Origin of the sequence: Belliella baltica DSM 15883 (assembly GCF_000265405.1) — a bacterium.
In the GTDB taxonomy this organism is placed as follows: domain Bacteria; phylum Bacteroidota; class Bacteroidia; order Cytophagales; family Cyclobacteriaceae; genus Belliella; species Belliella baltica.
Genome location: NC_018010.1, coordinates 4,085,839 through 4,196,595, shown reverse-complemented (window position 1 = coordinate 4,196,595; position 110,757 = coordinate 4,085,839). Strand labels below are relative to the sequence as shown.

Genomic DNA, 110,757 nt, shown 5'->3' with positions numbered 1-110,757 from the left:
GAAAAGATTAACTATCCTCTTTGTCCTATTATGAGGGGCATCAAAATTGGCAAAAATATATTTAAATAAAAAATCAAATTCGGCTTGACTTTCTAATAAATTGTTAGATTTCTGTGACTTGCGTAGGAAATTTGGTTATCCTTCGAAAACTCAAAATCAATTTTACCTAATCGTAAAGCTGCAGTGCCCACTTGATTGACCATAGTTGTGTGGCCTTCAGGGTTTTTGATGATCGTTGGTTCATCCAGGAAAGTATGTGTATGCCCACCCAAAATTAGATCAATTCCAGATACTTGATTGGCTAATTTAAGATCATCAATTTTACCTGACCTATAAGAATAACCTAAATGCGAAAGGCAAATGATTAAGTCACATTTTTTATTTTTTAATTCTTGTACCATTTCTTCCGAGGTAGCTATTGGGTCAAGATATTTGGTATTGCCATAATTTTTCATTCCAACCAAACCCTTCAACTCAATACCCAAAGCAAAGATGCCGACTTTGATTCCATCTTTTTTGAATATTTTGTATGGTTTAAAGGTGTTGTTAAGAATTGTATCTTGGAAATCATAATTGGAAGAAAGTATGCTGAAATTGGCATGCTCTAGTTGGTTTTTGATTCCTTCTAAGCCGTTGTCAAATTCATGATTACCCAAAGTACTCGCATCATATCCCATTTGACTCATCAATTTCAACTCTAATTCACCACCATAAAGATTGAAATAAGGTGTTCCCTGAAAAAAGTCTCCAGAATCCAAGAGCAAAACATTTTCTTCTTCAGACCTTATTTTTTTGATCAAGGAGGCCAGTTTTGTCATACCGCCTCGATTGGCATTTCTTCCTCCATCGTTAGGAAATGGCTCAATGCGAGAATGCATGTCGTTGGTGTGAAGGATAGTTAGTCTTTTCGATTGATTTGTGAAAAGCCGTTCAGCAAAACCTCCGGAGCTCAAGCTAAGGGCAGCACCTGTTAATAAACTCTTCTTAAGAAAATCGCGTCTTTGCATCTTAATTGATTTTTAATCTCCCCTCGATTTCTGCATCAAGAATTTCTCCTGAGGCTGTTTTTTGTTGGATCATTGTGATCAGCATATCCCTGATGGAAGTAGTGCTATTTTCCTTTACAGGTAATCCAACCAAAAACTCCATATTGTCACCACCATTGGCGAGATAGTCGTTGATTACTAAAAGGTAGGTTTTGTTCGATTTCAGTGCTTTCCCATTGATGGTCAACTCTGAAAGCTTATCTTTCTCAGAAGTGATTTGCATGCCTTGAAAAGCCATATTTTTCCTTTCTGCAATGAATTCAGCGAGTTTTTGGACATCATTTGCTTGGAGTTCTAAAACTACCAAGTAATTATCAAATGGAGAAAGCTCGTAAATATTACCAAGAGTAATGTCACCTTTCGGTAAATCATTTCGCATTCCACCATTATTGATAATAGAAATATCAATCGGGTATCCAAAAGCTTTCTGAGCATATTCTAATTGTAAGTCAGAGACAAAATTTCCAAGTAAAGATTCTCTTCCTGCTCGTGTCAACGCCTTCTGAGTTGTACCGATGACAGATCCCATTTTTGCTTCTAAATTCTCTTTGAAAGGTGCAATGAAAGATACCAATTTTGCTTCTTGTTGAATAGATTCATCGACTGAAGTAAAATCACTACTTGCGTGATAACTCAGTTGAGGACTACAACCAAGAAGAATGAAAAAGCCTATGTTTAGAATTAAAAATTGTATTTGTCTGTAGTGCTTATCCATACCATCATTCTATTTACCTTATTTTACAATTCGTTTCAAAGATAGTTTAATCTTAAAAAGGATTCTATTTATCTGATCATGATAAATACTTTTTTATTCTAAGTAATTGAATTTCTTTTTTGTTATTTCATGACCTTTTAAAACTTTTTTGACATCTACTATAGAAAGGGTAACTTTGGCAAGGGGATAGAAATACTGTTTAAGTTTAAATAATTTCTCCAACTAAAATAGCCCAAATATAATTTTGATATGAAAAATAAATTGTTTGAAGATTTTCAACCAACCAATAAAGAAGAGTGGATTGCTCAAGCGATCAAAGACCTGAAAGGAAAGAGCTTTGATGAAATGCTTGTTTCACAATCTTTAGAGGGAATTCAAATAGCGCCATTTTACACCCAAGAAGATTTATTAGATCAGCCTTCATTGGCAGGATTTCATCATAAAGTAAATCCAAAACCACTTATTTCAGGCATTGCCCCTCGAGTTTGGTCAAACGCCACTCGTATTGAATCCAAATCCGAAAAAGAAGGAAATGCAATCATTTTAAATGCTTTACAAAACGGGTCTGATGCAATTATTTTAATTCTCAATGGGGAAGAGAACTTATCAATCCTTCTCAAAGATGTACAGCCAGCATATATTCAGATTTTTTTGGAGCCTACTTCAAGTCCAACTAAAGTTCTGGCGAATTTTAAATCTTGGCTAAGGCAAGAAAATCATGATTACGAACAAGTTTATGGAGGTGTTCTTTGGGATGGTTTTATAAAGAGGTTAACTGAAGATTTAGATAAAGAAGAGGTCATTCAAATCTCAAGAAAACTTTTGGACTTTGGATATGACTTACCGAATTTCAAAACGATTACTATTGATTTCTCTCACTATCACAATGCGGGAGCAAATGCAGTTCAAGAACTGACTTTTGGCTTTTCTGCTTTAATAGATTTGATTGATGATTTATCAGTTGATCAGCAAATGGTTTTTGATAAATTAATTTTGAAAACTGCGGTAGGTTCTGATTATTTTATGGAAATAGCGAAAGTCAAAGTGATCAGAATTTTAACACAAAGACTTGCGGCACTTTTTCAAGTAAATCAAAAAGCGGAAGATATATTTATTTTTTCTAGCACAAGCTACTGGACAAAATCAGGAGTAGATATACAGACTAACATGCTGAGAAATACGACTGAGGCGATGTCTGCTATTTTGGGTGGATGCAATGCATTGGAGGTTTTGAGACATGATTGTGTCAACAACGATGTGACTGAATTTTCTCTTCGGATGGCAAGAAATATCTCCAATATCCTAAAAGAAGAAAGTTACCTTGACCAGGTTTTGGACCCTTTTGCAGGATCCTATTTCTTGGAAAAGCTTACCTTTTCCATATTTGAAAAAGTTAAAGACAAAATGGTTTCCACCGAGTCTTCTGGAGGTTGGTGGAATTCAGTGAATCAGAATTTGATTCAAGAGGAAGTCAAAAAGACAAGAATAGAAAGGCAAAAGATGGTTTTGGTAGGGAAGCAGGTTAAGGTAGGTGTTAATAAATATTTAGATTCGTCAAGCAAAACTGCTCAAATCGAAATCTCAATAAATGAAGAGTCTGCCAGCCAACTAAAAACAAGTAGAGAAAGCTTTTTAGTAGAAACTCAAAAATCAAGTGTAATATGAGACCAGATATAAGTCAATTAACTTTTGAAAATACAGAGAAATCTTTATCAGAAAACTGGGATCAGTTATGGAATACTGGCGAGAAAATTGAAGTCCCTGCAAAGGTTGAAGGGGAAAAAATTAAAGAAACCGAACATCTTAGATTTGCAGCTGGAATTGCGCCTTTTTTGAGAGGTCCATACAGTACGATGTATGTGATGCGTCCTTGGACGATCAGACAATATGCGGGGTTTTCCACTGCCGAAGAGTCCAATGCATTTTATAGAAAAAATTTAGGCGCTGGTCAAAAAGGCTTGTCAGTTGCTTTTGATTTGGCAACGCATAGAGGATATGATTCTGATCATCCCCGCGTTGTAGGGGATGTGGGAAAAGCTGGGGTTGCTATCGATTCAGTATTGGATATGAAGATACTTTTTGATAAGATTCCTTTAGATCAAATGTCAGTTTCCATGACGATGAATGGTGCAGTGATTCCTATCATGGCATTTTATATTGTTGCAGCAGAGGAGCAAGGGGTCAATCCAGAGCAACTTAGTGGTACGATTCAAAATGATATTTTGAAAGAGTTTATGGTGAGAAATACATATATCTATCCACCACAACCATCTATGCGGATTATCGCAGATATTTTTGAATATACATCTAAAAAAATGCCTCGATTTAATTCAATTTCTATTTCTGGATATCACATGCAAGAAGCAGGAGCTACAGCAGATTTAGAGCTAGCATATACCTTAGCTGATGGTTTGGAGTATTTGAGAACAGGAGTAGCGGCAGGATTAGATATTGATGATTTTGCACCGCGACTATCATTTTTTTGGGCGATTGGAATGAATCATTTTATGGAAATCGCCAAGATGAGAGCTGGGCGATTGTTATGGGCTAAGATCGTCAAGCAATTTAATCCGAAGCAGGAAAAATCTTTGGCTTTGAGAACACATTGTCAGACAAGTGGCTGGTCACTTACTGAGCAAGATGCATTCAATAATGTAACAAGAACTGCCGTTGAAGCTTTGGCTGCTGCATTGGGTCATACACAATCACTTCACACAAATTCTTTTGACGAAGCCATAGCTTTGCCCACTGACTTTTCAGCAAGGATAGCACGAAATACACAGCTTTATTTACAAGATGAAACCCAAATTACCAGAGTAGTAGATCCTTGGGGCGGATCATTTTATGTAGAATATTTGACCGATCAATTGGTTAAAAGTGCTTGGGCTTTGATCGAAGAGGTAGAGGAATTAGGAGGTATGGCAAAGGCCATTGAAGCAGGTATTCCAAAAATGAGAATCGAGGAGGCCGCTGCTAGAAAACAAGCAAGAATAGATAGTGGGAAAGATGTAATCGTTGGGGTAAATAGATACCAAACTGATGAAAAATCAGATTTTGATATTCGAGAAGTTGATAATGATTCCGTAAGAAAATCTCAAATTGAGCGCTTGAATAAACTTAGGGCTGAAAGAGATTTTGACGAAGTGAAATTAGCATTAGATAAAATTACAGCTTCTGCAAAAACAGGGGAAGGTAATTTGCTTGAGTTGGCAGTAGATGCTGCAAGAAAAAGAGCTACATTAGGAGAAATTTCTACTGCTATGGAAGAAGCTTTTGGAAGACATAAAGCAACCGTAAAAGCAATTTCTGGAATTTATTCTGCTGAGGCAAAAGCTGATAAGAGCTTTATTGAGGCGAAGAAGATGGCAGATGATTTTGCAAATCTTGAAGGAAGAAGGCCTAGAATAATGGTTGCTAAAATGGGGCAAGATGGTCATGATAGAGGTGCGAAAGTTATTGCTACAGGTTTTGCAGATTTGGGATTTGATGTAGATATAGGTCCATTATTTCAAACCCCAGAAGAGGTCGCCGTGCAGGCTATAGAGAATGATGTGCATATCGTAGGGGCTTCTTCTTTGGCAGCAGGTCACAAAACTTTGGTTCCAGCTCTGATTGCAGAATTAAAAAAATTAGGAAGAGAAGATATCATGGTAATTGCAGGGGGGGTGATTCCTCCAAAAGATTATGATTTCTTGTTTGAAGCGGGTGTAGCAGCTGTTTTTGGCCCTGGAACAGTTTTACCAAAAGCAGCTATTGAGATATTAAGTAAATTAATGGAAGGTTGATTTTTCAACCTTCCTTTTTTTAAATTAACTCTATGAAGTCTATTACATTAATTTACGATGAAAGTCTAATTGAGACCTTAGAAGAAAAGGTTTTGCCACTTTTAAGCAACAATGTAAAAATCAAAATTCCATATAAAAATCATAAGAAGTATAGCTTTACTGATGAAGATTTCCTAGTGACTTTTTTGTCAGATGAACAACTTCGTGAGTTATTTGATGTCGTAATAGAAAATCATTGGAAAATTGGGTTTCTTCCTCATCCAAAAATGATTGAGGCTAGACAAGGTTTTGGTATATCCTCTAATTTGGAAACAGCTGTAGAAAATATTCTGACTACAGACGAAGTTTTTGATATAGATGTACTTTTGGCAAATGGTCAGCCTGTACTCAATAAATTAGTATTGGGGAATACTTTTAGTTTGCTCTATGCTGTAGATGGTGATAAGTCTTGGTTTTCAAAATATCTAGGGAGAATCAAAAGGTTTTCAGGTTCATTCAGAAGAGTAAAACTGCACCCTTTTAGCATCAATTGGAGCAATGATATTGGGGAATTAAAGGAAAAGCCCTTAGAAACAGCAGCTCTTGGAATGGTAATCGTTCTTCATGGTCAAAGTTCTATTTTATCGAGAAGAATTATTGAAGATTCTTATGCCAATGATGGTATGATGCATTGCTTGATTCTTGCACCAAGTAGTATATGGGAAATTATCAAATTTGGTTTTTTCAGTATTTTCAAGTCTTCAAAAAAAAGCAAACTCCCAGATTATGTAGCTCATATCAAATCGGATAAGGTGGTCATTGGTAGCTCTGAATCTATCAATTATGCAATAGACGAGATTTTGATGAGTTCAAAATTCATAGAATTAGAAGTAAGGCATAAGGTAATTTCAATTGTTCCTGGAGGTGCATTAGAAACTGATTTAGAAGTCAAGAAGAAAAAAGTGTATAAGATTCAAAATTTGCCACAAGGTGAATTGAAAAATGAGCTTTTGGAAAGACTTCTTCCTATCACCAACCATGCCACTACAGAGGAGTTTAAATGGCTTTTTACCACTTTAAGAGAAAATTCTAAAGTCAGTTCGAGTTATTTGGTATTGATGGCCCTCTCTACAATAATTGCTACTTTTGGATTATTTGGAAACTCCTCTCCTGTGATAATTGGCGCTATGATTTTAGCACCTTTGATGTCGCCAATTATATCATTAGCCATGGGGGTACTTAGACAGGATAATAGACTGATAAGTGAAAGTTTTAAAACTATAGGATATGGATTGGGTGTAGGGTATTTGTTTGCAGTTATAATCACTTGGTTTACACCATTAAATGTAATGAATGGAGAAATTACCGCTAGGATAAGACCTAATCTTTTGGATTTGGGGGTGGCTGCTGCATCGGGAATTGCTGGTGCTTATGCCCATTCTAAGAAAGAAGTTGCCAAAACTTTAGCTGGTGTTGCGATTGCAGTTGCTTTAGTGCCACCTTTGGCAGTTTCGGGAGTAGGGCTTGGTTGGGGCGATTGGTCAGTTTTCTGGGGCGCACTTTTGCTTTTGGGGACCAACTTAGCAGGCATGGTGCTAGCCGCGGCTTTGACTTTTCTTTTTCTAGGATTTAGTCCTTTTAAACTAGCAAAAAAGGGGCTTACTATTTCTCTTTTTTTTGTTATTTTAATCTCAGCACCTTTAGCTTTTGGTTTTTCAAAAATGGTTAAGGAAAATAAAATAATACAGAATTTAAGTGGGAAGGAAATTTCAGTTGGTGTACTCAGAGATGTGAAAGTAATAAAAATGGCACCATTGAAGCTTTCTGTCACCGTAGTATCGGAATCACCTTTAGATTTGCAGGAATTAAATAAAGTCAAAGAGGAAATTGAAAAGGCAATCGATCAGGATATAGAATTGGAGTTATCGGTTGCTGTAAAGCTTTAAAAAAATAAAGAAAAAGAGTAATACCAAAACTGATAAATCAAAACATATTCAACAATTAATTAAAAGGGAGGTCAATTTGACCTCCCTTTTAATTAATTGTCTTCTCCTCTGAGTTTGATAACAGCACCTTCCAATAGAGGACTAATCCTTACTTGACAGGCAAGTCTACTTGTTGGGAAGTATTCCGGTAGATTTTCTAATTGATCAAGCTCCACGTCTGTCGCTTCACCTAATTCATCTTCTCCTTCCATGACTTCTACGTGGCAAGTGGCACATAAAGCCATTCCACCACAAGTTGCTAAAACTGGATATTCTGATGCTTTCAAAATTTCCATTAAACTTAAGCCCATGTCGTCAGGAGCTTCTATAGATTGGCGATTGCCTTCGTGATCTTCTACTGTGAATGTTACCATGCTGCAAAGGTAAAATTAAAATGCATTTACACCATTAACTGTGGTGTATTTGAAGCTTAATTTCTGATCTGGATACACATATTTGAAGGCAGAATGCATCATGATAGCTGCTTCATGAAAGCCACAAAGGATTAATTTCAATTTACCTGGATAGGTGTTAATGTCTCCTATTGCATAAATCCTTTCAACTCCAGTGGAATAATCTGTTGTGTCAACCTCAATTGCATTTTTATCTATGCTCAATCCCCAGTCAGCAATTGGACCTAATTTAGGGCTCAATCCAAATAGAGGGATCAGATAATCTGCATCGATTTTGATTTCCTCTTTTGATTTACTTTCTAACATTACGCTATTTAAAACACCATTCCCGCCGATTCCTTTTAAGTTGGCGGATAGAATTAAATCGATTTTGCCATTATTGGCCATATCGAACACTTTCGCTGCTGAATCTGGAGCACCTCTAAAAGTCTCATTTCTATGTACTAAGGTAACTCTTTCTGCAACATCAGATAGGTAAATTGCCCAGTCAAGAGCCGAGTCCCCCCCGCCTGCTAGAACAACCTTCTTGTTTCTAAAAGTTTCTGGGTTTTTCACCATGTATGTGACTCCTTTTCCTTCAAAATGTTCTAAATTCTCAAGCACTGGTTTCCTAGGCTCAAAACACCCTAAACCTCCAGCAATCACGATTACTTGTGCATGGACTTTTGTCTTATCACTAGTAGTCACGATAAATGAACCATCGTCTTGTTTGGCAAGATGATCTACCCTTTCACCCAATGTGAATGTTGGATTGAATGGCTTGATCTGATCCATGAGATTATCTACCAATTCTTGAGCCTTAACTTCTGGATACCCTGGGATATCATAAATTGGCTTTTGTGGATATATTTCAGATAGTTGACCACCTACTTGAGGTAAAGCATCTATTAAATGGCAACGCATTTTCAATAGTCCTGCTTCAAAAACTGCAAATAACCCAACTGGTCCTGCTCCGATAATGCAAATGTCAGTATTAATCATGTTAGTTTTATTTATTGGTAAAACCAATTTAATTTCAGATTGTTCGTGTAAATATAATTAGTATAGCAACTATTTTATATACCATATTTTATTCAAGATTAGAATATATGGTATTGAGTATTCTTTTGAACTCTTCAAAATCTTTTTCATCCAAATTTTCCCAAGCTTTTTCTCTAATTTGGGCAATTTCTGGCTTGAGTAAACTCACTTTTTTTAATCCTTGAGGTGTAAGATGAAGCTGAAAACTTCTTCTATCTTGAGGATGTGGTATTCTTTCTACAAATCCTTTTTTTGAAAGAATATCAATGATTCTAGTTAAGGTAGGATGATCTTTGAATACTAACTGTGCCAATTCTGTTTGGCTCAACAGTTCATTTTCGGCAAGATTTTTTAATACCAACCATTGATCAACAGTCACATCATAATCCATTTGGTTAAACTTCTGCTGCGCATACTGTTTGACTTTTCTAGCTGTCCTGTCAAGTAGAAATGAATATTTACTGAATTGTTCCTGTGTCATACCAATAGTTAGTGTGACAAATATATGGATAAAAAAAGATTTATTTACAAATCCCTATAAAAACTATAGGGATTATTCTAATTAATTAGAAGCGATATTACGATAAATAAGATTCCCATCTTTGTCCCATTCGGCTCGGATGAATGGTCTAAAGTTTTTAGTAAAAGGCTTTTCTTGATATTGAATTTCACGTTTTCTGATTGCTGTAGTGTTATTGGTATTCCAATACTCAGTCCATAAGCCTACTTTTTCACCATATTGGTATTCTCCAATTACAGCTGCCTGACCATTTTCATGAAAATGGTAAAAATTCCCTTCTTTTAATTCGTATTCTATTGGAGTAAGCTTTTCAATTAATTTATTATTGCCATCATAATACGTAGTTCTTGAGTCTTTTGGCCATCCTTCTACATAATGGCTTTTGTCAGTCAAAACACTTCTGGTATCGAAGGTTAACCAAGTTCCATGCTTAGTTCCGTAAAAAAACATGCCCTTTTCAATTACTGTTTCATTGATAAACTTTTCGTAAGGTCCATGAAGTAAGACACCTTTTGAAGGATCAAAGTCTTTCGTTCTGATCATTCTGTCTTTTTGATCATACCAATGTATATCTCTAATGTAAGGGTCTATAATTTTTTTGTTACTGGTGTAGTTGAAAATAGTGTATTGCACTTGATCGCGGAGATTTTGCCTAATTCTACCTTTTCTTGTTTTTTCTCCGAAGAAAATGTTCTTCTTAACCTTCTTTTTTTCTTTTTTCTTTTTTTCTTTTTTGGCTTGTTCATCAAAAAGTAGCAATGGGGACGTTGTAGGAAGTAGTTTATTGCTTACTACTCCTGAGGAATCCGGATCTGTGGTCTCTTCTGTTGCTTTTTTGTTTTTTTTCTGTGCGTTTGCGCTCCAAGAAAACGAAATAAGAAGTAAGACAAGGAGGTAAATTGATCTCATATAATTTCAAACGGCCTTAATCAAATATTATTGAACACTAAATTTACAAATTCAAAATCAAATCTCTTTATGTTTAGAATTAATAATAGTAATCTTTAATTTTGAGCAAATTTAAAAAACAACCACTAGAATGAATTCAATCCTATCAGACCGAATTAACCAAATGGAAGAGTCAGCTACGCTGGCAATGGCAAAAAAGGCTCGTGAGCTAAAAGGCCAAGGAATAGACATTATTAGTTTGAGTTTGGGTGAGCCCGATTTCAAAACACCTAAACATATTCAAGAGGCTGCAAAATCAGCAATTGATGAGGGTAAATATTTTGCATATCCACCTGTGGCAGGATATCAAGATTTGAGAGAAGCAATTGCTAAGAAACTTAGAGAAGAAAATCATATAGAAGAGGCTAAAGCCGAAAATATTGTTGTTTCTACAGGAGCGAAGCACTCTATCGCAAATGTTTTCATGTGTATGCTTAATGAAGGGGATGAGGTAGTGATTTTTTCTCCTTATTGGGTTTCTTATGCAGAGATTATCAAATTGGCCGGTGGAGTTCCTGTTTTGATCGAAGGGACATTAGAAAATAATTTTAAAGCTACCGCTGCCCAACTGAAAGAAGCTATGACAGACAAGACCAAGGCTGTGATTTATTCTTCTCCATGCAACCCAACAGGTTCAGTATTTAGTAAGGAGGAACTAGAAGCGATTGCGGAGGTAGTCAAGAGTAAAAAAGATGTTTATGTCATTGCCGATGAAATATATGAATTGATCAATTTTACCGGTCAGCATGCTAGTATTGGTTCATTTTCAGGCATGTTTGAAAGAACGATTACTGTCAATGGATTTTCAAAAGGCTATGCAATGACAGGCTGGAGAGTAGGTTACATTTGTGCGCCATTATTTATAGCTAAGGCATGTGAGAAAATGCAAGGTCAGTTTACATCAGGAGGAACTGGTATTGCTCAACGTGCCGCGCTTGCTGCAATTTCCGGAGATCAGAAACCTTCCAAAGAAATGGAGAAAGCATATCTTGGAAGAAGAGAACTGGTTTTAAATTTATTAAGAGATATTCCTGGAATCAAAACGCATGTTCCAGAAGGTGCTTTTTACTTCTTCCCTGATGTGACGGCTTTCTTCGGAAAAAGTGCAGGTAAGCATCAGATCAAAAATGCAGATGACCTTTGTATCTATTTGCTCGAAGAGGCTAATGTGTCAGTAGTAACTGGAGCCGCATTTGGAGCGCCAAATTGTGTGAGGTTATCTTATGCAGCTTCAGAAGAAGATTTGAAAGAAGCGTTGAGTAGAATGAAAAAGGCGCTTGGAAATTTAAAATAATTTCTGAATTCATAGAATTAAACTGGTCAATTTGCCTTGCAAGTATTTTGGCCAGTTTATTTTTTTATAAATGATTTTTCTCCAAATTGTGGGTTAATCTAATGTTTGATTTTACTCCTTAATCAAATTTGCGCGAGTTTTCTTTGCACAAAATTTAAAAACCCTATGGTTTTAAAACCGATTTTAATTCATTTTCATTTTCACAAAAGGAAAACAGGATTGACCTCAAGTATTGAGAGCGTATTACCATATTTTAATCAAGATTTTGAGACATATATTTTTGGGGATTTGATTGATTGGAAAAAGATATCATGGAAATCAATCCTAGAGTTAGTTTTTAAACAACGATATTTTATCATTCATGCTCATCGAAACAATGAAATTTTGAGGGCATTATTTTTAAGAAGACTTGGTGGGAAATTTAAGATTGTTGCGACAAGACACGCTGAGTCAAAACCTACTAAAATGACACTTTATTTGCTTTCAAAGGTTGATGAAGTCGTGACATTAACTCAATCAATGAAAGAACATCTTCCCTTAAAATCAACTTTGATAAGCCATGGAGTTAATACGGATTTGTTTGTGCCAGTTGAAAACGTGAAGCTGAAAGGTGTGAATCAAGAAAATATTATTTGTGTAGCTGGTAGAGTTAGAGAGAGAAAAGGTCATGAAGTTTTTATTAACGCGATTGTTCCTCTTTTAAAAAAACATCAAAATTGGGCGGCAGTCATTGTTGGTAAAGTAGATGATCATCGATTTTTAGAAAAGTTGAAAACTATCATAAAAAACAGTGATGTGGAAGATCAAGTATATTTTTTTCCAGAAAGCAAGAATATCAAAGAGTTTTATCAAGCTTCAAAAATAACAGTAGTCCCTTCATTTTCAGAGGGTTTCTCACTTGTTTGTTTGGAGGCAATGGCATGCGGTAGCACAGTTATTGCAACCCAAGATGTAGGTGTTCATGGGGATGTGATTACTCATGGAGAACATGGTTTTTTATTTCCTGCTGGAGATACCGGCAAATTGCAACACTTGCTTTCGGAAATTCTCTTAGGGAATGTAAAACTTGTAAAAGACAATGGGAGAAATCAAATTGTAAATAATTGGAGTGCAAAAAAAGAAGCAAATTCATTAATTGATCTCTATAGAAAGTGATGATCTGATTAGTAAGAAGAATTGACATGAAAAAAATCAAACAACGAATAAATACGCTTTTAAATCAATCATATTGGGTTTCTTGGGATGCTCATAGAAATAATTTCGGTGATATTTTAACTCCACATATTGTTGCACACTTTACAAATAAAAAAGTAAGAAGAGCACCATCCTTTATGTTTCCTTACATTCGGCATTTCTTTGTTATTGGGTCTATTCTTCAAAAAAGCACATCAAAAACAGAAGTCTGGGGAAGTGGATTTATTTCGGCTAAATCAAAATGCAACGAAGTACCAAAAAAAATTCATGCTGTAAGAGGACCACTTACTAAAGCGAAATTGGATGCCGACGGAGTTACTTGTCCTGAAGTATTTGGAGATTTGGCTTTACTAATGCCTGATATTTACAATCCAAGTTTTAAAAAGAAATACAAAGTTGGAATCCTCCCGCATTATGTGGACAAAAAGAATGAATGGCTAAATCAATTTGTTGATGTTGAGGATATTTTAATATGATTATCCGCTTGTATACAAGTAGGGGCAAATGCTTGCAATAACCAATCTGTCAAATAGTTTTTCACCAAAGTATCTTCGGTTTAGTTTGTAACAGAATTCATTGAGATAGTTTTGAAGCATCTTTTCTGAAACCATATGACACTATCCCGATAAGTGTGTAAACTTTAAATTATGATTTTATGGTCAGGTTTCAAGAAGCCTGACCCTATCACCAAATATAAGCAGGAAACTGTTAAGAATAGTGCCCCAGTCCCGAATGGGCATAGTCCATTTTTTCGATGCTTCTCTTGCAGCGAGGAAAACAGACTTCATAACAGCATCATCTGTTGGGAAAGAGAGCTTGTTTTTGGTGTATTTTCTGATCTTTCCATTCAGGTTTTCAATCAGGTTGGTGGTATAGATGATTTTGCGGATTTCAACCGGGTAATCGAAGAAAACGGTGAGTTCATCCCAGTTGTCCCTCCAGCTTTTGATTGCATACGAGTATTTGGAGTCCCATTTTTTGGCAAAATCGTTAAGAGCAGCCCATGCGGCGTCCTTAGTAGGGGCGGTATAAATTTCCTTCATATCCCTAGTAAAGGCCTTACGGTCTTTCCATACGACATATCTACATGCATTTCTGATCTGGTGGACAACACATATCTGGGTGACTGACTGAGGGAAGGAGGCCTTTATTGTATCAGTAAACCCGTTCAGGTTATCAGTTGCTGTTATGAGAATATCTTCAACCCCTCTGGCTTTCAGGTCAGTGAGTACCCCCATCCAAAAAGCGGAAGATTCATTCTTACCAAGCCAAAGGCCGAGTATCTCTTTGAGGCCGTTAGTTCTGAGGCCAACAGCAATATAAACGGTCTTATTAACTACTTTGGAGTTCTCCCTGACTTTGAAGGATATACCATCCATCCAAACGATCAGGTATACAGGGTCAAGTGGCCTGTTTCTCCATGCAACAATATCCTCCGCTACGGCACTGGTAACCCTTGAGATGGTGGAAGTGGATACATTGATGTCATAAAGCTCCCGGATCTGCTCTTCGATGTCCTGGTTTGACATTCCCTTAGCATACATGGATATGATCACGTTTTCAACGCCCTCTGCCATCCTTTTGCGTTTGGGCACAAGGGCAGGCTCAAAGCTGCCGTCCCGGTCTCTTGGGACTTTGATTTCAGCTTCTCCAAAGGAGTTCTTTATGGTTTTGCTGGAATGGCCATTTCTTGAATTGGAATTATCGGAGTTCTGATGCTTTTCATAACCAAGATGGGCATCTAACTCGCCTTCAAGCATTTTCTCGACAGCTCTTTTCTGAAGCTGTTGAAGAAAGGAATTGAGCTCCCCTGCAGTCTTGAACTGCTTGAGGAAATCATCATTTAATAGATCTTCTTTTTTCATTTTTGCAATCTGTGTGTTAAAGGTAAGAAATTGTCCACACACAGATCGGGTATTCGCCTACCGCGGGTTCCTCAAATTCTCTGTGCGATTTCTTCTAAATCACACAGAGAATTTCGAGGTATAACTTTAACTTCGTAAGTAGCTAAACCAACTTACACAGTTTTTGTCATAGTCCCAACCATTATGGTACTTCTGCAGATCTCTTTTGAGGTTACTTATTGCTATATGTACCCATTTGAGATTGAACTTACCTTCTTTTGTGGAGGATAGTTCGCTTACATGGACATCGATACAATCTTCTAGGTTAGAATAAGTCGTACTTTCATCAGTCTGAACCACAGCTTTCTTGTCAATCAGGCCTTTTATCAGTTTTTCGGCTGTTTTTGCCTTCAAGTTATCTATTTTGACCATCTTGAAATATCTGCAGCTTTTGTCCTTTTCTCCGGTAATTAAGTCTTCAAGAATAGATGATTCAGCCATGACAGCAACGGAAGCTTGTTTTTGACTTCCGCGTCCTTTCTTCAGCTTCATCCTTTCCGAAGATTTTGTTGCCTTGCTTACAAAAGCCTCATCATATTCAACCATATCCTCTAGTTTATATTGGCTATCACGTTTACCCATTGCTTCTCGGAGCTTGTGGTACAGCCTGAAAACAGTCTCGTATCTACTATGCCCCATCTGCCTCTGGAGTTCCAGGCAGCTAAACCCCTTCTTGGTTGCACTTACAAGTGTCATTGCAAGCAACCAGATCCTTAATGGCAACTTGCTGTTTTCCATAACGGTACCATTCTTCAGGCCTGTCCTAAATTCACAATGTTTACATTGAAACATATTGAGAGAATTAAGCCAGTAGTGTTCTCTGGACTTACATTTCTTACAAATAATGCCTTCCCTTTCTCTTTGTTCCTTAAAGAAATGAATGCAACTTGCCTCATCTGGATATCTTTCATTGAATTGTAGGATAGTCATGGCTTCTTTCTTTATTTCAAGCCAATTAAACACTTAAAATACAGCCCTGAAAGTTATTGACACGTATTGTCAAAGTATAAAATTTGCCTACTTGTACGTAGGCGGATATTCATATATTTTAATTATTGATGTTCAACAAAAAAATCCATTAAATGTAATTGATGATATACTTTCATGTGATAAAATTATATCTAGCTCTCTTCATGGATTGATTGTCGCCGACGCATACAGAGTACCTTCTATATGGATTGAGTTTTCTGATAAAATAGTGGGTAATGGATTCAAATTTTTTGATTATTTTTTATCTGTAAATAGAAAAGATAATGCTCCCGTTAAAATCAACTCAACTACTCAACTTGATGATATTTTGAAAAATTTTTATGATTATGAAATTGAAATTGATTTGGAAAAGTTAAGAAAAAGTTGCCCGTTTTAATTTTTCATATACAGAAATATGTATTTTTTATAAATTTAAGTTCTTGTACTTCTTTAATAAAAATATAAATACTTTAATAATAAATTAATTCAGTTCAAACTATATTTTTTAGTATAAAATATTCCCGAAATCAACAACAGATGGGTTAAAATCAGGTGTAAAATATGTGATTTTTATGCATATCAAGTATAATGTCTTTTTATTTGGTTGAAAAACAATTATTTGGTGAATTTTAAAAATGAAACCACAAATTTTTTTCATTAAATTATTTTAAGAACCGAGAAACTTTTAAGCTTATAAGACATGATTTATTCAATTTTCAAAGAATCAGAAAAATTATATTTGTTATTATTTTTATATTTTATCTAAAAATACCATGAAATTTTTCTTGGATAATTGATCTAAACTTCTTTATATTTGTATCGGGTGATTAAGCAACTTTTTCTGCTAATAATTTTTGTTTTAAATTTGAATTGAAGACTATTATGAGAATCATTTTTACTGGTCTTCATTTCAAAACATTAAATCCTGCTTCGGCAGGATTTTTTATTTATATTTCTTTCTTAATTGATTACCAAATAAGTCCAAATGATTCCAGATTTTCAAAAGTTCAATCGTAATGGTTCTTGTGTATCTAAAGTATCTCTGCTCTTATTGCTGCTTTTTGGAATGTTTGAAAATCCAATTTATGCTCAAGATGTAGCTGATAGTGCTTATTATGTAACTTTTCCAGATCAATTGATTACAAGGATTTATACTTCAAGAAAGTATACTGAATTCAATATTCGAGATAGGGTTTCTGATCAAAATATAAAGTTTGAGCCAAATTCCACTATGAATCTAGGGCTGGGAGCAACGTATAACGGGCTGACTTTGAATGTTGCTTACGGCTTTGGGTTTTTGAATCCAGACAAAGGAACAGGTGATTCTAAATACCTTGATTTACAAGCCCATGCATACCCGAAGAATCTAGTAATTGATCTATTTCTACAATTTTACCGGGGCTACTATGCTGATTTAGGCGAATTTTCAACAGCGGAAGAACCTTTTCTTTTGTTACCAAATATGAGAGCAAGAAAAATTGGAACCAATGTCCAATATTTATTTAATGGTGATAAAATTTCTCTTAGGGCTGCATTTTTGCAAAGTGAATGGCAAAAACGATCAGCAGGAAGTCCATTTGTAGGCTTTGAGTTGTATGGAGGGACTGCAAGCAATGATGAACCATTTCTTCCACAAGGATTTTTATCTACTGAAGATAGGAATTTTGATGTGACGAGATATTTTCAATTTGGACCAAATGTAGGTTATGTGCATACTTTCGTGATTTTAAAGCATTTTTTTATAACAGGATACGCGTCCACAAACTTAAGTCTTGGGCAACAAAGATTATTTTTTGAAGATGGTTCCCAACAAAAATGGGGTGTAAGCTCCAATCTGTTTTTACGAGGTTTCGTTGGTTATAATTCTGAAAGATGGTCAATAAATGCAAACTATGTGCACAATAGAGTCAACATGATAAGAAACAATGATTTTGATAATTCAATGTTGACAGGAAACTATAGAATCAATTTTGTATACAGGATATCTCCAAGCAGAAAATTAAAACCTTATCTGGATGCAGTTGATCTGAAAAGGCTTCTTTTGAGATAATTTTTATGTTTTTTTAGTAGTTTTACCAATATTGAAGAATTATAAACCCAATAGAGATGTCAGATCAATTTGGAATAAAATCAGCCTTAAAGAGGCTCGGAATTACAGAAGAAAACAAAGGTACTTGTACCGGGAATAATTGGATAGAAACAAAAGAGACCTTTTTAGGCTCTTTTTCTCCCGCTGATGGTGAGCTTATCGCAAAGGTGCAACTCACAGACAAGCAATCTTATGAACTTGTGGTTAAACAAGCACAGGAAGCGTATAAACACTGGAGGAATGTTCCCGCCCCTCAAAGAGGCGAAGTTGTAAGGCAAATTGGAAATGCACTCAGAGAAGTAAAATCTGACTTGGGTAAGCTAGTGTCTTACGAAATGGGTAAATCCTATCAAGAAGGATTAGGTGAAGTTCAAGAGATGATTGATATCTGTGACTTTGCAGTTGGACTTTCCCGTCAATTATATGGTCTTACTATGCATTCAGAAAGACCTGGGCATAGGATGTACGAACAATGGCATCCAATTGGAATCGTGGGGATTATATCTGCATTTAATTTTCCTGTTGCAGTTTGGTCTTGGAATAGCATGATAGCGATGGTTTGTGGAGATGTTTGTATTTGGAAGCCATCAGAAAAAGCGCCTCTATCAGGAGTAGCCTGTCAGCATATAATTGCGAAAGTCTTGAAAGAAAATAATCTTCCTGAAGGAATTTCTTCTTTAATTGTTGGCGATTATAAAGTTGGTGAGTACTTGTCTCATGATACAAGAGTCCCTCTAGTTTCAGCTACAGGTTCAACTCGCATGGGGAAATTGGTTGCTCAAGCAGTAGGAGGTAGACTTGGAAGATCTTTACTGGAATTAGGAGGAAATAATGCTATTATTATTTCAGAAAATGCAGATTTAGATATTGCCATAAGAGGAGCACTATTCGGTGCAGTAGGAACAGCAGGTCAAAGATGTACATCAACGAGAAGGTTGATTATTCACGATTCTGTATATGAGGAAGTCAAAACAAGACTTGTGTCAGCTTACGGTAAATTAGTCATTGGAAATCCACTAGATGAAAAAAATCATGTTGGTCCACTAATAGATACCGATGCAGTTAAAATGTATCAAGACGCAATTACAAAAGTGAAATCAGAGGGAGGTAAAGAGCTGGTTTCAGGAGGTGTTCTTGAGGGTAAAGGATTTGAATCTGGCTGTTATGTTAAGCCTTGCATCATAGAAGCTGAAAACCACTTCGAAATGGTGCAACATGAGACTTTTGCGCCTATTTTATATTTGATGAAATATTCTAAATTGGAAGATGCTATTGCCATGCAAAATGGTGTTCCTCAGGGGTTATCTTCTGCGATTATGACGCTTAATATGCGTGAAGCAGAGTTCTTTTTATCAGTATCAGGATCTGATTGTGGGATTGCCAATGTAAATATAGGCACATCAGGAGCAGAGATTGGTGGTGCATTTGGTGGTGAAAAAGAAACTGGTGGAGGAAGAGAGTCGGGTTCAGATGCTTGGAAAGCTTACATGCGTCGGCAGACGAATACAATAAACTATAGCGATTCCCTGCCATTGGCACAAGGAATTAAGTTTGATATTTAAATTTTAAGAGAGGCAGGTTGGAAGTAAATTTTAACCTGCTTTTTTAAAACACAAAAAGCCTCTAGAAGAGGCTTTTTGTGGGAGTTGAGGGATTCGAACCCCCGACCCTCTGCTTGTAAGGCAGATGCTCTGAACCAACTGAGCTAAACTCCCGAGGGATTTAATAAATAATTGTGGGAGTTGAGGGATTCGAACCCCCGACCCTCTGCTTGTAAGGCAGATGCTCTGAACCAACTGAGCTAAACTCCCATTCTTCCTTGAATGGATTGCAAAGGTAGCTTTATTTTGATTTTGAGCAAAAGAATAATCTTTAATTTTCAAGAGGATTTTATAATTAATTGATATTGAATTCAATAAATTAAAAGACCTCCTAAAGTTTTTCCTTAGGAGGCCTTTTTCACTGTCTATAATCTGTTTTTATTGTTGAAGATTGATGGCAATGCCCGCTCTAAACCATCTTCCCGGCATTTGAACGAAACCAGCTTCTACATAATCTGCGTTCGTGACATTCGAAGCCTCAGCAAATATCCCAAAAGCCTTCAATCTATTATAATCTACTCGGATGTCCATTAGGAAATATGGGTCTAAAGACATTCTTTCAATATATCTTGTTTTTAGATTCAATTCTAGGTTGGTAAAAAACTCTGACTGAACTCCTGCAATAGCTTGGTGACGCAATGCTGTTAATGAAGTTCTAGATTCAACGCCAGCAGCCTGATTCAGACTTGCATCTATAAAGTTGTAACTCAGCGAAACTTCCTTCAACTTGAACTTCTTTCCACCTAAATTTAAGGCATATTGAGCTCCTGTTTCAATTCCTTGGAAAGTTACTTCAGAAATATTTCTAGGGGTCCATCTATTTGGATTTGGTACAATGTCACTAGGTTCTCTGCTCCAATCTATCAGGTTTTCTGTATATCTATTAAAGTACACTAATTCAAATCTAAATCCTTGCTTGTTGAATTTGTACCCTACTTCAAAGCTTTGAGCTTCTTCAGGTACTAAATTTGGATTGGAGAAATTGCTTGGGTCTTCGTAATATAGATCATTAAATGAAGGGATTCTATAACTTGCCCCATAGTTTGTGTAGACTCTAGAGTTATTGCTGATTTGATATCCCAATTCTGCGCCAGGAAAATGTTTCCATCCATATTCATTGTAATAGTTTGAATACACTCCTGCTCTGAAGTCGAAATCATTCCAGAATTCAACTCTATGCTCTGCAAAAATCCCTAGGAAAGACCTTTCTCTATTTCCCAAGTTTGAACTTTCAATTTGCTCGTTTCTTCCCTCTATCCCAAAGCCAGAAGTTCCAAATTTGGACTCATAGCGTCCATTAAACTCTAAAGCGAGTACATCTGTTATGTGATTATTGGTGAAAAATGCTGGTTCATTTCTTCTTAATCTAAATTCATCTGTATTTCTTCTCCAATAGGCTCTTGTTTGAAGATAAATATTTTCATGATTGTAGGTATGGCTTAATGATGCTAAAAATGTCTGTATGCTTTCCCATTGGTCAGGGAAACTATTTGTATAAAAACCATTTGCGCCAAAAGTCCGATCTGTGTAACCTATCATGGTTCTCAATTCATTTCTATCATTGAGATCTAATCCTCCTTCATAAAAAATATTACTTACTTTGTAATCTGAGTTGTACCAATATCCACTTGATGCATCATGAGAAAAGGATAGCGTCTGTTTATATTTTCCAAAGGGTAGGTTAATTGGTAAGGAGGACACAGCGCTTATTCCCTTCATTCCAAAATCTCCTCCATAAGCCTGAATATTCAATCCTTGTGTTTCAGGAAGCATAGTTACGATATTGATTGCACCCGCATAGGCATTTTGTCCATAAATTCTTGATGCAGGTCCTTTCATGACTTCGACACGCTGAATTGCTTGAAGGGGAACCGGAATATTCATAATATGATGACCTGTTTGTGGATCAGTCATTTTAATACCATTGATAAGCATCAGCGTTTGCTCAAATCCTCCTCCTCTAATTCCAACATCTCCTTGAACACCACTCACGCCTCTTTGTCTTACATCCACTCCTGGTGTGAAAGCTAGTACTTCTTGCAAGCTTCTTGCTGGCGTAGTTTCAATATCTTTTCTACTGATAATTGATATATTTCTAGAAATTTTGTTGAAGGGAATTTCAATTCTGTTTTCCTTGATAATTACTTCACCAAGGTCAACCAGCGTAGTGTCTTGATTTCCTTTGGCTATAAATGAAATAATCATTAGGGTAGGTAGCAGTAATCTTTTTTTCATAAATTAAACTGATTTAGCAGAGCAAATTAGCTTCTAAATATATCTAAATGCAAATTCAACAGTTTTGCTAGTAGTATTGAAATAAGAATTATTAGAAATTGATTTTGGTTTTTTGTTCTCTTATGTTTCAGTATTTTAGCCCCTTCATTCATATATCTACTTAAAATATGACAAAACTCACAAAAAAAATTTTTCTGTTATTTCTAGTATTTAACAGTATAATAAATCTTGACGCACAGCAAGTAAAGGACAATAATGATTCGGCGTTTACAGAATTTGGTTATCGACAAGGTTCGGCATATCGTACAGCAACAGGCAAACCTGGCCCAGAATACTGGCAAAACAAATCTGATTATGTCATTAATGTTGAGTTAGATGAAGAAAATCATTCTATAAAAGGATCATGGACTATCACATACACCAACAATAGTCCAGAATCCCTTGACTTTATTTGGCTCTTTTTAGAGCAAAATAGGTTTACCGAAGATTCTAGAGGTACACTGACGACACCGATACAAGGAAACAGATATAGTGGTGATGTAGATGGCGGATACCAAATCACAAATGTTAGAGCGCAAATTTCCGGGAAAAATAAATCTGTGAGCAATGATTATCAGATAAGCGATACACGCATGCAAGTATTTTTCACTGAACCAATTCCTGCTAATGGCGGTGTTGCAACCGTTTCCATGGATTTTGAATATAATATTCCTATAAAAGGAATGGATAGAATGGGAAGGTTAGATGTGAAGGACGGAACCATCTATGCCATGGCGCAGTGGTATCCTAGAGTAGCTGTATTGGATGATGTGACTGGTTGGAATACAGATCCATATTTGGGAGCTGGAGAATTTTACTTAGGATATGGGGATTTTGATTACAAAGTAACAGTCCCTTTTGATCACATTGTGGTGGGTTCAGGAGAATTACAAAACCCGAATCAAGTCTTGACAAAGGAACAGCAAAACAGAATGAAAGAAGCTGCGCAAAGTGAAGAAAGAGTTTATATAGTTACTCCCGAGGAGGTTGGAGAAAATGCAACTATCCGACCAAAGCAGGATGGTACGCTTACTTGGCACTTCAAAATGAAAAATAGCAGGGATATTGCTTTTGCATCATCCAAAGCATTTATATGGGATGCCGTAGGGGTTAATTTACCAAGTGGTAAAAAGATAATTGCACAATCAGTTTATCCAAAAGAAAGTGATGGTGAAGAAGCTTGGGGAAGATCAACAGAATATAGCAAAGCCTCAATAGAGCATTATTCAGAAATGTGGTATGAATATCCTTACCCTGTAGCGGTGAATGTAGCAGCAGACATTGGAGGGATGGAATATCCTGGGTTAAATTTCTGTAGCTATAAATCAAAAGGAGAATCCCTTTGGGGAGTTACAGACCACGAGTTTGGTCATAATTGGTTTCCAATGATAGTTGGTACAAATGAAAGAAGACATGCATGGATGGACGAGGGGTTCAATACTTTTATCAATTATTACAGCAATTTGGAATTTAATGATGGTGAGTATTCCAATGATTTGATTCAGACCAGAAAGTATTTAGGTTGGTTGACAAGTGAAAATAGAGAGCCGATAGCAACGCATGCAGATAGAACACAATCCAACAACTTAGGAATGGTAGCTTATATGAAACCAGCATTGGGTTTGATTATGCTTAGAGAATATGTTTTAGGACATGAGAGATTTGATAGAGCATTTAGATCTTATATTAAAAATTGGGCTTACAAGCATCCTCAGCCATCCGACTTCTTCAATCACATGGAGAATGTTGCTGGCGAAAATTTAGATTGGTTCTGGAAAGGTTGGTTCTATAGCAATGCCAATATTGACTTATCGATTGATGGTGTTTATCCTTATGGAGCGAACTACATTGTCGTTTTTTCAAATAAAGGAGAAATGCCAATGCCGGTTGAATTTGAGGTAACTTATGAGGATGGAACAAAAGAAAAAAGATCTCTACCAGTTGAGATTTGGTTCAAAGGAAATACTTGGCAGCATCTATTGAAAGTGGATAAAAAAGTAGTGAAGGTCGAAATCGATCCTAACAAAATCATTACGGATACCAATGCCGGAAATGATGTTTGGCCATCTTCGCTTTATGAAAATTAATAGAATTTAGTGATTAAAATAAGAGGAGCACTTCGAGTCAAAGTGCTCCTCTTATTTTAATATTCATCATTGATTTCTATCCAATATCCATCAGGATCTCTGAGGTAGATTTGCTGAATACCATCAGGTCTGATGGTTATTTTACCTTGCTGACCAGGCCAGTCTTCAAAAGCAACATTAAGTCTTTTAAGGTTTGCAAGAAAATCATTCATATCAGGAATGCTGAAGCAGAGATGATTGATTTTATTGATTGTAATTGGTTGCCACTCGGCTTCAATAATATGGAGTTGAACGTTGTTTCCAATATCGAACCAAGCATGTAAACCATCTTTAAAAGGCTCTTCGATTTCTTTGAAATGAAGTACTTCACGGTAAAAATCCGCACTTTGTTCCAAATCACTTACATAAACTGCAATGTGGGTTATTTTCACTTGGGCTTGGATTGGTTGAATCATATAAAAAAGACTTATGATAAAGATTGAAAGGTATTGTTTCATGAAATTTTGGGTCTTCTAGGTGCTAAGTTAACTTTTTCTTCCCAAAACTTCTTTGTAGTTAAAGCTAAAACCGCTGATTGATTAAAGAGCAAAATAAAAGGGGAACCATTCAAATTGGCTCCCCTTTTATTTTTCCATTAGGGTTAATTATTCACTTTTCTTTGCAGAAAGTGCAAGCTTCTCTGCTTCATCAAAAAGCTTAATAGCCTGCAAATATATTTCATTGATATCGTTAATCACTTTGTAATATGCGTTATCATCGAATATGTTTCGGCTCATATTAGCTTTCACAAGTATTTTTAGATACTCCTTAGACTTGTTGAAATCCTTCTCGTCATATTTTACTTTGTTTCTCTCTCCAACTTTTACCAAGCCTTTAAGCATTGCATCAGACACTTGGTAATTGCTGTAATAGTCTTCAAAGCTCATTCCTTCAAATTGTTTTTTATTCTTGTCTAAGTAATCTAGGATAAATTCTCTTGCAGAATCAGAATTGAATAATCTATTGACATAAGCGCTTGACATGGTTGTATCTAGTGGAACAAAGAAGTCAGGCATAATTCCGCCTCCTCCATATACTGCTCTTCCTGAAGTAGTCTCGTAGCGTAAACTGTCATTAAACTTCACACTATCGGCGGAGAAAAACTCACCATGTTCAAATCTTTTGATCCAGTCAAGGCTATAATCTTCTTCATCATCACCATAAGGTTTTTGGATAGATCTACCTGAAGGGGTGTAATATCTTGCTATTGTTAATCTCAACTCTGCACCATCAGATAAGTCAATTGGCATTTGAACCAATCCTTTTCCAAAGGATCTTCTTCCAACGATCAATCCTCTATCATTATCCTGAATCGCTCCTGCTACAATCTCAGATGCACTTGCACTCCCTTCATTTATCAATACAATCACAGATCCATCTTCAAAACTCCCTTGCTTTACTGCATAAGCTTTTTGGTTAAATCTACTAGTTTTGCCCTCTTGAGAAACGATTACAGCATTTGATCCTAGAATTTCATCGGCCATATTGATTGCAGCTCCCATGTATCCACCTGGGTTACTTTGAAGATCGAGAACAAGCTTTTTCATTCCTTTTTCTTTTAATTCAGCTACTGATTTTTGGAATTCTTCATACGTGGTAGCAGCGAATCTAGTGACTTTAATGTAACCTATTTCATCATTGATCATGTAGGATGCATTGATTGAATATTGTGGTATTTTATCCCTTACAATATCAAATTTTAATAAGTCTTTTTGTGATTTTCTTCTGATATCAACTTCTACAACACTTCCGCTTGGTCCTCGAAGTAGACTGAATACATCATTATTTGTGATGCCTGTGCCAGCTACTGTTTTTCCATCAACTTTGATAATTTGATCGCCAGATTGAATTCCTAATTTCTCAGAAGGCCCGCCTGTCAAAGGAGCAACTACATAAATCGTATCTCTGATGATACCGAATTCTACACCAATTCCATCAAAATTTCCTTCCAATTGAGATTTGGCTAAAGCAGCATCTTTCGCAGGAATATAACTAGAATGGGGATCAAGCTTTTCAAGCATACTTTCAATTCCAAATTCAACCAATTCATTGGTATTGACACTATCTACATAATCACGGTTGATGTAAGTGATAATCTCCTGAAGTTTATAAATTGCTGCTTTCAGGTCATTTCTATCAGTTTTGGGTTCTGCAAAAGTAGCTCCTACCCAAATTCCACCAGCTATTGCTAAAGCGATGATGATTGGAAGACGTACTTGTGCTTTTGTGTTTTTAATTTCGCTCACGATATCCTCTTGTTTTTTATGACTTTATTTTAAGGCAATTCTTCAAATATAATATTAAACTCCATTTAAGTCCAATTCGTTTTTATAAACGCAACAATTTCAATTTAGATAAAGAATTGCGGCATTTTCTATCAAAAAACTTTACTTTTACATTTATGTTGAATCCAAAAGAAATACACAAAACACCAATTAAAGACCTTGTGTCTGAAAATTACGTGTTTGCTTCGGTATTACACTATTTTGGAATTAATTTTTATCAATATGAAGAGAACTCTTTGCAAGAAGTATGCAAAAAATTTAAAGTAAATCCAGATCAACTAGTAGGAGAACTGGAAGTATGGGCAAATAGAAAAGAGCCCAAAGCTGAAGAACTATACTTACATCCCATCGAAGTTTTAGTTGCCTATTTAAAAAAGAAACATTACTTTTTTGTAAGGCAGGAATTGCCGTTTTTATCCAATATGGTGGCAGGTATAAAGTTAGATGGAGAATTTGCTGCTATTTTGGCAGACCTAAGAATCATGTTTCCAATGTTTGTCGAAGATTTTATTCATCATATTCATGAAGAAGAAAGCAGGGTCTTCAAAAGAATTTACCTGTTACATGAAATTGAAACGGGTCAATTTAGCTTGAATGATGCTCTTAAAATTTTGGAAGAGAGTCCAATAGCTAATTTGGCTCATGCCCACGAAGATCATGATGATGAAATGGTTGGAATTAGAAAACTCACCAAAAACTACATCCTGTCTGAGGATGCTCCATTGAGCATGAAGATTTTGTACAATGAATTGCAGAACTTTGAGAGAGAGTTGGTGATTCATGCGAGAATTGAGGACGAGTTACTTTTTCCTAAAGCAGTGGAGCTAGAGAGAGAAGTGCTTAGGCAATTGAAAAAACAGATTAAAAGCAATTGATGGGAAGAGTTATTGCTATTGATTTGGGAACTAAAAGGACGGGATTAGCCGTTACGGATGTGCTTAAGATTACTGCTAATCCATTGGAAACAGTGGAAACAAGCAAACTTGCTGATTACCTCACCCAATATTTCAAAAAAGAAGAGGTTGAAACGATCGTCATCGGATATCCAAAATCACTTAATGGTTCTGACAATGAAATGACACCTAGAGTGATCAGCTTAAAGGATAGATTAGGGAAATTATTTCCAGAGAAAAAAATCATCCTAATAGATGAAAGATATACTTCTAAAATGGCGATGCAGAGTATGATTGCCATGGGGAGTAAAAAAAAAGACAGAAAAGAAAAAGCTGGCAACTTAGATAAAATCAGTGCGGCTATTATACTTCAAACCTATTTACAGCAATTATGATTTACCCGATTGTAGCATATGGCAATCCAATTCTAAAAAAAGAAGCAGAAGAGATTCATGATAATGAAGATGTATCTGATTTAATCAAAGATATGTTTAGCACTATGGATCATGCCAGTGGTGTTGGATTAGCTGCTCCTCAGATCAATCAAGGGGTCAGGCTTTTTGTGATTGACAGTTCATTGATGTTAGATGAAAATGATGAAGAAAAAGGTATAAGAAGGGCTTTTATTAATCCAATTATACTTGATGAATATGGCGATAATTATGGTTTTGAGGAGGGGTGTTTGTCTATACCTGAAGTAAGAGCAGAAATCATAAGGCCTGAAAAGTTGACAATTGAATATTTTGATGAAAACTGGATTTTGAGAGAAGAAGAGTTTTCAGGAATGACAGCAAGAGTTATTCAACATGAATATGATCACTTAGAAGGTATTCTTTTTATAGATTACTTGAAAGGGCTTAAAAAAAGACTCGTGCAATCAAAGCTAATAGAAGTCAGTAAAGGTAAAGTACCTACAGATTATAGAATGATTTATCCCTTGAGATAATTAATAATTTTGATTCTTTCTATTGAAAATAGTTCATTGGCATTTCACCTATTAAACTACTTCAAAATTCGATTTAAAAAAAAATGAAGTCTCTTCCAAAATTAAAAATAGCATTGATTCAAACAGCTCTTCATTGGAAAGATAAGACCGCGAATTTTGCGATGTTGGAAGAGAAAATATGGGAAATTGAGGAGAATGTTGATCTGATTGTATTGCCTGAAATGTTTTCAACAGGATTTACCATGGATGCTTCGGAAATGGCAGAACCGATGAATTTCACAGCTTGTAAATGGCTCAAGCAAATGGCTTCTCAAACGCAGTCCGCAGTCACAGGAAGCGTAATTATCCAAGAAAATGGTAATTTTTTCAATCGAATGCTTTGGGCAAAACCAGACGGAGAATTACTTTGGTATGATAAGAGACATCTTTTTAGAATGGCTAATGAAGATGAAATTTATTCCATGGGTAAAGTCAGGAAGATTTTTGAATTGAATGGCTGGAAGATTCTTCCACAAGTATGCTATGATTTGAGATTTCCAGTTTGGTCTAGAAATTCATCTGATGAAGGTTTAATGGAATATGATATTTGTGTTTATATAGCAAGTTGGCCCAAGCCAAGAATCAAAGCTTGGGACATTTTGCTTCAAGCTAGGGCAGTGGAAAATTTAGCATACGCTTTAGGAGTAAATAGAGTAGGAGAAGATGGTAATCAAGTCCCATACTCTGGTCACTCAGCAGCATATAATTTCAAAGGTGAGCAAATGGTCTATTCTGAAGACAAAGAAGAGACTCTGATTGTCGAATTTGATGCAAATGATTTACGTACATATAGAGACAAATTCCCAGCATGGAAAGATGCTGATCAATTTAATATCTTATAATCTTGTCTCAGATATTAATCCGTCTCTTGAAATTTCAATGTTCTCAATCAATATTTGAAACTGCGATATTTTGATTAATTTAGCCCGAATTTTAAGACACAGGCAAAAGAAAACGTTTTTTGTGTTTCGGCCTAAATTCACCAACTGAATATTATTCAATCATTGTTAATAAAAATAAAATGACCACTAAAACAGCCAAAATTCTTTACACACTTACTGATGAAGCGCCAGCTTTGGCAACATATTCATTATTACCGATTGTAAAAGCTTTTACAGATTCGGCGGGAGTTGTTGTAGAGACAAGAGATATTTCTTTGTCGGGAAGAATTATTGCGCTTTTTCCAGAATTCTTGACTTCAGATCAAAAAATCGGAGATGCGCTTGCCGAACTTGGGGATGTAGCCAAGACTGCTGAAGCAAACATTGTAAAACTTCCGAATATCAGTGCTTCTATGCCTCAATTATTAGCTGCTATTAAGGAATTGAAAGAAAAAGGATATGCGCTTCCTGAATATCCACTTAATCCCAAAAATGATCAAGAAAAGGAAGTCAAGTCAAGATATGATAAGGTTAAAGGAAGTGCAGTAAACCCTGTCTTGAGAGAAGGGAATTCGGATAGAAGAGCACCTTTGGCTGTAAAAAATTACGCTAAGAAAAACCCACACAGTATGGGTGCTTGGAGTGCAGATTCTAAAACTCACGTTGCAAGTATGCAAAAAGGAGATTTTTATGGTAGCGAAAAATCACTGACGCTTTCTTCTGCTACCTCCGTTGATATAGAATTTGTAAATGCTGCCGGTGAAGTAAAAACTTTAAAGGCTGGACTATCTCTAAAAGAAAATGAAGTTGTAGATGCGGCTGTGTTAAGTGTAGCAGAGTTAAAATCTTTTTTCAAGGAACAAATTGCTTCTGCAAAAAAAGAAGGTGTGCTTTTTTCACTTCATATGAAAGCAACCATGATGAAGGTATCAGATCCAATCATTTTTGGTCACGCAGTAAAGGTGTTTTTTGCTCCAGTATTTGAAAAATATGGAGAAAAGTTGTCTCAACTTGGGATAGATGTCAATAATGGTTTTGGAGATTTATTAGTTAAATTGAATAAGCTACCTGTTGCTGAAAAGTCAGAAATCGAAGCGGCTATTGAGGCTTGCTATGCAGATTCGCCAGACCTTGCTATGGTAAATTCAGATAAAGGGATTACCAATTTACATGTTCCTTCTGATGTCATTATAGATGCGTCTATGCCTGCCATGATCAGAACTTCTGGTAAAATGTGGAATAAAGCTGGGGAAGAACAAGATACTAAAGCTGTGATTCCAGATAGATCTTATGCTGGTGTTTATCAAGAAACAATTGATTTCTGTAAGAAAAATGGGGCATTTGATCCATCTACAATGGGTTCTGTTCCGAATGTTGGTTTGATGGCTCAAAAGGCTGAAGAATATGGTTCACATGACAAGACTTTTGAAATTGAAGATAAGGGAATTGTTCGAGTTGTGGCTAATGGAGAAGTGCTATTGTCTCATGATGTTGAGAAGGGTGATATTTGGAGAATGTGTCAAACAAAAGATGCTCCTATTCAAGATTGGGTGAAATTAGCAGTAAACCGAGCTAAGGCCACTGGTGTTCCTGCCATTTTTTGGTTGGACGATAAGAGAGCACATGATAGAGAGTTGATCAAAAAAGTAAATAATTATCTAAAAGACCATGATACCTCTGGTTTAGATATTCAAATCATGTCTCCAATCGAAGCCACCAAGTTTTCCTTGGAGCGAATCAAAGCAGGAAAAGATACAATTTCTGTGACTGGAAATGTTTTGAGAGATTACTTAACTGATCTTTTTCCAATTTTAGAATTAGGGACAAGCGCAAAAATGCTCTCCATCGTCCCATTGATGAATGGTGGAGGTCTATTTGAAACAGGCGCCGGTGGTTCTGCTCCAAAGCATGTTGAGCAATTGGTTGAAGAAAACCACTTACGTTGGGATTCTCTTGGAGAGTTTTTAGCATTAGCAGTTTCTTTAGAGCATCTGGGGGATACTTTTGCTAATGACAGAGCAAAAGTTCTGGCAGAGACTTTGGATGTTGCTACAGGAAAGTTTTTGGATGAGGATAAGTCTCCTTCAAGGAACGCCAAGGAATTGGATAATCGAGGAAGTCATTTCTACCTTGCCATGTACTGGGCTGAAGCTTTAGCTTCACAGCAAAAAGATATGGAATTGAAAAATAAATTTGAATCTATAGCCAAACAATTATTTGAAAATGAAACTAAGATCGTTTCAGAACTAAATGATGCGCAAGGTGTCAAAGTAGATATTGGTGGTTATTACAGACTTGATGCGGTAAAGGTTGATAAAGTTATGCGTCCAAGTGCTACTTTCAATGCAATTCTTGCGCAAATAGCTTAAGATAATGTTAAATAATTAAACAAAAAAAGCAGCTTCTGAAGCTGCTTTTTTTGTTTATACTTCTGTGAATTTTACTTGATGTTGCGTAAGAAAAGATTTGATCACATCAACATGAATACATTCGCCTAAATGGATAAAGGAATAATCATTGATTTTTTTTGTTTTGCCTTTGGTGATGATTTCTTTGTCTTCGATATCAAAGCCAAGGTGGAGGTGCTTTGTTCTGCTTTGCATTCCATAAACGATTCCATTTTCATCAAAAAGAGGCCCACCGCTTTGTCCTCTTAGTCCAGGTGTGCTCATTTCAATACCATATTTTACACCTTTTGCATCACCAATAAATCGAGTAAGCATTCCGTCTATCGGAAATCTTGGTGAAGCTTTTACACCTTCATTGGTCCACTCGATATCGTCTTTTTCAGGATTGAATCTAAAGTTGTTGAATTCGGGGAAAGGAAAACCAAGTCTGCATAAAAACTTGCCTTGATTGATGTTGTTGGAGTCTTTTGGGAAAACCGCATGACCTTGGTAAAGCAGTTTATTGAAATCGTTGAATTTGATTATTGCTAGGTCATAATCGGGGTGAAGATGCCAAGTTAATCCAGATATTTGATCAATACAGTCAACAAAAGTTGTTTTCATCTGAATAGGACTATTTTCTTCTAATTTATATTTTGTCTCTAGGTTTCTTAGCGTTTCCTTGAAGCGTCCATCTTTTGGGATCCTATTTAACTCTTCTTTGAAGGCTGTATAATGTTTTCCCATCTGCATCCCTTGAGAAAGCCATTGTACGACGTGTTTGCAGGTAATAGCAAACCCTTCATCGTTTACAAAAAACAAAGTTGCTGCTCCTGGAATGATTTTTTCACCCTTGTAGCTCCTGCTAATGGAATGAATCGCTCTCGTAAATCCTGATACTTTTGAAATAGCTTGTACAAACATTGAGTATTAATTTGACTTCAAAAATTAAAGTAACGGATAGAATTTAAATTGAATAGATTTTTCAAATTAAAATCAAAAATCTCTTTATCTCTGATGAAAAAAAATCATTAAATAAAATTTTATTTTTCGAAATCGATTGTATTTTCACAACTCTTAAAATGAACCTCAGTAACCCACTGTTTTATTTGGGTAGACAAGATATTATTGGTAATTTTAAGCATTCTAAATTACTTTCAAGTAGAATAGAAATTATTTAATTTTTGATTCAATCTATTTGCAATCAAACCTATAAACAATAAATACACAAAACTATGAGCAAAATTAAAATTGGAATCAACGGATTCGGAAGAATCGGTAGATTGGTATTCAGAGCTGCGCAAACAAGGAATGATATTCAAGTTGTAGCGATCAATGACCTAATCGATGTGGATTATATGGCTTACATGCTAAAGTATGATTCTACTCACGGTAAATTCGACGGAGTTGTTGAAGTGAAAAATGGGAAATTGATTGTTAATGGCAATGAAATCAGAGTCACTGCTGAAAAAAGCCCTGCAAACTTGAAATGGGGTGAAGTAGGTGCTGATTATGTTGTAGAGTCTACTGGTATATTTTTAACCAAAGAAACAGCGCAAGGTCATATCGATGCAGGTGCTAAAAAAGTTATCATGTCTGCTCCTTCTAAAGATGATACCCCAATGTTTGTAATGGGTGTAAATGAAAATTCATATACATCTGATATGGTTTTTGTATCGAACGCATCTTGTACGACTAACTGTCTTGCTCCAATTGCTAAAGTATTGAATGACAATTGGGGAATTGAAGAAGGTTTAATGACTACGGTTCACGCAACTACTGCAACTCAAAAAACAGTAGATGGACCATCTGCAAAAGACTGGAGAGGTGGTAGAGGAGCTTCACAAAATATTATCCCTTCTTCTACAGGAGCTGCAAAGGCGGTAGGTAAAGTTATCCCTGAATTGAATGGTAAATTGACAGGGATGGCATTTAGGGTGCCTACTCCAAATGTATCTGTTGTTGATTTGACTGTTAGATTGAAAAATGGTGCTTCTTATGAAGAGATTTGTGCTAAGATGAAAGAGGTTTCTGAAACTAGCATGAAAGGTATTTTGGGTTACACAGAAGATCAAGTTGTATCTACTGATTTCAATGGTGATAGCAGAACTTCAATTTTTGATGCTGGAGCTGGAATCCAATTGAGTGACAAATTTGTAAAAGTAGTAGCTTGGTATGACAACGAGTGGGGTTATTCTAACAAAGTTGTTGACCTACTTTCTTACATCGCAAGTAAGTAATTTTAATGAATTAAGATTTTAGATTTCCCAAAAAGATAAAAACAAAAAGTTTTAATATAAAGCTATTTGATTTGACTCTTTTTGGGATTTTTTCTTTATTCTCTGTATTATTTTTTGAATTATGTAATTTTTTCGTTAAAATAAGGATTGATAATTAAGAGTTCCAATTATGTTAACACTCCTTTTAAATTTACTTCTGTTTATCACAGCATCTCTGCCAAATCTTACTGATTCAATATCAGAAAATCAATCTTCTTTAGAAAAGTTGAAAGTTGATAATAAGATAATACCGGTAGAAATAAAGGATGTTGTCATTGAAGCATTGTCTTATTTTCCTGAATTGGCAGGAGTTCATATTGATTTTGAATTTAAGGATAAAATCAAAGGTTCAGTAATGCAAGCACAACCAAGAGTGATGACCTTACTCGTGACGGGAAAAGAAACACGGGAGTATAGAATTAAAATTACTAGAGCAATGAACCTTGGTGATGAAAGCATTTTGATTGAAGAAGTTCCGCATGATGTTCTGGTAGGTTGGATAGGTCATGAGTTGGGTCATATAATGGATTATAAGAACCGTAGTACGACGAATTTAATGCATTTCGGAATGAGATACATTGTGTCAAACAAAAAGCTTACAGAAGCTGAAATAGCTGCAGATACTTATGCGATTTCTTGCGGTATGGGTTATCAAATTCTATCCTTAAAAAATTACATTCTTAATCAGGAGGGTTTTGATGAAGCTTATCGAAATAAAATTAGAGACTTGTATATGTCGCCACAACAAATCTTGAGTTTGCAAGAAGAATTGGAAGAAGAGGATGGTTGATTCATCATTCGTAATTTTTAAACTTGATTTATAAAGAAATCAAGTTCCTCTATATCAACTTTTTTAATTTGAGAACATTCTAATCAGTAACTTTATCAAGCATAATGAGTTGGAAAGATATGACAAATGAAATAATTCCTATTTTTCCACTCAAACTAGTTGCTTTTCCTGGTGAGCATCTTAATCTTCATATTTTTGAGCCTCGTTATAAACAGTTGATTGCTGATATAAGCGAAGGTGATGGTAGATTTGGAGTGTCTGTTTATTTAGATAAATTAATGCCTTTTGGTTCAGAAGTACATTTGGAGGAAGTGAGTAAAGTCTATGAAGATGGTAGATTGGATATCAAAACTAAGGTGATTCGTGTTTATGAATTAATAAGGTTTGAAAACCCTTTTCAAGACAAACTCTATGCAGCAGGTGAAATAATCCCTTTTGAAAATGATATTTCAGTTGCAGCCCATTTGCACAATGAATTTATTTTTTATCTAAAAGAATTTTTCAGATTGATTGGCGAGCCTCAAAGCATCATACCCTTAGCGATCAATTCTTTTACATTAACTCATAAAATTGGGTTGTCCTTGGAAGAAGAATACGAGCTACTTGTCATGAGGAAAGAGAGCATGCGGATTCAGTTTTTAATCAAGCATTTCATTAAGGTGATTCCTGTTTTAAGAGAAGTTGAGCGAGCAAAAGCTAAAATAAGGATGAATGGCCATTTCAAAACTTTAGATGCACTTGATTTTTAGCTTTTGAGAAAGTTAAAGTTTAGTGATGCTCTCTTTTTTGACGAATGCTTTTTGTTTTCCCCATTCTATTTCATACCAGATATCCTTTGAAGATTTTATGATTACCCGGTGTCCTGGATCTACATTTTTTATCAATTTCCCTCCTGCTGTTGGTTTATCCATTATGATTGTAGGACTGCCAGTCACAATTCCTGTGGATGATCGTTTGAGAAAATTATTGCTAGCAAAAACCAAGAAGATTAGGATAATACTGGGGACATAGTATTTGGGTTTGTTAGCTTTTTGCTGAAAAATGAAAAGTAAGATAAAGGATATCAACAATAAACTTAGAAATACCAAAGTGATTTCTTGTTGTAGGTCAGAAGTGAATTTGAAAAATCTATCCCAGTCAGTAATTTCATATCCAACCAGATTTGGCTGCTCTGTTAGCGTTTTGATTTTTGTGATAACTCTTGGATTAGGGTTAATGTCGTAGTATTTAGCTAGATAAAAACTTGCCTTTGAAAAATCTCCTTTTCCTTCAGAAATATAAGCCATTTTCAGGAGCATTGCAGGAGAGAAAACTTCATCATTTTGGAGTAAGTTTTCATAAACAGCCATAGCTTCTTGGTAGTTATTGGTTTTAAACAAAGAATCTGCGTTTTGGAGGCTAATTGTATTGGCTTGACAATTAAAGCTTTGTGAAAACATCAATAAAATTATTGTAAATTTTGTAAGAAAGATTGCCTTTGAGTTTTGCATTTTAAAATAGTCCGCTTAAATTTGCAGTCCAATTACGGCAATGATTCGACAAAAAACAAATCAAAAACCGTTAAAAGTCTCTTAAAAGTTAGAGATGATATTGATCAAAATGATTCCGTAGCTCAGCTGGTAGAGCAATACACTTTTAATGTATGGGTCCTGGGTTCGAGCCCCAGCGGGATCACTGTTAATAACTCATAAGGAGTTAAAAAATTTGAAAGTATAATTATTAAAGTTCGGGGTGTAGCGTAGCCCGGTATCGCGCCACATTTGGGATGTGGAGGTCGTAGGTTCGAATCCTGCCACCCCGACAATATTTTCTAAAAACTTCAAAAAATTAAATCAATTGTTTTGAGGGAGTTAGAAGAAAATTGAAAGAATTTTACAATTAGATCATATTTTTCCTTTTTAATTAAGATTAGAGGGTATAAATTTGAATTCTAATTAGGATTGTTTCAAATAGATTTCTAGTAGAAAAATGGTCTTGTAGCTCAACTGGATAGAGCAACTGCCTTCTAAGCAGTAGGTTTCAGGTTCGAGTCCTGACAGGATCACACTAAGGTCGCCAGACCAATGTCAGTGGAGCATTTCAAAAAAAGAAATGCTCCATTTAATTTATAATGATTCCGTAGCTCAGCTGGTAGAGCAATACACTTTTAATGTATGGGTCCTGGGTTCGAGCCCCAGCGGGATCACGAAAGCTTCCTTTTTAGGAGGCTTTTTTGTTTAAATCAATTTTGAGTTTCATTTAGCCATAATGAAAATTGCTATTCTTTTTTTAAGAAACATCTTTTTGTTTTATGAAAATTTGAAGATTTAGTTAACGATTTTCCGAAAAAGTCATTTGTTTTTTATTTTTTGCTTTTCAAGTTTTCTTTTACTTTCTTAACAGTTTAATTAATTAAAAATCGTCTAGATTTATTAAATCAATTGAGTAACCTCAACGTAAGCTATGAAAACTCCTAAATCATTAAATAATAAACTTAAAGCCGCGATTGTCTTGACATTTCTACTCTTGGTGATATTTGGTAAAAATATTTTGGATAGAAAAAACTTTAATGAATTAGAAGAGTCTTTTGCTTCAGTATACGAGGATAGATTAGTAGTTGAAAGTTACATTTTTACAATATCAGAAAATTTATTTAGGATTAAATTATTGGTGAATCACTGTTGGGAGGAGACGGATTATTCACATGTAATTGAAGATATAAAGACTTATGAAGATAAGATACTTGCAACAGTGAGTACTTTTGAAAAAACAAATCTTACAGCCACTGAAGACGAATTCCTAAAAGATTTTAGAGGTATTATTGAGACAAATTTGAGAATTGCAGATTATGATCTTCTTTATTCTGATGAAAAAGGGATTAATTATGAACAAGTTCATATATATAATGAATATATCGAACGAGCGATAGGTGATTTGGAAAAGCTATCAAATATCCAACTGGAGGAGGGACATAGGCTTGCTATTAATTCCGAAAAAGTAGTGACAAGGTCAAGAATCTGGGCTCAATTTGAAGTAGCGGCTCTTGTGATTTTATTATTAATCATTTACCTTTTAATCTATACATCTAGAAACATTAAATCGGAATTGATTGATTAATTTTAAAGACCGATTATAATTTCAGAGCTATTATAATCGGTCTTTTTTTGCTTTGATGTTTCATTTCACTAATGAATTCAAGCTTTCTTACCCGTTTGCCAATTCAAAAAATAACTACATTGTTATTAATTGACTGTAGATATTTCTTTTCTTTCTTTACCTTTTAAAAATAAAGCCTGATGGGCCTACCCCTGTTGGGATAGTTTTGACTTCATTACCACTTTGATTAATTACTATAGCTGTTCCTGAACCTTGAAAACCATTGTTTTCAGAGACATAGATGTTTTTATCAAAATTATCAAAACCAATTCCATAAAAACCGTTTCCTTCATACAGGGAAGCATCTATGACTTGACCTGAAGTGATTGAAATTTTGGCTACAGCATCATTATAGTCAGGCCATCCTGTTGAAGTAATGACATATGCCTCTCCATTTTCACCCAATGTCAACTTCGAAGTTGGTCTAGAAATATTGATTTCAGTCGTATTGCTAATGCTGTAGTTACTCTTATTGATTTCGTGAAAGAAAACAGTGCTTGAGTTTCTGGATAAAAGAAGCAGTTTGTTGTCATGTTCCAAGAATCTGACAGGAGTTCCTTCCACATCGATACTCCTATTTACTGTGTCGACTCCTACTCTCATAACATCAATTTTCCGCGCAGCAGAACAGGCAATTAATAAGTCGTTATTTATTTTATAGAAACTTTCAGGACGACTTGAAGTTCTTGATTTTTTTGTAACTGCTCCTCCTGTGATACCATTTACAATGGCAATATATGATTCTGGACTTGCGAAACTTGCATCGTAAGGACCCCAATCGGCAATGTAAATTTTGTTATCAGTTATAATAGCTGATCTAGGAATATTTAGCTCTTCGCCTTCTACAGACCCTATGCTCTCAAAAGTGTTTTTATTTACAATTTCTACTTTACCAGTATTCGCGACCAAATAAAAATAATCCTCGTACTCAACGAGATCTTGAACCAATCCTGCAAAAGGTCTATTATTAACTTTTTCAAATATGTTTTGCTGTACCTCCCCCGTATTGAAATTGTAATGGCTAATGTCTCCATCACGAGAAGAGAAATTTCCTTCATTGATGATCAAAAGCCCCTTTTCGTACTCTCCAAGAGGTCGTTCCTCGCCACTACCGTCACAAGAATAGATAAATAATGATAAGGCTAGTAGATAGCCTAATAATCTTAAATTTTTCATAGTGTTAAATTGATATTGATTAGATAATTTCTTCCGGGCATTGCTCTCAATCTGAGAACTTGATAATCATTGTTTGTTATATTGTTTACTTGAAATCCTATTGAGGCCTTTATCTTTAGACTGAATTCTAAACTTTTACTATACCCTAAATCCAAAAGTCCATAAGGAGCGACTGAAGAAGTATTGTCTGTATTGATATATCTCTCTCCAATCCAATGTCCATTTACAAAAGCAGAATTTGATTTGTATGTGAAGCGTAAATTTCCCTGAGTCTTATGTTTGGGTGTATAAGGAAGTTGATTTCCCTGCGAGCGGTCATTTTCGGATAAGTTATTGAGAATCGTCGCTAGGGTGTAATTGTAACTTCCATTGAATTCTAAATGCATTTGATTCAATGATTTTTTAATCGTTACAAAATATTCTAAACCTTGATTTCGGACTTCACGGATATTTTCTGGACTCCAAAAACTCCCTCTTGGCAGCCAAATGATCCAATTGTCAACCCACATGCTGTAAAGATTGATCTGATTGCTGATCATGAAATAATTACTATTGAAAACATGAGCCAAACCAATTTCTGCACTGATACTTTCTTCAGATTCTAGGTCTGGATTTCCTCCTGGAACCCAAAATCGATCATTCAGTGTGGGGATTTTAAAGCTCTTCGAGACAGAGGTGTGTGCGCTGAATTTGTTCTTTTCATTTTTAAAAAATGTCCATTCTGATCCAATGCTCGGTGTGAATGGGGCAAGATCTCTATTGAAGATCATTTGTCTTAAGTTTAAAGAAAATGCGAGGTTAGAAGCTGGAAGATAATTGATGGATTGATAAAGTTCTAACCTATCCTCAGTGGCTTCATAGCTGCTGAGATTCCCAATTACATGATTGAACCGCACTCCTGTTTTTGACTTCAACTTTTCTGAAATAGTCCAATCAATATCTGAGGATAGGAGAAATTGGGAGGTTTGATTGACACTCTGATTGAATTTCAATTCATCTAAAACTACCCCTGCTTTAATATTCCAAATCGTTGCAGCGGTGAATTTATTATAATCAACTACTGCTCGGAAATTATTGTCATTCTGTACATCGGAACCATTTGATCCCATCACAGGCTGAATTTGTCTGTCTGTTTGATTCCACCAAATTGATGTGCTGAGTTGCTGATTTGGACGGAGATTCCAAGCCAAATCTTGCATAGCCCCAAACTGTTCAACTTCCGCATTTCTTTGTCTTTCTTCAGGACTTCCAGCTCTTGCTAAGTTGTTGAATTTGAAATTATTTTTTGAGAAATTTCTATACACGCGACTTCTGCTCGAGAAATTTTGATTTGAATACCCATATTCAACTTGCTGATTCCATCTTCCAAAACTTCCAAAAGTGCTCAGGATTTTGGTTTGATGCCCTTTGTTGAATGTGTTTTTGTTGTTCAGATGAATGGCTCCACCGATTGCATCAGTGCCATATAGTGCTCCGCTACTGCCATAATGTATCGTAGCTTCGTCAAATCCTCCAACTGGCAATATTGAAAAATCTGCTTGACCAAGCGAGGGGCTATTGATTGGGATTCCATTCCAAAAAACTGAATTATGACCTGCAGACGTGCCTCTCATGGTAAGAGATGTTAACATACCAGGTCCATATTGTCTAAGGAATAGCCCACTTCGTTGCTGAAGCAATTCTGCTAAAGATTGCCCTTGAAATTCGTTCAAGTCTCTTGAATCAACTTTCTGGAGCGTCTGTCCATAGGTGTATTTTTCAAGTGGAGATGAATAAACCTCGACCAATTTCAGTTCCACGGTATCTTGCGGAATTAATAGAGTTTTATCAACCTCATTTGAAAATGAAGTAAGAAATACGAAACTAAGAAATAGCAATGCCTTTCGAATTAAATAATGGAAAATCGATTATTTAATTCAAAGTCATCCGTGGAATAAAATTGAGAGAATTGAACAATGATAAAAGAACGTGTAATCTTCAAATTGATATTGAAGAAGAGTTAATAACATTCGTTCTGAAACATTTCCTTTTCATCTCAGCCTTTCACCCGAAAGCTTTGAATTTGATAAGAATAGGCAGGTCTCCTGGCTTCCTTGAATTTACCGGCCTTCTCGTCCTCTCCCGATAGTGATCGGGACGAACAATGGCAATGGAGGTGGTAAATTACTATCCTAATTAGTTTTAGGACGAGGTTACAGTTGCGGGGACAGCTCCGGTATTTCACCGAATTCCCTTTTAATCTCGAGGGCCTGATAAAGGATCGAGAACCAAATCTTGTTGCAAACATAAGCAATCCAAATCCAGAAATTCAAATATTCTTTGGAATATTTATTTGTAGCCATAAATCTGAGCTGTTAGGAGAAGTATTATTTAATATCTCAGCTTTTTATTTCAAATTGATTAAAAACAAATCTCATTTGTATCTTTGAGGCGTTTAAAAAATATTTGATCAATTTTATGAAGCCCTTTTCTCAAATTTTATTCATTGTTCTTTTTTTAAATTTCCTACTATCCTGTGATAATAAAAATCAAGAAAATGAAATATCAGGCTCAGTTTTGCAAAATTCCTACGCGTCTGGTTTTCATATATTTAAAGGGGAGGGGTATTGGGTTTTAGAAGTTTCGCAAGCTTTCCCGGGAGAGCATCAACCTTATAGGTATTTGGTATTAGAAAGTTCGGGTGAATCAATTCCTGATGGGACATTTGACGCAATAATTACATTGCCAATAGAAAAAGTAATCCTAACTTCTACAACTCATATTCCACATTTAGATTTATTAGATTGCACAGAAAAGTTGGTTGGCTTTCCCAATTTAGATTTGATTTCTTCTAAACTCACTAGAGAAAGGATAAACAAAAACTTGGTAAAAGACCTTGGTTCTGGAGCTCAGTCCAATATTGAGTTGATGATAGATCTAGAACCAGATTGGGTGATGATTTCAACCTTAGGGGAAGATTTGAAAAACTTAGATTTACTCAAAAGCGCTGGAATAGCTGCTGTAATCAATGGGGAATATGTGGAGCAGCATCCACTTGGGAGAGCAGAATGGATTAAATTCACAGGGGTGTTGTTAGGGAAATATGAAGAAGCAAAAGCTGAATTTGATGTTATTGAAGCCAATTATTTAGAAGCATTAAATTTAGTCTCTAATGTTGTCTTGGAAAATCGTCCGACGGTCATGTCTGGAGTGATGTACAAGGATATTTGGTATGCTCCAGGAAATGACTCTTGGGGGGCACAATTGCTTAATGCTGCTGGAGGGGAATATGTATTTAAAGCGCAAGCTGGTACAGGCAGTAGCCAACTTAACTATGAATATGTGCTTGACCAAGCTCAGAATGCTGATTTTTGGCTAGGAGCATCAGATTTTGTGAGCTTGGAAGCCATGAAAAGTGCTGATGAAAGATATGCTGGTTTTAAAGCTTTTCAAAAAAACAATGTTTATTCATATACCTCGAAAAAAGGGGAGACAGGTGGAATTGAATATTTTGAATTGGGTTACATGCGGCCTGATTTGATTTTGAAAGACATCATCAAGATTCTCCATCCAGATTTATTACCAAATTATTCTCTTTATTTTTACTCAAAAATGAATGAAAAATAACACTAGACATTTTCTACTTTTTGTTTTTGGCGCAGTTCTTTGTGTATTATTCTTTCTGATCAACCTAAACGTTGGTTCAGTTCACATTCCGATGTCTGAGATTGCTGCAAGTCTTTTTGGAGAAGAATTTAGCAAGAAGTCTTGGGGTATTATTGTAAAAGATTATAGAATACCAAAAGCTTTTACCGCAATTTTGGCAGGTCTAGCTTTGTCAATAAGCGGTTTGCAAATGCAAACTTTTTTCAGAAATCCTTTAGCAGGACCTTTTGTCTTGGGGATTAGTTCAGGAGCTGGATTAGGTGTTGCATTGCTAGTGATGACTGGTTCAGCATTTGGTTTGAGTTTTTTTTCAGGGGGTTTTGGAATGTGGGCTGTAGTGTTTGCGGCATCCTCTGGAGCAATTTTAGTTCTATTACTCATGAGTTTGACTGCATGGAGAGTAAAGGACAGCATGACGCTACTGATCGTTGGGTTGATGTTTGGAAGCTTGGCTGGTGCTTTGATTTCTGTCTTGGCTTATTTTAGTGAGGCTGAGCAATTAAAAGTATTCACAATTTGGTCCATGGGGAGTCTTGGAGGCACTCAGGGAGGCCAATTAGAATTATTTTTATTTGCTTGTGTTTTGGGAGTTACCCCAGTTTTGATTTTTATCAAGTCTTATAATGCAATGCTTCTAGGTGAAGCTTATGCAAAAAGTATGGGAGTGAATATTAATAAATTGCGCTGGGCTATGATCTTGAGTACAGGGTTGCTGGCAGGTTCTGCGACTGCATTTTGTGGCCCAATTGCGTTTATTGGAATAGCAGTTCCTCATATGGCAAGATTAATTTTTAAAAGTGGAGATCATAAAATCCTATTTCCAGCATCTGCTTTAACAGGTGCAATTGTTTTACTTTTTTGCGATTCAATTAGTCAGCTCCCAGGATCTGCACAAACACTTCCAATCAATGCTGTTACCTCGTTGATAGGAGCTCCAATGGTAATTTGGTTAATTTTAAGAAGGAATTTTAGTAAAGAGTTTTAATCAGACAAGTATGGAGATAATTTTAAAAGGGGAAGGTTTATCACTGGGATATAAAAATCAAAACAAGGAATCGGTCATTGCAGAAGGAATCTCTTTTAGGTTAGAAAAAGGTAAATTAACATGCCTTTTAGGTCCAAATGGAGTCGGGAAATCAACTCTTATAAAAACTATAATGGGGCAAATCCCCATATTGAAAGGTGATATCAGCTTTTCAGGAAAAGCTATTTCTGAATTCAATGAGAAATTATTAGCAAAGAAGATAGCTGTTGTTCTAACGGAAAAGGTTGCTTTAAGCAATTTGACAGTTTATCAATTAGTTTCGCTCGGGAGAATTCCACATACATCATGGCTTGGAAATCTCACTATTGAAGATCATGAAGTGGTGAAAAAAGCGCTTCTTGCTACAAATATTGAATATCTTAAAGATAGTGTCTTGTCCGAAATTAGCGATGGTCAAATGCAAAAAGTGATGATAGCAAGAGCGCTAGTTCAAGATGGAGAAGTTGTAATTTTAGATGAACCCACTGCTCATTTGGATTTGATCAATCGATTTGAAATCATGCATTTGCTAAGAAGGATTGCGAAGGAGGAGGGTAAAGCAATTTTAGTAGTTACTCATGATTTGGATATTGCTATTGAGACTGCGGATGAGTTTTGGTTGATGCAATGTGGTTTTCCATTAGTTTCTGGAACTCCTGAAGATTTGATAGTGAGTGATAAGATCAATTTGCTTCTTCCAAAGGATAGTTTGAAGTTTGATGTTTCAACAGGCAAAGTTCAGGATTCCACAAGTTATGAATTCCCAAGAATTATTGGAGAAGAGAAGTTGACTCGTTGGCTTAAACTTCTTATTCGAAAGAATAAGTTGAGGTTACCTAAAGATATTTTATCCCTTACTATTTATGAAATTCCTTTTACTATTTCTATTGAATCCACGAGCGAAATACTTGAATTTGATTCCTTTAAAACATTTTTAGAATATTTTTTAGAATCCTGATCTGAGGTGAAAATTATAATTTACTAGTTTTACGTTTTTTTGCACTTCTTTCACAATTCATGCAGGTTGTTACCATCGACCATTTGAATGATTTCTATTATCTACAATTTCCTTCATGCTTAGTAAATAATCAAAGACTAAAGTGTCAAAAAATATTATTTCAAAGTACTGATTATAAGATGGATATTTGAAAAGTGCTCTGTTTGTAAATGCCAAAATTTTTCGATTATTCATATAAATCAGTAAATTTAATAAGGGTTTCTAAACTTGATAAATCTGTTATTTTTTTAAATATGAGTTTTTATTTAAAAAATAGTAGGTTTTTCATTTATCATTTAAAACATGAATTTTTGTAGGGAAAATATTATCTCATTTAGATTAAAACTGTTTGATATAAATACCTGTAGTATAGTATGTTGTCTGTTTGTTTTTTATTTTTTTCATTTGTGTTTATTGTGTACCAGAAAATCATTGCGTTTAGAAGAGAACAATTTCAGGAAATTGAGTCATTGAAAAGTGATATTACTGATAAAAATGGATACGATATTAATTTTTCAGCTATCAACGTAAAACTTCCAACACCTCTATCGGAAAGAGAAAAGGATGTAGTAGAACAATTAGAACTAGGCTTGTCAAATCAGGAAATTGCTACTAGGCTATATGTAAGTGAAAACACTATAAAAACCCATCTTAAAAATATTTTTATTAAAACCGAAGCTCAAAATAGAACTGATCTAATTCACAGATTGAGACTTTATTCCGAAGATGGAATCTATACTTGATAAAAACAATATCACTCATTAGGGTGAAAGCTTTAGAAGGATAATAGGTGATTTTTAATAAGAGAAATTAAACATGTAAAAAAGATAATTATGAAAAAGGGGATTAAGATTTTAGCATATTTTGTTACTTCACTTGTCATATTGATTTTATTAGCTGTGGCATATATCAGCTTTGCACTACCAAATGTTGGAGATCCGCCGGCTGATTTCAAGGTAGAGATTACTGACGAAAAAGTTGCATATGGAAAGTATTTAGCAAACCATGTTATGGTTTGTGTTGATTGTCATTCTGTGAGAGATTTCAGTCTATTTTCTGGACCTATAGTTCCTGGAACCGAGAGTTCAGGTGGGGAGGTTTTTGATCAGAAGATGGGTTTTCCAGGGACATTTATTTCCGCTAACATTACGCCTGCGGGAATAGGTGATTGGACTGATGGTGAGCTTTTAAGGTTGATTTCTACTGGAGTTAGAAAAGATGGATCTGCTATTTTTCCAATTATGCCTTACAAAAACTATGGGCAATTGGATGTTAAAGATTTGGAAGCTATAATAGCTTATCTTAGAACACTTGATCCAATAAATACAAATCATCCTAAATCCAAAGCCGATTTTCCTTTTAGTTTGATTTTGAAAACAATGCCTGAGAAAGCTAATTTCACTGAAAAACCTGATCCAAGTGATCAGATAGCCTATGGAGGATATTTGGTCAATGCAGCCGCATGTGCTGATTGTCATACCAAGTTTGAAAATGGGAGCTTTGTAGGTGAAAAATTAGCAGGAGGTCGAGAAATGGAAATGCCAGGAGGGATTTTAGTCACCCCAAATCTAACGCCCCATGAAAGTGGTTTGAAGAATTGGACAGAAGATATGTTTGTGCAACGTTTCAAAATGTATAGTGATGATAACAATTATGTCCCTGAAAAATTAGCTCCTGATGATTTTCAGACTATAATGCCTTGGGTCATGTATTCTGGAATGGAAGAGTCTGATCTGCGAGCGATTTATCGCTATTTGCAATCGCTAGATCCAGTCGAAAACTATGTTGAGAGATTTAAGCCTAAAAGCTGATCTTTAGCCCTCTGTTTGGAGGGCTTTTTTAATAAAATGCATCCTCAAATTGTCTAAAATTAACATTTCCATTTTTATCTTGATATACTCCTACGATATCAAAACGAATGTCTTTGTGCCAATCATTTTCATGAATATAATGATCAGCAGCTTTGATGATTAGCTTTCTCTTGGTATAGTCAACAAATTCTTCGGCAAATCCAAAGCCTACACCACTTCTAAATTTTACCTCAACAAATACAAGAAGGTCTTTGTATTCAAAAATCAAGTCAATTTCTGAATGACTATATCGGTAATTTGCTTCTCTAAAAACATACCCCTTACCCGTCAGCCAATCCTTGGCCAACTCTTCTGCACGCTTTCCTTTTTCATTATGCTCTGCCATCACAATATTTGTTTAATTTTGAAAAATCAATTTAAAAATCATTGACTCTGCCAAGTAATTGTCAGAACTGAAGTTTAACTATTGGCGTTTGTCAAAGAAATTAACAATAACTGTGAATCAAATTATAAATAAAAAAGTAAAATTTCTAGACCTTGGCCGAAAGGATTATAAGGAGACCTGGGATTTTCAGGAAGAAATTTTCGCAAAAACGGTTGCTTTGAAGATTGAAAATAGAAAGGTTGGCGAGAAAGAGCAGCAAATTACAGAGAATTATCTTTTTTTCGTAGAACACCCACATGTCTATACATTGGGAAAAAGTGGGGAGCTAGCTCATCTATTACTAGATGAAAAAGGGCTTCAGGAAAAAGAGGCGACATTTTATAAAATCAATCGGGGTGGAGATATTACCTATCATGGCCCTGGTCAACTTGTTGGTTATCCAATTTTGGATTTGGATAATTTTTTCACAGATATTCATAAGTATTTAAGACTTTTGGAAGAAGCGATTATTCTTACGCTTAGAGAATATGGAATTGAAGCAGGAAGAATAGAAGGGCTGACGGGTGTATGGCTCGATCACCTCAAACAGGAGAATCCGAGAAAAATATGTGCCCTTGGTGTAAAGTCCAGTCGCTGGGTGACTATGCATGGATTCGCTTTCAATGTCAATGCTGACTTAGATTATTTCAAAAATATTGTCCCCTGTGGAATTGCTGATAAAGCGGTCACATCTATGCATTTGGAATTGGGAAGACCTGTTGATGAAAATGAAGTTAAGCATAAAGTAAAAGCACATATTGGCCATTTATTCGAAATGGAATTTGTTGAGGGTTAAGGATATTGACATAAAAATTAGGATGAAAAAAGACATTGATTTTCAACCAGTTACGGGTGTAAAATTGGCTATTGCAAAAGAAATAGTTAATGGGAATGAGGAGTGGTCAGTTTATATTATCAATTTGAACTTGATAGAGTTACATACAGTAATGATCACTTCTAAAGGCTATGGAAATATAAATGGAGAGGAAAAGAAGACTTCTGTCCTTAGGCATATGATCCAAGAATTGGGCTCTGAGTCAGTCGCTAAAGTAGAACCCATTGATCCAGCAGTATTTGTATTGAATAATGAATTTTGGGTTAGTTACTATATTTTAGATCAGATTTTCGACAAAAAGTTTATCTTTACAGAAGGTAGCATGGATCCTTCGAATGTGCGTATGATTCCCGAGCTTGGTCTCGAAGGTGTTTTGCATAGATAAAAATAACATGACTGATTTTTTAAATGAATTGAGTGATGTCCTGTTTTTGGATATAGAGACAGCTTCTGCTGAATCAAATTTTGATGCACTTCCGGAGAGGATTCAGGATGAGTGGATCAAAAAGGAAAAACTAATCCACAAGTCTGATGCAGAGAGTGAAGAAGGAAGTCTTTTCTTTGAAAAAGCGGGTATTTATGCAGAGTTTGGAAAAGTAATCTGTGTAGGTGTAGGCTACTTTAAGTTTGATAAAGAAAGTGAGACCTTAAGATTCCGAACTAAGAGTTATGCTTCAGACAATGAATATGAGACGCTATTAGAGTTTTCAGAATTGCTTCAAAAGAAATCTTGGACTTTGTGCGCCCACAACGGGAAAGAGTTTGACTTTCCCTATCTCGCCAGAAGAATTTTGATTAATAGAATTCCTTTGCCAGAGCCACTTCAGATGGCTGGAAAGAAGCCTTGGGAAATAAGGCACTTGGATACTTTGGAGTTATGGAAATTTGGTGACTACAAGCATTATACAAGACTGGAATTATTGGCAGCAGTTTTTGATATTCCGACTTCTAAAGAAGGAATTGATGGTTCTCAAGTGAATGATGCCTATTATAATCAAAATGATTTGCAGTCAATTCGTGAATATTGTTTGAGAGATGTTTTGGTGACCGCACAGATTTATTTGGCTTTTCAAGGCTTGCCACCGGAAATTGATTTTGAGATTATCAATTTAGATTTAGAACAAGAGTGATTGAAATAAGTGTTTTTTTAAAATTAGCTTTATGTTATTTCAAAATTCTCGACGTGTTGTTTCAAAATGGATGTCATGTTATTTAAAAATAAAATACGTGTTAATTCAAAATTGAGTTCGTGTTAATTCAAAATTTGTATTAATTTTGAAATAAAAAAATGCTGATTAACAGGAGGTTATATGATGCAGTAAAGGAGATGATACCAAAGTATCCCATCATCGCTCTGACTGGCCCAAGACAATCTGGAAAGACTACTTTATTGAAGGATTTGTTTCGCGATTATCGCTATATCAGTCTTGAAAATCCTGATTTTCGGAATTTTGCTGAAAAAGATCCCAATGGGTTTTTGGAAGAATACGATCTTCAAGTGATTTTCGACGAAGTTCAGAGAGTGCCTGCGCTCTTTTCCTATCTTCAAACCAAAGTGGACGAGCATCCTGAAAGGATGGGATCTTATGTGTTGTCAGGTTCCCAAAACTTCCATTTGATGCAGAGCATAACTCAGAGTTTGGCAGGGAGAGTTGCTATTTTTAAGCTTTTCCCTTTAGATCATCTAGAACTAAGTTCAGCTGGTTTGTTGCAAGATGAATTCTTGGATAATTTGGTCAAAGGGTACAATCCAGCTATTTATCATAGAGACATTCCGACAAAAATATTTTATTCGAACTACATACAAACTTACATCAATCGTGATGTAAGTGAATTGATTGCGATTAGGGAAATGCGCTTATTTCAGAATTTTCTGTCGCTTTGTGCAGCTCATGCGGGACAGTTACTGAATTTGAATGCTTTGGCAAATGAATGTGGGATAACTCAGCCTACTGCCAAAGCCTGGCTTTCCGCACTGGAGCAAAGTTTCATTACTTTTCAGCTCTACCCATATTATAAGAATTTTAGCAAGAGAGTTTTGAAAACTCCGAAGCTGTATTTTTATGACACAGGATTGCTTTGCCACTTGCTTAAAATCTCTTCCGCTGAGAAATTGTTGATTCATCCTTTTAAAGGAGCCTTATTTGAAAATATGATGATTGCGGAATATGTAAAACAAATGCATCATGCAAATAATGTAGAAGATATATGGTTTTGGAGAGATTCTGGAGGCAATGAAGTTGATCTGCTTGTGGACAAGGGATTGGATTAAAGCATTGTGGAATTCAAAGCCTTCAAAACCGTCACAACCGACATGTTTGATAGTCTTAATAAATTTGAGCAGATTTCAAAAATTGAAGGACTCCAAAAAATCTTGGTTTATGGAGGGAATGAAAACCAAAAGCGATCTGCAGGCAATTTGGTTTCATGGAGGGATTTCCCGAAGTTTTAATCTTAAGAGCAAGTTTTCTAATCAAATTGTCAACTTGTTCTCTTCTTTTTCTTCCTTTTGAACCTTTTTGGCAATATTCTTATTCTTATCTTTGGGTATCGTAAGTGAAAAAGTTTTGAATAGCAGCCCGAAAGTTAAGAGTTTTTGTCCCTACTTTTCAAGTGGAAGCTTCTTGAAGCCCTCCAAGAAATCAAAAACACCCCTTTTTAAAATCAATCCTATACTTTGTTTGGAAATCCTTATTTCCGAACTGGATAATCATTAAATTAAGAAAAATATTAAAAACTCATTTTTATGGGAAGAAAATCAAAGAATCAAGCCAGTAAAGGCAAAGCTAAAGGCGGGAAAGTAATGGATTCCGCTCAGTTAGCAAGAAAAGTATTGAACTTTTTAGATAATCATTTTGGAGAAGAATTTAACTCCAAGCAAATTGTTAAAAAATTAGAAATCCGAGATTCAGTTGTGAAAGGTGGTGTAGAGCCGATCCTTCATAAACTGGCAGCTGGAGGTTCGATTTCAAAATCGCCTAGGAATTATTTTTCATCAAACAAAGAACCTGATTTTATAGAAGGTGTAGTAGATTTTGTGAATCCTCGATTCGCATATATTGTAGTGGATGCTAAGCATAACATTGAAGAGGATATATTGATCAAAGAAGCTGATTTAAAAAATGCACTAGATGGAGATAGAGTGAGAGTGATGGTTTATCCACTAAAAGGGCATACAGGTAGAATGGAAGGAAAAGTACTCGAACTTTTAGAAAGAAGTCGAGACGAGTTTGTTGGGAGAGTTGAGATTTCCCCTCGATTTGCCTTTGTTGTTCCTGATTTCAAGAAAATGCATCATGATATCTTTGTCCACAAAGGTGATCTTGGTGGTGCGGAGCACAATCAGAAGGTTGTCGTCAAGATGACTGAATGGAGAGAAGGTGACAAAAACCCAACAGGTAAAGTAACTCGAGTTTTAGGAAAAGCAGGAGAGCATGAGGTGGAGATACATTCCATTATGGCTGAATTTGGACTGCCATTCGAGTATCCAGAAGATATCACAAAAGAAGCAGAAGCGATCTCGGATGAGATTTCCAAGGAAGAAATTAAAAATAGAAAGGATTTCAGAGGAATCACCACTTTCACCATAGATCCGGCAGATGCAAAAGATTTTGATGATGCTATTTCTTATAGGGTATTGGACAATGGTAATTTTGAAATAGGTGTTCATATTGCCGACGTAACACACTATGTAAAGCCAAAAACAGGTCTTGAAAAAGAAGCTTATGATAGAGCGACTTCTGTATATTTGGTAGATAGGACCATTCCTATGCTTCCGGAGCGGTTGAGTAATGGACTTTGTTCCTTGCGTCCCAATGAAGATAAACTTACATTTTCTTGTGTTTTTGAAATGGATGAAAATGCAGATGTAGTGAAGCATTGGATAGGTAGAACCGTTATTCATTCCGATAGGAGATTTGCTTACGAGCAAGCTCAGGAAAATATCGATAATCAAAGTGGTGATTTCTTTGAAGAGTTGACCTTCTTGAATGATATGGCTAAAAAGCTTCGTAGAAGAAGATTTGACAAAGGGGCTGTTAACTTTGAGACTGTGGAAGTAAAATTTCAATTAGATGAAAAGGGCACTCCCCTTGGGCTTTTTGTAAAGGAGCGTAAGGACATTCACAAAATGATTGAAGAATTTATGCTTTTAGCGAATAGGACAGTGGCAGAGTTTATCTTTGATAAAAACAAAGGAGCGGATACTTTTGTATATAGAGTTCACGATCATCCTGATTTGGAGCGTTTAGAAACATTTTCAAATTTTGCAAAGAAGTTTGGACATGAAATAAAAGTTGGTGAAGGGAATAGAATTTCAAAAGCCTTGAATCAGTTGATGGACGAAATTCAAGGGAAACCAGAGCAAAATGTGTTAGAGCAATTGGCGATCAGAAGTATGGCGAAAGCAATTTACACTGTGGAACCAAAGGGTCACTTTGGATTAGCTTTTAAGCATTATACGCATTTCACATCGCCTATCAGAAGGTATCCTGACATGATGGTTCATAGGTTATTGCAGCATTATCTTGATGGTGGCAAATCTCCTGAGTCAGAGACTTGGGAAGACAAGTGTTTGCATTCTTCAGATAGAGAGAAAAGGGCATCAAACGCAGAACGTGCCTCAATCAAATACAAGCAAGTGGAATTTATGGCACTTGCAGAAGATAAGGATTATGATGGGATTGTTGTTGGAGTCACAGAGTGGGGAGTTTTTGTGGAAATCACAGAGACAAAGTGTGAAGGAATGATCAGAGTTCAGGATATGAATGATGATTACTATGAGTTTGACGAAAAAAACATGCGCTTAATTGGAACAAAAAATAAAAAAATGATCACATTGGGTGATAAAGTAAGTGTCAGAGTAGTTGCTACTGACATAGATAGAAGAACTATAGATTTGGAATTTGCAGGTAATGAATCAAACAACAACTCCCGTAAGCGTAAGTAAGCTTTTACAAGATTTAGAAAATCATATCCAAGGATTCCAATATGGGAATTTTCCAATCGAATTGTACGAGCCGATAAGCTATATCATGAGTCTCGGAGGAAAAAGAATTCGTCCTTTATTGACTTTGATGGCATATTCACTCTACAAAGAAGATTATAGCTCCATTCTGACACCTGCATCAGCGGTTGAGGTATTTCATAACTTTACCTTGATGCATGATGATATCATGGATGATGCACCGCTGAGAAGAGGCAAAGCTACTGTTCACGAGAAATGGAATGCAAACACAGCCATACTTTCAGGTGATGTAATGTTGGTAAAGGCTTATGAAATGTTGGTGAATGTGTCTCCGGAAAAGCTTCCCGAAGCACTTCGGCTATTCAATCAAACGGCAGCTGAAGTTTGCGAAGGACAGCAGCATGATATGAATTTTGAAAAAATAGAAACTGTTCTAGAGGAAGATTATATTGATATGATCAGACAAAAGACAGCTGTTCTATTGGGTTTTGCTTTGCAATTTGGTGCAATTTTAGCAGATGCTCCTCGAGAAGAAGCACAGAAGCTGTATGATTTTGGAGTGAATATTGGCATTGGATTCCAACTCAAGGATGATTTACTGGACGTTTATGCGGATCAAGCAAAATTCGGAAAGCAAGTAGGTGGAGATATTATCGCCAATAAAAAAACGTTTTTATTGATTAAAGCGAAAGAGCTTGCGCAAGGTGAGTTGAAAAACCAATTGGAAGATTGGCTAGCTAAAGTTGATTTTGATAAGCAGGAAAAAGTAAAAGCTGTAACTTCGATTTATAACCAAATCGGAATCAAAGCACTAACAGAAGCTAAGATGCATGATTATTTCAAAAAAGGATTTGATCAGTTCAACTCATTAGATGTACCAATAAAATCAAGCTTTAGTGCTTTACTTGAATTAACCGAAGATTTGGTTCACAGAGAAAAATAAATAGAATTACATGATAGAATTATCAACGACGGTGGTCCTTATAGTGATCACCGTTATGACTTCATACTGGGGGTTCAAAAATCCATCGATACTTGATAGGTGGATGTTCACACCTTACTTAATTAAGAATAAGAATCAATATGACAGGTTCGTTCTTTCTGGATTTATCCATAAGGACAGCATGCACTTGCTGTTCAATATGTTCACCTTTTATTTCTTTGGAGGTGCAGTGGAGCAATTCTTATTATACCGTTTAGGTTTTATCCCTGGTACAGTTGTGTTTGTGCTATTCTATGTAGCAGCAATTGTGATTGCAGATGTTCCAACATTCCTGAAGCATCAAAATCATAGTTTCTACAGAGCATTGGGGGCAAGTGGAGGAGTAGCAGCGACAGTTTTTGCAAGTATCATTCTAATGCCGCTTTCGGACATTTGTCTGTTTGGTATTATTTGCCTTCCAGGTTTTGCATTGGGAATTTTATTTTTGATTTATTCTGTGGTACAAGCCAAAAAAGGTAATGATGGCGTCAATCATGATGCCCATTTATATGGGGCATTAATTGGTATTGTATTTATTTTAATTATTAGCCCAAGTAGTGCGCTTAATTTTATTAATGAAATTAAAAGCTTCAGGTTATTTTAACCTGAAGCTTTTAATTTTTATCGGAAATAATTTCGATTATTTATTTTTCTGAATCTGTCTGATGTTTTTATCAGTCACAGATTTCAGCATTCCAACCCAGTTTTCTCCTTTTTCTTCTGCAAATACATCAGGTCCTGGGATTCCAACACGCATTCCAACGGTTGTCGTGGCTGATCCACCTTGACCCTCTGCTTTGAAATAGACATCAAGAGCATTGATGTCATTAGTGAACTTTGAAAGTTTATTGATACAATTTCTTATTTCAGATTGAATTTCTTGGCTCACATCTAAATTTGGAGACTGAACATCAATTTTTACACCTTTGTAATTTTCTGTGTAGTTCATGGTTTTATTTATTTTAATTTCTGATCGAATTTATACTCTTTTTTACGAAAATTAGGTGTGAATAGTCACAAAAAAGCCACCAAATTTGAGTGGCTTTTAAATTTATTTTTTTTCTAATTCTGTCTTCATTTCTTCAATATTTAGAATTTTTGAAATCTGATTGCTTTCAATTTCCCTAAATTTATTAAGCTGAATATTGATTTGTCGAGTGATCTCAACTCTAACCTCCTCAGCGCCATCTGTTGGTTTGTACGAGCCTGTTCCTGCAATCACATTGAGGTGGGCTAATTTGTTGTTCAGACGAATTGGGTAGTTTAGTGGATCTTGACCGCTTTTATTTTGAGTTTGGTAAAGCTCTTTTTCTATATCAGAGATTTGCTTGATGATAGGATCAATCCTTCTTTTCTGCTTACTATCTTTTTCTATGATGCTATTTAACTCGTCTCGATATTTTCTAATCATGATGATAGCTTCGTGAGTTTCAGTAAGCTTATCTCTTACTGCTAACAAGAAGTCAAATTGCTCCTGAAGGTCAGCCTGAGTGGAAGGATACCTTTTATCAGCCAAAACTTTGAAATTTTGCTCTTGAGCTTTTCCATCTACGATCATTTTCACGGAATACTCACCTGGAACAATTTTTGGACCTCTTAATGGGCCAGACCACATGATCATGCCTTCGAAATCTCGAGCATCAGGAATTCTTAAGTTCCAATTGAATTCATTAGATCCTAATTTGTATTTCAAGGTGTCACCCTCGATTCCTTTGGTGGAGAATTCTCTGATTAGATTTTTTTGTTTGTCATAAAATTCTATTCTTAATTCTTCTTTTGGTTCTTCTCTAAGATGATAATAGACCAAAACACCTCCAGGTCTGTTCGTGCCTGCTGTCAAAGAAGTTCTTCTTGTTCCATCTAGACTGTAAGAGTCTTGAGGCTTGAATAGGTGGAAAGGTTTATTAATAACTTCATTTGACATTTGATGAAGAACTGTCAAGTCATCTATAATCCAGAAACTTCTACCTTGTGTAGCAGCTATCAAGTTATTCTCCTTTATTGTTAAATCAGTGATTGGAACTATGGGTAAATTGAGCTGAAACGGCTGCCAGTTAGCACCATCATTGAAGGATATATACATGCCAGTCTCTGTACCGGCATATAGAATTCCTTTTTTAACAGGATCTGCTCTAACAACTCTGGTGAAATGCTCTGGATCTATCCCATTGACGATTTTTGTCCAGGTTTTCCCATAATCTGTTGTCTTATAAAGATAGGGGGCAAAGTCTCCATTTTTGTAAGATGTAGCTGCGAAGTAAACACCTCCTGCTTCGAAAGGATGACCTTCCATTGAATTGATTTGTGTCCACTCAGGTAAACTTGGAGGAGTTACATTTTCCCATGTTTTCCCATCATCTTTAGAAACATGAACCAATCCATCATCTGATCCAGTCCAAATCACTCCTTTTTGAAGTGGGTTTTCCGCAGCAGAGAAAATAGTACTGTAATATTCCACTGAGGTGTTGTCTTTTGTAATGGGTCCTCCAGAAGGTCCTAGTTTCTCTTTAGCGTTTCGGGTAAGGTCACCACTGATTGTTTCCCAAGATTGGCCGCCATTTGTGGATCTATGAAGTTGATTTGATCCCGTATAAAGAATATTAGAATCATGGATCGAATAGAAAATTGGGAAATTCCACTGGAATCTATATTTCATACCCTCAGCACCGTGACCCATAGGGTTGTCAGGGTAAACATTTACATTTCTTCTTGCTTGAGAACTGTGGTCTAAGCGCTGAAGAAGGCCACCATAATTTCCTCCAAATACCACATCAGGATTATTTGGATCTACGGCAAGCCAACCACTCTCGGAGCCTGCACTGACTTCCCAATCTGATTCTGTAATCGAAGAACCCTCATTCCTGTGTGCAATACGCATTGTGCTATTATCCTGCTGTGCCCCGTAGATTCTGTAAGGAAAGTGGTTATCAGTCGTCACCCTATAAAACTGAGCTGTTGGTTGATTCATGTAAGTTGACCAGTTTGATCCTCCGTCATGAGAAACCTGAGCTCCACCATCATCAGCGATGACCATTCTCTGATTGTTGTTTGGATCTATCCACAAATCATGATGGTCACCATGAGGTGCTCTACCGCTTTTGAAGGTTTTGCCTCCATCTGTTGATTTGTGATAATTTACATTTACTACATAAACGATATCTTCATCTTGCGTATCGGCATAAATTCTTGTGTAGTACCAAGCTCTTTGTCTTAGGTTTCGATCTTCGTTTGTCTTCTCCCAAGTAGCACCACCATCGTCTGATCTAAATACTCCACCCTCTAGGTTTTCAACAATTGCCCAAAGTCTATTTGAGTTTTTAGGAGAAACTGTAATCCCCATGATTCCTAAAAGACCTTTTGGTAATCCAGGGTTTCTAGAAATCTCTGTCCAATTTTTTCCTCCGTCAGTAGTTTTAAACATTTTTGATCCAGGCCCTCCACTTTCAAGACTGTATGGAGTCCGTTTTACCTCCCAAGTTGTAGCATAAAGCGTTTCCGGGTCATTTGGATCAATAATTAAATCAATTGCACCGGAAACCTCATTTACATATAGTATTTTTTCCCAGTTGTACCCTCCATCAGTAGATTTGTAGACTCCTCTATCCGGTGTTGGTTTGAAAATATCACCTAAAACTGCCGCGTAAAGCACATCTGCATTTTTAGGGTGAATTCTAATTCTTGGGATAAATCTTGAGTCTTTTAAGCCTGTTTGTTCCCAAGATTTTCCAGAGTCTTTACTTTTCCAGACTCCATAACCATAGGAGACGTTTCCTCGCACGGTTTTCTCTCCACCACCAACATATACTACACTGGTGTCGCTTGGAGCTACTGCTACAGCGCCAATAGATCCGCCGAAATAGCCATCAGAGACAGGTTTCCAAGATTTCCCTGAATCGTCTGTTCTCCAGACTCCGCCTCCTGTAGCGCCAAAATAATAAGTGTCTGGTGCTCCTGCAATTCCTTCCACCGCAGCAGATCTGCCACCTCGATGAGGTCCAACGAGTCTCCATTGTACTGCCTCGTATATTTTTTCATCATAAGTTTGTGCTGAGATTTCCTGACTAGGGAATAAGATTAGCCAAAGGAAAACACCTAACATAGAAATATAAATTTTTCTCATAGAATAAGGGGTTTGTTAACGCTAATTAAAAGATACTTGATTTTATAAAATTTCAGGTATAAAAAATGACCAATGGTTAAAAGGTTGTGTGAAAAAAAAGCCTTCTGGAACGCATGCGTTCCAGAAGGCTACTATTTTTAAAAAGGTTAATTTCCGTAACCTGGATTTTGTGTAATGTTAGGGTTAGAGTCTATATCACTTCTAGGTATTGGCATAAGCTGTCTGTTTGCATCAGTAAGGCTAACAGGAGGGCCGTTTCTTCTATTCACATTTCGAAGAACGGTAAGTGCTCGGCCAGTCCTAACCAAATCGAAGAAAATATGACCTTCGGCAAAAAACTCCCATCTTCTTTCCCTTTCAATAGCCATAAGGAGAGGGATGTCATCAGTAAATAGTCCGATACCTGCCCTGTTTCTTACCATGTTGAGATCTGCTCTTGCACCGACCAGATCAGGAGTACTTTTCTTGGCTCGGGCTTCAGCTCTATTCAGGTACATTTCTGCTAATCTAAGTACATGGGCATTATCCACATTACCTGCTCTTATGTATTTAGATGGATACCATACTCCGACTACGTTATCCCGACCAAATAGAGCTTTTCTGCTATCTTGGTTGGAAAAACTATTATAGAAATCAGTATTGGCGGCTAACTCACCACGTCCACCGAGTGCACCAGGAGCATACCAATACCTCAAACCACTTTGATCAGCATTATTAAACTGAACTTCAAAGATAGACTCGTTGCTATTATCTGAAGAAAATATGGATGCATAAGGAACTAATGTGAATTTGCTATCTGCTATTACTTCAGAAGCACGGGATTCAGCTTCATTCCATTCTCCTAAATAAAGATGCAATCTACTCAAAAGTGCTCTTGCAGCATTCTTTGTAGCCCTTCCACGCGTAGCAGCATTATTGGCTTGATTTTCTGGCAACAATCTTAACGCCTCATTGAGATCTGATTTTACTTGAGCATATGTGGCTTGTAAGGTTGCACGAGCAGGAAAGGAGTTCTCATCCACACCTCTAGAAGGTGTTAGAACTAATGGAATTCCCAAATTTCCAACGACACCTGGAACACCACCCCAAATTCTAGCTGCATCAAAAAAAGCTAAAGCTCTGAGAAAATGTGCTTGACCAAGTATATTGTCTTTTTCCGCCTGGATTGCATCTATTTTAGGCACTTCAGTTATAAGATTGTTTGTTTGATTTACAGTACGATAAATAAATGTCCATAAATCTAAGATCTCTGTATTATCCGCAGAAACAGCATAAGTATCCATTTCTCTATAGAAATCCCAAGTACCAATACTCTGAGAAACATCACCCGAAACATCACCGACTCTTTGGAGACGACCTTGGTAAACTCCCTGTAGCTGATCATATGCTCCAAATAAAGCGGAGTTTGCACCGCTAAGATTGGTTATCGCTCTTTGGTCTGATATCTGTAATTCTGGTTCTTGATCCAGAACATTACAAGAATATGTGAGAAGACCAAGACATAATAATGTAGTTATTTTTTGTATGATTTTCATATCTGGTTCTTATTTAAAGGTTAGATTCAAACCACCCATAATTACTCTAGGCTGTGGCATTGCGTAAAGATCAATACCTTCTGCAAGTCCTCCCAGATCTGCTCCAGTATTTACTTCAGGATCTAATCCCGTATAATTGGTTATTGTCAGCAAGTTTTGGCCTGAACCATAAACCCTAATTCTGCTAAATCCAATTTTTTCAGAGATTGTGGATGGCAAAGTATAGCCGAGCGACAAGTTTTTGAGTCTTAAATAACTGCCGTCTTCTAAGAATCTATCAGGTCTTAAATCACCTCTATAGTTTGCAGAAATCATTCTTGGTACATCAGTAATGTCTCCAGGCTGTTGCCATCTTCTCAACTGTGAACTAACAAACCCTGTATTTCTCGTGCCACCATGTTCTTGGAAGAATCTTACCCAGTTTAACTGGTCATTCCCAACTGTATATTGCCAGAACATATTGAAATCAAAGTTTTTAAATCTAAGATTTGAATTTAAGCCTCCAAAGAAATCGGGCTGAGCATTACCTACAATAAAGCGATCTCTTCCTGAATTGAAATCAGGGGAGTTTACTGCAGCTTCTCCATTTACAGTCCTATAGATTGATAATCCAGTTTCAGGATCAACTCTGACTTGTTCGTTCAGCCAGAAAGAGAAAAGAGGGAAACCTTCCTGTACTCTTATCAAGTCTCTGGTAAATACATTGAAGGGAGCTGAAATTCTTTTAACCAAATTCCTGTTTTGGGAAATATTAAATCCAAAATCCCAAGAGAAATCTTTTTTGTTGATCAGAATACCATTGATACCCACTTCAAAACCTTTGTTTTCCATTTCACCAAAGTTTTGAACCAATGAGTTGAATCCAGTAGATCTAGGAAGTGGAACGGCTAATAATAAATCTTTTGTTTGCTTGTCGTAATAATCAAAAGTGAAAGTAAACCGATCATTTAAGATACCTATATCTATACCGACATTGGTTTGGGTAGTAGTCTCCCACTTAAGGTCTGGGTTTGCCAATTGATTAGGTGCTGTTCCAGGGAAGTCAGTGTAATTTGCTCCACCACCCCAAAGCCCTCTAGCTTGAAAATCGCCAATTCCTGTTTGGTTACCTGTGATACCCCAGCTTGCTCGAGGCTTCAGAGTACTGAAAAATGACTGATTAGCCATAAAATTTTCCTCAGTAAGTACCCAACCTACTGCTACGGATGGGAATACTGCAGCCTGATTCGCTGCTCCAAATCTGGAAGAAGCATCTCGTCTTATATTGACTGTAGCTAGGTATTTTTCCTTGTATGCATAATTGACACGACCGAAAATACCTTCTATTCCCCATCCACTTCCTTCAGAAGATGATGTTTGTACAGCTGCACTTGCTATTCTGCGGAAATCATTACTTGGAAACTGTTGTCCTGAAGCCCTTGTCCTTTCGAAGTAGCTATTTTGAGCAGAATAACCTAACAAGGCATTGAAACTATGATCAGTTCCGAAGTTTTTTTGGTAGGAAAGAACATTTTCCCAAATCCAGTTGTCATTAATTGTTACAATTGAATTGGCATTTCCGTTTGTAGCAGCTCCAGTATTAAGCAATGTGTTATCATAGATATCTTCTTTTACATTGTTGTAATCTAGACTCCATGTGGATCGGAAAATCAAGCCAGGTGCAATTTCATAGTCTGCATAGATATTGGCCAATATTCTATTGGTAAGCATACCGATATCAACTTCATCAACCGCAGCTTTTGGATTTTCAAAAATCGAGAACTTAGTGTATGAACCATCAGGTTGAAAGATTGGCTCATTGGTAGGTAAGAAATAAGCAGCTCCAATTGCTCCGAAGATGTTATTATCATTCCTTACTCGGTTTCTGAAATTTCTTGAAATTAAAATGCTTGTCCCAATATTTAACTTATCAGTTGCTGCAAAATCAAGATTAACCCGTCCTGAAGTTCTATTGAAATTTGAGGGCTTTGTTATCCCATCTTGATCAAACTGATTCAAAGACACTAAGTACTTCACTTTCTCTGTACCACCTGTGATAGAAGCATCAAAATTTTTGATTGGTGCATCTTGAAAAATTTGAGCCATCCAGTCAGTATTCAACGCAGCATCTGGATTTGCATATATTGGAGTTTGTCCATTATTTATCCTAGCTTCATTGATGAGCCTTTCAAATGTAGGGCCATCAACCACATCAGGCTGTCTCCATAATGACTGAATTCCCACATAAGAACTAATTTCAATTTTTGCTTTTTGTACTGCTCCACGTTTGGTGGTGATGAGTACTACCCCGTTGGCAGCTCTTGCTCCATAAATAGCAGTAGCTGATGCATCCTTCAAGATTTCCATTGATTCTATATCAGCTGGATTGATATCAGCTAAGGGGTTTGTGATTTGTCCTCCAAGACCTACAGCTGATTGATTATTTGATACAATGGGTATCCCATCCACTACATAAAGTGGATCAGAACTTGCATTAATAGAAGTACTACCTCTAACTCTAATAAACATACCTCCACCTGGAGTACCGGAAGATGAATTCACTTGCACACCGGCAGCTCTACCTTGCATCATTTGATCAGGTGATGCCATTGGCAAATTCTGAATGTCTTTTGAAGAAACAGATGAAATTGACGAAGTAAGTGTTTTTCTGTCCTGCTCTCCATATCCTACAACTATAACTTCGCCAAGTTGCTTGACATCTTCTTCAAGCAAAATATTAAAAGTCGATTGATTACCTACTAGAACTTCTTTTGATAGGTAGCCAATGTAGCTTACGAGAAGAACCGATTCATTCCCAGGAATATCAATACTAAAGGTTCCATCTATATCAGTGATAGCTCCTATAGTAGTTCCTTTAATTTGAATATTTGCACCAGGAATCGGTTGATTATCAGCATTGGAAATTACCGTTCCTTTGACTGTTTTTTGTTGTGCTTGGATTTGCCCAATTGAGGCAATCATTAAAAGCATGACTGCTAGTAATATTTTTCTCATAGTCTGATTGGTTTGTTGTTAGTTTATTTACTTCTTAAAAGTTAGAGAAAAAATAATTCAAAAATCAAGTATGACTAGATCAAAAAGTAAAATAAAGAGGTAAAAACCGTAAACTTCTTTAAAAAATTTTAAAGTGTATAAAAATAATATAAAACCGTATCGCTTGTTTTGGTGGAGCCAAATTTAATTTGGATAGCAGCTGTCCTCCATTTATAAATTAGAAGTAAATAGGACGTATTTTTTTTAAGCTACAAAAGGGAAAAATAATAAAGCCAGTCAAAATATCTTTGGCTGGCTTTATCAAAGTTTAAGCTTAGAAGCTCTTAATCTGCTTTATTGTATTGTTTTTTGAGATGAGGAACCCCTTTTTCCATCCATTCAGGTGCTGTTTTACCCATAAGGTGGTGGTCAAAGTATTCTTTCATCCTTTTTTGAAAATCTTTTTGATTTGCTTCATTGGCTAGGTGATGTCCTTCATTGGGGTAAGAGAGAAATATCACTTCTTTCCCCATTCTTCTAGCTGCATTGAATAGTTCCAAGCCCTGAGACCAATCCACTGCTCCATCAGCAGTTCCATGCAAAATCATAAATGGTGTTTTGATATTTGGTACATGATGCATTGGATTTTCTCTTTGATAAATTTCTCTATGTGTCCATGGAGTAACTCCTTTCCCCATTCTTACTTGTCCGATTTCCATGATGCCATGATGAACTGTTCCAGAGCTTCCATAAATATTATTATAAAAACTCTCTAGATTAGTTGGAGGTGCACCAGTGACTATGCATTTGAACATATCTGTTTGGGTTAGAATAAATGAGGTCTGATAGCCTCCCCAGCTATGTCCTTGTAATCCAATATTATCTTTATCTGCATAACCTAACTTGATCAGTTCTTTGGCAGCTGAAGTGATGACATCGAGAGAGCTTGTACCAGGTTTGCCTTCTTCGAATACAATGTCAGGCATAAAAATCAAGTATCCATTACTAGCATAAGTAGAGAAATGTGGTCGATCATCATACACAGGCATAGAATATTGATGATGTCTATCTGACATTTTTTCATAAAAGTAGAAAATAGTAGGATATGCATTTCCCTCTTCATAATCCGCAGGAAAAGTTAATGTCCCCTGTAGTTTATTTCCTCGACTGTCTGTAAAATCAACCAATTTTCTCTTTCCCCATTTATATTCACTTTGTTGTGGATTAGCATTTGTGATTTTCTTTTGATTTGCAAAGTTCAGATTAGCGAAATAGTAATCAGGAAAATCTATGAATGTTTGTTTCGTGAAAAATACTTTGTTCGCGTTTTTTGCTTTTATAGGCCTACCATAGCCCATATCTTCAAACACAATTGGTTTTGGTTGGGAACCAATCGTAAGTTCATAGAAACCTTCTTTTTTGGTCCATTCTCCATAAGCGGTCAGTAGGAAAGGTTCTTTAGTATCTATCCAATCTTCTTCTGAGTCTAGACTGAGATGACGAAATCTAATTTCTTGGCTGTCACCTATTTTAGTAATGTTTTCAGCTTTTGATCCATCTAGAGCCAACATCCACAAATCATACTTGTGATTGACGATTACACTTTTCCCATCCTTGGTCCAACCTGCCACACCAAAAGGTGGGTTTTCGTGAGGATAAGGATGTTCCATATCCATAAAGATCACTGATGCTTTTTGAGAAATATTGGTTTTAGTATCTGTGTCTACATTATATAAAATAAGCGCAGTATCCTTTTGATATAAATAATATTTACCATCAGGTGAGTCTCCCAAAGGTCTGATTACTAGATCTTCAAACTTCTTTCTTTCACCCGTGGCAATGTCAACTCGGTACATATCAGCTGGAGATATTCCCCAATTTACATCATTGATGTAGGGAGTATCATCTCTACCAATCCTATATTTTGAATGCTTAGAATCACTTACAAATTTCAAATTATCATCTGCTAACCGCACAAATTTCCCAGAATTGATGTGGTAAATAGCACTGTAAGTAAAATTCTTGTCTCTATTGGCTCTAACAATCTGAACTGACTGAATATAGTCATCTTTCCAATGCCAAACATCTACATTTGCAATAGTGTCTTTACTTATTTTTTCTTTTACTTCTTGTTCTTTTATTCCAAGAGTGACTGAAAAACCATCATTACTAAATGCTATTCTACTTTTGTCACTAATTACAAAATCAGAAGGAAAATCCGCACTTTTATTGGTAAGGACTTGCTTTTTGATAGTGTTATTTAAATCAGAAAAGACAAGCAAGGAATTATCCTGCTGCAAAAGACTATCCACTTTATTTCCCTTTAATACAGCAATTTGATTCCCTTTGTTGGACCAGTCTACTTTTTTTGCTTGACTGTCATCCCAAGTTAAATTTTGATACAATGCTTTATCGCTATCTAAAATTGAAGTAGACATGTTGCTTAAGTCAAGTAAAAAAACGCCATTCCCTATTTGATCTTCAGCATCAATAATATAAGCCAAATGCGTACTTTTTTGATTGAAAGCAAACTCCACTACGTTGCCTAATGTCGTAGCTTGATTTTTAGTCAAATCATATAAAACCAAATCCGCTCCTCTAACTTCAGTTTTAGTGTTTTCTTGTTTTTCTTTAAGAACTACCCAAAATTTACCATCTTTAGAGAAATCCATTCTTCTTGCTCTCTCTACTTCGAATTTATGATTTGAGCTGAGGGACTTAAGGTGAGCTGTTTGAATCACTGGCTTTTTTGCCTTTCTTAGTTTTTCCGTTTCAGCTTTATTTGGATTGGTATAATAAGCGAAAAATTTACTATTCTCTGAAAATGTAGGGGAGGAGCCAAATGGAATAACTTGAAGGTCTTCGGGTTGAAGTGATTTCAAATGTAAGGTGTCATCCCCACCATTAGGGCGAAGGGCATAAGCAAACCAATTTCCATCAGGAGATGGAGTAGGAGACACTATTCTAGACCATTTGGAATAGTCTTCTAATTGCAATGGCTTCTTTTGTGCAAATCCTTTATCAATGCACAAAAGAAAAATCAAGGTGAGTAAGTAGTTTTTTAAATTCATATGGGCTTGGCTTTTTATTTAAGATGAAGCTTCAGTTTATTACAACCACTTAATTACTTCAAAATCTAGGTTCTTTCCAAGTTAAAGACATTTTTCTTGATAGGTGGTTGGATTTGAAAAAGTAAAAAATATTTGATGTATATCCGCATTCTTACCAATAGCCATTTAAAATAATCTAAATCCTAAAATTAAATTGCTACGCCTTGGCGCACAAGTGTGGACTGTTAGCCGTCGACAGTTTACATTTATCCGCAAAATTATTTTTGATAAAATCACATAGTGGTGTCTTTGCTGATAATCATAAAATATTTTTCCGCACTTCCAGATAAAAAATTAAACAAAAAAAAGAGGGTCTTTTGAAAAAAACCCTCTTTGTAATTAATATGTGTAAAACTTATGCTGTAGCTGGAACTACGTGTACATAAGATTTTCCGTCAAATTTCTTTTTGAATTCAACCTTTCCATCAGCAGTTGCGAAAAGTGTATGGTCTTTACCCAATCCTACATTTTCTCCTGGATGATGTTTTGTTCCTCTTTGTCTGACGATGATGTTACCAGAAATAACTGATTCGCCACCGAATTTCTTAACACCTAGCCTCTTGCTATGTGATTCTCTACCGTTTCTAGAACTACCGACACCTTTCTTGTGAGCCATGATTTTTGATGTTTATGATTCCTAATAGGATATCTTATAATACAATATTTTCAATCAATACTTTAGTAAAATCTTGTCTGTGACCATTTTTCTTTTTGTAACCTTTTCTTCTTTTCTTTTTGAAAACGATTACTTTGTCACCTTTTACATGATCAAGGATTTTACCTGATACCTTTGCTCCTGCGATGATTGGAGCACCAATTGACACTGTTCCGTTGTCTTCCGCCAACAGTACTTGGTCAAATTCCACGGAAGCGCCAGCTTCGCCTTGCAACTTTGGTGCATAAACGAACCGATCTTTTGTTACTTTGAACTGCTTTCCTGCGATGTTAACTATTGCGTACATAGATTTTCGTTGGATACTTTTTATTAAATTGAGGTGCAAATATAGCAAGTCGTATTGATACAAAAAAATTTGTTTATAAATAAGAAACTGTTTTACTCCTCTTTTTTGGAAATGCTAGGACTCTTCAACCCAAACTTCTCTAATTATTTTTTAATTTTCTGGATCTATCTAGAAAGAAAAATAATAGTAGAGCCAAGGTTTTTATTCTTGATAAGAATTTAGTGAAATTTTAGAACTCCTTCTATTCTTATCGATTGTCTGAATGATTTTTAAACTAATGTTATCTATAGCTTTAATTTTGAAATGAGTAACCTCAAAATTTTGTTTTGCACCAACTTTATTTTTAACACCTAATTCACTGTTTATTAATGTTTTTGAAGGTTTTGTTTAATGATTTTTTGTAAAACCTTTATTTTTGACCAATAGTCAAAAAATTGCCTGTTTTTGGGGTAAATATTTTTTTTCAATTTTTTTCAAAAACTTTAAAATGGGCTTTGAGCCTATTTAGATTTAATTAAATGATTTATACAAACATTATAAATAATTTAAAATCAATATATTATAATATTTTGACTCTTGTTTAAAAAACTAATGAAATAGAAAGTTTGCGGGTTTTATTTTTAAAAATTGTTAGTCATATTTGCTCAGAGGCAGTGATCACTTATTAGCCTCAACAGCCCTAGTCTTCGAAGCAAAATTATCTAAAGTCTTTTCAAGTCTAAGACTTTCATAAATTTAACTCTTTATAGCAATGCAACAGTACGAACCAATTCTTCAGGAAAACAAAAATCGTTTTGTTTTATTCCCAATTCAGCACAATGATATCTGGCAGTATTATAAGAAAGCAGAAGCAAGTTTTTGGACTGCAGAAGAAATTGATTTGAGCCAAGATTTGAGTGATTGGAAAAATCTAAACGATGGGGAGAGACATTTTATCTCTCACGTATTGGCATTCTTTGCTGCGAGTGATGGTATTGTCAATGAGAACTTAGCAGAGCATTTCGTGTCTGAAGTACAGTATACAGAAGCAAAATTCTTTTATGGTTTTCAGATTGCTATGGAAAATATTCATTCTGAAACTTATAGCTTACTAATTGATACTTACATTAAGGATAATCAAGAAAGAGATAAATTGCTCAATGCTATCGAGCATATTGATTGTGTAAAGAAAAAGGCAGAGTGGGCTTTAAGATGGATTGATAATGGATCATTTCAGGAAAGATTGATCGCATTTGCGGCCGTGGAGGGAATATTCTTTTCAGGTTCATTCTGTTCTATATTTTGGTTAAAGAAGAGAGGATTGATGCCAGGACTGACATTCTCAAATGAGTTGATTTCTAGAGATGAAGGATTACATTGTGATTTTGCGTGCCACCTTTATACCGAGCATGTTAAAAATCAGCTTCCAAAAGAAACAGTTGCAATGATTATCAAAGATGCTGTGGAGATAGAAAAGGAATTTGTTACAGATGCTTTGCCAGTAAGATTGATCGGGATGAATTCTGATTTGATGTGTCAGTATATAGAGTTTGTAGCAGATAGGTTGTTGATGGAATTAGGTTGTGAAAAAGTTTGGAACAGTACCAATCCATTTGATTTCATGGACATGATCTCTCTTCAGGGAAAAACAAACTTCTTTGAAAAGAGAGTTGGTGATTATCAGAAAGCTGGTGTAATGAAATCAAACGAAATTAATGAATCACCAAAATTCTCCATCGGTGAGGATTTTTAATAAATATTTTTCAAAGCCCCTAACCCCAGGATAATATGTTAGTAATAAAAAGAGATGGAAGAAGAGAGTCGGTTCGCTTCGATAAAATTACATCTAGAATCGAAAAACTTTGCTATGGATTGGATGATCGATACATTCAACCAATCGAGGTAGCAAAAAAAGTTATCGACGGTTTGTACGATGGTGTAACCACCACAGAGTTGGATAACCTTGCCGCAGAGATTTGTGCTTCTTTGACAGTAAGACACCCAGAGTATGCGACGTTAGCCGCAAGAATTGCAGTTTCCAATCTTCACAAAACTACAAGTCAGTCTTTTTCAAATACAATGAAAAGACTATACACTTATATCAATCCAAAGACAGAAGAAAATGCAGCTTTGATAGCTTCTGATGTTTATGGGATTGTAAAAAAACATGCAGCAAAATTAGATGAGGCTATTGATTATAATAGAGACTTTGCCTACGATTATTTTGGGTTTAAGACACTAGAAAGAAGCTATCTAATTCGGTTAGACGGAAAAGTTGTAGAGCGTCCTCAACATATGTTGATGCGTGTAGCTGTAGGAATTCACAAAGAAGATATTGATGCTGCAATAGAAACTTACAATTTATTATCTGAAAAGTGGTTTACCCATGCCACTCCAACACTTTTCAACGCAGGTACACCAAAACCACAGCTTTCATCTTGCTTCTTATTGACCATGAAAGATGACAGTATTGATGGGATATATGACACTTTAAAGCAGACAGCCAAAATATCTCAATCAGCAGGAGGTATTGGTCTTTCTATTCATAATGTGAGAGCAAAAGGATCCTATATCAAAGGTACAAATGGTGTCTCCAATGGCATCGTACCTATGCTTAGAAACTTTGATATGACAGCGCGTTATGTAGATCAAGGTGGAGGAAAAAGAAAAGGCAGTTTTGCAATTTATTTAGAGCCTTGGCATGCAGATGTGAAGGATTTCTTAGAGTTGAAAAGAAATCATGGTAAGGAAGAAATGAGAGCAAGAGATTTGTTCTATGCGATGTGGATTCCGGATTTATTCATGAGAAGAGTAGAACAAAATGAGTCTTGGTCACTTTTCTGTCCAAATGAAGCTCCTGGTTTGGCTGATTGCCACAGTGAGGAATTTGACAAATTATACGAAAAGTATGAAAGAGAAGGTCGAGCAAGAGAGACAATAAAAGCTCAGGAGCTTTGGTTTGAGATTCTTGAGTCTCAAATAGAAACTGGAACGCCTTATATGTTGTATAAAGATGCTGCGAATAAGAAATCGAATCAGCAAAATTTAGGTACAATCAAGTCTTCAAACTTGTGTACCGAAATCATAGAATACACTTCACCTGATGAAGTTGCTGTTTGTAATTTAGCAAGTATCGCTCTTCCAAAATTTGTTGTAGAAGGGAAAGATGGTGTGAAGAAATTCGATCATCAAAAATTATATGAAATCACCAAAGTGGCAACTAGAAACCTCAATAAGGTGATAGATGTCAACTATTATCCCGTGGAAGAGGCAAAAAGATCAAATTTCCGTCATAGACCTATTGGTCTTGGTGTTCAAGGTTTGGCCGATGCATTTATTCTATTAAGGATGCCATTTGATTCTGATGAAGCGAGAAGGTTGAATGAAGATATTGCTGAGACCATGTATTTTGCGGCTATGGAAACTTCTATGGAAATAGCAAAAGTAGAGGGCACCTACGAGACTTACGCTGGTTCGCCAGTGTCTAAAGGTCAATTCCAATTTGACCACTGGGCTGTTCAGCCAAAATCAAATAGATGGAATTGGAATGACTTGAAGGAGAAAGTGAAGAAATACGGTGTGAGAAATTCACTTTTGATTGCACCAATGCCGACAGCTTCTACTTCTCAAATCTTAGGAAATAATGAATGTTTCGAACCTTATACTTCAAATATCTACACGAGAAGAACACTCTCGGGAGAATTTATTGTAGTGAACAAGCATTTGATGAGAGATTTGATCAACTTGGGTCTTTGGAATGATAACATGAAAAATAGACTCATTGCTGCAAATGGTTCTGTTCAAAATATTCCAGGGATCCCACAAAACATCAAAGATCTTTACAAGACTGTTTGGGAAATTTCCCAAAAAACAATCATTGATATGGCAGCAGACAGAGGTGCCTACATTTGTCAATCACAAAGTATGAATGTGTTCTTGCAGGATCCAAACTTTGGTAAGTTGACATCTATGCATTTTTATGCTTGGAAGAAAGGTCTTAAGACTGGTATGTATTACCTCAGATCTCAAGCTGCTACTAGTGCGATACAGTTTACTGTAGATAAATCGGCACTAGTTGATACGCCTACAAATCAAGTGTCAATAGATACAAGTGTATCTCAACAAAAACAAGACGCAATAGCTTGCTCTTTGGATAATCCAGATGATTGCGAGATGTGCGGGAGTTAATTATTTAGAGTTCGTTTATGGAAAAAAGAGGCTGATTTTGTCAGCCTCTTTTTTTTAAAATACCAAACTTTTCAAGTAAGATGCGTTTTTCTCAGCAGCTTTCATGGGTTCGATGTCAACATACCTTTCTTGTTCAACAATGAAATATTTCATTCCATTGTCTCTTCCAGTTTTGAGCATAGTTGAAAAATCTAAAACACCTGTACCGATGACAGTTGATCCATTAGGTTCAGTTCGATCTACGCTACCGTCTTTATCTTTCACATGACCTAGCGGGAATCTATTAGGATATTTTGCCAGCCATTCTAATGGATCATGCCCTGCAGTATGTACCCAATATAAATCTAGTTCAAAATCTACCAGATCAGGATCGGTATTCTCCATTAGATATTCTTGAGGAATTTGCCCTTCTAATTCCTCGAAAGTATATCCATGGTTATGATAGGCAAATCGAATTCCATTTTGCTTGCAAATTTCACCTTGTTTATTGAAGTCATCGGCCAATCTTTTGAAGTCGTCCATTGACTTTTGAGGTCCAACATAAGGATTGATCAGGTATTTCATGCCAATTTCACCTGCTTCAGCGGCCTGTCTTTCCAAATTCTCAAAAGTATTGGTGTGAGAAGAAATAAAATCTAGGCCATTGTCATCCATCAACGTTTTGAATTCAGTGTTTTTCATTCCCCAGAAAATCCCTTTTCCAGCATTAAACCCTTCTATTTGATTGTATCCATAAGATGCAAGGGATTTGATCGTCTTTACATGATCTTCAAACATATTATCTTTTACAGACCAAAGTTGGATGCCAAATGACGCTAAGGTGCCTTCCTCGGGACTTATCAAGGTTTCTTGAGTTGTTTGTTCTTCTTTTTTTTGGCTACAAAATTGTAAAGGTAAAAATGCACCGAGTCCCATGGCTGCACTTATTTTGATAAATTTCCGTCTATCTTTCATAGTGATTCAAATTAAAAAGAGAAGTCAAAGACTTCTCTTAGATTTTTTACTAGGTTAAATCGCAAATACTTTATCTCCTTTTTTATAATCAACACAAGGATCAAACCTTCCAGGAACTTCTACAAATCGCAACTGTTGAGTAGCACCAATTTCTGATGTGAAATAACCAAGAATGGTAAGATCCTTTAGCATTCCGATCACCTTAGGCTCTTTATCTTCACTAGAATTCGCCTTCTTGTTCATTTCATTTAGGAAAGCTGTTCTTTCTTCTAATGTAGCATCCATAAAATCTTTGCTATTTGCCGCTTTAAAGTCTTTTTTCAGAGCATTTAAACCAGAAATAAATGTGGATTGCTGATCGCCATTGTAGGTATCTTTGACCATCATCACCATGAACTCCCCGATACCAACAGCTTTTGCGCCAGGGGTATCAGTAGTAGGAATTATTGCTTCTCCAATTTCATCTAAAAATGCGATTTGTTCAGGACTGAACTCTAAACCTACAATTTGGTCCTCAGGAGTACACCCCGTGAAGATGACATTGGCTCCTACCATTGCTCCACCCATTACCAAGGCGAAGCTTTTTATTGCGTCTCTTCTATTCATTGCCATAATAATTTCCTTTAAAGATTATAGATTACCTTTTTTAAGTTCTTCTACAGCAAATGCAGCAGCTCTTGCTGTAAGCGCCATATATGTCAAAGATGGGTTTTGCGCAGCAGCAGAAGTCATGCATGCTCCATCTGTTACAAATACATTTTTCGCATCCCAAACTTGGTTGTTACCATTAAGAACAGATGTCTTTGGGTCTCTACCCATTCTAGCAGTACCCATTTCATGTATTCCTTGACCAAAAGTATATCCAGAATCGAATGTATTTACATTTTTCAATCCAGAGGCTTCCAACATTTCAGCCGCATCATTCATCATATCTACACGCATTTTCTTTTCATTCTCCTTGATTTCAGCATTCATTTCCAAGGCTGGAAGTCCCCATTTATCCACAACAGTTTTACTTAACTTAATCGTGTTTTCATGGTAAGGGAGAATTTCGCCAAAGGCTGTAATTCCCATACTCCATGGTCCTGGTTCGCTTAATGCTTCTTTCAAAGGAGCTCCAAAGTTCATTTCCGCTACATTTCTGCTCCAACCTGATCTACTTGCTGATCCTTGGTAACCAAATCCTCTGACATAATCTCTCTTGTCATCACCTATATTTCTAAATCTCGGGATATAAATTCCGTTTGGTCTTCTACCAAAATAATATTTGTCTTCATATCCTTCCATAGTTCCATTGGCACCTACTCTAAAATGATGATCCATCACATTGTGCCCTAACTCTCCAGAGCTACTGCCTAGACCTTCAGGCCAAATATCTGTTGCTGTTCGCATCAAAATAGAAGTAGATCCAAAAGAAGAAGCGCAAAGGAAAACTATTTTAGATGTGAATTCAATGACTTCGTTTGTTTCACTATCTATTACTTCTACACCAGTAGCTTTCTTAGTATCCTTATCATAAAGCAATCTGCTCACAATGGAATATGGTCTCAAGGTAAGATTTCCAGTTTTCGCTGCTGCTGGTAAGGTAGAAGATTGTGTACTAAAGTACCCTCCAAATGGACATCCTAACCAACATTTGTTTCTATACTGGCAATTGCTTCGTGCTTGGATTGGCTCAGTGATATTAGCAACCCTTCCAATAGTCATGTGTCTTGCATCACCATATTTTTCTTTAATGCGAGCAGCCACGTCTTTTTCAACACAGTTAAGCTCCATTGGCTTTTGAAATTCTCCATCAGGAAGATGAGGGATGCCATCTTTTGAACCCGATATACCAGCAAATTTTTCAACATAGCTGTACCAAGGAGCTAAGTCTGCATACCTGATTGGCCAATCTACTGCAATTCCCTGTTTGAGGTTCGCCTCAAAGTCCAAGTCTGCAAGTCTATAGCTTTGTCTTCCCCAAAGTAAAGATCTACCTCCTACTGTATTTCCTCTAAACCATGTGAATGGCTTTTTCTCTACATAGGGAGAATCTGACTCATGAGCCCACCAGTCTAGGTTTGCTTCGTTTAGAACATAATCTCTTTTTAAATTTGGATGATTTTCAATCATCTCAATCGTTCTTCGTCCTCTGTGTGGTATTTCCCAAGGTGCTTTTGTTGCAGTTTTATAATCTTTGATATGCTCTACATTTTTCCCTCTTTCTAAGAGAAGGACTTTTAGTCCTTTTTCAGTTAATTCTTTCGCTGCCCAACCACCACTAATACCGGATCCGACAACAATTGCATCATATTGATTTGCCATAATTATTTATTTATTCAACTATAATATTTTTAAACATCACAAATTTGGACTGCTTCTTCAAGTGAAGCTATTTTATCAGTTGCTTTTGGCATGAATTCCTGACAGATATAACCTTTGAAACCAGTCGAAACGATGGTCTTCACAACTGCCGGATAATTGATTTCTTGGTTATCATTAATTTCATTTCTTCCAGGATTACCGGCTGTATGGTAATGGGCGATGTATTGATGGTTATTTTTGATCGTACGAATCAAATCACCTTCACTAATCTGCATATGATAAATATCATAAAGTAGCTTAAAATGATCACTACCAAGTCTTTTACATAATTCCACACCCCAAGAAGTATTGTCACACATATAATCAGGATGATCTATTTTGCTATTGAGCAATTCCATCACTAAGGTGACATGATGCTGCTCAGCTAAATTGATTATTCTTTTTAGTCCTTCCACACTATTTTGAAGTCCTGTTTCATCATCCATGCCATCTCTATTTCCACTAAAGCAGATAAGGTTTTTATATCCGGCTTTAGCAACCAATGGGATAACTTCGGTGTAGTTTTTTACAAGTTGTTCATGATAAGCTTTGTTATTGAAGCCTTTTTCAAGACTTACTTCGGCTCCATTACACATAGAGCATTCGACATTGTTGGCTTGAAGAATATGCCAGTCTTTGGGGCCAACCAAATCTATGGCATTGAAGCCGATTTTTTTGATAGCCTTGCAAAGTTCATCTAGAGATAAATGATTCATTGTCCATGCACAAACCGCATGATTCACGTTTCCTTTCAAATTTGATTTTTTCATAGGGTTAGCTTTAAGCCTGATCAACGGAAGCGCACTAGCAGTTAGCGTGCCCATCAACATCTTCTTTAAGCTAGTCCGTCTATTGATTTTCATTTTGATTATGATAGGTTTGATTGTTTTTTAGATTCGTCTTTGAAAAAGATCAAAAAGAAAATTACCACAAATGCAGCAATTCCAGAAGGAATCATCCAGATTGATTGCCAATCATGGGACCCATCTGCGGCTAAGTACAAATCTGACACCTTGCCTGCCACAAAGAAGCCGATCAACATTCCGACTCCATATGTGGCAAGAGTGATGAGGCCTTGAGCAGAGGATTTGAATTTATCTCCTGCTTTTGAATCAGTATAAATTTGTCCTGAGACAAAGAAAAAGTCATAACAAATTCCATGAAGTGCAATACCTATGATCAAGAGAAATAACCCATTATCAGCATCACCAAAGGCAAATAAGAGATATCTTAATACCCAAGCGATCATGCCAAGTAATAATGTTTTTTTGAAACCGAATCTTTTGAAGAAAATTGGGAGAAGCAACAGGAATAAAGCTTCCGAGATCTGTCCAATGGTCATTTTTCCAGTAGGGTCAGAAACACCTATTTCTGCCAAGAATGGATTTGCGTTTTGATAATAAAAAGCAAGCGGAATACAAATCAAAATGGACGAAATGAAGAATACAGCGAAGTTCCTTTCTTTCAGAAGCCCCAATGCATCGAATCCTAATATCTCAGAGATTTTTAATTTTTGAGAACGATCTGCCTTTGGTGGGGTCTTAGGTAAAGTGAAGGAGAAAAAACCTAGTATCACTGATGCAATTGCTGCCATTAAGAAAGTATTTTTTAAGAATCCCGAGGCCATATTTTCTACTGTATCCCAAGTGAAAACATAACTTATAGAAAGTCCCGCTACGATCCATCCAATAGTCCCCCAAACTCTAATTGGAGAAAATTCTTTTTCAGGATCTTTCATTTGATTGAAAGAAACTGAATTAACTAGAGCTAATGTTGGCATGTAGAGTATCATGTATAAAAGCAATACAGGATAGAATGCAACAAAATCTGTAGATTGAAATAAATAAAACATCAATGCTCCACCAATAATGTGAAGTAAGCCTAGAATTTTTTCTGCATTGAAATAGCGATCTGCAATCAAACCAATAATAAATGGTGCTATAATAGCTCCAAAAGATTGTGTGGAAAATGCTGTGGCAATTTGTGTTCCTGTGGCACTGAGATTGGCGCCTAGAAATGTACCGAGGGTGACGAACCATGATCCCCAAATAAAAAATTCTAGGAACATCATGAAAGAAAGGCGAAATCGAATTCCGTTACTCATTAATTTTGTAGGTTTTAGGGTTTACTAATAGGATAAGCTAAATAGAACGAAAAGGCAAACTATTAATTTTATGTCTAAAATTTAGGCTTTTTCTATTAAATTTAAAATTTACTTCTTCTACATGCCATTAAAATAAAATTTGAATCAAATGACTTACCATTTATAACGTTATTGATCAACCTATCAAATTTTGTATTTGGTGATTTTGATCGAGATGATGATAAATTATCTTTAGCATAATAATTTTCAGAATATTTAATAAGCGGTGCAATAAATAAATAATATTCATGCAAAAAAGAAATATACTTAAGTTAGGAATGATTGGTGGGGGACCAGGATCTTTCATAGGGGCTATTCATAGAAATGCAGCCTTAATGGATGGTATGATTGAAATAGTAGCTGGAGCATTTAGTAGCAATCCTGAAAAATCAAAACAGACGGGTAAAGAATTGATGCTGGATGAAAACCGGATTTATGCTTCTTACGATGAAATGTTCGAAAAGGAACTTCAATTGCCCAAATCTGAGAGAATTGATATAGTTAGTATTGTTACTCCAAATCACGCCCATTTTGACCCAACCAAAAAAGCTTTGGAAATGGGATTTCATGTGATTTTGGATAAGCCTTTGACCTTGGATTATGAGGAAGCAAAAGAACTCTACCAAGTGATCCAAAAAGCTGAAGGAATGTTTTGTCTGACACACACCTACACGGGATATCCCATGATCAAACAAGCCAAGCAAATGATTGCTGATGGAGTGATTGGAGAAGTCAGAAAAGTATATGTAGAATATCCACAAGGCTGGCTTTGGACGCTTTTGGAGTCTGAAGATAACAAACAAGCTCAATGGAGAACTGATCCAAATAAAAGTGGGGCTTCGGGATGTTTTGGAGATATTGGTACGCATGCATTTAATCTGGCAGAGTATGTTTCAGGTCAAAAAGTTGCTAAAATCTGTGCAGATTTGGATATCAAAGTAGAAGGAAGACAGCTGGACGACGATGGAGCTGTTTTGATGCGGTTTGAAAATAGTGCCTCTGGAATACTTACCGCATCTCAGATTGAAACAGGGGCGGAGAATAACTTAAAAATCAAAATTTATGGAGACAAAGGGGGGATAGAGTGGATGCAAGAAGATTGTAACTCCTTGATTGTAAGATGGCCTGACAAACCAGCAGAAATTTATAGAGCAGGGTCTTCTTATCTTTCTTCTTTGGCACAAGAAAACACCAGAACCCCAGCAGGACATCCAGAAGGATATATTGAAGCATTTGCAAACATTTATAGAAATTTTGCTCGTTGTATATATGCAAAGCAAAATGGAGAAGAGCCCAAAAAAGAATGGCTTGATTTCCCAGGTGCAGAAGATGGAATAAGAGGAATGGCCTTTGTGGACCATGTACTAGCGAGTTCAAGATCAGATCAAAAATGGACACCTTTTGTAATTGAAAAGTGATATAATTTATTCCATTATTATTTGATTCACAAAATCTAGAATCTACAATTTAAAATCTAAAATAAAAAACAACAAACCTATGAAAACTATAAAAGGTCCAGCGATATTTTTAGCTCAATTCGCTGATGACAAAGCACCGTTCAATAACCTAAAAGGAATCTGTGAGTGGATGGCTTCTGTAGGATATTATGGTGTACAGATTCCTTCTTGGGATCCGAGAATGATCGATTTGCAAAAAGCTGCTGAAAGTCAAACATACGCAGATGAAGTAAAGGGAATTGTCAATGAAGCAGGACTTGAAATCACAGAGCTTTCCACACACCTTCAAGGTCAGTTAGTCGCTGTTCATCCTGCATACAATGAACTTTTCGATGGTTTTGCGCCAGCGAATTTAGCAGGAAACTTGAAAGGAAAAACAGAATGGGCTACACAGCAATTGAAATATGCTGCGAAAGCCTCCAAGAATCTTGGATTAACAGCCCATGCGACATTTTCTGGAGCATTGATGTGGCATACTGTCTATCCATGGCCCCAGCGACCTGCTGGATTGGTGGATACTGGATTCACTGAACTGTCAAAAAGGTGGATGCCGATTTTAGATACTTTTGAAGAAAATGGGGTAGATCTTTGCTATGAATTGCATCCAGGAGAGGATCTTCATGATGGGATTACTTTTGAGATGTTTTTAGAAAAAGTCAATAACCACAAGCGTGCAAATATTCTTTATGACCCAAGTCATTTTGTGTTGCAATGCTTAGATTATTTGGAATTCATTGATTTCTACCACGAACGCATTAAAATGTTCCATGTCAAAGATGCAGAATTCAATCCAACAGGAAAGCAAGGTGTGTATGGAGGTTATCAAAGTTGGATTGATCGAGCAGGAAGATTCCGCTCGCTAGGAGATGGACAGGTGGATTTTAGTGGTATATTTAGCAAACTATCTCAATATGATTTTGATGGCTGGGCTGTTTTGGAATGGGAGTGTGCGATCAAGCATCCGGAGCAAGGAGCCATTGAAGGGGCTCAATTTATATCAGATCATATTATAAGAGTTACAGATAAAGCTTTTGATGACTTTGCGGGAGCAGGTTCTGATGAAGCTTTCAATAAAAAAATATTAGGAATTTAATAACCATCAATAAACAAACAAAAAATGAAACTAATTAAACCCTTTTCTATCGGCGTAATTGCGCTTTCTTCATTAGCTTATGCATGTGGTGGAGGTAATACTGAATCTACAGAAACTTCTAATACAGCTCAAGCTCCAGCAAAAGAAGTAAAAGTAAGTCTAGAAGACAAGTACAAAGACGATCCTGTATTCATCACGGGTTCAGCAAAGGCTAAAGAAGCAGGATGTACAGCTTGTCACATGGTAGAGCGTAAAGTTGTAGGTCCATCTTATGCAGATGTAGCTGAGAAGTATGAAAATACACCAGAAAACGTAGCCATGCTAACTGATCATGTAATCAATGGGAATGTAGGTAATTGGGGTGAAATCCAAATGCCATCACATCCTCAATTGGAAAGAGCTGATGTGGAGGATATGATCAAGTATGTTTTACTTTTGAAAAGATAAACTATGAAAATCTTAAAATATTCAATTTTCGCACTTTCTATAGTTGCATTTGGATGCGGTGGAAGTGAGGAAGTAAGAGAAGTAACAGTTGAAAATGAACTGGTAGAAGTTGAGCCGGAGTGGATTAGCCTTTTTGATGGAGAATCATTTGATGGCTGGAAAAAATATGGTGGTGGCGAAGTAGGCGCAGCTTGGAAAGTTCAAGATGGTGCTATCTACCTTGACGCTACCAATAAAGATGGCTGGCAGACTGGTGATGGTGGTGATATCGTGACTGAGGAAGAATTTGATAATTTCCACCTCAAAGTAGAATGGAAAATTGCAAAAGACGGCAATAGTGGGATTATATTTTATGTGCATGAATCAGAAGAGTATGCTTATCCATGGATGACAGGTATGGAGATGCAAGTACTGGACAATGATGGACACCCTGATGCAAAAATCAGAACCCATCGTGCTGGTGATTTATATGACTTGATTGAGTCTTCCGAAGAAACTGTGAGTCCTGTAGGTGAATGGAATCTTGCAGAGATTATCTCAAAGGATGGGCTGCTGCAGCTTCACCTCAACGGGACTAAAATTGTGGAAACTACACTTTGGACTCCTGAGTGGGAGGAATTGATCGCAGGTAGTAAGTTTAAAGACATGCCTGGGTTTGGCACTTTCAAATCAGGTAAAATTGCTCTCCAAGATCATGGGGATGAAGTTTGGTTCAGAAATATTGAGATCAAGAGGCTTTAGGTCTTAATAGGAATTATTTTCACAAAGCGCACTAAGCCAATTATAGAGCATGGCGATTTTGACCTATGTAGGTCAAAGTCTCGAATTTTATAAAAGTTTAGTGCGCTTTGCTTTTTGGTCATTCAAAAGCATGATTTATTCATGGGTCAAGATCATCGCTTCTAGTCTGTTGAAGCATTTTTTTGATAAGCCTGAAATGTCCTGTGTTTTCATATATGGTTTTGGATCAATTGGTGATGAAAAATAGATATTGATTACACCTGGGCTTAGCAAAATTGAGCCTCTTCGCATGACTTGGTCAGCACCGATCACGGCCATAGGCATGATCTGTACACCAGTCTCAATTGCCATTCGGAATGCTCCCTTTTGAAATGGAAGTAAAGTTTGATCTGTATCATTTCTAGTTCCTTCTGGAGCAACCACGATGGATATTCCTGTTTGTAGAATTTCAAGTAGCCTTTTGACGGATGCTTTTCTTGATGCTGCATCCTTTCTATCTACCCAGACTGCTATTCTGGAGGTGATGAAGCCGAAAACAGGGATTGTAGATAATTCTTTTTTCCCAATGGCTCTTACCTCTTGCATGATCGCCATTGGGATAACTGGAGCGTCAATGAACGACCTATGGTTGAAGATGTAAATGTAAGGTTGCTCTAAATCAATATGCTCCTTCCCATGTACTTTGTATCGAATACCAACTAAAGTGGACCAGCCCCTTACCCAAATACGGATAAAGAAAAATGCAAACTTTCCTGCTTTCGATGATATAGCATATGGGATGACCACAAACCAGCCGAAAATCAGCATAAATACAGCAAAAAGCACAGCTGCATAGATGGTATAAATCCACTGAATAATTTTCATTGTGTTGGGACTTTGATTAAATTTGAGCAAGTTTAATCAATTTAAATAACTCTTTGCTTGCAAATGACCCCTGAAAGCGTTTTCAGGGGTTTGCTTTTTTAAAAAATGGTAAAAATAATTTGGATTTAAAAAAAGGGGGGTAAATTGCAGTAAGTCAATTATTTGTGCACAAAAATTAAGTGGCTTAGGTGATTTCATTACCGAACTATTAATAAAAAATCTATAACTTAAAATTTTGAATTATGAAAAAGTCATTATTATCCTTATTTCTTTTTGGGACTATGTTTTTTGTTCCAATGTATATCGATGCTGCATGTGAAGATGAAGAAGGAGAAATCCTTGAAGAAGATGTGCATGGTCAATTATACGTGATGTCAAAGTACTTAGGAGAGGATTCTTGTGCAGGATGTTCTAATACTTGCAAAATTGTAATTAATTGATCACAAGTAATTTAACTAAAACTCAAAATGAGAATTTATTCTCGTTTTGAGTTTTAGTTCTTCATCATGTTTAATCCTTTACAAGTAAAAAAATGTCAATTTTTAAAAAATATTTCTTTATTGTTTTATATGGGATGATTTTATTCTCATGTTCAAATATTAAAAGTGAAAATATTATTGATTCTGACTCGTATTTAGTGAGAACAATTAATTTAGCTTTGGATGATTCAACATCGAATGAATTATTAAGGGTTCAATTTCATCAAGAACCTGAAAATGATTTTCTCTATGTCCTTAATAAAATTACAAATTCAATAGATGAATATGATTTAAATAGTGGAGAAATGAAGAAAAGGATTCATTTCCCAGTTGATGGCCCAAATGGTATAACAACTATTGCTCAGGGGTTTCATTATCATAACAAAGATACTTTATTTGTATTCCCACAAGGAAGAATAAATGGGACATTGATTTTAAATAGAGAAGGTGAAGTGAAAAATGTTATTAAAACACCAGCCTTAGAAACTGAAAAGTTTGGTGTAATTAATCATATTTCAACATCAACGAACCCATCATTTTATTTCAAAAATAAAGTTTTTTTTAGCCGATACCCTTTATTTGATATGCAAAACCCATCAAATATTAATCAATCTTATCCATTAGGAATTGAATATGATTTAAATTCAAACAAGTTGTTTATGGATTCTAGTTTAGTCTATCCAGAGACTTATAGAGACGAAATTTGGTCTACATATGACATGATTTTTTTTAGGCTATTTGATGGTAACTCTTTTGTTTATTCTTGGCCCCTGTTGGATCATTTAATAAAGGTTGATTTTGCAACAAAAAATATCGAAAAACACTTAGTAAAAAATTCAATTGACAAGAATAAACTAAAAGCTTTTTCAACTGTGCCGACTGATAAAATGGAGCATGAAGTAAGTTTGACAAATCTTAGGTATGGTGAGGTATTCTATGACAAGTTTAGAGAGTTATATTATCGAGTTGTTTATCAACCTTTGAAAAATTACTCAAATGAAATTTACCCAACTTATCGACAAGCAAGAAAATTCTCGATACTGGTTTTAGATAAAGATTTCAATATGCTGAAAGAAATTAGTTTTCCAGACAAAAAATATTTGATATACAATGCATTTGTTGGTCCAGAAGGACTTTATTTACCTAGAAATAATCCATTTTGGGTTAATCTACATGAAGATTCTATAGAAATTGACATTTTTGAATTTATTTCAAATGAGTAAGTTAAAGTTATTTCTTTTATTAACATGCTGTTTTTCATGTTCTCAAAATAATGAATTTTCAATCAACAGTTACTTTGATGAATTGGGAATAAAAGGGAATGAGGTGTTTGTCATAAATTTGGATGGGTGCTCATCTTGCGTCAGTATTTATCAGAGTTCTGTAAATAGTTTTTCGGAAGATGGACATGGAAAAGTGTTAATTTTATCCTCTAGTAGAACAAAAGCTAATTTCTTTTTAAAATTAAGTGGACCTAATGTGTTTTGGGATCGTCCTTTTGAATTGATTGAAAACTCTTACTATGAAGAAACTCCATTGCTCTTTATTCTTGAAGACGGAAGTTTTATAGCTAAACCAATTACTAACCCAAAAATTCTAGACAAATGAATTGGTTTGTTTTTATTTTCTTCACTTTTATTTTTGGTTGTTCAAATAATAGCCCAAAGACAGAACAAATTGTAAAAGTCGATTTTGGCGATTCTTCTTATTTTTCTCAGCCACATGCCATGCCAATCGATGTTGAATTGGATGGAGAGAGAATTGTGATTTTGACGAATGAAAACTTATTTATTGTTTATGATAAGGAGGGTAAAGAGCTAGAAAGGAATAAAGTTGGAAATGTAGTTAAAGATGGTGGAGGGGTACCAAAAATGTATCCAGGAGGGCAAATTGTTAAATTTTGGAAAAATGGCAACGATGATATTGAATTATTCAACACAGTTCCATTTGAGTTTTTGGTGGTTGGTAATGATTTTAAAATGAAACAGAGTGTTTCAATTTCTGATTTATCAAAAGAAAAAGTAAGTACAATTAATGTATTAGCAAAAAGAGGTGACGATTATCTAATTTCTATGTTAAAAAGTGACAGGAAAGAATTTTTGATTTCTTGGATTTCAACCAAAACTAATACAATGGATGTAGTTTATTCACATAAAATAAATGAAGTGAGGCCATTTATATCTGGTGGGAAATATAAAGAATCTGGTTTTTTCTTTTTGGATAACTCAAAATCCTCTATTAAAATTGTTGAAGAAGGTAAAACAAGTGAGATTCCAATCGATCTTAATAAAACTCTTATTTCAACAGAATCAGGAAAAAGATTACTTGAATACTGGAAGGATTATGGTTTTTCAAAGGAAGTGAGAATGACAAATGCAGTATTTGACGGAGTCTATTTTTTATGCATAATTAGACTAACTGCAAGGGAAATTGAGGGATTAGATGAAAATGAGCATTTTATTTTACAAGTAAATAGAGATAATATCAATGTAAAGAAAATTGAATCGGTTTTATCTGTAACCATAAGCGAAAGTGGTTTAGTTAAAATATTTAGTGAAATTGATGGTGATGTCATATTTGAACAGAAACCTTTTGAATTATTAGATTGACTGTTTAATCAAGATTGAGTTTACTTTGAAGGTTGATAGAATTTGATAAGACTCAATTTTTTTAGTAGTTCTTGCTAGTATTAATTATCGTCCTATGACACAAAACTTTTTATAGACATCATTCACTTTTTCTCAAATTTCCTTACCTTTGCAGTCCGTTCGGTTGGACGGGGTTTCAGGTATTGATTATCAGGGACTTTTCTAATAACTAAAAACCTCAATCCGATGATCCTAGGGTTGTTGAAAATCAGGATTATTTTACTATATGTCTAATCAAAAAGATTTTAACTGGGAAGATTTCGACACCAAAGGTTTTGGTGAAGGTTATTCTAAAGACAAAAGAGCCGAAATGGAAGCTCTTTATGCTGGAACTCTGAACGAGATCACCGAAAAAGAAGTCATCAAAGGTACTGTAGTAGGTATCAATGACAAAGATGTGATCATCAACATTGGTTTCAAATCTGACGGTTTGGTACCAAGAACAGAATTCAGAGACCTTCCAGACCTTAAGATCGGTGACGAAGTTGAATTGTTCATTGAAGAGCAAGAAAACTCACTTGGTCAGTTGGTTCTTTCCAGAAAGAAAGCAAGAATGGTTCGTGCATGGAGCGATATCGAAGATGCGCTTGAGCATGATAACGTGATCGAAGGTCTTGTGAAAAGAAGAACCAAAGGTGGTTTGATCGTAGATATCTACGGTGTAGAGGCATTCTTGCCAGGTTCTCAAATTGACGTGAAGCCTATCAGAGATTTCGATATCTATGTAGGTAAGAAAATGGAAGTGAAAGTGGTGAAAATCAACCACACTAACGATAACGTAGTAGTATCTCACAAAGTGTTGATCGAGAAAGATCTTGAGAAACAAAAAGCTGAGATCTTGAACAACCTTGAGAAAGGTCAAGTACTAGAAGGTGTGATCAAAAACATGACAAACTTCGGTGTATTCATCGATTTGGGTGGTGTTGATGGTTTGCTTCACATTACAGATATCTCTTGGGGTAGAATCAATCATCCAGAAGAAGTACTCAATTTGGACGACAAAGTTCAGATTGTGGTTCTTGATTTTGATGATGACAAGAAGAGAATTTCTTTGGGTATGAAGCAATTGACTGCTCACCCTTGGGATGCACTTTCTGCTGAACTTGAAATCGGTTCTAAAGTACAAGGTAAGATTGTAAACGTAGCAGATTACGGTGCATTCTTAGAACTTGCTCCTGGAGTAGAAGGTTTGATCCACGTTTCTGAAATGAGCTGGTCACAGCACTTGAGAAATCCAGCTGACTTTGTGAAAGTTGGTGATGAAATCCAAGCTGTTGTATTGACATTGGACAAGGACGAGAGAAAAATGTCTCTTGGAATCAAGCAATTGACTGAAGATCCTTGGACTAAAGGTGACATGGCTGCAAAATATGCAGTTGGCACTAAGCACAAAGGTGTGGTAAGAAACTTGACAAACTTCGGCTTATTCCTTGAATTGGAAGAAGGAATCGATGGTTTGGTTCACGTATCTGATCTTTCTTGGACTAAGAAAATCAAGCATCCTTCAGAGTTTGTAAAAGTAGGTGATGACTTGGATGTTGCTGTTTTGGAACTTGATGTAGAAAACAGAAGATTAGCACTAGGACATAAGCAATTGGAAGAAAATCCATGGGATACTTTCGAAAGCGTATTCCCTGTAGGTTCTGATCACAAGTGTACTGTAGTTTCTAAAAATGATAAAGGTGCAGTTCTTGAACTTCCTTATGGATTAGAAGGGTTTGCTACTTCCAAAAACTTGGAAAAAGCAGATGGTTCTTCTGTAGAAGTAGGTGAAGCATTAGACTTTAAAGTAACTGAATTCTCTAAAGATGATAAGAGAATTGTCCTTTCACACACAGCCACCTTTAGAGAAGAAGTAAAACCTGCTCCAGCTCCAAAGAAAGCTAAGAAGAAAGAAGACGCTCCTTCATCCGCTACACCAGCTGAAAAATCCACTTTAGGTGATTTAGATGCTTTAGCAGAGTTGAAAGAGAAAATGGAAGGCGGGAAAAAATAAGACACAAGACTAAAGACGCAAGACTTTAGACTTTGTTTATCCTATATTTAAAAAAGTGGCTGCCGAAAGGTGGTCACTTTTTTTATTCTAGTAAGTTTTGGGAAAACCTATTTTTTATACTATAATTAATAGTCGATTTTTAAATCACAGTTAACTTCTTAATTGATATAGCTTTTCTATGAAACAGGTCATTTACTTATACCTAATTCCAATAGCCATCTTTTCATGTTCCAGCCCGAAAGAGCAAAGCCTTGAAAATGAATATGGCTATTCTTTGATTATTGTCGATTCATTAGAAATCAATGTTTTAGGAAGCCCTATGCTTGTGGATGTCAGCCCTATGGCGGATCGATTTGCATTCTATGATTATTCTAGCAAAGAGTTTCTCTTTACTGATAGTGATGGGGCAATTATTGGTAGATTTTCTAAAAAAGGAGATACACCTGATGCATATGGTTTTTTGATGGAATTCCCAGGATTCATAGATGAAGAGCAAGTTGCTTTGGCAGGTATGAATGGTGTTTTTGTTTTTGACCTAGGTGGTAATATGGTCAAGAAAATGTCTCATCCTGAATCTTTAGGAGGGGCAGGTTTTATGAGTTTTGTCGGTAAAGGGATGGAAACTGTAAATTTGGCGGGGAAGCTATACTTATTGAGTAAATCGGTAAGGACACGGGATACCTATCCAAGAGAGCAAAAATTTTATGATACATTCAAAGCATTTGAGCTGATTGATGTAGAAAGAGAAACTTTCTTAGAAATTGTACCTTTTGAAGAAGGAAGTCAATTTCTTGATGGAAATGGTTATTTTGAGAGCGATTACGCGCCAGCTTTGGAAGCGAGTGGTGATAGACTTTATGTTTCATTTGGTGGAGAGCCTAAATTGCGGGTTTATAAGCTTAGTCAGTCAGGTGCTGAGTTAGAAAGTACAGTCGATCTTATCATTCCGGGCTTTGAAAAACTTCCTGTGACGTCTAGGGAGGAGTTTTATAAAGGTTCTGTGACGATCAAAGGAAGTACGCCTGCGATTAGAAATATCCATGTAGTGGATGATTACCTTATCCTACATTGTTATGGAGGGATTCCTGAAAGTACCATGAAAGAACTTGATGAACTTTGGGAATCAGGAGATCAAGAAGAATCAGAAAGGCTTTATGCCAAAGCAGCTGAAGAGGTGTCCCAAGGAATGTTAATTCTTGAAAAGGAGAGTTTAATACAAGTTGGAAATATTCCATTTATGGAAGGTGTAAGCACAAGTGGCTTTGCTTCTAGTGATGGGTTTTTGTGGATGCAAAGGAGCCCAAATGAAGAAGAGGAAGAGGATTTTTTGAGGATTTATAAAGTGAGATTGGTAGGGAAATAATAAATATAAAACTAGAATCAACTAACAAAATAGGAAATATAATTTTCGTCAAAAAAAACACTTTTTGATTTTATCACAAATAATCTTGCGGATAATTGTCAATAGTCGACAGCTAAAAGTCCACATTTGTGCGCCGAGGCGTAGCAATTTAAATTTAGGATTATTTTAAATGACTACTGGTAAGAAAGCGGATATACATAAAAGGAAATGTTCTTATGATAAATCATTAAAATCCTGTGATTACAGTAGGGGTTTTATAAAAGCTATATTTTAGATACTTTATTTATTAATCCTGATTATTAAGTTGTGGATTTTTATGTAGCGTTTTGAAATTTTTTTCCGTCTAGTGAAAAGTGAGTTTTAATTTCAGGATGCTTTTGACCGAAGTTTATGAAAAAGTTAAGTGCGATTATTTTAATATTTCTTTTGTTCAGTTGCGAAAAGCAGTACGAAGACGCTATTCCTGAAGGATCATCAATTGTAAGATCAACACTTTATTCGGATCTCACGGATGATGGGAATATTATGCTTCAATGGGGGGATGTAAGAATTTGTAATGGGTTTAACTGTATCCGAAATGAGGTAAGTGCCAGCAATTATGAACTGTTTGTAAAAAGACCCGGTGCTCAAAATTTTGAAAGAGTAATTCGCTTGCCTAGCGGTACCAATCAATTTTTGTTTGGAGATGTAAGTAAGGGAGAAGCCTATGAATTTTTTATCAAGTCCAATAGGGCAGGTACTTCGGTTGATTCCAATACGGTTATGATTATTCCAGCGGAGGTTCAAGAAATTGAATTGGTTTTTCGGTTAGATATGTCTGGTCACGCACTTATGCATCCTAGGCTAAGTCCTTTGGGTAGTAAAGTGGCCTATGTTTCTGATGTGCAATTTACAGAAGCAGGCGAGGAGCGGAGAGCCTTAAGTCTTTTTATTTGGGATAAAGAAGCACAGCAACATTACTTAGTAAAAAGAAATGCCAACCAACCTAATTGGTCATCGGATGGGAAGAGACTGATTTATGTCACAACATCAGGACTTTCTCAATCTGTACAAGGAGTTTTGCCTTCCCATTTAGAAATATTTGATTTGGAAGGAGAAGAATTTACCTTAATCAGTGGGGGCTTTCATCAACAATACTTACCAAGTTTCAGCAAAGATGATGAACAAGTGTTTTTTTATTCAGATTCCTTAAATAGAGAGGATTTTGGTTTATGGCAGCGTGATTTTTTTGGAAATACTTCACCTGTGTTTCCTTCTTTCCGGGATCCTGAACTTTTAGCTGGCATGTCTCCTTTTTATGGCTTGGATGTTTCTCAAATCACAGAAATGGTGGCTGTAGATCACTTACAATTGTTTAACGATAGGCCAGTATACCATATTTTCGGATTTGACATGGCTAGTGGAGGGCAAAAAGTAGATTTAATGGTTTCCCAATGGAGTGATTTTTCGCCTTCTTTTTCACCGGTCGATGCGAATAAACTAGCTTTCATATCTGATCGTTCTGGAATTTCACAGGTTTGGTTGCTAGATTTGGTTTCTAAGGAGTTGAAGCAGGTTACATTTTTCAGTACTCAGAAGTCTGATTATAGAATTACTAAGATTGGTTCTTCAATTTCTTGGGGGGATGATGGTAATTCACTGATCTTTCCTGTTTCAAGTCCGAGAGGAGGAAGAGAGTTGGTGAAGATTCCTTTATAGAATTAGTTTTTATAAAAATCAAACCTCAAAATACTCCTTCAAAGGCAATTCATAAACCCTTTTGTCCACAAGAGAAGACAAAGCATTTACAATAGAAGCAGCGACAGGCCCTTGAGCGGCTTCACCAGCGCCAAGAGGTTTTTCTTCCGGTCGATTGATGATATGCACTTCGACTTCAGGAACATCCATTGTCCGCATGATAGGGTAGGAGTTCCAGTCTCTGCTTGTGATACCGTTTGCATCATATTGCACCGCTTCCATGATTGTCCAACTTGCAGATTGGATCATTCCTCCTTCGGTTTGGTTTTTTAACCCATCAGGATTAATGCATTGACCGGAATCGATGGCTCCAGTGAGTTTGTGCAATCTGAATTTACCTTCTGTCGGACTCTTGTGGACTTCCGCAAGTACTGCATAATAGGAAGCTGAATTTTTGTATTGGGCAAAAGCAAGCCCATAGCCTATAGCTCCACTTTGATCTCTATTTTCCCAATTACATTTACTTTTCAGGGTTTTGATCACTTCAATGGCTCTTAGATTATCTAGGTTTTTGATCCTAAACTCAAAAGGATCAATCTCAGCAAGAGCTGCCAATTCATCTATAAATGATTCCAGAGCAAAAATATTTCCATAAGCACCCAATCCCCTTAAAGCAGAAGTTCTTAATGGTCCTTCATAATTATGGAGTAAGAGCTCCCGATCTGGAATAGTATAAAGTGGAGAAGCGTTCCTGTAAGATCCACCAGAAAATCCTCCTTTTTGAAATTCAAAAGCATTTTCCAAATGTCTTGCCGAAACATAATGTCCTGCTCGACCATTTGGTCGTGTGCTATGGGTATCTGACCAAACCTGTGTTTTCCAAGCTGTGATTTTCCCTTCTTGATCTATACCTGCTTCAAGCGCAATCTGCATAGCTGATCCATAAGGCTCCCATTGATGCTCGTTATCTCGCATCCATTGAAGTCTGATATGCTTGCCAGGAAGCTGCTTGGCAATCAATGCTGCTTCTGCTGAAACATCATCAGCACTGTTGTGTCCATAACAGCCCGAACCTGGCATTCCTATACATCTGATGTTTTCTTTTTCCAGTCCCAATAAATCTGCGAGTGTATTTTGTAAGGGATAAACGCCCTGAGTGGGAGACCAAACAGTTAGATTCTGACTTTCCCATTTTGCTACAGCACAGCCAGGACCTGTAGATCCGTGCATGTGATAGGGTTTTCTGTAAATGGATTGATGTGATTTTGTTGCCTTGTCAATCACAGATTTGATATTTGGATGCTTTTCTACCTCTTGAGGAGAATTGGAATTTCGCTCCATGTCAGCAAAAAGAGCGTCAGACATTACTTTAATTTCTGATTTTTCCCACTCGCTTACTTCTTTGATTTTTTGCCATGCTTTGATGGCTTGATATTCTCTTTTGGCTACAACAGCCACAAAACTTCCATCGACAATGACTTTTTCAACACCCGCCATACCTGAAATTAAGTCAGTATCGAGCGATTTTAGTGTTGAACCATACGAAGGTGGATGAACCACTCTCGCGTGTAGCATATCCGGAAATCTCAAATCATGTACAAAGTGAGCTTTTCCCTGAACCATGTCTAGGATTTCTGCTCTTTGAAATGTTTTTCCAATGATTTGATGCTTTTCAGGAGACTTTATTCTTGCCTCTCCAGTGATATTTCCTTCTAAAAACTTACCATCCAAAATTTCCCAATAAGATTTTTTCTTTCCTTCAGGTCCAAGTATGACACCATCTTTAACTTCAAGTTGATCGGTAGAAATGCCCCATTCTTTTTCTGCTTCTTTAAGTAAATACAGTCTAGCTTCTGATGCAGCTTGGCGAATAGCACTTCCGCTACCTTCTACAGAATTACTTCCCGCTGTATATCCTTCGTTTGCAGTTTGACCAGTGTCTCCATTGATGATATGACAGATTTCAAAAGGTACATCAAGTTCTTCAGCAGCAATCTGCATCAATGCTGTTCTGATGCCTTGACCGAGTTCTTGCTTCCCAGTCAATACCGTTACATGACCATCAGCATCCAATCTGATCCAAGAATCAATAACATCTTTTCCTTGATGTGCCCGCTCAGGAATTCCCTCGTATAAAGCCTTTAATTCTTCAGCTTCTTTGGGACTGCAAAATGCAAGTGGAAAAAGATTAAAGCCAATAAGTAATTGGCCGGAAGCTTTTAAAAAGGAGCGTCTGTCGGTTTTTGGGAGTTTAAAGTTTTCCATGATTTACAACTTTGATTCAGAAACGTTCTTTACAGCTTTAATAAATCTCGAATGTGTACCACAGCGGCAAATGACGCTATTCAAAGCTTCTTTGATTTCTTCTTCTGATGGGTTATTGTTTGATCGGAGCAACGAAACTGCGGAAATAAGCATGCCATTGAGACAATAGCCACATTGTGCAGCCTGCTCTTGGACAAATGCTTCTTGAACAGGATGGAGTTTATTCCCTTGTTTCAATCCTTCAATCGTTTCTATGTTTTTTCCTTGAAAAGTCTCGCAAGGACTAAGGCAAGTCGGTACTGCTTGATCATCTACCAAAACCATACAAGCGGAACATTGCTGAAGTCCGCAGCCGAATTTGGCACCTGAAAGCTCAAATTCATCTCTGAGAATATATAAAAGAGGTTCCTCAGGATCTGCTTGAATTTCTTTGTTCTTGCCATTTAGCTGAAAAGAAATTGTCTTCATCGGAAAGGTATTTTGTTGATACCTTTAATATATGGAATACGATTTTTAAAAACTAACTTAGAATTACAAGGGTCGAAGAGGAAGTGCTGAATGGTAGTTTCTTGAAAAAAGAAAAGCACCTTCTGAATGAAGATGCTTTTGAAATTGGAGGTCGAGAGCGGATTCGAACCGCTGTACAAGGTTTTGCAGACCTCTGCCTAGCCACTCGGCCACCCGACCATTTTTTTAAATGGAATGCAAATGTAGAGATTATCTGATTTATTCCAAAACCCCAATGGAAAATTATCAAGATATCGTACATGTTTTTATTGGGGATTTTCCTAATAAATTATTTCTACCAATTATGTTTTATTTATAAAGATTCTAAATTATTTTAAAGTTCATTGGATTCATTGTAATATGCTGAATAACAGTTTTTTATAATGTTATGAGGTCTATTTACAAGTTAGTACCATGTATAAAAGTCAAGTTTGAAATGTAGAATTGGGGTAGTACATTTGCACTGTTTATTAGAAAACCGTGAATTAAACTGTTTAATAAGTATTAAATATGTCGATCAAACGCTCATTATTAGGTGTTCCCTTAAGATTAAGCACTCTGGCTTTGATGCTCTTCCTCGTTTTGGGAGCTCAATCCTTTGCAGCTAATCCCGATGTTTCTGACAGTGAAGAGGCAATTTCTGCAGGTAAATCTGTTTTTAATGCCAACTGTAAAACCTGTCATAAACTAGATCAAAAATACACTGGCCCTGCCCTTAGAGGGGTGACAGATCGAAGATCTATCGAATGGGCAAAGAGTTTTATCAAGAACTCTGCTGCATTAATTGCTTCTGGAGATGCACAAGCAAATGCTTTGTACAGTGAGTACAATAATCTTGCAATGCCTCAGCATGAGTTTTTAAGCGATACAGAACTTGATAACCTACTTTCTTATATTGAATATGGTGATAAGGAAGCTGCGGTTGCGGAAGGTGCTGGTGATGGTGAAGTGGCGCAAGCAGCAGGAGGATCTGGTGTTCCAAGTGAGTACCTGACAATTATCCTGGCAGTGCTTGTTGTAGTTTTGCTTCTTATTCTTATTGTCTTAGGTTTAATTATTTCAGTACTAACAAAGTATTTGAATAATCAGAAACTAGAGGAAGATGATTCTGAATTCATCAATCAAAAATTTGATGTAAAAAAAGTATTGAGGAGTGACGCATTTGTAGTCATTGTGACCGCATTAGTAATAGCCTTAGTAGCGAAGACCGCAATTGATGGTTTATATACCATAGGTGTTCAGCAAGGATATCAGCCAAAGCAGCCAATTGCATTTTCACATCAACTTCACGCGGGTCAATATGAAATTGAATGTCAGTATTGTCATACTGGTGTTGAAATAGGAAAATCAGCAAATATTCCATCTGCAAACATTTGTATGAACTGTCATCAGCATATACAAAATGTTGGTGGAAAAGAAGGTATTTCAACTGAGATCCAAAAAATCTATGATGCGGTTGACAACAATCAGCCAATTGAGTGGGTGAGAATTCACAATCTACCTGATTTGGCTTATTTCAATCACTCTCAGCACGTCGCAGTGGGTGGGATAGAGTGTCAGACTTGTCATGGTCCAATAGAAGAGATGGAAGTTGTTTATCAGCATAGTTCCTTAACTATGGGATGGTGTATTGACTGTCACAGACAAACTGATATCAAAGCCGCTGGCAATGAATATTACGATAAATTAGTGCAACTCCATTCAGATAGCAAAAATGCCCTTAAAGTGAAGGACATCGGTGGTCTAGAATGTGCTAAGTGTCACTATTAATTTAAATCAATTCAGAACATACTTTTCTTGAATATACAATGAAAGAAAATAACAAGACATACTGGAAAGGGTTAGAGCAATTGACAAACGATCCAGAGTTTGTTAAAAATGCAGATAGAGAATTCCCTGAATATTTACCATCTAATAATGGTGAAGATGGAGGTCCCTCAAGGAGAGATTTCTTGAAGTTAATGGGATTCAGTTTAGCAGCAGCTTCTTTAGCAGCTTGCGAAGCTCCAGTAAGAAAAGCTATCCCTTATGTCAACAAACCAGTTGATATCAACCCTTCTATTCCAAACTATTATGCATCAACCTTTTCCTCTGGAGGAGATTATGCATCTATTGTAGTAAAAACAAGAGAGGGTCGTCCTATCAAAATCGATGGGAACGAACTTTCTCCTATCAATGGAAAAGGTGTAAGTGCTATCGTGGAGGCATCTGTGCTTTCATTGTACGACAAACAAAGACTAACTGGACCATACATCAATGGTGAAAAGTCTGATTGGGCGACGATCGATGCTCAAGTGAAGTCACAGTTAGCGTCTGCGGGTTCTGTGAAAATCGTCACTAATACGATTCTTTCTCCATCTACAGAGAAGGCTTTAGCACAATTTTCAGAAGCTTTCGGTGGTGCAGAAGTGATCACATACGATCCAATTTCGAATTACGGAATTACAAAAGCAGCAGAAACCTCTTATGGAGAAGCTGTTTTGCCTACTTATAAATTTGATCAAGCGAAGGTTATTGTTAGTTTTGGAGCTGATTTCTTAGGAACTTGGATTTCTCCAATCGAATTTGCCAGACAATATGCAAAAGGAAGAAAGATTTCTAAGGAAAAACCTGAGATGTCGAGACACTTCCAGTTTGAGTCAAACCTTTCATTGACTGGTTCTAATGCAGATTACAGAACACCAATTAAAGCGTCTGCTAGTGGATTGGCCGTTCTTTCATTATATAACGCACTTGCTAAAAAAGCCGGAGCAGCGAGTTACAATGCAACAGCAATTGAAGTTGCGCATTTAGATAAAGCTGCTAACGAACTTTGGGCAAATAGAGGTGCTTCAATTGTCGTTTCAGGATCAAATGATCCAAACGTACAGATTGTAATCAATGAGATTAATGATCTATTAGGAAACAACGGCGTCACTGTTGATTTCTCTACACCTTCTTACTTTAGAAAAGGTGATGATGCAAAAATGAATCAGTTTGTTGCTGATTTGAATGCAGGTAGAGTAGGAGGAGTTGTTTTCTACAACTGTAACCCAGCTTATGATTTTGCTAAAGGTGCTGAATTGGCAGCTGGAATTGCAAAAGCAAAAGTATCTGTTGCTACAAACATGACCATGGACGAAACAGCATCTTTGGTACAATATGTCGCTCCAGATCATCATTATTTAGAATCTTGGAATGATTTCAATCCAAGAAAAGGGGAGTATTCATTGGCTCAGCCAACGATTTCGCCGTTATTCGATACTAGACAAGCGCAAGAGACATTCTTAGTATGGGCTGGTATGGAAACAAATTATTATGATTTCTTACAGGAAAACTGGAATTCTACACTTTTTGCTTCTCAATCTGAGTTGACTGACTTCCAGCAATATTGGGATCAATCTTTATTTAATGGAGTTGTTTCTATTGCTTCTGAACCAAGTTCTGTAGGATCTGTAGCCGATGCTTCTAGTGCTGCAGCAGCAATCTCAAGAACATACAAAGCAGATAATGCAGCAACGGAATTGGTAATCTATTCCAAAATTGGAATAGGTAATGGTACTTTTGCCAACATTCCATGGTTGCAAGAAATGTCAGATCCAATTACAAAAGCAACTTGGGATAACTACTTGACAGTTTCTCAAAAATGGGCAAATGAAAATGGCTTGAAGATGTTCGAAGGAGCAACTCAGAAAGCTAAATTGACCATTGGAGATAAATCCATCATCGTTCCTGTATTGGTTCAGCCAGGTCAAGCGATTGGTACTGTGGGTCTTGCCTTAGGTTACGGTAGAACAAATGCCGGTAGAGTAGCAAATGGAGTAGGTGTGAATGCTTATGAATTGCTAGACAACTCTAAGGGGTTTGTAAATTTTGATATTACTGAAGGGGTCAGCATTGAACTGTTGGCTGATACATATAAAATTGCACAAACTCAGACGCATCAAACTTACATGGGCAGAAACTTTGTCGTGCAGGAATCAATCCTTCCTGAGTACAAAGACAATGCTTATGCAGGTAGATACCAACCAAAAATCTACAAAGAAGGTGAGTTTGTAAAACCATCTAAAATTTCCTTGTGGAAAGGACATCAATACAGCCAACATCATTGGGGTCTTGCTATTGACATGAACTCTTGTATTGGTTGTGGAGCTTGTACTGTTGCTTGTCAAGTTGAAAACAACGTTGCAGTAGTAGGTAAGCAAGAAGTCTTGAACAGAAGGGAAATGGCTTGGATCAGAATCGATAGATATTACAGTTCTGATGCCGAGGTGGGTGACAATGATGGATTGGAAATCGCTTCTGAAAATCCAGAAGTAGTATTCCAGCCAATGATGTGTCAGCACTGTAATAACGCTCCTTGTGAGACTGTTTGTCCAGTTGCTGCTACTACACACTCTTCTGAGGGTCTTAACCAAATGACATATAACAGATGTATTGGCACAAGATATTGTGCAAACAACTGTCCATATAAAGTAAGAAGATTCAACTGGTTCAAATATCACGATAACAAAGATTTCTCTACTGTAAACGTTGCGCAAAACGATGATATGGGTAAGATGGTCTTGAATCCTGATGTGACTGTAAGATCCAGAGGTGTCATCGAAAAATGCTCCATGTGTGTGCAAAGAATCCAATCTGGAAAATTGACTGCCAAAAGAGAAGGCAGAAAAGTTCAGGATGGTGAAATCACCACCGCTTGTGCGACAGCATGTCCTACAGATGCAATTGTATTTGGAGATATGAATGATACAAGCAGTAAAATTTATTCTACTCTTAAAATTCAGGAAGAAACACTTTCTGCAACTAAAGAGGTGAATGAAGAAAGAGCATACCATGTGTTAGAAGAGGTGAATGTTAACCCTAATGTGTGGTACTTTACCAAAATCAGAAATAAGGATAAATCAGAAGCGTAAAAAATAATTTTATAAGATATGCAGGTAACTTCATCCGTACGCGAACCGCTAATTACAGGCGGTAAAACCTTAAAAGACGTCACACACGACGTATCAAGACAGGTAGAAGGAAAACCATCTTTAGGTTGGATTCTTGGTCTCTTAGTCGCAGTGGGTACCTTATTGTTAGGGAGTCTTGCACTGGTAGCGACCCTTTGGGAAGGTATTGGTATGTGGGGTCTAAATAAGACTATAGGCTGGGCATGGGATATCACTAACTTCGTATGGTGGGTTGGTATCGGTCACGCTGGCACTTTGATTTCCGCAGTATTGCTATTATTTAGACAGAAATGGAGAATGGCGATCAACAGAGCTGCTGAAGCAATGACGATTTTCGCTGTTATCTGTGCTGCAATGTTCCCGGTAATTCACATGGGTAGACCATGGTTGGGAGCTTATTGGGCACTTCCTTTGCCAAATACTTTTGGTTCACTTTGGGTGAATTTCAACTCTCCACTTCTTTGGGACGTATTTGCAATTTCTACTTATTTCTCAGTATCCTTAGTGTTTTGGTATATTGGTTTGATTCCTGATTTTGCTACGATTAGAGATAGAGCAACTGGGTTAAGAAAGACCATTTACGGAGCACTTTCTTTTGGATGGGATGGCGCAGCGAAGACTTGGAGCAGATATGAATCTGTTGCTTTGATCTTAGCTGGTTTAGCTACTCCTTTGGTATTGTCAGTTCACACAATTGTATCTTTTGACTTTGCTACTTCAGTTATCCCTGGATGGCACACGACTATCTTCCCTCCATATTTCGTGGCAGGTGCGATTTTCTCAGGATTTGCAATGGTATTGACCTTGATGATCATCACAAGAAAAGTATTCAAACTAGAAGATTATATCACGATTGGACACATTGAGTTGATGAACATAGTAATCATCATCACAGGTTCTATTGTAGGTATCGCTTATATCACTGAATTTTTCATCGCTTGGTATTCAGGTGTAGCAGCAGAACAATATGCATTCATCAACAGAGCATTTGGTCCCTATTGGTGGGCTTACTGGTCTATGATGACATGTAATGTGATTTCACCACAATTGTTCTGGATCAAGAAAATTAGAACTTCTATTGTAGCAACCTTTGCTTTGTCAATTGTAGTGAATATAGGAATGTGGTTCGAGCGATTTGTGATCATCGTTACTTCTCTTCACAGAGATTACTTACCATCTTCATGGGCGATGTTCTACCCAACGATTTCGGATGTAGGAGTTTATCTATTAACATTTGGATTGTTCTTTACCCTCTTCTTGTTATTTGCCAAATTCTTCCCGGTAATCAACATGGCTGAGGTGAAATCTATCGTTAAGTCTTCTTCAGAAAAAGTAAATAAATAATCATGGAAAGAGATAAGAATTTTGTCCTCGGTGTATTTGAAGATGAGGATGTGTTGTTAGACGCTGTATCCAAAGTAAGAGAGAGCGGCGTGAAGATTCATGAAGTTTATTCTCCTTTTCCTGTTCATGGAATTGACGATGTACTAGGTTACAAAAGAAGTAGACTTCCTATTGCAGCATTTCTTTTCGGAATCTTAGGGACTACATTGGCTTTGACCATGCAGTTTTACATGATGAAAATTGACTGGCCTATGATTATCGGTGGTAAAGATTATGCAGGTCTTCCAAACTTTATCCCGGTAACTTTCGAATTAACTGTTCTCTTGGCAGCATTCGGTATGGTTGGTGTGTTTATGATTTCTTCCAACTTGAAGCCTTGGGCTCAGCCTAGGATCTTTGACTTGAGAATTACAGATGATAAGCACGTAATGGCAATTGATTTGGCTACCAATGCTTCAATAGGTGAGGCTCAAATAGGAGAGATTTTGAAATCTTCCGGAGCTTCAGAAGTGAATAATAAAAGTTTTGATTAGTAACTCAGACAATATGAAATTGATAAAATCCATATATGTTATCGCTACTGCAGGAGTTGCCTTAGGGCTTGCCTCTTGTGGTGCTTCTGGAGATAATCCGGGATACGAATATGCTCCGCAAATGTATAACTCTGTTCCTTACGAAGGTTTAACACAGATTGTAAATGAAGATGAAGGTCAATGGTTGTCTACTAGAGAAGACGAAAAAGGCGAATTCTTCAATTCAAACGTCAACAATCCTAATAGGATGAACATGAGAGAGCCTGTTGCCAATACCGTTCCTAGAACAAAAGATGGTATGCTTCCTTATAGATTGAAAGCATTTGAATTAGAAAAAGCTGCAGAAATTCAAAATCCAGTTGAGTTGACAGATCAGGTTCTTGCAGAAGGGCAACAATTATATCTTCAATATTGTACAGCATGTCATGGCATTAATGGAGAAGGTGATGGTTTAGCTGGTCAAGTAATTGGTGGTGTTGCTAATCTTAAAGGTGGTGCTTATGTAAATCTTCCTGAAGGTCACATTTTCCATGTTATCATGAAAGGTAAAGGAAGAATGGGTGCACACGGGTCTCAAATTCCTCAAGAAAGAATTTGGAAAATTGTTCACTATGTTAAACAAGAAATTCAGAAGCAATAATCATGGCGCACGTTTCAAACTATAATTTAGATCAGAAATTTGATTTCACAGCTTCCATCAAAAAGACCCTTTTCGTAGGTCTTGGCATTGGTGCTGTCTTGTTAATTGCAGGCATTCTAACAGGAATTTTTGGAGGCGGTGATCATGGTGCTGCTGAAGAAGCTGGTGGTCATGCTTTCCATTGGTATGAAAGGTTATATGCAAACCTTTGGATCAACAATGTTTACTTTACGGGAATTGCAATTATTGGTGTTTTCTTCTTTGCTATTCAATATGCTGCTCAAGCAGGTTGGTCAACAGGAATCTTAAGAGTAATGTTGTCTTTAGGGAATTGGTTGCCATTTGCTGCCGTCTTGATGATTGTAACTTTCTTTGTTGCGAATCATGACTTATTCCATTGGACACATAGCTATTTGTATGATACTAATGATTTAGAGCATTATGATCGAATCATAGATGGTAAAGGTGCATTTTTTTATTGGCCAATGGAAAAAGGATCTTTCCCGATCTTCTATATTGTGAGAATGTTTGCATTCTTTGGAATCTGGATTTTCTTTTTCAATAAATTGAAAAATTTGTCTTTTGCAGAAGATAATCTATCAGGTAGTCATAACTGGTCTAATATTAGAAAATGGTCCGCTATTTTCTTGATTCTTTTCGGAATCACTTCTTCAGTCTCAGCTTGGGATTGGGTAATGTCGATCGATACGCACTGGTTCTCTACTATGTTTGGTTGGTACGTTTTTGCGTCTTGGTTTGTAGCTGGCCTTTCAGTGATTACTCTAATTACTGTTTTCTTAAAAGAAAAAGGCTACTTAGAGATGGTTAATGAAAACCATATCCACGATCTAGGAAAGTTTGTATTTGCTTTTTCTATATTCTGGACATACATCTGGTTCTCGCAATTTTTATTGATTTATTATGCAAACATTCCTGAGGAGTCTGTGTACTTTGTAGAGAGGTTGTCAAGTGATGTGTATAGCCCGTTTATATTTGTAAATCTAGCATTAAACTTTGTGTTGCCTTTCCTTGTTTTAATGACACGTGATTCTAAAAGACATACTATTTTCTTGAAAGTGGTTTGTTCTTTGATTATCCTTGGACATTGGTTTGACTTCTTCTTAATGGTTCAACCAGGAACATTGGGTCACAATGGTGGGTTTGGTTTGATGGAAATAGGAATGCTTTTAGTATTTGCTTCTGCTTTTGGCTTTGTAGCTTTGAAAGGTTTAGCAAAAGGCAATCTTGTAGCCAAAAATCATCCAATGTTGGAGGAAAGTTATCATCATCACATTTAACATTTATCCGAAAAAATTATAATTATGTACGGATTTCTTATTGCAGTAGGTATTTTGCTTTTGCTATCCATAATTTGGATGGTTTACAGAATTCAGACATTGGTCTCGGTTGTAAAAGGCTCTGATAAAAAAATTGCTTCAAGTAGTAATAAGGTTAATGCTATTCTATTTGTAGTATTCCTCCTTGTTGGTGGTGGTTTAATGTTCTGGTATTCAATTAAAGAGTTTGATAATTACAATCTTCCTTTAGCTTCTGAACATGGAGCCATCACGGATAATCTTTTCTGGATTACAATGGCTGTAACTGGAATTGTGTTTATTATTACTCACATTTTATTGTTCTGGTTTCCATACAAATATCAGTATAATGAAAAGCGTAAAGCGACTTTTTATCCAGATAACAACAAATTAGAGGTTATCTGGACAATTGTTCCTGCTTTTGTTCTTGCATTATTGGTAATTGGGGGTTGGAAAGCTTGGTCTGACATCACAGCGCCTGCACCAGAAAATTCACATGTTGTCGAAATTATGGGGTATCAATTCGCTTGGGAAGTAAGATATCCAGGAATGGATAATGTTTTAGGTAACCATGACTATAGGTTAATTAATGAAGTAAATAATTTGTCTGGTGTAGATTTCTCAGATAAGAATTCTTTAGATGATTTTGCTTCACCTGTAGTTTACATCCCGAAAGGAGAGCCTGTCTTATTTAAAATAAGAGCAAGAGATGTTTTACATTCAGTATTCGCTCCGCACATGAGGTTGAAAATGGACGCTGTACCAGGAATGCCAACAAGATTTTGGTTCACTCCTACATTGACTACTGAAGAAATGAGAGCACAACTAGGAAATGAAGATTTTGAATATGAAATCGCATGTACTGAAATTTGTGGTCGTGGTCACTTCTCAATGAAAAAAATCATTAAGGTTGTAACACCTGAAGAGTTCGAAAAGTGGAAGTCAGAACAGAAACCATATATAGTTAATAACCCAGCTCTTGTGGAGAATTTATCTGTAGAACTAAAAGAATTGGCTGATATTACTATCAGTGAACATAAGTAATTAAATTAAATTCATTATGGCAACAGCTAGCGTAGCGTCACATAGTGCTCATGACCATGATCACGATCATGAACACAAAGAAAACTTCATAACGAAGTATATTTTCACGATTGACCATAAGATGATAGGTAAACAATTTTTGGTTACCGGTATTTTCTGGGCATTGATAGGTGGTTTTCTTTCTATCCTTTTCAGACTACAATTAGGTTTCCCTGATATGGATATGACATTCCTGAAACCAATTCTTGGAGGTTGGATTGATGATGGAGGTAAACTTGATCCTAACTTCTATCTTGCTTTGGTGACCATGCATGGCACCATTATGGTTTTCTTCGTTTTGACAGCAGGTTTGAGTGGAACATTTTCCAACTTCTTGATTCCTCTTCAAATTGGAGCGAGAGATATGGCTTCTGGATTTATGAATATGCTATCATACTGGTTCTTCTTTATCTCTGGTGTAATTATGTTCATTTCTTTGTTTCTTGAAAATGGACCAGCAGGTGGTGGATGGGTTGTGTATCCTCCGTTGTCAGCTTTAGAGCAAGCTATTCCAGGTTCAGGTATGGGAATGACGCTATGGTTAATAGCCATGACTTTTTTCATAGCTTCTTCTCTATTAGGTGGTATCAATTACATTTCAACAGTTATTAACCTAAGAACAAAAGGAATGTCTTTCTCAAGGTTGCCTTTGACGATTTGGGCTTTCTTTTTAACTGCTGTTATTGGTTTGTTATCATTTCCAGTATTATTTGCCGCAGCATTGTTATTGGTGTTTGACCGTAGCTTCGGCACTTCTTTCTACCTTTCTGATATTTATATAAGTGGAGAAGGTGCTTTACCTAATACAGGTGGTAGTCCAGTGCTTTATCAGCATTTATTTTGGTTCCTCGGTCACCCTGAGGTATATATTGTATTGTTGCCAGCATTGGGAATTACTTCTGAAGTAATTGCTACGAATTCAAGAAAGCCAATCTTTGGATATAAGGCAATGATCATTTCTATGTTGGGAATTACAATCCTTTCTTTCGTTGTGTGGGCTCACCACATGTTCGTGTCTGGAATGAATCCTTTCCTAGGTTCAATCTTCATGTTCCTAACATTGATTATTGCTATTCCTTCAGCTGTAAAAGTATTTAATTACTTAACTACCTTGTGGAGAGGGAATTTGATCTTTACGCCAGGAATGTTATTCTCAATAGGTCTTGTTTCATTCTTTATTTCTGGAGGTTTGACAGGTATTTTCCTAGGTAATTCTGCTATTGACATTCAATTGCATGACACTTACTTCGTAGTAGCACACTTCCACTTAGTAATGGGATCAGCATCTTTCTTCGGATTGATGGCAGGTGTATATCATTGGTTCCCGAAAATGTTCGGAAAAATGATGGATGCTAGATTGGGATATATTCACTTCTGGTTGACTTTTGTTGGGGTTTACTTAGTATTCTTCCCAATGCATTATATTGGTATAGCGGGTTTCCCAAGAAGATATTATTCATTCACTTCATACGATTTCAGTAGCATGTATACTGATTTGAATATGTTTGTTTCTGTGGCTGCTATCATCACATTTGCTGCTCAATTCATCTTCCTGTTCAACTTCTTCTACAGCATGTTTAGAGGTAGAAAAGCAAGTTTGAACCCGTGGAGATCTACTACTTTGGAGTGGACTACTCCACTTCATCCAGGGCATGGTAACTGGCCAGGAGAAATTCCTTCAGTTTATAGATGGCCTTATGATTACAGTAAGCCAGGAGCAAGTGAGGATTTTATTCCACAGACAGTTCCATTATCTGCAACTCCAGAATCTAACCTTCCTCACGAGCAAGAATTAGTTAAATTGGAGAAAGAAATTATTGCAGAAGAAGGTGAAGTTCTAATAGCTAATGAATCAAAAGAATCTTAAAAATATAAACAGCTTTCGCACAATCTCATTGATTACTGTGATAGCTGTTTATTTTCTGATATTGGTTGGTGGTGTTGTCCGAAGTACCGGTTCAGGTATGGGCTGTCCCGACTGGCCAAAATGCTTTGGGAGCTGGGTTCCGCCAACGAGTGTGAATCAGCTCCCAAATGATTATCAGGAGATTTATTTACAAAAGCGGATTCTGAAAAATGAACGCTTTGTAGCTAGTCTTGAAAAACTAGGTTTCTCTGAAAAGGCAGAGGAAATAAAAAATGACAAGTCGATTCTTATAGAAGAGGAATTCAATCCAGTAAAAACTTGGATTGAATATATTAATAGGTTGATAGGTGTTTTGATAGGGTTATTCATCCTGCTGACAGTGTATCGATCTTTACCACTTTGGAAAGAAGATAAGCTCATACCAATTCTCTCGTTTGCAAGTTTGGTATTGGTTGTCTTTCAAGGTTGGATTGGCTCTATTGTCGTATCGACAAACCTACTTGCTTGGATGATAACATTACATATGTTATTAGCCTTGTTACTCGTTTGCTTATTGATTTATATTCATTTCAGAGCACATCACCTTTATAAAAAAATCTCTTTCAGAACAGAAAAGCCTTCTAGACTATTTACCATCTTAATGATTGGTTTCATTTTGATGATTGTACAAATTGTCTTAGGAACGCAGGTAAGAGAAGAAATAGATCAAATAGCTTTTGCTATGGGGAATTTGATGAGAGGAACATGGATAGAATCCATGGGTGTAACTTTCCTTGTTCATAGGTCTTATTCTCTTTTACTCCTAGCAATTCACATTCTGTTTATCTACAAGATTTATAAATATTCAGTTAGACGTTCAGGTATTTTCAAGTTATCGCAATTGCTACTTATTGTTATTACATTTGAAATATTGACAGGGGTTGGAATGGCATACTTTGCTATACCTGCCTTTTTGCAACCTGTTCATCTCTTATTTGGCTCATTGATTATAGGAATTCAATTTCTGCTCTTGTTAAATCTTCAAGATCAGAGAAAATTAACATTTGAAAATTAGGTTCATGAGAACTTTAAATATTTCTGAAGATACTATATTAGATGCTATTGCTTTTAGAGCAAAAGCATATTATGAATTGATCAAATTCAGGTTATCTGCATTGGTTACATTCTCAGCAGTGTTTGGGTTTATTCTTGGTGATTCCGGAGTAATGTTTTCTTGGGGGAAATTCTTTGCCTTAATGATAGGTGGGTTTCTAATTTCAGGAGCTTCAGGTGCTGCCAACGAAATATGGGAAAGAGATTATGATAAGCTGATGAAGCGAACTCAAAATCGGCCACTGCCCACCAAGCAAATTTCATTGAAAGAAGCCTATTGGTTTACATCAATTATCGCTTTGATAGGAATCAGTGTATTATGGGTTTTTACAAACCCATTGACAACAGGTTTAGGTGTATTAAGTATGATACTTTACGTATTTGTATATACTCCTCTGAAAAGAGTTGGCCCTATTGCTGTTTTTGTAGGAGCAATTCCTGGTGCTATGCCTCCCTTGTTAGGTTGGACAGCTGCTACTGGTGCAATTTCCCATGAAGCATTAATAATTTTTGGAATTCAATTTGTTTGGCAATTCCCACATTTTTGGGCGATAGCTTGGGTTAGTGATGAGGATTATAAAAAGGCAGGTTTCAAATTACTTCCAAGTGGCGGTAAAAAAGATTTGAATACAGCAATTCAGATTATGATTTACACCTTGTTTCTTCTACCACTTGGATTACTTCCAACCTATTTTGGTTTGACAGGAATCAATTCAGGTATTGTTGCAACAATTTGTGGTGTTTTATTCTTAGCTCAAACTTTTTCTTTGATGCGTGACTGCTCAAGAAAGTCTGCTTTGAAAATTATGTTTGGATCATTTCTCTATCTTCCTATCGTTCAGATCGCATACTTATTAGATAAAATTTAATTATGGAAGAAAAATTCGCATATATAGAAGGTGCCGAGCAACCTATTGCAATGCATCCTAAAAAGTTCTCTTTATGGCTTTTTATGGTGACTGTTGTAATGATTTTTGCTGGGCTGACAAGTGCATATATAGTACGTCAATCAGAGGGGAATTGGTTGGAGTTTGACCTTCCTTCTGTTTTTTATTGGACATCAGGTATTATCGTCTTGAGTAGTGTTTTCTTACACTGGGCGTACCTTTCAGCAAAAAAAGATAATTTGATTAGTTTGAGAATTGGTATAACAATGGCATCAATTCTAGGAATTGCATTTTTAATTGGACAATGGTATAGTTTTGTGGCACTTGTGGATATGGATGTCTACCTAGTTGGGAATCCTGCGGGTTCATTTTTATATATTTTCACGGGTCTTCATGGATTGCACTTAGTTAGTGGTGTGATTTTTCTAATAATTGTGTTAATTTCGTCCTTTAGATATAAGGTGCATTCTCAATCCATGGTGTCTATGGAAATGTGTGTGACTTATTGGCACTTCTTAGGTGCGCTATGGTTATACCTATTTACATTCATGCTTCTAAATCATTAAATATTAAAGTTAAATAAATTAATATGTCAACGACTGCGACAGCAATTGGAGTTAGCTCCAAAAGAGGAATCTGGGGAGGTGGAAATGAACCACTTAAGGCCAGTTATGGAAAACTCATGATGTGGTTTTTCTTACTTTCGGATATCTTTACTTTTGCCGCCTTTTTGATAACTTATGCTGCCATTAGGGTAAGTTATCCTGGCTATTCAGGCTCAATGGAAACATTCCAAGGGTCAAATGAGTATTGGCCTGTTCCGGAATTGGTTTTTGATGCTTTTCCTTTTGCGCATGGAGCACATTTGCCTCTTGTGTTTGTAGGTTTAATGACTTTTATTTTGATTTTAAGTTCAGTTACTATGGTATTGGCTGTGGAAGCTGGACATAGAAATGATAGGCAAGATGTAGTGAAATGGATGCTTTGGACTTTATTAGGAGGGATATGTTTCTTAAGTTGCCAAGCTTGGGAATGGTCTCACTTTATTCATGGTTCAGATGAAGGGTCATTGATTACTTTTGTTAATTCTATGAATCAAGTTGTGTCTGAGACAATATATGGGGCTAATCTTGCTGTTAATGAATATGGACCAGCTGCTTTTGCTCAGTTATTCTTTTTCATAACAGGTTTTCACGGTTTTCACGTTACCATAGGTGTTATTTTGCTGTTTTTAGCATTTTATCAAGCAGCAGTTGGTGTCTATGAAAGAAGAGGTCATTATGAAATGATAGAAAAAATCGGTTTGTATTGGCACTTTGTGGATCTTGTGTGGGTATTTGTATTTACCTTCTTCTACTTAATCTAAAAGAATAAAATTTATTTGATATGGCGTTACAAGAAAATAAATCAGCTTTGGAAGTAATTCCAAGAGATAACGAAAAGATAAAAAAAATCTGGAAAACAGCAGGTATCCTATTGGCGATTACTCTTGTAGAGTTCGTAATGGCGTTTACTATGGATAGAGGTTTACTGCTGTACTTCTTATTTATAGCTTTGACCATTTGGAAAGCTAAATATATTATGATGGAGTTCATGCACTTAGGTGAAGAAGCAAAACCTTTGTTCTATTCTATCATAGTACCTTTGATATTCTTAGTTTGGTTGGTTATTGCACTAGTCAAAGAAGGAACAGATATCTTCATGATGAGGTGGTAGGAAAATATTTTATTTTATTTATAAAAAAAGTAGGTTGAAGAGTCACTCTTCAACCTACTTTTTTGTTACATATCTAAATATTAACAGATGAGAGGAATTAGAATACTTCAAGGATTTGTATTATTGTGCATTTTATTGGTACCTGTTGTTATCATTGTTTTTCTAAAAACAATGACATCCAATACATACGAAATTCCTATTTACTACGAATCAGGTGTGGACAACCCATTAATGGAATGTGATTTTGTTGAAAATAAGCAACATGCAATACCTGATTTTTCATTTACTTCTCAGGATAACGAAACTATTGGAAGAGCTGATATGGAAGGAAAAATTACCGTTGTCGATTTTTTCTTCACTTCCTGTCCGAGTATTTGTCCAGTAATGTCTACTGAAATGGAAAGGGTAGATGATGTATTTAGAGATGTTGATGATGTTCAAATCTTTTCTATTTCCATTGATCCAGATTTTGATACTCCCGAGATTCTTCAAGAATATGCCACGTTGCATCAAGCTACCAAAGGAAAGTGGTTTTTCTTAACAGGTGACAAAGAAGTGACTTATGACCTCGCAAGATGTGGTTTTATCCTTCCCGCAATGGATGGTGGAGATGTGCCCGATGATTTTGTTCATTCTGACAAATTTGTTTTAATTGACGAAGAAGGTCGGATAAGAGGATATTATAGTGGAACTAACAGAGAAGAAGTAGATAGATTAATACTAGAAACAAAAATTCTATTATATGGAAAAGAGTAATGTATTGTTGAATAGAGAAGATAAAGGAATCATTAGATGGGTGACCATAATTGCAATTGCCGTTCCTTTGCTGGTTGCGGTTCTTTTGTTTATGCCATCTAAAATAGACTTGGCTAGCGAGTGGGTTTATTTCCTGCCTCATTTGAATGCGGTAATTAATTCAGCAGCATCAGTGGCGCTAATTCTTGGTTTGATTTTCATCAAGAGTGGAAATATCACTTACCATAGAGCTTCTATGACAACAGCCTTTGGACTAGGAGCGATTTTCTTAGTTTCTTATGTGATCTATCATGCAGCAGCTGAAAGCACGTCATTCGGTGGTGAGGGAATGATTAAGTCTATTTATTACTTTATATTGATAACACATATTATCTTAGCGGCAGTAGCATTGTTCCCGATTCTGTTGGCATATTATTATGGCTACACAGATCAAAGAGCAAAACACAAAAAAGTTGTTAGATTTGCATATCCGATTTGGCTTTATGTAACTATTTCTGGGGTGCTAGTGTATTTGATGATTAGTCCCTATTATGGTTTCTAAACTAATCCGAAATTGAAGACGTTATATTGATAATGAATAAAATTAAAAAAATCGTATTTGTAATTATAGCATTCCTTTTTACCCAAACAGCTTCTTTTGCACAATGTGCAATGTGTAGAGCATCAGTTGAAAACAATGTGAGTAATGGTGATACCTCAATTGGAGCAGGTTTGAATATGGGGATTCTATATTTGTTTATTATGCCTTACATGATTGCCATGATCATAGGGTATCTTTGGTATAGAAATGCCAAAAAAAGAAAGGCGAAATTTATATTTCAAGGAGACAAGTTTTGATAGTACTAATTAAATATTCATAAAAAAAAGCAAAGTTTGATAATCAACTTTGCTTTTTTACTTTTATATACATTATGCTTAAAAAAAGACGTCTTATACTTCTTGTTGCAGTACTTGGAATAGGTGCTCTTCTAGCATTGAACTATTTTTTAGTTCAAAGAAGTCAATACGACAGGATTCTTGAACCTATTGAAAGAAAAATCCATGATGTAGAAGCAAAATTTGATCAAGACTTTATTGAGATTTTGATGCAAAATAGGCCAGATGAAAAATTGTCTTTTTCAAATTTATTAGTTAATGGTAATTACCCATATTATTTATTTGATTCCGCAGGTAACCTAGCTTTTTGGTCTGATTTTACTAATATGCCAGATTTTGATTTATTAAATCAAAAGAAGCAGCATCAATATTACGAAGATAAAAAAGGCATTTTCTATTTAAGGTTACGAAGCATCAAGAGGTTTGATGAAACATATTGGCTGGTGCAATTGTACCCGTTAAATTATAAAAGAGAAGTGCAGAATGATTTTTTAATATCAGGATTTAATCCTGAACTTTTCGGGAATAGTCGAGTCATTCTATCAAAACAGAGCAAGGGAGGGAATTCTAATATAAATAGCAAAAATGGAGAATTCATTTTTTCAATTGAATTTGAATCAGGATACGAATCTGTAAATAAAGAGCGGAATGTTACACTTCTCGTCTTTTTCTTTTCACTGTTGATTTTAGTATTGATCGTTGGGTATGATTTTGTTCTCACGATATGGAAAAGAGGTAAACCGTACCTAGCGATTCTTTATGCTGCTGGTATTTTATTTTCTATTCGAGGGTTTATGTTATTTTTTAACTTTCCTCAAAATTTCTTTGATTTCCCTCTCTTTGATTCAAGTAAATATGCTTCTTCTTGGTTTAATCCAAGTTTGGGAGATCTGCTTTTGAATACAATTTGCAGTTTGATCATTTTTTCTTTGTTACTAGGTATTCTTGCTAGCAAAGGCTTTCAGAATAAATTCAATTTGCTTCGTTCCAATTTTAAAGAAGGTACATTTATTTTATTAGCATATTTATTGTCTACAATCTTATTGGCACTTTTTTATGGATTGTATATTAACATTTTAAGTAACTCTCAATGGGACTTGAATATTTTGTCGCTCCCATCTTTTGATTACTTTAAAATGATCAGTCTCCTGATTGTTTTTTTTGGAGGTACCATGTATTTGCTGTTTTCTATTTTGGGAATCAACTTAGTTTTAAGTAGTGAGAAAATTGAAAGATCTCAAGCTTTAAGAGTTTTGGTTTATTTTTCAGTTCCTCTTGGCTTGGCACTTGCATATTTTAATTGGGTGTATCTAATAGCTTTTTTAGCCCATTTCATCTTGCTGGTATCAATAGTAAGCTTTGAATTATATAAGAATGTTTTTAAACTTGGATTCAATACATTTCTCACTTTTTTCTTTGGCTGTTTGATAGGAGCCGTGATCACTGGAATTGCCTCTCATCAAGTTTATTTAGAAAGACAATTGCAAGCCAAAGAAAGATTTGGCACACAGCAGTTAATAGAAAATGATGTGATGGCAGAGTTTTATTTAGCTGGTATTATGGATAGAATTAAATCTGATTTGTTTATAAAAAATACCCTGATAGACCCTTTTCAATCTAATGAAGCTATTGATAGGAAAATTAGAAAAATTCATTTAACAAACTATTTTGATCAATATGATATTGATTTAAAGATTTTTAATGCTGCCGGAGATAATGTGCTTGATAGGATGGATGATGTAAAGCTTCAAGACTTAAGATTAAAATATATTAAAAGCGATTTTGCTACCACTATAAGAGATTTATATTTTATAAAAGGAGTTCAAGAGGGAGTTGGAAATAGATATATTTCTTTTATTCCACTTTTAAGAGATGGTGCGCTAATTGGAACAGCTTATTTAGAACTAAGGCAATTGAAAATTCTTCCAGGTTCTGTATTTCCTAAACTTTTAATGGACAGAAAGTATAATGTCAACCTGAATGATAGGAATTATGACTATGCTTTATTCATTGATAGAGAGCTTCAATATTCCGTTGGTGTTTTCAATTACAGAACTATGGATTTGGAGGCTTTTCAAAAGCAATCAAAGCTCTATTCAATTGGGATTTATGAAAAAAAATATCATCACCTTGGTATAGAAAGTGAAGATAAACTGGTAGTGGTTTCATCTCCTGTTTATCCGATCTATTACATTCTTGCAGATATTTCACTTTTTTTTGTAGCCTTTATCATACTTACTTTAATTAGTGTTTTGATTTTTACAATTGTCCAAGGGTTGACAAGATTTAAATTCAATTATGCAACGAAACTTCAGATGTATTTGAATTTTGCATTCTTTTTCCCGATACTAACGATCAGCTTAATTATCATTGGTTTATTGACAAATTCCTACAGGGAAGAATTACATCGCCAATATTTTCAAAAAGCTTCATTAGTAGGTGATAACCTTTCGGCAGTATTGGAGAGACAAGCTATAGGAGAAGCAGATAAAGACGACTTTGCAGAGAT

At 36.1% G+C, this 110,757-nt stretch carries 93 protein-coding genes, 7 tRNA genes, 1 pseudogene and 1 riboswitch (1 of these 102 only partly in view); of the genes and pseudogenes, 65 read left to right on the top strand and 36 right to left on the bottom strand.

All coding sequences use genetic code 11. The annotated features are described in order from the left end of the window. Positions 1 to 92 precede the first annotated feature (92 nt). Complete coding sequence (locus BELBA_RS18940) at positions 93 to 1,007, bottom strand: bifunctional metallophosphatase/5'-nucleotidase (protein ID WP_014774284.1); 915 nt, start codon at positions 1,005 to 1,007, stop codon at positions 93 to 95. A 1-nt stretch (position 1,008) separates the two neighbouring features. Beyond that, a complete protein-coding gene (locus BELBA_RS18935; protein WP_014774283.1) occupies positions 1,009 to 1,761 on the bottom strand; it encodes a 5'-nucleotidase C-terminal domain-containing protein in 753 nt (250 codons plus the stop codon). Positions 1,762 to 2,010: 249 nt separating this feature from the next. On the opposite strand from BELBA_RS18935, the gene BELBA_RS18930 reads away from it, so the two are divergent. From BELBA_RS18930 to BELBA_RS18920, 3 genes are read left to right on the top strand one after another with little or no spacing between them, the layout of a single operon-like run. Then, the gene (locus BELBA_RS18930) at positions 2,011 to 3,426 is read left to right on the top strand and encodes a methylmalonyl-CoA mutase family protein (RefSeq protein ID WP_014774282.1); all 1,416 of its coding nucleotides are present in this window, start codon (positions 2,011 to 2,013) and stop codon (positions 3,424 to 3,426) included. Beyond that, positions 3,423 to 5,546, top strand: a complete 2,124-nt coding sequence (gene scpA, locus BELBA_RS18925) for a methylmalonyl-CoA mutase (protein WP_014774281.1) — start codon at positions 3,423 to 3,425, stop codon at positions 5,544 to 5,546. The genes BELBA_RS18930 and scpA overlap by 4 nt, the downstream gene beginning before the upstream one ends. A 32-nt stretch (positions 5,547 to 5,578) precedes the next feature. Then, positions 5,579 to 7,471 carry a TIGR00341 family protein gene (locus BELBA_RS18920; protein WP_014774280.1) on the top strand — a complete coding sequence of 631 codons (1,893 nt, stop codon included), beginning with the start codon at positions 5,579 to 5,581 and terminating at the stop codon, positions 7,469 to 7,471. Positions 7,472 to 7,563: 92 nt separating this feature from the next. On the opposite strand, the gene BELBA_RS18915 is transcribed toward BELBA_RS18920, so the two are convergent. The 4 genes from BELBA_RS18915 to BELBA_RS18900 form a co-directional block, all read right to left on the bottom strand. Next, a complete protein-coding gene (locus BELBA_RS18915; protein ID WP_014774279.1) occupies positions 7,564 to 7,884 on the bottom strand; it encodes a 2Fe-2S iron-sulfur cluster-binding protein in 321 nt (106 codons plus the stop codon). A gap of 15 nt (positions 7,885 to 7,899) precedes the next feature. Further along, complete coding sequence (locus BELBA_RS18910; protein WP_014774278.1) at positions 7,900 to 8,904, bottom strand: NAD(P)/FAD-dependent oxidoreductase; 1,005 nt, start codon at positions 8,902 to 8,904, stop codon at positions 7,900 to 7,902. A gap of 88 nt (positions 8,905 to 8,992) precedes the next feature. Beyond that, on the bottom strand, positions 8,993 to 9,424 hold the full coding sequence (locus BELBA_RS18905) for a MarR family winged helix-turn-helix transcriptional regulator (protein ID WP_014774277.1): 432 nt from the start codon (positions 9,422 to 9,424) through the stop codon (positions 8,993 to 8,995). Between the two features lie 81 nt (positions 9,425 to 9,505). Next, positions 9,506 to 10,372: a toxin-antitoxin system YwqK family antitoxin gene (locus BELBA_RS18900; protein ID WP_014774276.1), complete on the bottom strand. Its 867-nt coding sequence runs from the start codon at positions 10,370 to 10,372 to the stop codon at positions 9,506 to 9,508. 130 nt (positions 10,373 to 10,502) lie between these two features. Here BELBA_RS18900 and BELBA_RS18895 point away from each other — a divergent pair, with 130 nt between their 5' ends. From BELBA_RS18895 to BELBA_RS18885, 3 genes are all read left to right on the top strand, one after another. Then, a complete protein-coding gene (locus tag BELBA_RS18895; RefSeq protein ID WP_014774275.1) occupies positions 10,503 to 11,705 on the top strand; it encodes a pyridoxal phosphate-dependent aminotransferase in 1,203 nt (400 codons plus the stop codon). Positions 11,706 to 11,870: 165 nt separating this feature from the next. Further along, on the top strand, positions 11,871 to 12,860 hold the full coding sequence (locus tag BELBA_RS18890) for a glycosyltransferase family 4 protein (RefSeq protein ID WP_014774274.1): 990 nt from the start codon (positions 11,871 to 11,873) through the stop codon (positions 12,858 to 12,860). Positions 12,861 to 12,886: 26 nt separating this feature from the next. Continuing rightward, positions 12,887 to 13,375, top strand: coding sequence for a hypothetical protein (locus tag BELBA_RS18885; RefSeq protein ID WP_052307651.1), 489 nt, complete (start codon positions 12,887 to 12,889; stop codon positions 13,373 to 13,375). On the opposite strand, the pseudogene BELBA_RS19800 reads toward BELBA_RS18885, so the two are convergent. From BELBA_RS19800 to BELBA_RS18875, 3 genes and pseudogenes are all read right to left on the bottom strand, one after another. Then, positions 13,376 to 13,498 (bottom strand): annotated as a pseudogene (locus BELBA_RS19800) (IS1595 family transposase); the annotation flags it as partial. It abuts the gene before it with no gap. Between the two features lie 60 nt (positions 13,499 to 13,558). Further along, positions 13,559 to 14,764 carry an IS256 family transposase gene (locus BELBA_RS18880; protein WP_014771248.1) on the bottom strand — a complete coding sequence of 402 codons (1,206 nt, stop codon included), beginning with the start codon at positions 14,762 to 14,764 and terminating at the stop codon, positions 13,559 to 13,561. Between the two features lie 126 nt (positions 14,765 to 14,890). Beyond that, a complete protein-coding gene (locus BELBA_RS18875; RefSeq protein WP_280956353.1) occupies positions 14,891 to 15,541 on the bottom strand; it encodes an IS1595 family transposase in 651 nt (216 codons plus the stop codon). A gap of 283 nt (positions 15,542 to 15,824) precedes the next feature. Between BELBA_RS18875 and BELBA_RS18870 the strand changes: the two genes are divergently transcribed. The 3 genes from BELBA_RS18870 to amaB all read left to right on the top strand — a co-directional run bounded on the left by BELBA_RS18870 (position 15,825) and on the right by amaB (position 19,423). Further along, positions 15,825 to 16,169, top strand: coding sequence for a polysaccharide pyruvyl transferase family protein (locus BELBA_RS18870; protein ID WP_052307650.1), 345 nt, complete (start codon positions 15,825 to 15,827; stop codon positions 16,167 to 16,169). A 588-nt stretch (positions 16,170 to 16,757) separates the two neighbouring features. Continuing rightward, positions 16,758 to 17,822: a DUF4421 domain-containing protein gene (locus BELBA_RS18865; RefSeq protein WP_014774272.1), complete on the top strand. Its 1,065-nt coding sequence runs from the start codon at positions 16,758 to 16,760 to the stop codon at positions 17,820 to 17,822. 56 nt (positions 17,823 to 17,878) lie between these two features. Beyond that, positions 17,879 to 19,423 (top strand): L-piperidine-6-carboxylate dehydrogenase, encoded by a 1,545-nt coding sequence (gene amaB / locus BELBA_RS18860; protein WP_014774271.1) that lies wholly within the window; start codon positions 17,879 to 17,881, stop codon positions 19,421 to 19,423. 78 nt (positions 19,424 to 19,501) lie between these two features. Here amaB and BELBA_RS18855 read toward each other — a convergent pair. The 3 genes from BELBA_RS18855 to BELBA_RS18845 all read right to left on the bottom strand — a co-directional run bounded on the left by BELBA_RS18855 (position 19,502) and on the right by BELBA_RS18845 (position 21,697). After that, positions 19,502 to 19,576 (bottom strand) — tRNA-Val (locus BELBA_RS18855). 21 nt (positions 19,577 to 19,597) lie between these two features. Next, a tRNA-Val gene (locus BELBA_RS18850) sits at positions 19,598 to 19,672 on the bottom strand. A gap of 168 nt (positions 19,673 to 19,840) precedes the next feature. Next, entirely contained in the window at positions 19,841 to 21,697 is a 1,857-nt protein-coding gene (locus BELBA_RS18845; RefSeq protein ID WP_014774270.1) for a TonB-dependent receptor plug domain-containing protein, read from the bottom strand. Between the two features lie 167 nt (positions 21,698 to 21,864). On the opposite strand from BELBA_RS18845, the gene BELBA_RS18840 reads away from it, so the two are divergent. Next, the gene (locus BELBA_RS18840; protein WP_014774269.1) at positions 21,865 to 23,823 is read left to right on the top strand and encodes a M1 family metallopeptidase; all 1,959 of its coding nucleotides are present in this window, start codon (positions 21,865 to 21,867) and stop codon (positions 23,821 to 23,823) included. Positions 23,824 to 23,879: 56 nt separating this feature from the next. Here the strand turns inward: BELBA_RS18840 and BELBA_RS18835 are convergent, their stop codons facing one another. Together BELBA_RS18835 and BELBA_RS18830 are read right to left on the bottom strand one after the other, a co-directional pair. Then, positions 23,880 to 24,278, bottom strand: coding sequence for a VOC family protein (locus BELBA_RS18835; RefSeq protein WP_014774268.1), 399 nt, complete (start codon positions 24,276 to 24,278; stop codon positions 23,880 to 23,882). 189 nt (positions 24,279 to 24,467) lie between these two features. Beyond that, entirely contained in the window at positions 24,468 to 26,108 is a 1,641-nt protein-coding gene (locus tag BELBA_RS18830; protein WP_014774267.1) for a S41 family peptidase, read from the bottom strand. A gap of 155 nt (positions 26,109 to 26,263) precedes the next feature. Between BELBA_RS18830 and BELBA_RS18825 the strand changes: the two genes are divergently transcribed. From BELBA_RS18825 to BELBA_RS18805, 5 genes are all read left to right on the top strand, one after another. Beyond that, complete coding sequence (locus BELBA_RS18825; protein ID WP_014774266.1) at positions 26,264 to 27,022, top strand: regulator of cell morphogenesis and NO signaling; 759 nt, start codon at positions 26,264 to 26,266, stop codon at positions 27,020 to 27,022. Continuing rightward, complete coding sequence (gene ruvX, locus BELBA_RS18820; protein WP_014774265.1) at positions 27,022 to 27,435, top strand: Holliday junction resolvase RuvX; 414 nt, start codon at positions 27,022 to 27,024, stop codon at positions 27,433 to 27,435. Before BELBA_RS18825 ends, ruvX begins: the two co-directional genes overlap by 1 nt. Then, positions 27,432 to 27,986, top strand: coding sequence for a peptide deformylase (gene def / locus BELBA_RS18815; RefSeq protein ID WP_014774264.1), 555 nt, complete (start codon positions 27,432 to 27,434; stop codon positions 27,984 to 27,986). Before ruvX ends, def begins: the two co-directional genes overlap by 4 nt. Positions 27,987 to 28,069: 83 nt before the next feature. Beyond that, a complete protein-coding gene (locus BELBA_RS18810; protein ID WP_014774263.1) occupies positions 28,070 to 28,867 on the top strand; it encodes an amidohydrolase in 798 nt (265 codons plus the stop codon). Positions 28,868 to 29,046: 179 nt separating this feature from the next. Then, a complete protein-coding gene (locus BELBA_RS18805) occupies positions 29,047 to 31,275 on the top strand; it encodes an NADP-dependent isocitrate dehydrogenase (RefSeq protein ID WP_014774262.1) in 2,229 nt (742 codons plus the stop codon). A 54-nt stretch (positions 31,276 to 31,329) separates the two neighbouring features. On the opposite strand, the gene BELBA_RS18800 is transcribed toward BELBA_RS18805, so the two are convergent. Next, positions 31,330 to 32,217 carry a trypsin-like peptidase domain-containing protein gene (locus tag BELBA_RS18800; protein ID WP_014774261.1) on the bottom strand — a complete coding sequence of 296 codons (888 nt, stop codon included), beginning with the start codon at positions 32,215 to 32,217 and terminating at the stop codon, positions 31,330 to 31,332. Between the two features lie 311 nt (positions 32,218 to 32,528). On the opposite strand from BELBA_RS18800, the gene gap reads away from it, so the two are divergent. The 3 genes from gap to BELBA_RS18785 all read left to right on the top strand — a co-directional run bounded on the left by gap (position 32,529) and on the right by BELBA_RS18785 (position 35,111). Next, positions 32,529 to 33,533, top strand: a complete 1,005-nt coding sequence (gene gap, locus BELBA_RS18795) for a type I glyceraldehyde-3-phosphate dehydrogenase (RefSeq protein WP_014774260.1) — start codon at positions 32,529 to 32,531, stop codon at positions 33,531 to 33,533. 169 nt (positions 33,534 to 33,702) lie between these two features. Next, complete coding sequence (locus tag BELBA_RS18790) at positions 33,703 to 34,362, top strand: hypothetical protein (RefSeq protein WP_014774259.1); 660 nt, start codon at positions 33,703 to 33,705, stop codon at positions 34,360 to 34,362. A 104-nt stretch (positions 34,363 to 34,466) separates the two neighbouring features. Further along, on the top strand, positions 34,467 to 35,111 hold the full coding sequence (locus BELBA_RS18785) for an LON peptidase substrate-binding domain-containing protein (RefSeq protein WP_014774258.1): 645 nt from the start codon (positions 34,467 to 34,469) through the stop codon (positions 35,109 to 35,111). 12 nt (positions 35,112 to 35,123) lie between these two features. On the opposite strand, the gene BELBA_RS18780 is transcribed toward BELBA_RS18785, so the two are convergent. Beyond that, positions 35,124 to 35,741 carry a tetratricopeptide repeat protein gene (locus tag BELBA_RS18780; RefSeq protein WP_245531107.1) on the bottom strand — a complete coding sequence of 206 codons (618 nt, stop codon included), beginning with the start codon at positions 35,739 to 35,741 and terminating at the stop codon, positions 35,124 to 35,126. A gap of 222 nt (positions 35,742 to 35,963) precedes the next feature. Here BELBA_RS18780 and BELBA_RS18775 point away from each other — a divergent pair. The 5 genes from BELBA_RS18775 (at position 35,964) to BELBA_RS18755 (ending at position 37,458) form a co-directional block, all read left to right on the top strand. Next, positions 35,964 to 36,036, top strand: a tRNA-Lys gene (locus BELBA_RS18775). Positions 36,037 to 36,089: 53 nt separating this feature from the next. Further along, positions 36,090 to 36,163, top strand: a tRNA-Pro gene (locus BELBA_RS18770). A 169-nt stretch (positions 36,164 to 36,332) separates the two neighbouring features. Beyond that, a tRNA-Arg gene (locus BELBA_RS18765) sits at positions 36,333 to 36,406 on the top strand. A gap of 68 nt (positions 36,407 to 36,474) precedes the next feature. Next, a tRNA-Lys gene (locus BELBA_RS18760) sits at positions 36,475 to 36,547 on the top strand. Between the two features lie 257 nt (positions 36,548 to 36,804). Then, complete coding sequence (locus BELBA_RS18755; protein WP_014774256.1) at positions 36,805 to 37,458, top strand: MCP four helix bundle domain-containing protein; 654 nt, start codon at positions 36,805 to 36,807, stop codon at positions 37,456 to 37,458. Between the two features lie 156 nt (positions 37,459 to 37,614). Here BELBA_RS18755 and BELBA_RS18750 read toward each other — a convergent pair whose 3' ends face one another. Both BELBA_RS18750 and BELBA_RS18745 read right to left on the bottom strand, forming a co-directional pair. Further along, entirely contained in the window at positions 37,615 to 38,673 is a 1,059-nt protein-coding gene (locus tag BELBA_RS18750; RefSeq protein WP_014774255.1) for a YncE family protein, read from the bottom strand. Next, positions 38,670 to 40,472 (bottom strand): TonB-dependent receptor, encoded by a 1,803-nt coding sequence (locus BELBA_RS18745; RefSeq protein WP_245531106.1) that lies wholly within the window; start codon positions 40,470 to 40,472, stop codon positions 38,670 to 38,672. Before BELBA_RS18745 ends, BELBA_RS18750 begins: the two co-directional genes overlap by 4 nt. 258 nt (positions 40,473 to 40,730) lie before the next feature. Then, a riboswitch (cobalamin riboswitch) is annotated at positions 40,731 to 40,960 on the bottom strand. Between the two features lie 269 nt (positions 40,961 to 41,229). Between BELBA_RS18745 and BELBA_RS18740 the strand changes: the two genes are divergently transcribed. Genes BELBA_RS18740 through BELBA_RS18730 form a run of 3 tightly spaced genes read left to right on the top strand, consistent with a single transcriptional unit; the run spans position 41,230 to position 44,300 of the window. Then, positions 41,230 to 42,279 (top strand): ABC transporter substrate-binding protein, encoded by a 1,050-nt coding sequence (locus BELBA_RS18740; RefSeq protein ID WP_245531105.1) that lies wholly within the window; start codon positions 41,230 to 41,232, stop codon positions 42,277 to 42,279. After that, entirely contained in the window at positions 42,269 to 43,303 is a 1,035-nt protein-coding gene (locus BELBA_RS18735) for an iron ABC transporter permease (RefSeq protein ID WP_014774252.1), read from the top strand. Before BELBA_RS18740 ends, BELBA_RS18735 begins: the two co-directional genes overlap by 11 nt. 10 nt (positions 43,304 to 43,313) lie before the next feature. Beyond that, on the top strand, positions 43,314 to 44,300 hold the full coding sequence (locus BELBA_RS18730) for an ABC transporter ATP-binding protein (protein ID WP_014774251.1): 987 nt from the start codon (positions 43,314 to 43,316) through the stop codon (positions 44,298 to 44,300). A gap of 69 nt (positions 44,301 to 44,369) precedes the next feature. Here the strand turns inward: BELBA_RS18730 and BELBA_RS19795 are convergent, their stop codons facing one another. Continuing rightward, positions 44,370 to 44,534, bottom strand: coding sequence for a hypothetical protein (locus tag BELBA_RS19795; protein ID WP_014774250.1), 165 nt, complete (start codon positions 44,532 to 44,534; stop codon positions 44,370 to 44,372). A 221-nt stretch (positions 44,535 to 44,755) separates the two neighbouring features. Here BELBA_RS19795 and BELBA_RS18725 point away from each other — a divergent pair, with 221 nt between their 5' ends. Together BELBA_RS18725 and BELBA_RS18720 are read left to right on the top strand one after the other, a co-directional pair. Continuing rightward, on the top strand, positions 44,756 to 45,082 hold the full coding sequence (locus tag BELBA_RS18725) for a response regulator transcription factor (RefSeq protein WP_211208402.1): 327 nt from the start codon (positions 44,756 to 44,758) through the stop codon (positions 45,080 to 45,082). A gap of 90 nt (positions 45,083 to 45,172) precedes the next feature. Next, positions 45,173 to 46,150, top strand: a complete 978-nt coding sequence (locus BELBA_RS18720; protein ID WP_014774249.1) for a c-type cytochrome — start codon at positions 45,173 to 45,175, stop codon at positions 46,148 to 46,150. A 28-nt stretch (positions 46,151 to 46,178) separates the two neighbouring features. On the opposite strand, the gene BELBA_RS18715 is transcribed toward BELBA_RS18720, so the two are convergent. Next, the gene (locus BELBA_RS18715) at positions 46,179 to 46,535 is read right to left on the bottom strand and encodes a YraN family protein (protein WP_014774248.1); all 357 of its coding nucleotides are present in this window, start codon (positions 46,533 to 46,535) and stop codon (positions 46,179 to 46,181) included. Between the two features lie 112 nt (positions 46,536 to 46,647). Here BELBA_RS18715 and lipB point away from each other — a divergent pair, with 112 nt between their 5' ends. The 7 genes from lipB (at position 46,648) to BELBA_RS18680 (ending at position 53,961) form a co-directional block, all read left to right on the top strand. Next, complete coding sequence (gene lipB, locus BELBA_RS18710) at positions 46,648 to 47,370, top strand: lipoyl(octanoyl) transferase LipB (protein ID WP_014774247.1); 723 nt, start codon at positions 46,648 to 46,650, stop codon at positions 47,368 to 47,370. Positions 47,371 to 47,392: 22 nt separating this feature from the next. Then, complete coding sequence (locus BELBA_RS18705; protein ID WP_014774246.1) at positions 47,393 to 47,794, top strand: hypothetical protein; 402 nt, start codon at positions 47,393 to 47,395, stop codon at positions 47,792 to 47,794. Positions 47,795 to 47,801: 7 nt separating this feature from the next. Further along, on the top strand, positions 47,802 to 48,539 hold the full coding sequence (locus BELBA_RS18700) for a 3'-5' exonuclease (protein ID WP_014774245.1): 738 nt from the start codon (positions 47,802 to 47,804) through the stop codon (positions 48,537 to 48,539). A 158-nt stretch (positions 48,540 to 48,697) separates the two neighbouring features. After that, a complete protein-coding gene (locus tag BELBA_RS18695; protein ID WP_211208401.1) occupies positions 48,698 to 49,681 on the top strand; it encodes an ATP-binding protein in 984 nt (327 codons plus the stop codon). 474 nt (positions 49,682 to 50,155) lie between these two features. Continuing rightward, complete coding sequence (gene rnr / locus BELBA_RS18690) at positions 50,156 to 52,357, top strand: ribonuclease R (RefSeq protein WP_014774244.1); 2,202 nt, start codon at positions 50,156 to 50,158, stop codon at positions 52,355 to 52,357. Next, positions 52,323 to 53,318: a polyprenyl synthetase family protein gene (locus tag BELBA_RS18685; protein WP_014774243.1), complete on the top strand. Its 996-nt coding sequence runs from the start codon at positions 52,323 to 52,325 to the stop codon at positions 53,316 to 53,318. The genes rnr and BELBA_RS18685 overlap by 35 nt, the downstream gene beginning before the upstream one ends. 13 nt (positions 53,319 to 53,331) lie before the next feature. Further along, positions 53,332 to 53,961, top strand: a complete 630-nt coding sequence (locus tag BELBA_RS18680) for a rhomboid family intramembrane serine protease (protein WP_041779765.1) — start codon at positions 53,332 to 53,334, stop codon at positions 53,959 to 53,961. A gap of 36 nt (positions 53,962 to 53,997) precedes the next feature. Here the strand turns inward: BELBA_RS18680 and BELBA_RS18675 are convergent, their stop codons facing one another. From BELBA_RS18675 to rplU, 7 genes are all read right to left on the bottom strand, one after another. Next, entirely contained in the window at positions 53,998 to 54,306 is a 309-nt protein-coding gene (locus BELBA_RS18675) for an HPF/RaiA family ribosome-associated protein (protein ID WP_014774241.1), read from the bottom strand. A gap of 102 nt (positions 54,307 to 54,408) precedes the next feature. Next, positions 54,409 to 57,477 (bottom strand): WD40/YVTN/BNR-like repeat-containing protein, encoded by a 3,069-nt coding sequence (locus BELBA_RS18670; protein ID WP_014774240.1) that lies wholly within the window; start codon positions 57,475 to 57,477, stop codon positions 54,409 to 54,411. Positions 57,478 to 57,623: 146 nt separating this feature from the next. Then, entirely contained in the window at positions 57,624 to 59,012 is a 1,389-nt protein-coding gene (locus tag BELBA_RS18665) for a RagB/SusD family nutrient uptake outer membrane protein (protein ID WP_014774239.1), read from the bottom strand. A 9-nt stretch (positions 59,013 to 59,021) separates the two neighbouring features. Continuing rightward, on the bottom strand, positions 59,022 to 62,006 hold the full coding sequence (locus BELBA_RS18660) for a SusC/RagA family TonB-linked outer membrane protein (protein WP_014774238.1): 2,985 nt from the start codon (positions 62,004 to 62,006) through the stop codon (positions 59,022 to 59,024). Positions 62,007 to 62,329: 323 nt separating this feature from the next. Next, positions 62,330 to 65,056 carry a S9 family peptidase gene (locus BELBA_RS18655; RefSeq protein WP_014774237.1) on the bottom strand — a complete coding sequence of 909 codons (2,727 nt, stop codon included), beginning with the start codon at positions 65,054 to 65,056 and terminating at the stop codon, positions 62,330 to 62,332. A gap of 394 nt (positions 65,057 to 65,450) precedes the next feature. After that, the gene (gene rpmA / locus BELBA_RS18650; protein WP_014774236.1) at positions 65,451 to 65,711 is read right to left on the bottom strand and encodes a 50S ribosomal protein L27; all 261 of its coding nucleotides are present in this window, start codon (positions 65,709 to 65,711) and stop codon (positions 65,451 to 65,453) included. A gap of 34 nt (positions 65,712 to 65,745) precedes the next feature. Continuing rightward, entirely contained in the window at positions 65,746 to 66,057 is a 312-nt protein-coding gene (gene rplU, locus BELBA_RS18645; RefSeq protein WP_014774235.1) for a 50S ribosomal protein L21, read from the bottom strand. 751 nt (positions 66,058 to 66,808) lie between these two features. Here rplU and BELBA_RS18640 point away from each other — a divergent pair. Continuing rightward, positions 66,809 to 67,789 carry a ribonucleoside-diphosphate reductase small subunit gene (locus BELBA_RS18640; protein ID WP_014774234.1) on the top strand — a complete coding sequence of 327 codons (981 nt, stop codon included), beginning with the start codon at positions 66,809 to 66,811 and terminating at the stop codon, positions 67,787 to 67,789. A 35-nt stretch (positions 67,790 to 67,824) separates the two neighbouring features. Then, on the top strand, positions 67,825 to 70,224 hold the full coding sequence (locus BELBA_RS18635) for a ribonucleoside-diphosphate reductase subunit alpha (RefSeq protein ID WP_014774233.1): 2,400 nt from the start codon (positions 67,825 to 67,827) through the stop codon (positions 70,222 to 70,224). Between the two features lie 54 nt (positions 70,225 to 70,278). On the opposite strand, the gene BELBA_RS18630 is transcribed toward BELBA_RS18635, so the two are convergent. The 5 genes from BELBA_RS18630 to BELBA_RS18610 are packed head-to-tail and all read right to left on the bottom strand — an operon-like array spanning position 70,279 to position 75,628. Further along, positions 70,279 to 71,178, bottom strand: coding sequence for a sugar phosphate isomerase/epimerase family protein (locus BELBA_RS18630; protein WP_014774232.1), 900 nt, complete (start codon positions 71,176 to 71,178; stop codon positions 70,279 to 70,281). A 54-nt stretch (positions 71,179 to 71,232) separates the two neighbouring features. Then, positions 71,233 to 71,790: a gluconate 2-dehydrogenase subunit 3 family protein gene (locus BELBA_RS18625; RefSeq protein ID WP_014774231.1), complete on the bottom strand. Its 558-nt coding sequence runs from the start codon at positions 71,788 to 71,790 to the stop codon at positions 71,233 to 71,235. 18 nt (positions 71,791 to 71,808) lie between these two features. Next, positions 71,809 to 73,485, bottom strand: coding sequence for a GMC oxidoreductase (locus tag BELBA_RS18620; protein ID WP_014774230.1), 1,677 nt, complete (start codon positions 73,483 to 73,485; stop codon positions 71,809 to 71,811). 29 nt (positions 73,486 to 73,514) lie between these two features. Continuing rightward, positions 73,515 to 74,387, bottom strand: a complete 873-nt coding sequence (locus tag BELBA_RS18615; RefSeq protein ID WP_014774229.1) for a hydroxypyruvate isomerase family protein — start codon at positions 74,385 to 74,387, stop codon at positions 73,515 to 73,517. A gap of 5 nt (positions 74,388 to 74,392) precedes the next feature. Beyond that, the gene (locus tag BELBA_RS18610) at positions 74,393 to 75,628 is read right to left on the bottom strand and encodes a nucleoside permease (RefSeq protein WP_014774228.1); all 1,236 of its coding nucleotides are present in this window, start codon (positions 75,626 to 75,628) and stop codon (positions 74,393 to 74,395) included. Positions 75,629 to 75,915: 287 nt separating this feature from the next. Here BELBA_RS18610 and BELBA_RS18605 point away from each other — a divergent pair, with 287 nt between their 5' ends. The 4 genes from BELBA_RS18605 to BELBA_RS18590 all read left to right on the top strand — a co-directional run bounded on the left by BELBA_RS18605 (position 75,916) and on the right by BELBA_RS18590 (position 79,405). Then, positions 75,916 to 77,085, top strand: a complete 1,170-nt coding sequence (locus tag BELBA_RS18605; RefSeq protein WP_014774227.1) for a Gfo/Idh/MocA family protein — start codon at positions 75,916 to 75,918, stop codon at positions 77,083 to 77,085. 79 nt (positions 77,086 to 77,164) lie between these two features. Continuing rightward, complete coding sequence (locus tag BELBA_RS18600; protein WP_014774226.1) at positions 77,165 to 78,217, top strand: sugar phosphate isomerase/epimerase family protein; 1,053 nt, start codon at positions 77,165 to 77,167, stop codon at positions 78,215 to 78,217. Between the two features lie 24 nt (positions 78,218 to 78,241). Beyond that, on the top strand, positions 78,242 to 78,664 hold the full coding sequence (locus BELBA_RS18595; protein ID WP_014774225.1) for a c-type cytochrome: 423 nt from the start codon (positions 78,242 to 78,244) through the stop codon (positions 78,662 to 78,664). Between the two features lie 3 nt (positions 78,665 to 78,667). Next, positions 78,668 to 79,405, top strand: coding sequence for a 3-keto-disaccharide hydrolase (locus BELBA_RS18590; protein ID WP_014774224.1), 738 nt, complete (start codon positions 78,668 to 78,670; stop codon positions 79,403 to 79,405). A 135-nt stretch (positions 79,406 to 79,540) separates the two neighbouring features. Here the strand turns inward: BELBA_RS18590 and BELBA_RS18585 are convergent, their stop codons facing one another. Continuing rightward, positions 79,541 to 80,269 (bottom strand): lysophospholipid acyltransferase family protein, encoded by a 729-nt coding sequence (locus BELBA_RS18585; protein WP_014774223.1) that lies wholly within the window; start codon positions 80,267 to 80,269, stop codon positions 79,541 to 79,543. A 242-nt stretch (positions 80,270 to 80,511) separates the two neighbouring features. On the opposite strand from BELBA_RS18585, the gene BELBA_RS18580 reads away from it, so the two are divergent. The 7 genes from BELBA_RS18580 to BELBA_RS18550 all read left to right on the top strand — a co-directional run bounded on the left by BELBA_RS18580 (position 80,512) and on the right by BELBA_RS18550 (position 88,453). Then, complete coding sequence (locus tag BELBA_RS18580) at positions 80,512 to 80,709, top strand: hypothetical protein (RefSeq protein WP_014774222.1); 198 nt, start codon at positions 80,512 to 80,514, stop codon at positions 80,707 to 80,709. Positions 80,710 to 80,801: 92 nt separating this feature from the next. Beyond that, positions 80,802 to 81,971: a DUF4221 family protein gene (locus BELBA_RS18575; RefSeq protein WP_014774221.1), complete on the top strand. Its 1,170-nt coding sequence runs from the start codon at positions 80,802 to 80,804 to the stop codon at positions 81,969 to 81,971. Further along, positions 81,964 to 82,356: a hypothetical protein gene (locus BELBA_RS18570; protein ID WP_014774220.1), complete on the top strand. Its 393-nt coding sequence runs from the start codon at positions 81,964 to 81,966 to the stop codon at positions 82,354 to 82,356. Before BELBA_RS18575 ends, BELBA_RS18570 begins: the two co-directional genes overlap by 8 nt. After that, positions 82,353 to 83,357 (top strand): hypothetical protein, encoded by a 1,005-nt coding sequence (locus BELBA_RS18565; protein ID WP_014774219.1) that lies wholly within the window; start codon positions 82,353 to 82,355, stop codon positions 83,355 to 83,357. The genes BELBA_RS18570 and BELBA_RS18565 overlap by 4 nt, the downstream gene beginning before the upstream one ends. 265 nt (positions 83,358 to 83,622) lie before the next feature. Then, positions 83,623 to 85,392: a 30S ribosomal protein S1 gene (rpsA, locus tag BELBA_RS18560; RefSeq protein WP_014774218.1), complete on the top strand. Its 1,770-nt coding sequence runs from the start codon at positions 83,623 to 83,625 to the stop codon at positions 85,390 to 85,392. A 178-nt stretch (positions 85,393 to 85,570) separates the two neighbouring features. After that, entirely contained in the window at positions 85,571 to 86,755 is a 1,185-nt protein-coding gene (locus BELBA_RS18555; RefSeq protein ID WP_014774217.1) for a hypothetical protein, read from the top strand. A 390-nt stretch (positions 86,756 to 87,145) separates the two neighbouring features. Beyond that, a complete protein-coding gene (locus tag BELBA_RS18550) occupies positions 87,146 to 88,453 on the top strand; it encodes a TolB family protein (protein WP_014774216.1) in 1,308 nt (435 codons plus the stop codon). Between the two features lie 18 nt (positions 88,454 to 88,471). On the opposite strand, the gene BELBA_RS18545 is transcribed toward BELBA_RS18550, so the two are convergent. The 3 genes from BELBA_RS18545 to BELBA_RS18535 form a co-directional block, all read right to left on the bottom strand. Then, positions 88,472 to 90,697: a xanthine dehydrogenase family protein molybdopterin-binding subunit gene (locus BELBA_RS18545; RefSeq protein WP_014774215.1), complete on the bottom strand. Its 2,226-nt coding sequence runs from the start codon at positions 90,695 to 90,697 to the stop codon at positions 88,472 to 88,474. 3 nt (positions 90,698 to 90,700) lie between these two features. Then, positions 90,701 to 91,165: a (2Fe-2S)-binding protein gene (locus BELBA_RS18540; RefSeq protein WP_014774214.1), complete on the bottom strand. Its 465-nt coding sequence runs from the start codon at positions 91,163 to 91,165 to the stop codon at positions 90,701 to 90,703. Positions 91,166 to 91,310: 145 nt separating this feature from the next. After that, positions 91,311 to 91,384, bottom strand: a tRNA-Cys gene (locus BELBA_RS18535). 330 nt (positions 91,385 to 91,714) lie between these two features. Between BELBA_RS18535 and BELBA_RS18530 the strand changes: the two genes are divergently transcribed. The 17 genes from BELBA_RS18530 to BELBA_RS18450 form a co-directional block, all read left to right on the top strand. Then, entirely contained in the window at positions 91,715 to 92,974 is a 1,260-nt protein-coding gene (locus tag BELBA_RS18530) for a c-type cytochrome (protein WP_014774213.1), read from the top strand. 38 nt (positions 92,975 to 93,012) lie between these two features. Beyond that, a complete protein-coding gene (locus BELBA_RS18525) occupies positions 93,013 to 96,099 on the top strand; it encodes a TAT-variant-translocated molybdopterin oxidoreductase (protein ID WP_014774212.1) in 3,087 nt (1,028 codons plus the stop codon). Positions 96,100 to 96,117: 18 nt separating this feature from the next. After that, positions 96,118 to 97,482, top strand: coding sequence for an NrfD/PsrC family molybdoenzyme membrane anchor subunit (gene nrfD, locus BELBA_RS18520; protein ID WP_014774211.1), 1,365 nt, complete (start codon positions 96,118 to 96,120; stop codon positions 97,480 to 97,482). 2 nt (positions 97,483 to 97,484) lie between these two features. Next, the gene (locus BELBA_RS18515; protein WP_014774210.1) at positions 97,485 to 98,015 is read left to right on the top strand and encodes a DUF3341 domain-containing protein; all 531 of its coding nucleotides are present in this window, start codon (positions 97,485 to 97,487) and stop codon (positions 98,013 to 98,015) included. 13 nt (positions 98,016 to 98,028) lie between these two features. Then, on the top strand, positions 98,029 to 98,655 hold the full coding sequence (locus BELBA_RS18510) for a c-type cytochrome (protein WP_014774209.1): 627 nt from the start codon (positions 98,029 to 98,031) through the stop codon (positions 98,653 to 98,655). Between the two features lie 2 nt (positions 98,656 to 98,657). Then, entirely contained in the window at positions 98,658 to 99,953 is a 1,296-nt protein-coding gene (locus tag BELBA_RS18505) for a hypothetical protein (RefSeq protein ID WP_014774208.1), read from the top strand. Between the two features lie 24 nt (positions 99,954 to 99,977). Beyond that, the gene (locus BELBA_RS18500) at positions 99,978 to 101,015 is read left to right on the top strand and encodes a cytochrome c oxidase subunit II (protein ID WP_014774207.1); all 1,038 of its coding nucleotides are present in this window, start codon (positions 99,978 to 99,980) and stop codon (positions 101,013 to 101,015) included. A 16-nt stretch (positions 101,016 to 101,031) separates the two neighbouring features. Next, complete coding sequence (locus BELBA_RS18495) at positions 101,032 to 102,921, top strand: cytochrome c oxidase subunit I (protein ID WP_014774206.1); 1,890 nt, start codon at positions 101,032 to 101,034, stop codon at positions 102,919 to 102,921. Next, entirely contained in the window at positions 102,902 to 103,975 is a 1,074-nt protein-coding gene (locus tag BELBA_RS18490) for a COX15/CtaA family protein (RefSeq protein WP_014774205.1), read from the top strand. The genes BELBA_RS18495 and BELBA_RS18490 overlap by 20 nt, the downstream gene beginning before the upstream one ends. 4 nt (positions 103,976 to 103,979) lie before the next feature. Beyond that, positions 103,980 to 104,882 (top strand): heme o synthase, encoded by a 903-nt coding sequence (cyoE, locus tag BELBA_RS18485; protein WP_014774204.1) that lies wholly within the window; start codon positions 103,980 to 103,982, stop codon positions 104,880 to 104,882. Positions 104,883 to 104,884: 2 nt separating this feature from the next. Then, complete coding sequence (locus BELBA_RS18480) at positions 104,885 to 105,466, top strand: cytochrome c oxidase subunit 3 (RefSeq protein ID WP_014774203.1); 582 nt, start codon at positions 104,885 to 104,887, stop codon at positions 105,464 to 105,466. A 23-nt stretch (positions 105,467 to 105,489) separates the two neighbouring features. Beyond that, entirely contained in the window at positions 105,490 to 106,266 is a 777-nt protein-coding gene (locus BELBA_RS18475) for a cytochrome c oxidase subunit 3 (RefSeq protein WP_014774202.1), read from the top strand. 20 nt (positions 106,267 to 106,286) lie between these two features. Beyond that, positions 106,287 to 106,616, top strand: a complete 330-nt coding sequence (locus tag BELBA_RS18470; protein WP_014774201.1) for a cytochrome C oxidase subunit IV family protein — start codon at positions 106,287 to 106,289, stop codon at positions 106,614 to 106,616. An 87-nt stretch (positions 106,617 to 106,703) separates the two neighbouring features. Continuing rightward, positions 106,704 to 107,372: an SCO family protein gene (locus BELBA_RS18465; RefSeq protein ID WP_014774200.1), complete on the top strand. Its 669-nt coding sequence runs from the start codon at positions 106,704 to 106,706 to the stop codon at positions 107,370 to 107,372. Continuing rightward, positions 107,359 to 107,913, top strand: a complete 555-nt coding sequence (locus tag BELBA_RS18460) for a DUF420 domain-containing protein (RefSeq protein WP_014774199.1) — start codon at positions 107,359 to 107,361, stop codon at positions 107,911 to 107,913. Before BELBA_RS18465 ends, BELBA_RS18460 begins: the two co-directional genes overlap by 14 nt. A 32-nt stretch (positions 107,914 to 107,945) precedes the next feature. Beyond that, positions 107,946 to 108,209 (top strand): hypothetical protein, encoded by a 264-nt coding sequence (locus BELBA_RS18455; protein WP_014774198.1) that lies wholly within the window; start codon positions 107,946 to 107,948, stop codon positions 108,207 to 108,209. A gap of 74 nt (positions 108,210 to 108,283) precedes the next feature. Then, positions 108,284 to 110,757: the 5' portion of an ATP-binding protein gene (locus tag BELBA_RS18450; RefSeq protein ID WP_014774197.1), read on the top strand. It continues 1,228 nt past the right edge of the window; the window shows 2,474 of its 3,702 coding nt (coding positions 1-2,474); its start codon is at positions 108,284 to 108,286; the stop codon falls past the right edge of the window.

Coding starts and splice junctions, on each gene's coding strand:
- BELBA_RS18835 (WP_014774268.1), bottom strand. CDS start 24,278: ATGATTCAACCAATCCAAGCCCAAGTGAAAATAACCCACATTGCAGTT.
- BELBA_RS18525 (WP_014774212.1), top strand. CDS start 93,013: ATGAAAGAAAATAACAAGACATACTGGAAAGGGTTAGAGCAATTGACA.
- BELBA_RS18515 (WP_014774210.1), top strand. CDS start 97,485: ATGGAAAGAGATAAGAATTTTGTCCTCGGTGTATTTGAAGATGAGGAT.
- rnr (WP_014774244.1), top strand. CDS start 50,156: ATGGGAAGAAAATCAAAGAATCAAGCCAGTAAAGGCAAAGCTAAAGGC.
- BELBA_RS18620 (WP_014774230.1), bottom strand. CDS start 73,485: ATGGCAAATCAATATGATGCAATTGTTGTCGGATCCGGTATTAGTGGT.
- BELBA_RS18460 (WP_014774199.1), top strand. CDS start 107,359: ATGGAAAAGAGTAATGTATTGTTGAATAGAGAAGATAAAGGAATCATT.
- BELBA_RS18570 (WP_014774220.1), top strand. CDS start 81,964: ATGAGTAAGTTAAAGTTATTTCTTTTATTAACATGCTGTTTTTCATGT.
- BELBA_RS18500 (WP_014774207.1), top strand. CDS start 99,978: ATGTACGGATTTCTTATTGCAGTAGGTATTTTGCTTTTGCTATCCATA.
- BELBA_RS18595 (WP_014774225.1), top strand. CDS start 78,242: ATGAAACTAATTAAACCCTTTTCTATCGGCGTAATTGCGCTTTCTTCA.
- BELBA_RS18840 (WP_014774269.1), top strand. CDS start 21,865: ATGACAAAACTCACAAAAAAAATTTTTCTGTTATTTCTAGTATTTAAC.
- BELBA_RS18915 (WP_014774279.1), bottom strand. CDS start 7,884: ATGGTAACATTCACAGTAGAAGATCACGAAGGCAATCGCCAATCTATA.
- BELBA_RS18750 (WP_014774255.1), bottom strand. CDS start 38,673: ATGAAAAATTTAAGATTATTAGGCTATCTACTAGCCTTATCATTATTT.
- ruvX (WP_014774265.1), top strand. CDS start 27,022: ATGGGAAGAGTTATTGCTATTGATTTGGGAACTAAAAGGACGGGATTA.
- BELBA_RS18665 (WP_014774239.1), bottom strand. CDS start 59,012: ATGAAAATCATACAAAAAATAACTACATTATTATGTCTTGGTCTTCTC.
- BELBA_RS18885 (WP_052307651.1), top strand. CDS start 12,887: ATGAAAAAAATCAAACAACGAATAAATACGCTTTTAAATCAATCATAT.
- BELBA_RS18800 (WP_014774261.1), bottom strand. CDS start 32,217: ATGTTTGTACAAGCTATTTCAAAAGTATCAGGATTTACGAGAGCGATT.
- BELBA_RS18540 (WP_014774214.1), bottom strand. CDS start 91,165: ATGAAGACAATTTCTTTTCAGCTAAATGGCAAGAACAAAGAAATTCAA.
- BELBA_RS18660 (WP_014774238.1), bottom strand. CDS start 62,006: ATGAGAAAAATATTACTAGCAGTCATGCTTTTAATGATTGCCTCAATT.
- def (WP_014774264.1), top strand. CDS start 27,432: ATGATTTACCCGATTGTAGCATATGGCAATCCAATTCTAAAAAAAGAA.
- BELBA_RS18505 (WP_014774208.1), top strand. CDS start 98,658: ATGGCGCACGTTTCAAACTATAATTTAGATCAGAAATTTGATTTCACA.
- gap (WP_014774260.1), top strand. CDS start 32,529: ATGAGCAAAATTAAAATTGGAATCAACGGATTCGGAAGAATCGGTAGA.
- BELBA_RS18655 (WP_014774237.1), bottom strand. CDS start 65,056: ATGAATTTAAAAAACTACTTACTCACCTTGATTTTTCTTTTGTGCATT.
- BELBA_RS18805 (WP_014774262.1), top strand. CDS start 29,047: ATGACCACTAAAACAGCCAAAATTCTTTACACACTTACTGATGAAGCG.
- BELBA_RS18910 (WP_014774278.1), bottom strand. CDS start 8,904: ATGATTAATACTGACATTTGCATTATCGGAGCAGGACCAGTTGGGTTA.
- BELBA_RS18735 (WP_014774252.1), top strand. CDS start 42,269: ATGAAAAATAACACTAGACATTTTCTACTTTTTGTTTTTGGCGCAGTT.
- BELBA_RS18585 (WP_014774223.1), bottom strand. CDS start 80,269: ATGAAAATTATTCAGTGGATTTATACCATCTATGCAGCTGTGCTTTTT.
- BELBA_RS18810 (WP_014774263.1), top strand. CDS start 28,070: ATGAAGTCTCTTCCAAAATTAAAAATAGCATTGATTCAAACAGCTCTT.
- BELBA_RS18610 (WP_014774228.1), bottom strand. CDS start 75,628: ATGAGTAACGGAATTCGATTTCGCCTTTCTTTCATGATGTTCCTAGAA.
- amaB (WP_014774271.1), top strand. CDS start 17,879: ATGTCAGATCAATTTGGAATAAAATCAGCCTTAAAGAGGCTCGGAATT.
- BELBA_RS18555 (WP_014774217.1), top strand. CDS start 85,571: ATGAAACAGGTCATTTACTTATACCTAATTCCAATAGCCATCTTTTCA.
- BELBA_RS18865 (WP_014774272.1), top strand. CDS start 16,758: ATGATTCCAGATTTTCAAAAGTTCAATCGTAATGGTTCTTGTGTATCT.
- BELBA_RS18705 (WP_014774246.1), top strand. CDS start 47,393: ATGAAAAAAGACATTGATTTTCAACCAGTTACGGGTGTAAAATTGGCT.
- BELBA_RS18615 (WP_014774229.1), bottom strand. CDS start 74,387: ATGAAAATCAATAGACGGACTAGCTTAAAGAAGATGTTGATGGGCACG.
- BELBA_RS18895 (WP_014774275.1), top strand. CDS start 10,503: ATGAATTCAATCCTATCAGACCGAATTAACCAAATGGAAGAGTCAGCT.
- BELBA_RS18730 (WP_014774251.1), top strand. CDS start 43,314: ATGGAGATAATTTTAAAAGGGGAAGGTTTATCACTGGGATATAAAAAT.
- BELBA_RS18565 (WP_014774219.1), top strand. CDS start 82,353: ATGAATTGGTTTGTTTTTATTTTCTTCACTTTTATTTTTGGTTGTTCA.
- BELBA_RS18480 (WP_014774203.1), top strand. CDS start 104,885: ATGGAAGAAAAATTCGCATATATAGAAGGTGCCGAGCAACCTATTGCA.
- BELBA_RS18700 (WP_014774245.1), top strand. CDS start 47,802: ATGACTGATTTTTTAAATGAATTGAGTGATGTCCTGTTTTTGGATATA.
- BELBA_RS18675 (WP_014774241.1), bottom strand. CDS start 54,306: ATGAACTACACAGAAAATTACAAAGGTGTAAAAATTGATGTTCAGTCT.
- nrfD (WP_014774211.1), top strand. CDS start 96,118: ATGCAGGTAACTTCATCCGTACGCGAACCGCTAATTACAGGCGGTAAA.
- BELBA_RS18715 (WP_014774248.1), bottom strand. CDS start 46,535: ATGGCAGAGCATAATGAAAAAGGAAAGCGTGCAGAAGAGTTGGCCAAG.
- BELBA_RS18495 (WP_014774206.1), top strand. CDS start 101,032: ATGGCAACAGCTAGCGTAGCGTCACATAGTGCTCATGACCATGATCAC.
- BELBA_RS18605 (WP_014774227.1), top strand. CDS start 75,916: ATGCAAAAAAGAAATATACTTAAGTTAGGAATGATTGGTGGGGGACCA.
- BELBA_RS18695 (WP_211208401.1), top strand. CDS start 48,698: ATGCTGATTAACAGGAGGTTATATGATGCAGTAAAGGAGATGATACCA.
- BELBA_RS18490 (WP_014774205.1), top strand. CDS start 102,902: ATGAATCAAAAGAATCTTAAAAATATAAACAGCTTTCGCACAATCTCA.
- rpsA (WP_014774218.1), top strand. CDS start 83,623: ATGTCTAATCAAAAAGATTTTAACTGGGAAGATTTCGACACCAAAGGT.
- BELBA_RS18465 (WP_014774200.1), top strand. CDS start 106,704: ATGAGAGGAATTAGAATACTTCAAGGATTTGTATTATTGTGCATTTTA.
- BELBA_RS18550 (WP_014774216.1), top strand. CDS start 87,146: ATGAAAAAGTTAAGTGCGATTATTTTAATATTTCTTTTGTTCAGTTGC.
- BELBA_RS18640 (WP_014774234.1), top strand. CDS start 66,809: ATGCAACAGTACGAACCAATTCTTCAGGAAAACAAAAATCGTTTTGTT.
- BELBA_RS18935 (WP_014774283.1), bottom strand. CDS start 1,761: ATGGATAAGCACTACAGACAAATACAATTTTTAATTCTAAACATAGGC.
- BELBA_RS18475 (WP_014774202.1), top strand. CDS start 105,490: ATGTCAACGACTGCGACAGCAATTGGAGTTAGCTCCAAAAGAGGAATC.
- scpA (WP_014774281.1), top strand. CDS start 3,423: ATGAGACCAGATATAAGTCAATTAACTTTTGAAAATACAGAGAAATCT.
- BELBA_RS18685 (WP_014774243.1), top strand. CDS start 52,323: ATGAATCAAACAACAACTCCCGTAAGCGTAAGTAAGCTTTTACAAGAT.
- BELBA_RS18890 (WP_014774274.1), top strand. CDS start 11,871: ATGGTTTTAAAACCGATTTTAATTCATTTTCATTTTCACAAAAGGAAA.
- BELBA_RS18825 (WP_014774266.1), top strand. CDS start 26,264: ATGTTGAATCCAAAAGAAATACACAAAACACCAATTAAAGACCTTGTG.
- BELBA_RS18625 (WP_014774231.1), bottom strand. CDS start 71,790: ATGGCAATGAATAGAAGAGACGCAATAAAAAGCTTCGCCTTGGTAATG.
- BELBA_RS18785 (WP_014774258.1), top strand. CDS start 34,467: ATGAGTTGGAAAGATATGACAAATGAAATAATTCCTATTTTTCCACTC.
- BELBA_RS18755 (WP_014774256.1), top strand. CDS start 36,805: ATGAAAACTCCTAAATCATTAAATAATAAACTTAAAGCCGCGATTGTC.
- BELBA_RS18630 (WP_014774232.1), bottom strand. CDS start 71,178: ATGAAAGATAGACGGAAATTTATCAAAATAAGTGCAGCCATGGGACTC.
- rpmA (WP_014774236.1), bottom strand. CDS start 65,711: ATGGCTCACAAGAAAGGTGTCGGTAGTTCTAGAAACGGTAGAGAATCA.
- BELBA_RS18670 (WP_014774240.1), bottom strand. CDS start 57,477: ATGAGAAAAATTTATATTTCTATGTTAGGTGTTTTCCTTTGGCTAATC.
- rplU (WP_014774235.1), bottom strand. CDS start 66,057: ATGTACGCAATAGTTAACATCGCAGGAAAGCAGTTCAAAGTAACAAAA.
- BELBA_RS18845 (WP_014774270.1), bottom strand. CDS start 21,697: ATGAAAAAAAGATTACTGCTACCTACCCTAATGATTATTTCATTTATA.
- BELBA_RS18875 (WP_280956353.1), bottom strand. CDS start 15,541: ATGGAAAACAGCAAGTTGCCATTAAGGATCTGGTTGCTTGCAATGACA.
- BELBA_RS18635 (WP_014774233.1), top strand. CDS start 67,825: ATGTTAGTAATAAAAAGAGATGGAAGAAGAGAGTCGGTTCGCTTCGAT.
- BELBA_RS18455 (WP_014774198.1), top strand. CDS start 107,946: ATGAATAAAATTAAAAAAATCGTATTTGTAATTATAGCATTCCTTTTT.
- BELBA_RS18470 (WP_014774201.1), top strand. CDS start 106,287: ATGGCGTTACAAGAAAATAAATCAGCTTTGGAAGTAATTCCAAGAGAT.
- BELBA_RS18880 (WP_014771248.1), bottom strand. CDS start 14,764: ATGAAAAAAGAAGATCTATTAAATGATGATTTCCTCAAGCAGTTCAAG.
- BELBA_RS18900 (WP_014774276.1), bottom strand. CDS start 10,372: ATGAGATCAATTTACCTCCTTGTCTTACTTCTTATTTCGTTTTCTTGG.
- BELBA_RS19795 (WP_014774250.1), bottom strand. CDS start 44,534: ATGAATAATCGAAAAATTTTGGCATTTACAAACAGAGCACTTTTCAAA.
- BELBA_RS18790 (WP_014774259.1), top strand. CDS start 33,703: ATGTTAACACTCCTTTTAAATTTACTTCTGTTTATCACAGCATCTCTG.
- BELBA_RS18575 (WP_014774221.1), top strand. CDS start 80,802: ATGTCAATTTTTAAAAAATATTTCTTTATTGTTTTATATGGGATGATT.
- BELBA_RS18545 (WP_014774215.1), bottom strand. CDS start 90,697: ATGGAAAACTTTAAACTCCCAAAAACCGACAGACGCTCCTTTTTAAAA.
- BELBA_RS18580 (WP_014774222.1), top strand. CDS start 80,512: ATGAAAAAGTCATTATTATCCTTATTTCTTTTTGGGACTATGTTTTTT.
- BELBA_RS18600 (WP_014774226.1), top strand. CDS start 77,165: ATGAAAACTATAAAAGGTCCAGCGATATTTTTAGCTCAATTCGCTGAT.
- cyoE (WP_014774204.1), top strand. CDS start 103,980: ATGAGAACTTTAAATATTTCTGAAGATACTATATTAGATGCTATTGCT.
- BELBA_RS18940 (WP_014774284.1), bottom strand. CDS start 1,007: ATGCAAAGACGCGATTTTCTTAAGAAGAGTTTATTAACAGGTGCTGCC.
- BELBA_RS18930 (WP_014774282.1), top strand. CDS start 2,011: ATGAAAAATAAATTGTTTGAAGATTTTCAACCAACCAATAAAGAAGAG.
- BELBA_RS18530 (WP_014774213.1), top strand. CDS start 91,715: ATGTCGATCAAACGCTCATTATTAGGTGTTCCCTTAAGATTAAGCACT.
- BELBA_RS18905 (WP_014774277.1), bottom strand. CDS start 9,424: ATGACACAGGAACAATTCAGTAAATATTCATTTCTACTTGACAGGACA.
- BELBA_RS18590 (WP_014774224.1), top strand. CDS start 78,668: ATGAAAATCTTAAAATATTCAATTTTCGCACTTTCTATAGTTGCATTT.
- BELBA_RS18720 (WP_014774249.1), top strand. CDS start 45,173: ATGAAAAAGGGGATTAAGATTTTAGCATATTTTGTTACTTCACTTGTC.
- BELBA_RS18510 (WP_014774209.1), top strand. CDS start 98,029: ATGAAATTGATAAAATCCATATATGTTATCGCTACTGCAGGAGTTGCC.
- BELBA_RS18920 (WP_014774280.1), top strand. CDS start 5,579: ATGAAGTCTATTACATTAATTTACGATGAAAGTCTAATTGAGACCTTA.